The organism is Streptomyces sp. HSS9-12, from assembly GCF_054963655.1.
In genome coordinates this window covers 1-115,343 of record NZ_JBUEGC010000010.1, presented here as the reverse complement: position 1 = coordinate 115,343, position 115,343 = coordinate 1, and the positions used below count along the sequence as shown (strand labels likewise).

The 115,343-nt window shown below is 70.9% G+C and carries 90 protein-coding genes, 5 tRNA genes and 1 pseudogene (1 of these 96 running past the window's edge); 32 read left to right on the top strand and 64 right to left on the bottom strand.

The features are described 5' to 3' along the window. A protein-coding gene (locus ACY34J_RS07935) for an NADH-ubiquinone oxidoreductase-F iron-sulfur binding region domain-containing protein (protein ID WP_462725745.1) crosses the window boundary here: on the top strand, positions 1–577 show its end. 980 nt of this gene lie to the left of the window's left edge; the window shows 577 of its 1,557 coding nt (coding positions 981–1,557); its start codon lies beyond the left edge, outside the window; it ends in the stop codon at positions 575–577. Between the two features lie 200 nt (positions 578–777). Here the strand turns inward: ACY34J_RS07935 and ACY34J_RS07930 are convergent. Continuing rightward, positions 778–850: transfer RNA gene (locus tag ACY34J_RS07930), tRNA-Ala, on the bottom strand. A gap of 177 nt (positions 851–1,027) precedes the next feature. Between ACY34J_RS07930 and ACY34J_RS07925 the strand changes: the two genes are divergently transcribed. Continuing rightward, entirely contained in the window at positions 1,028–2,371 is a 1,344-nt protein-coding gene (locus tag ACY34J_RS07925) for a glycosyltransferase 87 family protein (RefSeq protein WP_462725746.1), read from the top strand. Here ACY34J_RS07925 and ACY34J_RS07920 read toward each other — a convergent pair. From ACY34J_RS07920 to ACY34J_RS07880, 9 genes are all read right to left on the bottom strand, one after another. After that, the gene (locus ACY34J_RS07920; protein WP_462725747.1) at positions 2,350–2,583 is read right to left on the bottom strand and encodes a hypothetical protein; all 234 of its coding nucleotides are present in this window, start codon (positions 2,581–2,583) and stop codon (positions 2,350–2,352) included. The two genes, ACY34J_RS07925 and ACY34J_RS07920, sit on opposite strands and share 22 nt — an antisense overlap. A gap of 3 nt (positions 2,584–2,586) precedes the next feature. Continuing rightward, on the bottom strand, positions 2,587–2,766 hold the full coding sequence (locus ACY34J_RS07915) for a hypothetical protein (RefSeq protein WP_462725748.1): 180 nt from the start codon (positions 2,764–2,766) through the stop codon (positions 2,587–2,589). 654 nt (positions 2,767–3,420) lie between these two features. Further along, a tRNA-Ala gene (locus ACY34J_RS07910) sits at positions 3,421–3,493 on the bottom strand. Positions 3,494–3,636: 143 nt separating this feature from the next. Further along, on the bottom strand, positions 3,637–4,290 hold the full coding sequence (locus ACY34J_RS07905; protein WP_462725828.1) for a histidine phosphatase family protein: 654 nt from the start codon (positions 4,288–4,290) through the stop codon (positions 3,637–3,639). Beyond that, a complete protein-coding gene (rsfS, locus tag ACY34J_RS07900; protein WP_462725749.1) occupies positions 4,287–4,724 on the bottom strand; it encodes a ribosome silencing factor in 438 nt (145 codons plus the stop codon). The genes ACY34J_RS07905 and rsfS overlap by 4 nt, the downstream gene beginning before the upstream one ends. 308 nt (positions 4,725–5,032) lie before the next feature. After that, positions 5,033–6,772, bottom strand: coding sequence for an LCP family protein (locus tag ACY34J_RS07895; protein WP_462725750.1), 1,740 nt, complete (start codon positions 6,770–6,772; stop codon positions 5,033–5,035). Between the two features lie 28 nt (positions 6,773–6,800). Continuing rightward, the gene (gene nadD, locus ACY34J_RS07890) at positions 6,801–7,424 is read right to left on the bottom strand and encodes a nicotinate-nucleotide adenylyltransferase (protein WP_462725751.1); all 624 of its coding nucleotides are present in this window, start codon (positions 7,422–7,424) and stop codon (positions 6,801–6,803) included. A 53-nt stretch (positions 7,425–7,477) separates the two neighbouring features. Next, positions 7,478–7,642: a hypothetical protein gene (locus ACY34J_RS07885; RefSeq protein ID WP_462725752.1), complete on the bottom strand. Its 165-nt coding sequence runs from the start codon at positions 7,640–7,642 to the stop codon at positions 7,478–7,480. Between the two features lie 151 nt (positions 7,643–7,793). Beyond that, complete coding sequence (locus ACY34J_RS07880; RefSeq protein WP_462725753.1) at positions 7,794–7,940, bottom strand: hypothetical protein; 147 nt, start codon at positions 7,938–7,940, stop codon at positions 7,794–7,796. An 82-nt stretch (positions 7,941–8,022) separates the two neighbouring features. Between ACY34J_RS07880 and ACY34J_RS07875 the strand changes: the two genes are divergently transcribed. Further along, complete coding sequence (locus ACY34J_RS07875) at positions 8,023–9,138, top strand: M48 family metallopeptidase (protein WP_462725754.1); 1,116 nt, start codon at positions 8,023–8,025, stop codon at positions 9,136–9,138. Here ACY34J_RS07875 and ACY34J_RS07870 read toward each other — a convergent pair. The 5 genes from ACY34J_RS07870 to proB all read right to left on the bottom strand — a co-directional run bounded on the left by ACY34J_RS07870 (position 9,089) and on the right by proB (position 14,331). Further along, on the bottom strand, positions 9,089–10,192 hold the full coding sequence (locus ACY34J_RS07870) for an SCO2583 family membrane protein (RefSeq protein ID WP_462725755.1): 1,104 nt from the start codon (positions 10,190–10,192) through the stop codon (positions 9,089–9,091). The two genes, ACY34J_RS07875 and ACY34J_RS07870, sit on opposite strands and share 50 nt — an antisense overlap. 87 nt (positions 10,193–10,279) lie before the next feature. After that, complete coding sequence (locus ACY34J_RS07865) at positions 10,280–10,876, bottom strand: SCO2584 family spore wall biosynthesis protein (RefSeq protein ID WP_462725756.1); 597 nt, start codon at positions 10,874–10,876, stop codon at positions 10,280–10,282. Between the two features lie 106 nt (positions 10,877–10,982). Beyond that, entirely contained in the window at positions 10,983–12,308 is a 1,326-nt protein-coding gene (locus ACY34J_RS07860) for a glutamate-5-semialdehyde dehydrogenase (RefSeq protein WP_462725757.1), read from the bottom strand. Positions 12,309–12,406: 98 nt separating this feature from the next. Continuing rightward, complete coding sequence (locus ACY34J_RS07855; RefSeq protein WP_462725758.1) at positions 12,407–12,937, bottom strand: hypothetical protein; 531 nt, start codon at positions 12,935–12,937, stop codon at positions 12,407–12,409. A gap of 248 nt (positions 12,938–13,185) precedes the next feature. Then, complete coding sequence (gene proB / locus ACY34J_RS07850; RefSeq protein ID WP_462725759.1) at positions 13,186–14,331, bottom strand: glutamate 5-kinase; 1,146 nt, start codon at positions 14,329–14,331, stop codon at positions 13,186–13,188. 296 nt (positions 14,332–14,627) lie between these two features. Here proB and ACY34J_RS07845 point away from each other — a divergent pair, with 296 nt between their 5' ends. Further along, a complete protein-coding gene (locus tag ACY34J_RS07845; RefSeq protein ID WP_462725760.1) occupies positions 14,628–16,733 on the top strand; it encodes a hypothetical protein in 2,106 nt (701 codons plus the stop codon). Positions 16,734–16,896: 163 nt separating this feature from the next. Here the strand turns inward: ACY34J_RS07845 and obgE are convergent, their stop codons facing one another. The 17 genes from obgE to ACY34J_RS07760 all read right to left on the bottom strand — a co-directional run bounded on the left by obgE (position 16,897) and on the right by ACY34J_RS07760 (position 41,894). Further along, a complete protein-coding gene (gene obgE / locus ACY34J_RS07840; protein WP_462725761.1) occupies positions 16,897–18,339 on the bottom strand; it encodes a GTPase ObgE in 1,443 nt (480 codons plus the stop codon). 153 nt (positions 18,340–18,492) lie between these two features. Next, the gene (rpmA, locus tag ACY34J_RS07835; RefSeq protein ID WP_462725762.1) at positions 18,493–18,750 is read right to left on the bottom strand and encodes a 50S ribosomal protein L27; all 258 of its coding nucleotides are present in this window, start codon (positions 18,748–18,750) and stop codon (positions 18,493–18,495) included. A 13-nt stretch (positions 18,751–18,763) separates the two neighbouring features. Further along, complete coding sequence (rplU, locus tag ACY34J_RS07830) at positions 18,764–19,084, bottom strand: 50S ribosomal protein L21 (RefSeq protein WP_462725763.1); 321 nt, start codon at positions 19,082–19,084, stop codon at positions 18,764–18,766. Between the two features lie 1,026 nt (positions 19,085–20,110). Further along, positions 20,111–23,851, bottom strand: coding sequence for an Rne/Rng family ribonuclease (locus tag ACY34J_RS07825; RefSeq protein WP_462725764.1), 3,741 nt, complete (start codon positions 23,849–23,851; stop codon positions 20,111–20,113). A 221-nt stretch (positions 23,852–24,072) separates the two neighbouring features. Further along, on the bottom strand, positions 24,073–24,849 hold the full coding sequence (locus ACY34J_RS07820; RefSeq protein ID WP_462725765.1) for a TIGR03936 family radical SAM-associated protein: 777 nt from the start codon (positions 24,847–24,849) through the stop codon (positions 24,073–24,075). A 48-nt stretch (positions 24,850–24,897) separates the two neighbouring features. Next, entirely contained in the window at positions 24,898–26,091 is a 1,194-nt protein-coding gene (locus ACY34J_RS07815) for a hypothetical protein (RefSeq protein ID WP_462725766.1), read from the bottom strand. Between the two features lie 101 nt (positions 26,092–26,192). Continuing rightward, positions 26,193–28,115, bottom strand: a complete 1,923-nt coding sequence (locus tag ACY34J_RS07810; protein ID WP_462725767.1) for a TIGR03960 family B12-binding radical SAM protein — start codon at positions 28,113–28,115, stop codon at positions 26,193–26,195. Between the two features lie 108 nt (positions 28,116–28,223). Further along, positions 28,224–29,822 carry a CYTH and CHAD domain-containing protein gene (locus ACY34J_RS07805; protein WP_462725768.1) on the bottom strand — a complete coding sequence of 533 codons (1,599 nt, stop codon included), beginning with the start codon at positions 29,820–29,822 and terminating at the stop codon, positions 28,224–28,226. A 72-nt stretch (positions 29,823–29,894) separates the two neighbouring features. Next, positions 29,895–31,094, bottom strand: a complete 1,200-nt coding sequence (gene rodA, locus ACY34J_RS07800; RefSeq protein WP_462725769.1) for a rod shape-determining protein RodA — start codon at positions 31,092–31,094, stop codon at positions 29,895–29,897. Continuing rightward, positions 31,094–33,274 (bottom strand): penicillin-binding protein 2, encoded by a 2,181-nt coding sequence (mrdA, locus tag ACY34J_RS07795; RefSeq protein ID WP_462725770.1) that lies wholly within the window; start codon positions 33,272–33,274, stop codon positions 31,094–31,096. The genes rodA and mrdA overlap by 1 nt, the downstream gene beginning before the upstream one ends. Before the next feature lie 133 nt (positions 33,275–33,407). Continuing rightward, positions 33,408–34,085 carry a rod shape-determining protein MreD gene (gene mreD, locus ACY34J_RS07790; protein WP_462725771.1) on the bottom strand — a complete coding sequence of 226 codons (678 nt, stop codon included), beginning with the start codon at positions 34,083–34,085 and terminating at the stop codon, positions 33,408–33,410. Beyond that, positions 34,082–35,128 (bottom strand): rod shape-determining protein MreC, encoded by a 1,047-nt coding sequence (gene mreC / locus ACY34J_RS07785; RefSeq protein WP_462725772.1) that lies wholly within the window; start codon positions 35,126–35,128, stop codon positions 34,082–34,084. Before mreC ends, mreD begins: the two co-directional genes overlap by 4 nt. A 157-nt stretch (positions 35,129–35,285) precedes the next feature. Then, a complete protein-coding gene (locus tag ACY34J_RS07780; protein WP_462725829.1) occupies positions 35,286–36,305 on the bottom strand; it encodes a rod shape-determining protein in 1,020 nt (339 codons plus the stop codon). 312 nt (positions 36,306–36,617) lie between these two features. Then, entirely contained in the window at positions 36,618–37,031 is a 414-nt protein-coding gene (ndk, locus tag ACY34J_RS07775) for a nucleoside-diphosphate kinase (protein ID WP_462725773.1), read from the bottom strand. A 145-nt stretch (positions 37,032–37,176) separates the two neighbouring features. After that, complete coding sequence (locus ACY34J_RS07770) at positions 37,177–37,536, bottom strand: DUF4233 domain-containing protein (RefSeq protein WP_462725774.1); 360 nt, start codon at positions 37,534–37,536, stop codon at positions 37,177–37,179. 1 nt (position 37,537) lies between these two features. Further along, on the bottom strand, positions 37,538–39,070 hold the full coding sequence (gene folC, locus ACY34J_RS07765; protein ID WP_462725775.1) for a bifunctional tetrahydrofolate synthase/dihydrofolate synthase: 1,533 nt from the start codon (positions 39,068–39,070) through the stop codon (positions 37,538–37,540). 157 nt (positions 39,071–39,227) lie between these two features. Next, positions 39,228–41,894, bottom strand: coding sequence for a valine--tRNA ligase (locus tag ACY34J_RS07760; RefSeq protein ID WP_462725776.1), 2,667 nt, complete (start codon positions 41,892–41,894; stop codon positions 39,228–39,230). A gap of 119 nt (positions 41,895–42,013) precedes the next feature. Here ACY34J_RS07760 and ACY34J_RS07755 point away from each other — a divergent pair, with 119 nt between their 5' ends. The 3 genes from ACY34J_RS07755 to ACY34J_RS07745 are packed head-to-tail and all read left to right on the top strand — an operon-like array spanning position 42,014 to position 44,346. Next, positions 42,014–42,892: a hypothetical protein gene (locus ACY34J_RS07755; RefSeq protein WP_462725777.1), complete on the top strand. Its 879-nt coding sequence runs from the start codon at positions 42,014–42,016 to the stop codon at positions 42,890–42,892. Between the two features lie 24 nt (positions 42,893–42,916). Next, positions 42,917–43,756, top strand: a complete 840-nt coding sequence (locus tag ACY34J_RS07750) for a hypothetical protein (RefSeq protein WP_462725778.1) — start codon at positions 42,917–42,919, stop codon at positions 43,754–43,756. Further along, positions 43,753–44,346: a hypothetical protein gene (locus ACY34J_RS07745; protein ID WP_462725779.1), complete on the top strand. Its 594-nt coding sequence runs from the start codon at positions 43,753–43,755 to the stop codon at positions 44,344–44,346. Before ACY34J_RS07750 ends, ACY34J_RS07745 begins: the two co-directional genes overlap by 4 nt. A 56-nt stretch (positions 44,347–44,402) precedes the next feature. Here ACY34J_RS07745 and clpX read toward each other — a convergent pair whose 3' ends face one another. The 5 genes from clpX to ACY34J_RS07720 form a co-directional block, all read right to left on the bottom strand. Beyond that, positions 44,403–45,692, bottom strand: coding sequence for an ATP-dependent Clp protease ATP-binding subunit ClpX (gene clpX, locus ACY34J_RS07740; protein ID WP_462725780.1), 1,290 nt, complete (start codon positions 45,690–45,692; stop codon positions 44,403–44,405). A 154-nt stretch (positions 45,693–45,846) separates the two neighbouring features. Continuing rightward, positions 45,847–46,506 carry an ATP-dependent Clp protease proteolytic subunit gene (locus tag ACY34J_RS07735; protein ID WP_462725830.1) on the bottom strand — a complete coding sequence of 220 codons (660 nt, stop codon included), beginning with the start codon at positions 46,504–46,506 and terminating at the stop codon, positions 45,847–45,849. Positions 46,507–46,570: 64 nt separating this feature from the next. Beyond that, complete coding sequence (locus tag ACY34J_RS07730) at positions 46,571–47,176, bottom strand: ATP-dependent Clp protease proteolytic subunit (RefSeq protein ID WP_462725831.1); 606 nt, start codon at positions 47,174–47,176, stop codon at positions 46,571–46,573. 429 nt (positions 47,177–47,605) lie between these two features. Then, on the bottom strand, positions 47,606–49,006 hold the full coding sequence (gene tig / locus ACY34J_RS07725; protein ID WP_462725781.1) for a trigger factor: 1,401 nt from the start codon (positions 49,004–49,006) through the stop codon (positions 47,606–47,608). A 125-nt stretch (positions 49,007–49,131) separates the two neighbouring features. Beyond that, positions 49,132–49,208: transfer RNA gene (locus ACY34J_RS07720), tRNA-Pro, on the bottom strand. A 135-nt stretch (positions 49,209–49,343) separates the two neighbouring features. On the opposite strand from ACY34J_RS07720, the gene ACY34J_RS07715 reads away from it, so the two are divergent. Continuing rightward, positions 49,344–49,414, top strand: a tRNA-Gly gene (locus ACY34J_RS07715). A gap of 82 nt (positions 49,415–49,496) precedes the next feature. Here the strand turns inward: ACY34J_RS07715 and ACY34J_RS07710 are convergent. Continuing rightward, on the bottom strand, positions 49,497–50,354 hold the full coding sequence (locus ACY34J_RS07710) for a beta-propeller fold lactonase family protein (protein ID WP_462725782.1): 858 nt from the start codon (positions 50,352–50,354) through the stop codon (positions 49,497–49,499). A 559-nt stretch (positions 50,355–50,913) separates the two neighbouring features. Here ACY34J_RS07710 and ACY34J_RS07705 point away from each other — a divergent pair. Further along, on the top strand, positions 50,914–51,285 hold the full coding sequence (locus ACY34J_RS07705; protein WP_462725783.1) for an arsenate reductase family protein: 372 nt from the start codon (positions 50,914–50,916) through the stop codon (positions 51,283–51,285). 110 nt (positions 51,286–51,395) lie between these two features. On the opposite strand, the gene ACY34J_RS07700 is transcribed toward ACY34J_RS07705, so the two are convergent. After that, positions 51,396–51,590, bottom strand: coding sequence for a hypothetical protein (locus ACY34J_RS07700; protein WP_462725784.1), 195 nt, complete (start codon positions 51,588–51,590; stop codon positions 51,396–51,398). 604 nt (positions 51,591–52,194) lie between these two features. Here ACY34J_RS07700 and ACY34J_RS07695 point away from each other — a divergent pair. Then, the gene (locus tag ACY34J_RS07695; protein ID WP_462725785.1) at positions 52,195–53,394 is read left to right on the top strand and encodes an acyltransferase family protein; all 1,200 of its coding nucleotides are present in this window, start codon (positions 52,195–52,197) and stop codon (positions 53,392–53,394) included. A 679-nt stretch (positions 53,395–54,073) separates the two neighbouring features. Here ACY34J_RS07695 and ACY34J_RS07690 read toward each other — a convergent pair. From ACY34J_RS07690 to ACY34J_RS07680, 3 genes are all read right to left on the bottom strand, one after another. Next, positions 54,074–55,216: a PP2C family protein-serine/threonine phosphatase gene (locus ACY34J_RS07690; RefSeq protein ID WP_462725786.1), complete on the bottom strand. Its 1,143-nt coding sequence runs from the start codon at positions 55,214–55,216 to the stop codon at positions 54,074–54,076. 190 nt (positions 55,217–55,406) lie between these two features. Next, a complete protein-coding gene (locus ACY34J_RS07685; RefSeq protein WP_462725787.1) occupies positions 55,407–56,264 on the bottom strand; it encodes an Fpg/Nei family DNA glycosylase in 858 nt (285 codons plus the stop codon). A gap of 7 nt (positions 56,265–56,271) precedes the next feature. Next, the gene (locus ACY34J_RS07680; RefSeq protein ID WP_462725788.1) at positions 56,272–56,763 is read right to left on the bottom strand and encodes a ribose-5-phosphate isomerase; all 492 of its coding nucleotides are present in this window, start codon (positions 56,761–56,763) and stop codon (positions 56,272–56,274) included. Between the two features lie 182 nt (positions 56,764–56,945). On the opposite strand from ACY34J_RS07680, the gene ACY34J_RS07675 reads away from it, so the two are divergent. Continuing rightward, positions 56,946–58,400, top strand: coding sequence for an amino acid permease (locus ACY34J_RS07675; protein WP_462725789.1), 1,455 nt, complete (start codon positions 56,946–56,948; stop codon positions 58,398–58,400). Positions 58,401–58,763: 363 nt separating this feature from the next. Continuing rightward, on the top strand, positions 58,764–60,182 hold the full coding sequence (locus tag ACY34J_RS07670; RefSeq protein ID WP_462725790.1) for an amino acid permease: 1,419 nt from the start codon (positions 58,764–58,766) through the stop codon (positions 60,180–60,182). Positions 60,183–60,310: 128 nt separating this feature from the next. Here ACY34J_RS07670 and ACY34J_RS07665 read toward each other — a convergent pair whose 3' ends face one another. Then, positions 60,311–60,949: a mycothiol-dependent nitroreductase Rv2466c family protein gene (locus ACY34J_RS07665; protein ID WP_462725791.1), complete on the bottom strand. Its 639-nt coding sequence runs from the start codon at positions 60,947–60,949 to the stop codon at positions 60,311–60,313. Positions 60,950–61,115: 166 nt separating this feature from the next. On the opposite strand from ACY34J_RS07665, the gene pepN (ACY34J_RS07660) reads away from it, so the two are divergent. Next, positions 61,116–63,881 carry an aminopeptidase N gene (gene pepN, locus ACY34J_RS07660; RefSeq protein WP_462725792.1) on the top strand — a complete coding sequence of 922 codons (2,766 nt, stop codon included), beginning with the start codon at positions 61,116–61,118 and terminating at the stop codon, positions 63,879–63,881. A gap of 313 nt (positions 63,882–64,194) precedes the next feature. Here pepN (ACY34J_RS07660) and ACY34J_RS07655 read toward each other — a convergent pair whose 3' ends face one another. Together ACY34J_RS07655 and ACY34J_RS07650 are read right to left on the bottom strand one after the other, a co-directional pair. Further along, positions 64,195–64,611: a VOC family protein gene (locus tag ACY34J_RS07655; RefSeq protein ID WP_462725793.1), complete on the bottom strand. Its 417-nt coding sequence runs from the start codon at positions 64,609–64,611 to the stop codon at positions 64,195–64,197. A gap of 10 nt (positions 64,612–64,621) precedes the next feature. Beyond that, positions 64,622–65,053, bottom strand: coding sequence for a helix-turn-helix transcriptional regulator (locus tag ACY34J_RS07650; RefSeq protein WP_462725794.1), 432 nt, complete (start codon positions 65,051–65,053; stop codon positions 64,622–64,624). Positions 65,054–65,363: 310 nt separating this feature from the next. On the opposite strand from ACY34J_RS07650, the gene ACY34J_RS07645 reads away from it, so the two are divergent. Continuing rightward, positions 65,364–66,419: a hypothetical protein gene (locus ACY34J_RS07645; protein WP_462725795.1), complete on the top strand. Its 1,056-nt coding sequence runs from the start codon at positions 65,364–65,366 to the stop codon at positions 66,417–66,419. Positions 66,420–66,544: 125 nt separating this feature from the next. Here the strand turns inward: ACY34J_RS07645 and ACY34J_RS07640 are convergent, their stop codons facing one another. The 3 genes from ACY34J_RS07640 to ACY34J_RS07630 all read right to left on the bottom strand — a co-directional run bounded on the left by ACY34J_RS07640 (position 66,545) and on the right by ACY34J_RS07630 (position 69,641). Beyond that, positions 66,545–66,718: a hypothetical protein gene (locus tag ACY34J_RS07640; protein WP_462725796.1), complete on the bottom strand. Its 174-nt coding sequence runs from the start codon at positions 66,716–66,718 to the stop codon at positions 66,545–66,547. A gap of 113 nt (positions 66,719–66,831) precedes the next feature. Continuing rightward, positions 66,832–68,586: a TIGR03767 family metallophosphoesterase gene (locus ACY34J_RS07635; protein ID WP_462725797.1), complete on the bottom strand. Its 1,755-nt coding sequence runs from the start codon at positions 68,584–68,586 to the stop codon at positions 66,832–66,834. A 314-nt stretch (positions 68,587–68,900) separates the two neighbouring features. Next, complete coding sequence (locus ACY34J_RS07630) at positions 68,901–69,641, bottom strand: Type 1 glutamine amidotransferase-like domain-containing protein (protein ID WP_462725798.1); 741 nt, start codon at positions 69,639–69,641, stop codon at positions 68,901–68,903. A 146-nt stretch (positions 69,642–69,787) separates the two neighbouring features. On the opposite strand from ACY34J_RS07630, the gene ACY34J_RS07625 reads away from it, so the two are divergent. The 3 genes from ACY34J_RS07625 to ACY34J_RS07615 all read left to right on the top strand — a co-directional run bounded on the left by ACY34J_RS07625 (position 69,788) and on the right by ACY34J_RS07615 (position 71,663). Next, positions 69,788–70,984, top strand: a complete 1,197-nt coding sequence (locus ACY34J_RS07625) for a helix-turn-helix domain-containing protein (protein ID WP_462725799.1) — start codon at positions 69,788–69,790, stop codon at positions 70,982–70,984. 225 nt (positions 70,985–71,209) lie between these two features. Further along, positions 71,210–71,443, top strand: a complete 234-nt coding sequence (locus ACY34J_RS07620) for a hypothetical protein (RefSeq protein ID WP_462725800.1) — start codon at positions 71,210–71,212, stop codon at positions 71,441–71,443. A 1-nt stretch (position 71,444) separates the two neighbouring features. Then, positions 71,445–71,663, top strand: a complete 219-nt coding sequence (locus tag ACY34J_RS07615; RefSeq protein WP_462725801.1) for a hypothetical protein — start codon at positions 71,445–71,447, stop codon at positions 71,661–71,663. A 52-nt stretch (positions 71,664–71,715) separates the two neighbouring features. Here ACY34J_RS07615 and ACY34J_RS07610 read toward each other — a convergent pair whose 3' ends face one another. After that, on the bottom strand, positions 71,716–72,288 hold the full coding sequence (locus tag ACY34J_RS07610; protein ID WP_462725802.1) for a GNAT family N-acetyltransferase: 573 nt from the start codon (positions 72,286–72,288) through the stop codon (positions 71,716–71,718). A gap of 310 nt (positions 72,289–72,598) precedes the next feature. Between ACY34J_RS07610 and ACY34J_RS07605 the strand changes: the two genes are divergently transcribed. Both ACY34J_RS07605 and pepN (ACY34J_RS07600) read left to right on the top strand, forming a co-directional pair. Continuing rightward, positions 72,599–75,946 (top strand): S8 family serine peptidase, encoded by a 3,348-nt coding sequence (locus tag ACY34J_RS07605; RefSeq protein ID WP_462725803.1) that lies wholly within the window; start codon positions 72,599–72,601, stop codon positions 75,944–75,946. Between the two features lie 127 nt (positions 75,947–76,073). Further along, positions 76,074–78,680: an aminopeptidase N gene (pepN, locus tag ACY34J_RS07600; protein WP_462725804.1), complete on the top strand. Its 2,607-nt coding sequence runs from the start codon at positions 76,074–76,076 to the stop codon at positions 78,678–78,680. A gap of 79 nt (positions 78,681–78,759) precedes the next feature. On the opposite strand, the gene ACY34J_RS07595 is transcribed toward pepN (ACY34J_RS07600), so the two are convergent. The 7 genes from ACY34J_RS07595 to ACY34J_RS07565 form a co-directional block, all read right to left on the bottom strand. After that, positions 78,760–79,755, bottom strand: a complete 996-nt coding sequence (locus ACY34J_RS07595) for an IPT/TIG domain-containing protein (protein ID WP_462725805.1) — start codon at positions 79,753–79,755, stop codon at positions 78,760–78,762. Between the two features lie 147 nt (positions 79,756–79,902). After that, positions 79,903–80,694, bottom strand: a complete 792-nt coding sequence (locus tag ACY34J_RS07590; protein WP_462725806.1) for an IPT/TIG domain-containing protein — start codon at positions 80,692–80,694, stop codon at positions 79,903–79,905. Positions 80,695–81,348: 654 nt separating this feature from the next. Further along, complete coding sequence (locus ACY34J_RS07585; RefSeq protein WP_462725807.1) at positions 81,349–81,483, bottom strand: hypothetical protein; 135 nt, start codon at positions 81,481–81,483, stop codon at positions 81,349–81,351. A 156-nt stretch (positions 81,484–81,639) separates the two neighbouring features. After that, on the bottom strand, positions 81,640–81,873 hold the full coding sequence (locus ACY34J_RS07580) for a hypothetical protein (protein ID WP_462725808.1): 234 nt from the start codon (positions 81,871–81,873) through the stop codon (positions 81,640–81,642). Between the two features lie 529 nt (positions 81,874–82,402). Beyond that, positions 82,403–84,541, bottom strand: a complete 2,139-nt coding sequence (malQ, locus tag ACY34J_RS07575; RefSeq protein ID WP_462725809.1) for a 4-alpha-glucanotransferase — start codon at positions 84,539–84,541, stop codon at positions 82,403–82,405. Beyond that, the gene (locus ACY34J_RS07570) at positions 84,542–84,835 is read right to left on the bottom strand and encodes a hypothetical protein (protein WP_462725810.1); all 294 of its coding nucleotides are present in this window, start codon (positions 84,833–84,835) and stop codon (positions 84,542–84,544) included. A gap of 298 nt (positions 84,836–85,133) precedes the next feature. After that, the gene (locus tag ACY34J_RS07565; RefSeq protein WP_462725811.1) at positions 85,134–86,549 is read right to left on the bottom strand and encodes an amidase; all 1,416 of its coding nucleotides are present in this window, start codon (positions 86,547–86,549) and stop codon (positions 85,134–85,136) included. A 567-nt stretch (positions 86,550–87,116) separates the two neighbouring features. On the opposite strand from ACY34J_RS07565, the gene ACY34J_RS07560 reads away from it, so the two are divergent. Continuing rightward, positions 87,117–90,143, top strand: coding sequence for a beta-N-acetylglucosaminidase domain-containing protein (locus ACY34J_RS07560; protein ID WP_462725832.1), 3,027 nt, complete (start codon positions 87,117–87,119; stop codon positions 90,141–90,143). Positions 90,144–90,216: 73 nt separating this feature from the next. Here ACY34J_RS07560 and ACY34J_RS07555 read toward each other — a convergent pair whose 3' ends face one another. Next, complete coding sequence (locus ACY34J_RS07555) at positions 90,217–90,756, bottom strand: HNH endonuclease (protein WP_462725812.1); 540 nt, start codon at positions 90,754–90,756, stop codon at positions 90,217–90,219. A 261-nt stretch (positions 90,757–91,017) separates the two neighbouring features. Between ACY34J_RS07555 and ACY34J_RS07550 the strand changes: the two genes are divergently transcribed. From ACY34J_RS07550 to ACY34J_RS07505, 10 genes and pseudogenes are all read left to right on the top strand, one after another. After that, positions 91,018–92,091, top strand: a complete 1,074-nt coding sequence (locus ACY34J_RS07550) for a mechanosensitive ion channel family protein (protein WP_462725833.1) — start codon at positions 91,018–91,020, stop codon at positions 92,089–92,091. A gap of 271 nt (positions 92,092–92,362) precedes the next feature. Beyond that, on the top strand, positions 92,363–93,769 hold the full coding sequence (locus ACY34J_RS07545; protein ID WP_462725813.1) for a hypothetical protein: 1,407 nt from the start codon (positions 92,363–92,365) through the stop codon (positions 93,767–93,769). Between the two features lie 136 nt (positions 93,770–93,905). Continuing rightward, positions 93,906–94,847, top strand: a complete 942-nt coding sequence (locus ACY34J_RS07540) for a glutamate ABC transporter substrate-binding protein (RefSeq protein WP_462725814.1) — start codon at positions 93,906–93,908, stop codon at positions 94,845–94,847. Positions 94,848–94,889: 42 nt separating this feature from the next. Continuing rightward, a complete protein-coding gene (locus tag ACY34J_RS07535; RefSeq protein ID WP_462725815.1) occupies positions 94,890–96,221 on the top strand; it encodes a coiled-coil domain-containing protein in 1,332 nt (443 codons plus the stop codon). Further along, on the top strand, positions 96,218–98,680 hold the full coding sequence (locus ACY34J_RS07530; RefSeq protein WP_462725816.1) for a serine/threonine-protein kinase: 2,463 nt from the start codon (positions 96,218–96,220) through the stop codon (positions 98,678–98,680). The genes ACY34J_RS07535 and ACY34J_RS07530 overlap by 4 nt, the downstream gene beginning before the upstream one ends. A 3-nt stretch (positions 98,681–98,683) precedes the next feature. Then, positions 98,684–99,868: a PP2C family protein-serine/threonine phosphatase gene (locus ACY34J_RS07525; RefSeq protein WP_462725817.1), complete on the top strand. Its 1,185-nt coding sequence runs from the start codon at positions 98,684–98,686 to the stop codon at positions 99,866–99,868. Positions 99,869–99,973: 105 nt separating this feature from the next. Then, a pseudogene (locus ACY34J_RS07520) lies at positions 99,974–100,084 on the top strand (hypothetical protein); the annotation flags it as partial. 87 nt (positions 100,085–100,171) lie between these two features. After that, the gene (locus ACY34J_RS07515) at positions 100,172–101,338 is read left to right on the top strand and encodes an FHA domain-containing protein (RefSeq protein WP_462725818.1); all 1,167 of its coding nucleotides are present in this window, start codon (positions 100,172–100,174) and stop codon (positions 101,336–101,338) included. 105 nt (positions 101,339–101,443) lie between these two features. Then, a complete protein-coding gene (locus ACY34J_RS07510; RefSeq protein ID WP_462725819.1) occupies positions 101,444–101,848 on the top strand; it encodes a globin in 405 nt (134 codons plus the stop codon). Positions 101,849–101,988: 140 nt separating this feature from the next. Next, positions 101,989–103,266: a cytochrome P450 gene (locus ACY34J_RS07505; RefSeq protein ID WP_462725820.1), complete on the top strand. Its 1,278-nt coding sequence runs from the start codon at positions 101,989–101,991 to the stop codon at positions 103,264–103,266. A gap of 63 nt (positions 103,267–103,329) precedes the next feature. Here ACY34J_RS07505 and ACY34J_RS07500 read toward each other — a convergent pair whose 3' ends face one another. The 6 genes from ACY34J_RS07500 to ACY34J_RS07475 form a co-directional block, all read right to left on the bottom strand. Continuing rightward, positions 103,330–104,229, bottom strand: a complete 900-nt coding sequence (locus ACY34J_RS07500) for a hypothetical protein (RefSeq protein ID WP_462725821.1) — start codon at positions 104,227–104,229, stop codon at positions 103,330–103,332. Continuing rightward, on the bottom strand, positions 104,226–104,657 hold the full coding sequence (locus ACY34J_RS07495) for an acyl-CoA thioesterase (protein ID WP_462725822.1): 432 nt from the start codon (positions 104,655–104,657) through the stop codon (positions 104,226–104,228). The genes ACY34J_RS07500 and ACY34J_RS07495 overlap by 4 nt, the downstream gene beginning before the upstream one ends. A 2-nt stretch (positions 104,658–104,659) precedes the next feature. Further along, complete coding sequence (gene ettA / locus ACY34J_RS07490) at positions 104,660–106,324, bottom strand: energy-dependent translational throttle protein EttA (protein WP_462725823.1); 1,665 nt, start codon at positions 106,322–106,324, stop codon at positions 104,660–104,662. 228 nt (positions 106,325–106,552) lie between these two features. Further along, a complete protein-coding gene (locus ACY34J_RS07485; protein WP_462725824.1) occupies positions 106,553–107,947 on the bottom strand; it encodes a Cys-Gln thioester bond-forming surface protein in 1,395 nt (464 codons plus the stop codon). Between the two features lie 427 nt (positions 107,948–108,374). After that, positions 108,375–110,390 carry a GTPase gene (locus ACY34J_RS07480; RefSeq protein WP_462725825.1) on the bottom strand — a complete coding sequence of 672 codons (2,016 nt, stop codon included), beginning with the start codon at positions 110,388–110,390 and terminating at the stop codon, positions 108,375–108,377. Continuing rightward, positions 110,387–112,054 carry a dynamin family protein gene (locus ACY34J_RS07475; RefSeq protein ID WP_462725834.1) on the bottom strand — a complete coding sequence of 556 codons (1,668 nt, stop codon included), beginning with the start codon at positions 112,052–112,054 and terminating at the stop codon, positions 110,387–110,389. Before ACY34J_RS07475 ends, ACY34J_RS07480 begins: the two co-directional genes overlap by 4 nt. A gap of 283 nt (positions 112,055–112,337) precedes the next feature. On the opposite strand from ACY34J_RS07475, the gene ACY34J_RS07470 reads away from it, so the two are divergent. Then, positions 112,338–112,410 (top strand) — tRNA-Arg (locus ACY34J_RS07470). Between the two features lie 300 nt (positions 112,411–112,710). Here ACY34J_RS07470 and ACY34J_RS07465 read toward each other — a convergent pair. After that, positions 112,711–112,908 (bottom strand): hypothetical protein, encoded by a 198-nt coding sequence (locus ACY34J_RS07465; RefSeq protein ID WP_462725826.1) that lies wholly within the window; start codon positions 112,906–112,908, stop codon positions 112,711–112,713. Positions 112,909–113,906: 998 nt separating this feature from the next. Between ACY34J_RS07465 and ACY34J_RS07460 the strand changes: the two genes are divergently transcribed. Next, positions 113,907–115,343: hypothetical protein (locus tag ACY34J_RS07460; RefSeq protein ID WP_462725827.1), on the top strand; the 1,437-nt coding region annotated here is incomplete at its 3' end.

Below are 115,343 nucleotides of genomic sequence, written 5' to 3'. Positions count from 1 at the left end.
GAGCCTGCGGGTGGTGAACTGGCTGGCCGCCGAGACCGCCGGCCAGTGCGGGCCGTGCCGGCTGGGCCTGCCGGCGGCGGCAGCCGGGCTCTCGGATGTGCTGGGCGGTGGCGGCCGGACCGCCCTGGAGGCTCTGCGGCAAGTGACGCAGTCGGTACGGGGGCGGGGCGTCTGCAAGCACCCCGACGGGTCGGTGCGCTTCATCCAGGGGGCACTGGCGGCCTTCACCGACGATCTGGCCGCGCATGTACTGAGCGGCGGCTGTGGGCGCCCCACGCGCGGGGTGCTGCCGCTGCCCTCACCGGAAGAACAGGAGGCCGGTGTGCCGAGCAATGAGCGGTTCGCCGTTGACTGGACGCTGTGCAAGGGGCACGGCCTGTGCGCCGGTGTCGTGCCAGAGCTGATCCGGATGGCACCGGACGGCTATCCGGTGCTGGCGGACACCGTGGTGCCCATGCATCTGAGTGAGCGTGCGCAGCGCGCCGTGCGCCGGTGCCCCGCGCTCGCGCTCCGGCTCGACAAGGTGGAGGAGGACCGCCCGGTCCAGCGGAAGGCGCTCGGCAGAGGATCCGGCTGAACAAACCCGGAGGCGTCTGCCGCACACGCGGCAGACGCCCCGCAGACACACAGCGGGCCGTCCGATTGGACGGCCCGCTCCGATCTCGGAAGGCGTGCGGGGTGGCGAAGCCCCTGCCTCGCGCGGACGACGTCCACGCACAAACGACGAAGGCGAGACGATCCGCGCTCTTCGCGGACACATCTCGCCTCTCGCTTCCGTGGAGCTAAGGAGAATTGAACTCCTGACCTCTTGCATGCCATGCAAGCGCTCTACCAACTGAGCTATAGCCCCAGGTTCTGCTCCGCCCGGTTGCCCCGGCGGCATCGCCTACATTACACGGCCCCACGGGTCCTCCACCAAATGGGTTTCCCCCCGGCGCTCTGCCGTCGGATCGCAGCGGGTACTGTCAGCGATCTGCGCCTGTTTTATCCCTTCATGTGTCCCCCTCGGATTCTGGAGCCGCACCTCGTGACCGCGCTCGAGCAGGCCGCCGGCAGCCGCGCCCCGAGGCTGCGGGCGCTCGTACCGCATCGCACGACCACGGCCGCGGCGGTGTTCTGCCTGCTGTCGTTCGCGGCCTTCTGGGCCGCCCAGGACGCCGCGAACGTCTCCATGATCGACCTCATGGTGTACCGGGCCGAGGGCTGGACCGTACGCACCGGCGGCGACCTCTACGCGATGCGCGCGACCGAGGCGAACCTGCCGACCACCTATCCGCCTTTCGCGGCACTGCTGTTCACGCCGCTGACCCTGCTCGGCGTGCCAGAGATGCGGGCCCTCGCCACGGTCGTCAACCTCGCCCTTCTGGTCGCGCTCGTCCATCTCTCCCTGCGGCTGGTCGGCGGGGGGCAGCGCGCTCCCCGGGCGGCTGTGACCCTCACGGCCGCCGCGGTCGCCGTGTGGTGCGAACCGGTGTGGACGACACTGCGCTACGGACAGGTGAACCTGCTGCTCGCGGTGCTGGTCCTGCGGGACCTGGCGGCACGGGAGGGCCGGCGCTGGGCGGGTGCGGGGATCGGGATCGCGACAGGGATCAAGCTGACCCCGGCCCTGTTCGTGGTCTGCCTGGCGCTCGCCGGCGTGCTGAGGGGCGCGCACCAGCTGCGTACGCGCCGGGGACAGACCCCGGCTGACTGTCCGCCGCGGGGGCGCGGAATCGCCACCGCCTGGAACCCGCTGTTGCGGCAGGCCACGCTGGCGTGCGCGGCGTTCCTCGGCACGGTACTGGCGGCGGGCGCGGTGCTGCCGCACGACTCGCGCCGCTTCTGGACGGGGACGCTCTTCGCCGCGGGCCGGCCCGGCTACGCCGAGGACACCGCGAACCAGTCGATACGGGGCGTGCTGGCCCGGCTGCTGCACACCGGCCACCCAGATCTTTCATGGACCGCCCTGGCTGCGACCGTGGCGGTGGCAGGACTGGGAATCGCCGTCGCCACGCTGCTGACAGGGCACGCCGCCTGGGCCGCCCTGTCCTGCGCCGTCACGGCCCTGCTCGTCAGCCCGGTGTCGTGGTCGCACCACTGGGTGTGGTGTGTGCCACTCGTGCTGCTGCTCGGCTCCGAGGCGGTGCGCCGTGGCAGCGCCGCCTGGTGGGCGGGGACGGCCGCGGCAGGGCTGCTGTTCTGCTCGTACGCGCTGTGGTGGGTCCCACACGGCCGCGAACTGCGGGCCGAACTCCACCAGAACTGGGGAGAGATGGCACTCTCGGCCGTCTATCCGTCGGCCGGGGCGGCATTTCTCCTCCTCGCCGGGGCTGCTGCGGCCGACGCCTTGCGCCGTCGGCCGCGCCCTCAGGCGGTTGCGAAGGAATAGAACCTCTTGAGCGCGCAGTGCTCGTCCAGCAGCCGGCCGTAAATCGGCTCGCCGTCGAGCTCACGGTAGGTCTCGATCGGGTCGCCTTTTATGATCAGCGCCCGAGCGCATTCCTCGCACCAGTACTGGTAATCAGGGTTGGCAGGTTCCATGTCGCGGACGATCGGCGTGCCGCTGCCGCACCAGTCGCACTTCCTGCTGTGTGCACCCATGTATCAGCTCCAGCTATGGCCGCAGGCCGTGCACACGTACGAGATCCCTCCGTTGTCGCCAAGAACCTGGGCCACATGGACCGACCCGCAGGACGGGCACAGCAGGAGCACCGCCCGATATCTCGCGGGGCCCGCGACGATTCCGAGGAAGTCATCGACCTCCTCGAGAGTCCTCGTCGGCACGGCGCCATCCCTCCCTGCAGGTCATCCCCCTGCCGTCGGTGGACTCCCACCTTCCGGCAGCACTGATTCTGCCATGGGAAGGCCACAAGGTCAGCGGTGCCGAGTTTCTTTCAGCCTCCATCGCAGAAGTCCGGCAAGCGCCCCGGCCCAGCGGGCGCGTAGAGCGCGAGGGTGCTCACCACCAGCGCGTAGGCGGACGGATGCGCCCCGTGGATATCGATGGCCGCCGAACCGCGGCTCGGGAACAGCGTCCCAAAAGTGGCGGCGCCGTGGCACCAGCGGTAAGGCGATCAACTGGCCGGTCCTCGCGGCCAGTCCGAAGGCGGAAGAGGCACTGGCGAAGAGGGCGAGCGTGCCAAGACAAGCGGGAGGGCAGCCCGCTCTGTACGAAGTCACCGATGGACTGCGGGCGTTACCCCGCCGGGAGCCGGGCAAAGGGTGCCGCACGCCTGGAGCAGTGAGATACAGCTCACACCAATCGCTGTCGATCTCCGGCGCTCCATACGCCGAATGAGAGGAGGACCGGGCTCTGACGGCTCGGCCTGCGGACGATCGCGGACTTTGCGATCGCGGACTTTGCCACGTACCAGGGGGAATTGGCCTGCGAAAGCAGCGGTCCCGCCTCCCTCTGGAAGGCGGGACCGCCGGAGACTGTGGAGCTAAGGAGAATTGAACTCCTGACCTCTTGCATGCCATGCAAGCGCTCTACCAACTGAGCTATAGCCCCGCTGTTCTCGGTGTGTCCGGGGTTTCCCCGTCCGCGCCGCGAACAGGAAGAACTTTAACCTGCGCCCTGCCCAGATGTGAAATCCGGCTCCCGTCGGCCACCGCGGCCTGCGGGCGGCTGCCGCGGCACCAGCCGGCAGCCGCTCAGTCGTCGTCGCCGAGGACCGGCTCGGGCAGCGACCCCGCATTGTGCTCCAGCAGCCGCCAGCCGCGCGCGCCCTCGCCCAGCACCGACCAGCAGCAGTTGGACAGACCGCCCAGCGCCTCCCAGCTGTGTGCCTCCAGGCCCAGCAGCCGGCCGATGGTGGTACGGATCGTGCCGCCGTGGCTGACCACCACGAGCGTGCCGCCTTCCGGCAGCTTCTCGGCGGTGCGCTCGACGACCGGCGCCGCCCGGTCGGCGACCTCGGTCTCCAGCTCACCGCCGCCGCGCCGCACCGGCTCGCCGCGCTTCCAGGCGGCGTACTGGTCGCTGTACAGCTGGATGATCTCCTCGTGCGTCAGCCCCTGCCAGCTGCCCGCATACGTCTCGCGCAGGGCCGGGTCGTGCTCGACCTCCAGGCGCGTGACGGCCGCGAGCTCGGCGGCCGTGGCTGCCGCGCGCTTCAGATCCGAGGCGAGGATCGCGTCCGGCTTGAGCGTGGCCAGCATGCGCGCCGCCCGGCGCGCCTGGGCCAGCCCGGCCTCGGTCAGCTCGATGTCAGTCGACCCCTGGAACCTGCGCTCCAGGTTCCAGGACGTCTGGCCGTGCCGCCACAGGACTATGCGGCGGCCGCGGCCACCCTGGGTGCCGTTCAGGTGAGCTCACCGCCCTCGCCCTCGGCAGCACGCGCCTTGGCGTACTCCTCCCCCTTGCCGCGGGTGGCGACGGCATCGGCCGGGAGCGCCAGCTGCGGGCAGTCCTTCCACAACCGCTCCAGCGCGTAGAACACCCGCTCCTCGCTGTGCTGCACGTGCACCACGATGTCCACGTAGTCCAGGAGCACCCAGCGGGCCTCGCGGTCGCCTTCGCGGCGCACCGGCTTGGCGCCCAGTTCCTTGTGAAGCCGCTCCTCGATCTCGTCGACAATCGACTTGACCTGGCGGTCGCTGGGGGCCGAGGCCAGCAGGAAGGCGTCGGTGATCGACAGCACATCGCTGACGTCGTACGCGATGATGTCGTGCGCGAGCTTGTCGGCAGCCGCTTGGGCGGCGACGTTGATCAGCTCGCGAGAGCGGTCCGTGGCGGTCACAAGCGAAGCTTTCCGGTCGGTAGCAGGTACTCATCAAGGGTCTCACGACGCGCAGACCGGCCGGACCGGGTTTCCGCCCGGGCGGCGGCCGTCGCTCCCCGCCCTGCCCTGCTGCCAGCGGCTCTCCTGCCCTGCTGCCAGCAGCTCTGGGGTGCTCCGCGCCTCCGGTGCGGGGCCTTTCCCGCCCGCCTGCCCTTTCAAGGGTGGGTGGGAAAGGTCGGCGCTCAGCCGTGAGCAGGGCGGGGCCAGCGGACAGCGAGGTGCGCCGGGCCGTGCGGGGAGCTGGGGGCCGTGCGGGGCCTGGGGCGCTAGCGCGCCTGGTAGTCCTGGCCCAGGACGACCGTGACATCCGCGTTGGACGCCCCGCGGCCCTTCGTCACCGCGCTCGCCGGCAGCCCCAGCGTCTTCGCGATCTCCTTGGCCTGGTCCGCCTGCGCCGCGTCCGCGTACGTCACCCGGGATGCGGCCAGCGCGACGCTCGCCGTCCCGCCGTCGACGACGGTGTAGCCGCCGTTGACCAGGGCGACCCGGGCGGCCTGGGCGGCGTCCTTGCCGCCGCTGGCGTTCCGGATGCCGATGCGGGGGGCCGCGTCGGGTTTGGTGTTCTTGACCGTGCCGCCCAGCACGTTCTTCACCACACTGTTCCCGCCCCGCTCGCTGAGCGTCCCGTCGGTCTGCACCGGCAGCAGTGCCGTCTGGTACGAGCCGTTCTTCGCCTGCTCCGCGAGCTTCGCCAGGGAGGCACCGAGGTCATCCTCGGACAGCGAGGGGTCCGGGATCTGGCCGAGCGTCTTGACGGTCGTCGTGGCCGCCTGCTGGTCGTTCGACACCTTCCGCAGCACGGCCCGCATGACCTCGCCGAAGCGGAGCAGCTGCTTGTTCTGTGCCTCGCCGGGCCCGCGGTACGTCGCATAGCCGACCGCGGCCCGGCCGCCGAGCGTCTGGCCCTTGCCCGCCTTGACCAGCGGGTCGTCGCCCTTCCTGGCGCCCGGGACGGTGGTGTCGGTGTCCACGGTGATCCCGCCGACCAGCTCGACGAGGTTCTCCAGGTACGGGGTGTCGAGGCGCCAGCTGCCCTTGATCTCCGCACCGAGCAGGGTGCCGAGCGCCTCGCGGGTCGCCTCGGTGCCCTGCTGCTCGACCGACTTGCCGAGGGTGGTGACGGAGCCGTCGTCGGAGGTGAGGGCGAGGGAGTTGGGCAGCAGGACGGTGGTGCCCTTCTCGGTGGTCTCGTTGTCCACCAGCAGGGCGGTGGAGCTGCCACCGCCCTTGGTGTTCCGCAGATGGACGACGATCACGTCCCGGTGCTGCGCGGCACCGGCCGCCTGGGCGCCGGATCCGGTTATGGCGTCCATGCCGGGCAGCTTCCCCGCGAACCACAGGTAACCGACGCCGCCGGTCAGGGCGAGGACGAGCACCACAACGAGCCCGACGGTGCGGTTGCGGGTCTTCCGCTTGCGCTCGTCACGGCGCTCGGTGCGGGTCTCGGCGAACTTCAGCCAGTCGATGACGTCGTCGGCGCCGTCGTCCGGTTCCTCCACGAAGGCGAACTGCTCGGTGCGGTAGTCCGCGGCGCCCTCTGGCCCGCCCGGGCGACCAGGCGGGGGCGCCATCGGCCCCGCACCCGGCCCCGGCGTCGCCATGTGCTGCCGAGGAGGCTGCGGCCGGCCCTGAGGTGACTGCTGCTGCGGCGGAGGCGGCATCCGGGGCGGTGCAGGAGGCTGCTGCGGCGGAGGCGGCGGTGCCTGCGTCCGCCCGAATCCGTCGTACGACTGCTGCTGCGGGATCCACTGCTGCTCGTCGACCTGCTGCTGCGGCTGCTGGTACTGCTGCGGCCGGCCGTACGCGTCGTAGCCGTCCCGGGACTGCTGTGGGGGCTGGGCATACGGGTCGTACCCGTAGTCCTGCTGCGGATACTGCTGAGGCTGGGCGTACGGGTCGTAGTACTGCTGTTGATGCTGCTGCTGTTGCCGTTGCTGTGCGTACGGGTCCTGGCCGTCATCGGCCCCTCCCGCGGCATACCGCCGTCCGGAGTGTGCGTCTGTCACCAGTGCCCCTTCCGTTGCCGTGCCCGTTCTAATCCGCGTCCCGGTACAGCCCTCGCTTGTCGATGTAGCGCACCACCCCGTCCGGCACCAGATACCAGACCGGCTCCCCGGCCGCTACCCGCGCCCGGCAGTCCGTCGACGAGATGGCCAGCGCCGGAACCTCGACCAGCGAGACACCGCCGTCAGGCAGCCCCGGGTCGGAGAGCACATGCCCAGGCCGGGTGACGCCGATGAAGTGCGCCAGCGAGAACAGCTCCTCGGCATCACGCCAGCCCAGAATCTGGGAGAGGGCGTCGGCGCCGGTGATGAAGAAGAGCTCGGCCTCCGGGTTGAGGGCGTGCAGATCCCGCAGGGTGTCGATCGTGTACGTCTTGCCGCCGCGGTCGATGTCGATCCGGCTCACCGAGAACTGCGGGTTGGAGGCGGTCGCGATGACCGTCATCAGGTAGCGGTCCTCGGCCGGCGAGACCTTCCTGTGGGTCTTCTGCCACGGCTGGCCCGTCGGCACGAACACCACCTCGTCGAGGTGGAACAAGGACGCCACCTCGCTCGCGGCGACCAGGTGGCCATGGTGGATCGGGTCGAACGTCCCGCCCATCACGCCGAGGCGCCGCTTCGCCCGACCGGTCACAGGTCCTCCCTGCTCTCCCATGCGTGCAGAGCCTACTTGGCCGGTCCGGGAGCCCGTCGGCTACCGTCCCCGGCTCAGCGGTCCCGGTTGAAGCGGGTGGTGATCCACAGCAGGAGCAGCAGCGTGAACAGCGCGCCGCCACCGGTGAGGTAGGGGCTCAGGCTGGCGTGCTCACCACCGTGTTCGCCGCCCTCTGCGGCGAGGGTGACCAGGGCGTGGGCAGTGCTGGGGAGACTCATCGTCGGCAGACCTATCCAAGTCGTCGTCGGGCATGGTCGCTGAAGTCACAGGGGTCAGCGCCCTCATCGTATGCGGGGCCCGCACGCAACCTGACGCCGACTCCACGCGTCCTACCGGTCCTGAACCGGTCGTACGGGGTCCTACGGTGTCCTACCGGTCGTGACCGCCGTAGCCGCGCAGCAGGAACCAGGCGAGCAGCGCAACGCCGACGACGGAGACGACGATGACGACACGCAGCAGGACACCCGGGCCGCCTTGGGCCGCGACGGCCGCCAGCTGGGCAGTGAAGTCCGACATGTCTCCACCGTAACCGCGCCGACACCAGGGCCTAGGCTGGGGTCCGCAGGGCGCGTTTCAGCCGGGCCGACAAGGGGCTTTGATGACCGAGAACCGTCATGAGCACACACCGGGCCGCAGCCGCATCCGCTTCCCGGGGATCTCCTCGCGGGCGTACGAGCACCCCGCGGACCGCTCCGCGCTGGTCGCGCTGCGCAGGCTGAGCGGCTTCGACACCGTCTTCCGGACGCTCAGCGGCCTGCTGCCGGAGCGTTCCCTGCGGCTGCTGTACCTGTCCGACTCGGTACGTGTCGGCGACCAGCAGTTCGCGCATCTGTACACCATGCTGCGGGACGCCTGCTACATCCTGGACCTGGAGAAGGTCCCGCTGATGTACGTCACCCAGGACCCGCGTCCGCAGGCGATGTGCATCGGCCTGGACGAGCCGATCATCGTGGTGACCACGGGCCTGGTCGAGCTGCTCGACGAGGAGGAGATGCGGGCGGTCGTCGGCCACGAGGTCGGCCACGCGCTGTCCGGGCACTCCGTCTACCGCACGATCCTGCTGTTCCTCACGAATCTCGCCCTGAAGATCGCCTGGATCCCGCTCGGGAATGTCGCCGTGATGGCGATCGTGACGGCGCTGCGCGAGTGGTTCCGCAAGTCGGAGCTCTCGGCGGACCGGGCTGGGCTGCTGGTCGGCCAGGACCTGCAGGCGTCCATGCGCGGCCTGATGAAGCTCGCGGGCGGCCACCATCTGCACGAGATGAACGTGGACGCGTTTCTGGCGCAGGCGGAGGAGTACGAGGCGAGCGGAGACCTGCGCGACTCCGTACTGAAGGTCCTCAACATGCTGCCGCGCAGCCACCCCTTCACCACCGTCCGGTCGGCGGAGCTCAAGCGCTGGGCGGAGAGCCGCGACTACCAGCGGATCCTGGACGGCCACTACCCGCGGAGGCACGAGGACAAGGACACCTCGGTGCGGGACTCGATCAAGGAGTCCGCGAACCACTACACCGAGACGGTGCGGGGCAGCAAGGATCCCCTGATGGGGCTGGTGCGGGATCTGGCGGACGGCGCCAGCGACTTCGGTGAGAAGCTGCGTGAGCGCTTCACGGGCCGGCCCCCCAGCGGGCCGTCACGGCCCGGTGACGGGGCCGACGGCGGGTCTACGGGCCCGGACGGCTCAGCTGGACCGGAAGACTCGGCTGGGCGCTAGGAGCCAGCACTCCGCACAGCGAGGCGGTCGGGCGCCCGGGCCGGTAGGGGTCGGTCCCGGCCGGTCCGTCGGCCTTGGCGGTCTCGCCGGCCAGCAGCGGCCGCAGATGGCTGGAGCTGTCGGAGGCACAGGTCTGCGGGCCGGCCTGCTGATACGTCTGGACGACTTGGAGCTGGTGCTGGCGCAGGTCCTGACGGTCGAAGCGGAAGCGGACCTCGCGGCGCACCATGTACAGCGAGGCGCGGTGGTCCTGGCTGTGCAGCGCGTCCGCGCGGCGCAGCGCGTAGACGAAGGTGTGGTCCGCGGTGACCTCCAGCTGGTCCTGGGCGACCTCGGAGACGGCCAGGGTTCCGTTCACCCGGACCTTGGGGTCGGCGAGGGCCACCTGGGCCGGATCGAAGCGGACCATCCAGCCGGTGGTGGCGTGCCGGCCGTCGTCGGCGGGGCGCTCCACACTGCGGTCGAACTGGGTGAGCTGTCCGGGATCGAGCAGTATGCGGACGGACCGTACGGCCCCGCCGGTGAGCACCCCGGGATCGAGTGAGGAGCGGACGACGTAGTCCTTGGAGGCGTCCAGCGCGGCCAGCACCTGGCTGTCGGAGAAGTGCTGGGTGGAGCGGGCGGCGGGGAGAGTGACGCCTTCGCCGCCGATCCGGTACTCGGCGGCGGGACTGTGATCGAAGAGGTCGGCGGACTGGGCGCCGGGCACGGGAGCGCGCGGCGCCAACGGTATGAGGGTCATCCGCAGCGGCTCGGGGCTCGGGGCGACGGGCTGCTGGTAGGGGTGGCGCACCCCCATGTAGATGGCCGTGGCGAAGGCCACAGCTATCAGGATGACCAGGACGATCGCCTGGCGGGAGCCGCCGGTGCGGGACCATGGCCGACGGTTGCGGACCGCGGGAGCGTGATCGCCGAGCCGTTCCTGGGCGGAGAATTCCTGGAGCCGGGCAGCCCGGACGAACGACTCGTCGAAGACGACGGAACGGTATTCGTCGTCCCCACCTCCCGGGGCGCCCTCGGGTGTCCCCTCAGGTGGGTCTCCAGGCCCCTTCATACCATCAGGGTAGGTCGTAAGGCGGCCCGGTAAACGCGCTGCTACACGACAACTTCTGACGAGCAATCATCGTCAGGGCAGGCTCGGTCAGCGTGACGAGGCCGCGGCGGAGGCGGTGGGCGCCGCCGCGTCGGCGGATGCCGTGGGCAGGGACCCGGGCGCCCCCGGCTGACCCACCGGGGGAACGTCGACACCGCTGGTCGCGGGGGGTGGCTCGGGGCTGGGGCGGCTGCTGGACGCACCGCGATAGACGGCCGCGAAGGCGAGGGCGACCATGCCGATGCCCATGGCCACGGCGAGCACCCAGGCGACCGGGCGGTGCCAGCGGGCGGGGCTGCGGTACGGGCCGAGCGCGCCGCCGTAGCGCCCGTAGGGGCCATAGCCGTCGGCGTCCGGGCTGTACTCGTCGTCGAGGTCCGCCTCGCCGTCGGGGTCGTAGCCGTCGTCGTAGAGCTCGTCCTCCGGCGGTATGCCACGAGCGCGGGCGCGGGCCGCCTCGGCTTCCGCGCGCGCCTGGGCGGCGGCATGGAGGCGCTCGACCGCGGTGGGCTCATGGATCTGTGCGGACCGTACGAAGTCCTCGTCGAACACCACGGTCGCGAACTCTTCGTCCGCTGCCCCGTGGCTGTGGCTGTCGGGCTCGTCGCCGTCCGGGAACGGCCTGCCCCCCACGTCGTCCGGCACCCGTCCAGGGTACGGCCGGACCCGGGGTTTGGGCAGGGAGAGCGAGAAATCCGCCCGCCCGCCTTCATCACCAGGTGGACGGGCGGAAAAGCAGGTGTGCCCGCGGTCAGCAGGCGCGCTGCTTGCCGTCCCGTACGTGGCCGTCGCCGGTGACCACGTACTTGGTCGACGTCAGCTCCGGCAGGCCCATCGGGCCGCGGGCGTGCAGCTTCTGGGTCGAGATACCGATCTCGGCGCCGAAGCCGAACTGGCCGCCGTCCGTGAAGCGTGTGGAGGCGTTGACGGCGACGGTGGTGGAGTCCACCAACTGGGTGAACCGGCGAGCGGCCGCCTGGGAGGTGGTGACGATCGCCTCGGTGTGGCCGGAGGACCACAGCCGGATGTGCGCGACGGCGGCGTCCAGGGAGTCGACCACGGCGGCCGCGATGTCGTACGACAGGTACTCGGTCTCCCAGTCCTCCACGGTGGCGGGAACGACCGTCGCCTTGGTGCCGGCCTTCTCGGCGAGGGCCTGCACGCGCTCGTCGGCGTGGACGGTCACCCCGGCCTCGGCCAGCGCGTCCAGGGCGCGCGGCAGGAACTCGTCGGCGATGTCCTGGTGGACCAGGAGGGTCTCGGCGGCGTTGCAGACGCTGGGGCGCTGAGCCTTGGAGTTGATCAGGATGTCGATGGCCATGTCGAGATCGGCCTGGGCGTCGATGTAGACATGGCAGTTGCCGGTGCCGGTCTCGATGACCGGAACCGTGGACTCCTCGACGACCGTGCGGATGAGAGAGGCACCGCCGCGCGGAATGAGCACGTCCACCATGCCGCGGGCGCGCATCAGCTCACGGACGGAGTCGCGGCTCTCGCCCGGGACGAGCTGCACGGCGTCGGCGGGCAGCCCGGCGCCGCCGACGGCATCGCGCAGCACCCGCACCAGCGCGGTGTTCGAGGCGTACGCGGAGGAGGAGCCGCGCAGCAGGACCGCGTTGCCGGACTTCAGGCAGAGGGCCGCTGCGTCGACGGTGACATTGGGCCGGGCCTCGTAGATGATCCCGACCACACCGAGCGGCACCCGGACCTGGCGCAGGTCGATGCCGTTGGGCAGCGTGGATCCGCGCACGACCTCACCCACCGGGTCGGGCAAGCCGACCACGTCGCGCACATCGGAGGCGATGGCCCGGACCCGCTCGGGGGTGAGGGTGAGCCGGTCGATGATCGCCTCGCTGGTGCCGGCGGCGCGGGCGCGCTCGACGTCCTCGGCGTTGGCCTCGACGATCTCCTTGGTACGCACCTCAAGGGCGTCGGCGATCGCCAGCAGGGCGTCGTCCTTGACCGAACGCGGCAGCGGTGCGAGGTCGGCGGCCGCGGCGCGGGCCCGGTAGGCGGCCGCGATGACCGGGGACTTCGGCGTGGGATCGGCCAAGGGCGAGGGGAAGACGCTGCTCATGCCCAAAGAGTACTGAGCCTCCGGCCCGGTCCCGGCGATTATCCCGCTCTTCGAGACGACCACCGGCCCGCGGGGGCCTGCGCGGCCCCCGCGGGCGGTCAGTACGGGTGGACGCCCACCGGGGAGGCAGGGGGCGGGCCGTAGCCCGCCGCGACGCGCTGGTGGTAGGTCTCGCGGTCGATGACCTCCAGGCCCACGATCTCCCACGGCGGCAGCTTGGCCGTCGACCGGTGCTCGCCCCACAGCCGGAGTGCCACGGCGGCCGCGTCGTGCAGGTCCCGCGCCTCCTCCCAGTAGCGGATCTCGGCGTGGTCGTTCGCGTAGCGGCTGGTCAGCAGAAAGGGATGGTCGTGAGCGAGCTTCTCCAGCGCCCGCCTGACGTCCTTCAGCGGAGCCTCGGCCCCCGAGACGCTGAGCGTGACATGCCAGAGCCGGGAGGCCTCGCGCTCCTCGCCGGAAGGCCCCTGCTCCCAGCGGGTGCCGGGGCCGGCGCCATCCCGGCCGGTTCCGACGCTGGTCAGTACCCGCTTCTCCTCCGCTGCCCCTCGGGCGTGAGTGGGGCCACTGCGCGCGGTTGCGGTGCCCCCGCCCCGGGGCGATGCCCCCGGGCTTCCTCGCCCTCGTACCACCGGTGGCCTCCTGACATGCGTTGCGCTCCACTCGCCCGCGGGCGGAGCTCACTGGTGCGGTCGTCCCGGTCCGCCGACCCGCTGCGGCGTCCCTGCATCAAAGTTGACCAGCCCGCGCAGGCCCTTCGGGCGGTTTTCCGCAAGGTCTCCATGGAAAGGCTGGACTTTCCGCCGATCCGCGCAGTACACGCCCCCCTTCGCCGGCGGCGTCCGGCCCGGCCAGGGGACCCGGCGCCCCGCGGGCGCCCTCAGTGCCCCAGCACCACCAGGTCGTCCGCGTGCACGACCTCGCGCTCGTACTCGGGTCCCAGCTCGCGCGCCAGTTCCCGGGTGGAGCGGCCGAGCAGGAGCGGGATCTCCTTGGCGTCGAAGTTGACCAGTCCGCGGGCGACGGCGCGCCCCTCGGTGTCGCGCAGCTCCACCGGGTCGCCGGCGGAGAACTCGCCCTCGACCCCCGCGATCCCGGCGGGCAGCAGGGACCTACGCCGGTGGACCACCGCCCGTACGGCGCCGTCGTCGAGGGTGAGCGCCCCGCGCGGTGTGGAGGCGTGGGCGAGCCACAGCAGCCGGTCGGCGGAGCGGCGGCCGGTGCGGTGGAAGTACGTGCCGGTGGTGCGGCCCGCGAGCGCGTCGGCGGCGTGTACGGCCGAGGTGAGCACCACCGGGATCCCCGCCGCCGCGGCGATCCGGGCGGCCTCGACCTTGGTGACCATGCCGCCGGTGCCCACGCCCGCGCTGCCCGCGCTGCCGATGGAGACGCCTTCGAGGTCCTGCGGGCCGACGACCTCCTCGATGCGGGAGGTGCCGGGGACGCTGGGGTCGCCGTCGTACAGGCCGTCGACGTCCGAGAGCAGCACGAGCAGGTCCGCCCGTACGAGATGGGCCACGATCGCGGCGAGCCGGTCGTTGTCGCCGAAGCGGATCTCGTCGGTGGCGACCGTGTCGTTCTCGTTGACGATCGGGAAGGCGCCCATGGCCAGCAGCTGGTCCAGGGTGCGGCAGGCGTTGCGGTAGTGGGCGCGGCGGCTGGTGTCGTCGGAGGTGAGCAGCACCTGGCCGACCCGGACGCCGTAGCGGGCGAAGGAGGCGGTGTAGCGGGCCACCAGCAGCCCCTGGCCAATGCTGGCCGCGGCCTGCTGCCGGGCCAGGTCCCGGGGCCGCCGGCGCAGCCCCAGCGGGGCGAGGCCGGCCGCGATGGCGCCGGAGGAGACCAGCACGATCTCCTTCTCGCCGCCGCTGCGGGCCTTGGCCAGCACATCGACGAGCGCGTCGACGCGGTCGGCGTCGAGGCCCCCGGCCGCGGTCGTCAACGAGGACGAGCCGACCTTCACCACGACCCTGCGGGCGGTAGCGACCCCGTCCCGTCCCCCTGCTGCGCCTGCTTCCCCTGACACCTGCGTCCCCACTGGTCACCGATCGATCGAGCTCTCCGCCTGGCAATCTACGGCAGCAGCGTGTCCGGGCGCCGATCTGTTTCGATCGGCGGACGGCACGCGACGCCTCGCCGTTCGCTCCTTTTGTGCTATTTAAAGGTGATCGGTGCTGCCCAAGATTGTCATTGGGCAGCACACGTCATACGGTCAGTGGTCGACCTGCGCCGCCATCGTCTGCCGCGGTTCCGGCGCGGGCCCGGCCGCCCCACACGGCCGCCTCCCCCATCCGACGCCTCCCCCCGCCAGGAGCCCAGCCCGTGCCATCTGCCGGACTCGCCCCCCGCCGCATCGTGCAGCTGTCCGCGCTGCTCGCGATGTTCGCGGCCTTCACGGCCCAACTTGCGGGTGCCTTGCTGCCCAACGTACCGATCTTCGTCGCCGCCTCCGCGGCGGGCCTCGCGCTGGATCTGTATCTCACGCACAAGCAGCCCGGCCTGCTCTCGCTGCTGAGCAAGATCCGCTTCGATGTCACGGTACGGCAGCTGCTGCGCGACATGCTGATCCTGGTCGGGCTCCTGCGGATAGACGGCATCAACCCGCTGGCCGAGCAGTCACCGCTGACCATCGCGCTGCTCGCCCTCTACGCGGTGCACTTCCTCTGCCAGGCGGTCGCCGTGCTGGTGCGACGCAACCGCTCCGTACCGGTCGTCACCCGCAACATCGACACCTCCACGCTGCGGCTCACGCCCGCTCCGCCGCGCCTCCTGGCCCGCCGCCCCGGCCACCGGCTGCTGACCTTCTCCGTACCGGCCACGGCCGGCCTGCTGCTCACCGCCCTCACCCGCGATGCGCGCTGGGGCGGCACCGGGCTCGCCGTGGCGCTGACCCTGGCCGTCTGCGGCACCGCCTACCTGGGCTCCTGGCTGCTCCCGCGCAAGCGGACCACGAACGAGCGGAAGGTGCTCGAGTGGCTGGACGCCTGGCTGGCCGAGTACCAGCCGACCGTCGGCATGTACTTCTCCGGCGGCACCACGTCCGCGTACCAGGCCAACATGTGGCTGTCGACGCTCGCCGCCCTGGACGGCAAGCCGATCATCGTGCTCCGTGAGCGCTTCATGGTGCAGAAGATCGAGGCGACGGACGTGCCGATCGTGTGCATCCCGAAGGTCGCCCATCTGATGCACCTGGAGCACTCGACGCTCAAGGTGCTGCTGCACCCGGCGAACTCCGGCAAGACCTCGCAGGTGCTGCGCATCCCGTCGATCAAGCACGCGTTCATCAACCACGGCGAGAGCGACAAGCTCTCCAGCTGCAACCCGTACGCGAAGGCGTACGACGAGGTGTGGGTCGCCGGTCCGGCCGCGCGCGAGCGCTACCAGCTCGCCGACATCGGCGTCGAGGACAAGGACGTCGTCGAGGTGGGCCGCCCGCAGCTCGCCCCGATCCGGCCGTACGGCGGGGCACCGTCCAAGGACGGCTTCACCACGGTCCTGTACGCCCCCACCTGGGAGGGCTGGACCAACGACCCGGGCAACACCTCGGTCATCCTGGCGGGCGAGAACATCGTCCGCCAACTGCTCGCCGACCCCAAGGTCCGCCTGCTCTACAAGCCGCACCCGATGACCGGCTCGGTCGACCCGCGCGCCGGCCGCGCCAACGAGCGCATCAAGGCGATGATCGCCGAGGCCAACGCCAAGCGCAGCGGTGACCGACCGGACGCCGAGGCCGCCGCCGAGCTGGCACGCCGCACCGCCGAGCTGGACCGGCTCACCCGCGCCGCCTTCCGCCCGGGAGCGGACGAGATCGAGCGGATGATGCTGCAGAGCGCGCCGGACAAGGACCGCGCCGCGGCCGTGGCCAAGGCGACGGCGGCGTGGGAGGCCGCGTACTGGGCCTCCTTCCCGGAGTGGGAGCACCAGATCATCACCGCCGCCCGCCCGGGCATCTACAGCTGCTTCAACCAGGCGGACCTGCTGATCAGCGATGTGTCGAGCGTCGTCTCCGACTACCTGACCAGCGAGAAGCCGTACGCGGTGGCGAACACCAGCGGGATGAGCGAGAAGGACTTCCGCGCCGGCTACCCGACCGTGCGCGCCGCGACGATCCTCGAGCCCAAGGCGAAGGGCATCCCGGCGCTCCTGGAGGCGGTACGCAACCCGGAGAAGGACACCCTGGCCACTGCCCGCGCCGAGCTGAAGGAGCACCTGCTGGGCCCGTCGGACCCGCCGTCACTGGTGCGCTTCAACGGGGCGGTGCTCGCCCTGTGCGCCAAGGCGGACGAGCGTCGCGAGCGGATGGCCTCCCGCCTGGCCTCGGAGCTTCCCGTGCAGCGCGAGGGGATGGACGCCGCGGAGGCCGAGATGTCCGAGGAGGAGCGGGAGCTGGAGCCGGACGGCGCGGCGGAGGACGCGGTCAACGCGTAGCGCGCTCCGCCCGGGTGCAGACGTACGACAACGGGCCGGGAGGATCACCTTCCGGCCCGTTGTCGTGCCGGCGTCGTCGTGCCGCCGTCGTCGTATCGGCGTCGTCGTGCCGGGGCAGCGCGCCCCGGTGTGCCCGGTGGCGGGACCGCGCCGAAGGCGCGGGCTACGCGAAGGGGTCGAAGCCCTCGTACTCCTGCTGGGCCGCGTCGGCCCGCTCGGCCTCGCGCTCGCGGCGGCGCTGCGCGGCTGGGCGCGGAGCCTCGAAGCGGTGGTCCTCGCCACGCCTGCCGAGCATCTCGGCGCCCGCCGCCATCGACGGCTCCCAGTCGAAGACGACCGCGTCGTCGCCGCTGCCGATGACGACCTCGTCGCCTGCACGGGCGCCGGCCTTCACCAGCTCCTCCTCGACGCCGAGGCGATTGAGCCGGTCCGCCAGATAGCCGACCGCCTCGTCGTTGGCGAAGTCGGTCTGCCGCACCCAGCGCTCCGGCTTCTCGCCGAGTACGCGGAAGAAGTCGTCCTCCCGCGTCACCGTGAAGCCGGCGTCGTCCACAGCCTTGGGACGGATGACGATCCGCGTCGCCTCCTGCTTGGGCTTGGCCGCCCGTGCCTTCGCGACGATGTCGGCGAGGGCGTACGAGAGCTCCTTCAGCCCGGTGCGGGCGACCGCGGACACCTCGAAGATCTGGTAGCCGCGGGCTTCCAGCTCCGGCCGGATGATGTCGGCCAGGTCCTGGCCGTCCGGGATGTCGACCTTGTTCAGGACGACGATCCGCGGCCGGTCCTCCAGCCCGCCGCCGTACTGCGCCAACTCCGCCTCGATGACGTCGAGGTCGCTCACCGGATCGCGCTCGGACTCCAGCGTCGCCGTGTCCAGGACGTGCACCAGCACCGAGCAGCGCTCGACGTGCCGCAGGAACTCCAGGCCAAGGCCCTTGCCCTGGCTGGCGCCCGGGATGAGCCCGGGGACGTCCGCGATGGTGTAGACGGTCGAACCGGCCGTCACCACCCCTAGGTTGGGCACCAGCGTCGTGAAGGGGTAGTCAGCGATCTTCGGCTTGGCGGCCGAGAGGACGGAGATCAGGGACGACTTGCCGGCGCTGGGATAGCCGACGAGGGCCACGTCCGCGACGGTCTTGAGCTCCAGGATGATGTCCCCGCTCTGCCCGGGCTCGCCGAGCAGCGCGAAGCCGGGGGCCTTGCGGCGGGCCGAGGCGAGCGCGGCGTTGCCCAGGCCGCCGCGGCCGCCCTGGGCGGCGATGTAGCGCGTCCCGTGGCCGACCAGGTCGGCGAGCACATTACCGTCCTTGTCCTGGACGACGGTGCCGTCCGGAACCGGCAGGATCAGGTCCGTGCCGTCCTTGCCGGACCGGTTGCCGCCCTCGCCGGGCTTGCCGTTGGTGGCCTTGCGGTGCGGGGAGTGGTGGTACTCGAGCAGCGTGGTGACGGACTGGTCGACGACCAGGATCACATCGCCGCCGCGGCCGCCGTTGCCGCCGTCCGGGCCGCCGAGCGGCTTGAACTTCTCGCGATGCACGGAGGCACAGCCGTGGCCTCCGTTACCCGCGGCGACATGCAGCTCGACGCGGTCCACGAAGGTGGTCATACGGGGTGCCTCCTGCTGGCTTGTTACTGGCGTGGGGTTCTGAAGGTTCTGATGTACAACGCACCGAGGGCGGACCGGCTTCCCGAGGCTGTGTGCTCCGGGAAGGGCGGTCCGCCCTCGGTGGTGTGTCTTGAGTCGCGCCGGGCCGGGAGATTACTCGGCGGCCGGGACGATGTTCACGACCTTGCGACCACGACGGGTGCCGAACTCGACCGCACCGGCGGCGAGGGCGAACAGCGTGTCGTCCCCACCACGGCCCACACCGGTGCCCGGGTGGAAGTGGGTGCCGCGCTGACGGACCAGGATCTCACCGGCGCTGACGATCTGGCCGCCGAAGCGCTTGACGCCGAGCCGCTGAGCGTTGGAGTCGCGACCGTTCCGGGTGGACGATGCGCCCTTCTTGTGTGCCATCTCTTCTCAGTCCTTACTTCGCAGCCGTGGGGATGCCGGTGATCTTCAGCGCCGTGTACTGCTGGCGGTGGCCCTGGCGCCGGCGGTAACCGGTCTTGTTCTTGTACCGCAGGATGTCGATCTTGGAGCCCTTGTGGTGGTCCACGACCTCGGCCTGGACCTTGATCCCGGCCAGCACCCACGGGTCGCTGGTCACGGCGTCGCCGTCAACAACGAGCAGGGTCGAGAGCTCGACCGTGTCGCCCACCTTGCTGGTGGGAAGCTTGTCAACCTCGACGATGTCGCCGACAGCCACCTTGTGCTGGCGACCACCGCTGCGCACGATTGCGTACACGCGATCTCACTCTCTCTGCTCGAAACGGGACCCTTGACGCCAGCCGCTCACACGGGCCCGCGGCCCGCGATATCCGGAAGGACGAGCGGCCTCTCCCGATGGAGCGGGAGGGAGGTGCTCAGGGGTGTGGCGTACAAACGCCGACGGTCAAGGTTACGGGGCCGGTAGGAGGGGGTCAAACCGGGTCGCTCGCCGCGGGGCCGCTCCGCGCTGGGGCCCCGCCGGCCCCGGCGCCCCGCGTGGCGTGGCGCGCCGGCGCCGTGGCATGGTGCGCAGTCGGTTTGCCGGGGGGGCGGGCGCCGGGGCCTCCGGGGTGGGGGTCCTGGACTGCGCATCCTCGGGCCTGGCGGCCCTGCATACGCTTTTACGTCCAGGACCCCCACCCCTACGACCCCGTCACCCTCCACGCCGTAGGCGGCCACCGTTGTCCCGGGGCCTTTGATCCCGTACACGCAGATGTCCGGCACCTCCACGCCGTGGGCGGCCACCGTTGTCCCGGGGCCTTTGATCCCGTACACGCAGATGTCCGGCACCTCCACGCCGTGGGCGGCCACCGTTGTCCCGGGCCTTTGATCCCGTACACGCAGATGTCCGGCACCTCCACGCCGTGGGCGGCCACCGTTGTCCCGGGGCCTTTGATCCCGTACACGATGTCCGGCACCTCCACGCCGTGGGCGGCCACCGTTGTCCCGGGCCTTTGATCCCGTACACGCAGATGTCCGGCACCTCCACGCCGTGGGCGGCCACCGTTGTCCCGGGCCTTTGATCCCGTACACGATGTCCGGCACCTCCACGCCGTGGGCGGCCACCGTTGTCCCGGGGCCTTTGATCCCGTACACGATGTCCGGCACCTCCACGCCGTGGGCGGCCACCGTTGTCCCGGGGCCTTTGATCCCGTACACGCTGATGTCCGGCACCCGTCAGCAACACCCGTCACCCCCCCGCGCCGTGGGCCGGACCCGCGTATATGTGGCGAGGTCCGGCACCCTCCCCGGGTGGGGTGGGTGCCGGACCGGACCGTAACGGTTACGACTCGTCGGCCGATGCGGAGACAGACGATGCCGTCTGGTCCGCGGCCGCGGTCTTCTTCGCCGCCGCCCTCTTGGCCGTCGCCTTCTTCGCCGTGGTCTTCTTGGCGGCCGTCTTCTTCGCCGCCGGCTTCTTGACGGTGGCCTTCTTGGCCGTCGTCTTCTTCGCCGCGGTCTTGCGCGCCGTCTTCTTCGCCGGGGTCTCGGTCTCGGCCTCAGCCGCCGGCTCATCCGTGGCCGGAACCACCGTGACAGCGGCCTCTTCCACGTCCTTCGGCGGGCCCGCCGGGGCCGACACCTTGCGGGTCACCCGGCGCCGGGGCCGGGGCGGCGCCGGCTCGGCGACCTCGGTCGCTCCGGCCTCGGCAGACGGCTCCTCGGCCGGCTCGGCCTGCGGCGACGAGGCCACAACCACGACCGCCTCCTCCGCCGCCGCCTTCGGCGGGCCGGCCGGGGCCGATACCTTGCGGGTGGCGCGGCGGCGCATACGGCCACGGGCTCGCGTGGCAGCCGCCTCCGCCTCGGCCGCGCTGCTGTACAGCTCCTCGTCCGGCACGAACGCCGGCTCCGCAGACGCCGCCTCGCTGAGCGCCGGCAGAGCCTCGACCGCCGGCTCCGCCGCAGGCGCGACCTCCGCCACGGCCTCGGGCTCGGCGGTCACCTCGATCACCTGCTCGGCTTGCGCAGCGGCAGCCGCCTTGCCCTTCTTCTTGCGCTTGCCGCCGCCCCCGGCGCCGACCGTCGTCACGTGGTCCATGTGGACGATGACGCCGCGCCCGTTGCAGTGCACGCACTGGTCGGAGAAGGACTCCAGCAGGCCCTGGCCGACCCGCTTCCGGGTCATCTGAACCAGACCCAGCGAGGTCACCTCGGCCACCTGGTGCTTCGTACGGTCCCGGCCCAGGCACTCCAGCAGACGCCGCAGCACCAGGTCCCGGTTGGACTCCAGCACCATGTCGATGAAGTCGATCACGATGATGCCGCCGAGGTCGCGCAGTCGCAGCTGACGCACGATCTCCTCTGCCGCCTCAAGGTTGTTCCTGGTGACCGTCTCCTCGAGGTTGCCGCCCTGACCGGTGAACTTCCCGGTGTTGACGTCGATGACGACCATCGCCTCGGTCCGGTCGATCACCAGCGAGCCGCCGCTCGGCAGCCAGACCTTGCGGTCCAGCGCCTTCATCAGCTGCTCGTCGATCCGGTACGTGGCGAAGACGTCGACGTCCGAAGTCCACTTCTGCAGGCGGTCGACGAGGTCCGGCGCGACGTGCGAGACGTACCCGTGGATGGTCTCCCACGCCTCGTCACCGCTGATGATGACCTTCGAGAAGTCCTCGTTGAAGATGTCGCGGACGACGCGGACAGTCAGGTCCGGCTCGCCGTACAGAAGCGTCGGCGCGTTGCCGGTCTTCGCCTTCTTCTGGATCTCCTCCCACTGCGCCTGCAGCCGCTCGACGTCCCGGCGCAGCTCCTCCTCGCTCGCGCCCTCGGCGGCCGTACGGACGATCACGCCCGCGTCCTCGGGGACGATCTTCTTGAGGATCTGCTTCAGACGCTGCCGCTCGGTGTCCGGGAGCTTGCGGCTGATGCCGGTCATCGAGCCTTCGGGCACATAGACCAGGTAGCGGCCGGGGAGGGAGACCTGGCTGGTCAGCCGGGCGCCCTTGTGGCCGATCGGGTCCTTGGTGACCTGTACGAGCACGGGCTGTCCGGACTTCAGCGCGGTCTCGATCCGGCGCGGGCCGTTGGCCATGCCCAGCGCCTCGAAGTTGACCTCGCCGGCGTACAGGACCGCGTTGCGCCCCTTGCCGATGTCGACGAAGGCGGCCTCCATGGACGGCAGGACGTTCTGGACCTTGCCCAGGTAGACGTTGCCGACGTAGCTGGTGGCCTGCTCCTTGTTGACGAAGTGCTCGACGAGGACGTTGTCCTCGAGCACACCGATCTGGGTGCGGTCGCCGGACTGTCGGACGACCATCACACGCTCGACGGCCTCACGGCGGGCCAGGAACTCGGCCTCGGTGATGATCGGGACACGGCGGCGGCCCTGCTCGCGGCCCTCGCGACGGCGCTGCTTCTTGGCCTCCAGGCGGGTGGAGCCCTTGATGGACTGCACCTCGTCGACCGGCTCCGCTTCCTTCTTCCGCGGCTCGCGGATCTTGACGACCGTACGCTCCGGCTCGTCCGCGCTCGGCTCGGTCTCGAGCGCTTCGCCGCTGCGGCGGCGACGGCGGCGGCGACGGCGGCTGGTGCTGGTGCCGGCCGCGGTGGCTTCCGCCGCCTCCTCTGCCGGCGCCTCCTCGGAAGGCTCCTCGGCGGCCTCGGCCTTCGGCTGCTCCGCAGCCTCTTCCTCGCGCTCGGCGGCTTCCTCGGCGCCCTCCGCGGCCTCCCCGCGGCGACGGCGACGGCCGCCACGGCGGCGACGGCGTGCCGGACGCTCGCCGGCCTCTTCCTCGGCCTCAGTCCGCTCCTCGGCCTCCGCCTCGGTGGTCTCCGCCGCTGCCTCCTCCCGCGCCTCGGCGGGGGCACCGGCCTCCTCGGCGACGCGGCGACGGCGCCGGCGACGGCGTTCGGCCGGCTCTTCGAACTCCTCGTCCCGCTCCTCCGCGGCCTCGGCTGCCGCTGCGGCCGCGGCGCTCTCCGGAGTCTGGAACACGGGCTCGGTGAAGACCGGCGCCTGGAACACGGCGGTCGGCGGCCGTACCGCCCGCCGGCGCCGTACGGGCACCTCGGGCTCCGGCTCGGCTTCGGCCTTGGTCTCCTCGGCCGCCTCCGGGGCGGCGGGGGCCGCTTCCTTGCGCTCCGCGCGCCGCCGGGTACGGCGCGGCTTCTCCTCGTCGACGGACGCGGCGGCCGGGGCCTCGACGGCCTCTTCGGGCGCGGCGCCACCGGCTTCAGCGGGCGCTGCCTCGGCAGCAGGAGCCTCCTCCGGGGCGGTCGTCTTGCGGGTCGCACGACGCCGCGTACGAGCGGGCTTGACCTCGCCGGATTCGGTGGCGGCGGCAGTCTCCCCGGGCTCTGCGCCACCGGTCGGCACAGCGCCCTTCTCGGCCTCCGCAGGCTGCGGCGAACCCGCCGGAGCGGTCGCCTTACGGGTCGTACGACGGCGCGTACGGGCAGCGGACTCATCGGGCTGGGGCTCCGAGCCGCCAGTCACGGCGCCTGCCGGTTCCTTATCGGCCGACACAGCGGCCTCCTCGGCCTCCGCAGGCTGCGGCGAACCCGCCGGAGCGGTCGCCTTGCGCGTCACCCGGCGCCGCGTACGAGCAACCTCGGCGGACTCATCGGGCTGGGGGTCCGAGCCGCCGGCCACGGCGCCTGCGAGTTCCGCATCGGCCCGCTCGGACACAGCGCCCTCGGCGCCGGTCTCAGGCGTATCGCTGCCGGCCGACATCGCGGCCTGGGGCGCGGCACCGCTGATCGCGGCCGCCGCCTCTTCACGTTCGGCTTCTCCTTCAGCGGAACCCGCCATCGCGGCAGCGGGCTCCGTCGGCGCAGCGGCACTCACCACTGCTTCCTCGGGCGCGCCCTCGCCCGTCGTGGCGGTCTCGGCAACGTCATCCGTGGCCGGTATGGCCGGGGACACCGACGTGTCCGTGGGCGAGGCCGGCGGGCCCGCCGGCCGGGATGCCGCACGGCGCCGGCGGCGCGGCGGCAGGTTGTCGCTGGGGGTGTTGTTCTCTGAGCTGCCCTCGATGGCGCTGTTCCGCGCCACCTCCTTGGGCTCCATCGGCTCGAGCATGCGGGCGGTTCTCCCGTCACGCTCCCGGGCGCCGCGCCCGGTTCGGCAGCTGCCCGCGTGATGTGCGCGGTGCTGCCGTCCCGGGGCGCGGGCGCCGCACGGGAGCTGTCGTCTCACTCGCCGGGTCCGCCTCCGCGGCACCGGCGAAAGTCTGCTGTCTCAGTGCGCCTGTCGGGCCCGGGTGGCTCCCTGGTACATCGACGGCGCGTCGACGGCGGTCCTCAGGCCGTACCTTCGTGCGCTTTCGCGGCGGCCGGCCCGGCGGCCGTGGGTGGGGCGGCCATGGCGGCCTCGCGGTCAGGCGCGAGCGGGTCGGTCACCGTACCGGTCTCCTCATCGAGCAGCCCCTGCGCCAGCCTGGTCACCGCTGCGGGGACCGGCGGCGCCAGGTCGGCCGTAGCGCGGAGGCCGGACAGGACGTCGTCGGGTCGAACGGCGGGTGTGGCATGCCGAACAACCAGCCGCAGTATCGCACAGGCGCCGTCCCCGGGCCTATCAGCCGGTCCTTCGAGCGCCTCGAGGCGGACGACCGCTCCGCGCGCGTCGAAGGTCCGCATCCCGCTCTTCGTACGCCGCTCGACCTCTACGGTCTCCGCCGCGAGGAAGGCGGCGACGGCACGCTCGGCCTCGGCGGGTTCCACCCCGTCGAGCCGCAGCTCCCAGACGGATGCCTCCAGCCGCTCGGCGAGCCCGGAGGTGTGGGCCTCGACGGCTTCGATGACGTCGAGCCCGTCCGGAAGCGACTCGTCGAGCAGTCCGCGGAGCGTCTCGGGGTCGCGCGGCTCGGTGAGGGCGATCTCCAGGTACTCGGCCTCGCTGCCCGTGCCGGTGGGTGCGGCATTGGCGTACGACACCTTGGGATGCGGGGTGAAGCCGGCCGAGTACGCCATGGGCACCTCGGCGCGGCGCAGCGCCCGCTCAAGAGCGCGCTGGAAGTCGCGGTGGCTGGTGAACCGGAGGCGGCCGCGCTTGGTGTAGCGCAGTCGGATGCGCTGCACCGCGGGCGCGGGCGGTGGGCCTTCGGGCTGTCGCTTGCCCAGTGTCGTTCAGTCCTTTGTGAGTGCGGTCGTACTGCTACCTAGAGTACGTGGCTCGGGAGCGTGGGGTTCCATACGGGGGCCGACGGCCGGCGCCGGCTGCCGCTCGCGCGGGGCGCCGAACAGCGCCCGGCGGATTTCCGCCCGCGTCTGCCGGGCGGACTCGCGGGCTGCGGCCAGCGCCTGGCGCGTCACCCGCCGCGCGGCCCGTACGGCTTCGGCGGCCGGCCGCACCAGGTGTTCCCGTACGGCATGCACGACGGGCCGCACCGCGGTGCGCCAGACCCACCGGACCGGCTCGACGAAGATCCACCGGAGCAGTCGGGCGAGGAAACGGCCGACGGCGCGGGAGATGTATCCGGCGACCCGCCAGGCGTGAGCCAGGGCGTCGCCGATCTCCCGGCACACGACGGCTATGGCGTGGCCTGTCGGCTTCAGCACCCAGCGCCAGAGTGCTACGGCGGGGACCACGAACAGGACGCGGCCCAGCCAGGCCAGTCCGCGGCCGAGCGGCACGACGACCGAGCGCCACAGCCAGCGGGCGGGTGCCAGGATCAGTACCTGGCCGATCCAGGCGAGGGCGATGCCGATGCCGCGGACCACAGCTGCCGCCCCCTCGAACACGGCGGTACCCAGCCACGCCAGTGCCCGGCCGAGGGGGACCAGCCCCTGCCGCCACAGCCAGCCGGCCGGGCGGGCGATGAGGTGGCGGGCCAGCCAGGCCAGGGCCACGCCGATGCCCCGGCCGGCCGGAGCCAGGACGCGGCGCCACAGCCAGGCCCAGGGCCAGACGAACAGCGCGCGCAGGACCCAGCCGACGGCGGCGCCGATGCCCCGGCCGACCGGCGCGAGGACGGAGCGCCACAGCCGGCGGGCCGGTGTCAGCACCAGTGTGCGGCCGAGCCAGGCCAGCGCCTTGCCGACGGCGACGGCAGGTACGACCGCGAGCGTGTGCCAGAGCCACCCGAGCGCGCGGCCGAGCGGTCGCAGTACGGTCCGCTGCAGCGCCTTGCCGCAGGCGGTCAGTACGTCCCACACCATCCGTACGGGCACCACGACGACCAGCGTCACGATCCGCACGGGCAGCCGGATCGCCGTGACCAGGCAGCCTTCGGCGGGCGCCGGCCGGTCATCCACCGTGCCGCTGCCGTGCTTGACCAGCCGCACCAACTCCGTTCGCCGGCCGTCGTGCTGAGGCTGCATAGCGCTCCCCCCTGCTGTTCAGTTGCTCACACGCGCCGCGGTGACGTGTGGTTGCACGACGGCCCGGTCACCGACTCGTGACCGGGCCGCAGTGTGTGCCGCTACTTCACCGTCAGCGGCAGCAGCTTCTTGCCCGTCGGGCCGATCTGAATGTCCAGGCCGAGCTGCGGGCAGACTCCGCAGTCGAAGCACGGCGTCCACCGGCAGTCCTCGACCTCGGTCTCGTCGAGGGCGTCCTGCCAGTCCTCCCAGAGCCATTCCTTGTCCAGGCCGGAGTCCAGGTGGTCCCAGGGCAGGACCTCCTCGTACGTCCGCTCGCGGGTGGTGTACCAGTCGACGTCGACTCCGTACTGCGGCAGCGTCTTCTCGGCGCACTCCATCCAGCGGTCGTAGGAGAAGTGCTCGCGCCAGCCGTCGAAGCGGCCGCCGTCCTCGTAGACGGCCCGGATGACGGCGCCGACGCGCCGGTCGCCGCGCGAGAGCAGGCCCTCGACGATGCCGGGCTTGCCGTCGTGGTACCGGAAGCCGATCGAGCGGCCGTACTTCTTGTCACCGCGGATCTTGTCGCGCAGCTTCTCCAGGCGGGCGTCGGTCTCCTCGGCGGAGAGCTGCGGCGCCCACTGGAACGGGGTGTGCGGCTTGGGCACGAAGCCGCCGATGGAGACCGTGCAGCGGATGTCGTTCTTGCCCGACACCTCGCGGCCCTTGGCGATGACCTTGGTCGCCATGTCGGCGATCTCCAGGACGTCGTCGTCGGTTTCGGTCGGCAGGCCGCACATGAAGTACAGCTTCACCTGGCGCCAGCCGTTGCCGTACGCCGTGGCGACGGTCCGGATCAGGTCCTCTTCCGAGACCATCTTGTTGATGACCTTGCGGATGCGCTCGGAGCCGCCCTCGGGTGCGAAGGTGAGTCCCGACCGGCGGCCGTTACGGGTGAGCTCGTTGGCCAGGTCGATATTGAAGGCGTCGACACGCGTCGAGGGCAGCGAGAGGCCGATCTTGTCGTCCTCGTACCGGTCGGCGAGGCCCTTGGTGATGTCGGCGATCTCGCTGTGGTCCGCGGAGGACAGCGAGAGGAGGCCGACCTCCTCGAAGCCGGTCGCGTTCAGGCCCTTGTCGACCATCTCGCCGATGCCGGTGATGCTGCGCTCCCGCACCGGGCGGGTGATCATGCCGGCCTGGCAGAAACGGCAGCCGCGGGTGCAGCCGCGGAAGATCTCCACGGACATCCGCTCGTGGACGGTCTCGGCCAGCGGGACCAGGGGCTGCTTCGGGTACGGCCATTCGTCGAGGTCCATGACGGTGTGCTTCGACACCCGCCACGGCACACCGGAGCGGTTGGGCACGACGCGGGAGATCCGCCCGTCGGCGAGGTACTCCACGTCGTAGAACTTCGGCACATAGACGCCGCCGGTCTTCGCGAGGCGGAACAGCAGCTCGTCGCGGCCACCGGGGCGGCCCTCGGCCTTCCACGCGCGGATGATCTCGGTGATCTCCAGGACCGCCTGCTCACCGTCGCCGATGACCGCACAGTCGATGAAGTCCGCGATCGGCTCAGGGTTGAAGGCGGCGTGGCCGCCCGCCATGACGATCGGGTGGTCGACCGTACGGTCCTTGGCCTCCATGGGGATGCCGGACAGGTCCAGGGCGGTGAGCAGGTTGGTGTAGCCCAGCTCGGTGGAGAAGGAGACACCGAGGACGTCAAAGGCGCCGACGGGGCGGTGCCCGTCCACCGTGAACTGCGGGACGCCATGCTTGCGCATGAGATCCTCGAGGTCCGGCCAGACGCTGTACGTGCGCTCGGCGAGGACGCCCTCACGCTCGTTGAGGACCTCGTAGAGGATCATGACGCCCTGGTTGGGCAGCCCGACCTCGTATGCGTCCGGGTACATCAGCGCCCAGCGCACGTCGCACTCGTCCCAGTCCTTGACGGTGGAGTTGAGCTCTCCGCCGACGTACTGGATCGGCTTCTGGACATGCGGGAGAAGCGCTTCCAGGCGTGGGAAGACCGACTCGACAGGCATCGTGGAATCTCTCGTGAGCTGACTGGGGGCCCCCGCCCGCGGCAGGGGCAGGCGTGACCATCCAGGGTACCGTCCCCGTCACGGAGCACAGCAGCCACAAGATCGAGGTCAGGACAGCGCGGTGCGGTGCTTCTCGCCGGCTATGCCGGCCCACAGCTCCGGAAGCTCGCGCTCACGCTGGGCGGCCCGCGCCTCCTCCCGTGCGTACAGCACGCCGAAGGTGAAGGCGTTCTCGCCCGCGGCGTGCGCCTGAGCGGCGAGCTCGCGCAGCGCCTGCCGGGCGACCACGCTGTCCTGGTGATCGCCGAGCAGCTCCTGTACGGCGGTCATCCGGGCCACCAGCTGCTTCGCGGGGCGGCCGAGGGCGGGCCGGGCGGCCTCGGCGGCGTAGCGGGTGCGCTTGGCGGCCTTGCGGGCCTCGTGCATCGCGACGTCGCGCTCCCGGCCGGGCGGCGCGCCGAGCGCGTGCTCGACGTGGGCGGCGACCCGGTCGAAGTCGCGCAGTACGGCCTTGGGGATGACGTCCTGTGGCGGCCGGGCGGCGGCAGGCAGCAGGGGCGGTGCGGCGAGGAGCGCATCGAGGGCGCTCAGGAGGGCGAGGTAGCGCTTGCCGTCGAGGACGCCGATCAGCCGGCGCCGGGAGCCGCCGCGGCGGGCGTGCGACCAGGTGCGCAGGCGTCCGCGCACGGGGCCGACGAGCAGCGGAGAGGGCAGCTCGCCCAGCCGTTCCGTCAGCCGGTCGGTCAGCACCTCACGGTCGCGGTCGATGCCGAGCTCGCCGGCGAGCCACTTGAGTTCTTCGCCGATGGGGTCGGTGACGGCCCGGTCGAGGACCTTGCGGTACGAGCGGAAGGCGCTGCGCAGCCGACGGGTCGCGACGCGCATGCGGTGTACGGAGTCGGGCTGGTCACGGCGTACGGCCGGGTCGAGTTCGACGATCGCGGTGGCCTGCGTGCGGACGTAACGCAGTACGTGATCACCTGCGGTGAGCGGCGCACCGGTGCCGTCCGCGACGGCGCGCGCCTTCTTGCCCGTCTTGTCCTTTTTGGCGGCTTTGCCGCGCTTGGCCGCCTTCCCCGTGGCCTCGGTCGGCGCCCCGCTGCCGTCCGGGCGGGTGTCGGCGAGAGCCCGTGCCAGCTTGGAGGCCGCGGTCGCCCGGCGAATGCCGGAGCTGCGGAACGCACGCTCCACTGTGTCGAGGAAATCCGGGTCGGTGCCCTCGGCCAGTTCGACCTCGATCTCCGTCCACCGCGCCGTCCCGTCTCCGCCGCTCAGCCGCTCAGCGGTCACCTCGTCCACGCTGACCTCGGCGAGCAGCGCCCCGTCGGCGCCCATCAGATGCCGTACGTCCCGCTCGGACCGCAGCCGCACCAGCGGCACCAGCGCACAGTCGCGGACGCGCGAGCGTACGAGCCCGGCCAGGGCCCGGGGCAGTTGGTCCGAGAGCGGCGCCCGGATCTCGTCCCGGGTGTCCGGCCCGACCGGCAGCTTCAGGTGCCAGCCTTCGTCATCGCCGCCGGTGCGGCGGCGCAGGGTGATTCCGTCCGCGGCGAGCCGCTCGCCGACCGTGTCGTAGTAGACGGCGTCGAGCGCGGCCACGCCCTCGTCCGTCACGGCCGCGACCGGGGCGATCGCGGTCAGATCGGGCAGGCCGACGCCCTGCCCCACTTCAAACTTGCGCTCGATCTCCCGCTTTGTGTCCGCCATGAATCGAATTTAGTCGCGAATACGGTGCCGGCGGCAGACCCCGGCAGCAGTCTTACCGGCCCGGTCAGGCCGCTACGCCGATACGGGCCGTTGGACGCGGATCGACTGCAGCAGTCCGATGGCGATCCAGACCGCGAACATCGACGTACCGCCGTAGGAGACGAACGGCAGGGGCAGTCCGGCCACAGGCATGATGCCGAGCGCCATGCCGATGTTCTCGAACGACTGGAAGGAGAACCAGGCGATGATGCCGGCGGCGACGACCGTGCCATACAACTCGGTCGTGTCGCGGGCGATCCGGCAGGCCCGCCACAGGACGACGCCCAGCAGCACGATGATCAGGCCCGCTCCGAGGAAGCCCAGTTCCTCCCCCGCGACGGTGAAGATGAAGTCGGTCTGCTGCTCGGGCACGAACTGGCCGCTGGTCTGGTGGCCGTTGAACAGACCACTGCCGGTGAGACCGCCCGAACCGATCGCGATACGCGCCTGGTTGGTGTTGTAGCCGACACCTGCCGGGTCGAGTTCGGGGTTGGCGAACGCGGCGAAGCGGTTGATCTGGTACTCGTCGAGGAGCTTGAGTTGCCAGACCGCGACGGCTCCGGACGCACCGGCGGCGATCAGACCGATGACCCAGCGGTTGGATGCGCCGGAGGCGAGCAGCACGCCAAGCACTATCACCACGATCACCATCACCGAGCCGAGGTCCGGCATCAGCATGATGATCCCGATCGGCAGGGCGGCCAGGCCCAGGGACTGGACGACGGTCCGGTGGTCGGGACAGACGCGGTCGCCCGCGTCCACTTGCTCCGCCAGCAGCATCGCCATCCCGAGGATGATCGTGATCTTGCTGAACTCGGAGGGCTGCAGCGAGAACCCGCCGAGATTGAGCCAGGCATGGGAGCCGTTGATGGTCGCGCCCAGCGGGGTCAGAACGGCGGCGATCAGCAGGATGGAGAGGCCGTACAGCACGGGCACCGCGCCGCGCAGGGTGCGGTGCCCGAGCCAGAGTGTGCCGACCATCAGCGCCAGGCCGATGCCGACGTTGACCGCGTTGCGGATCAGAAAGGCGTACGGGTCGCCCTTGGTGAGCTCGATCCGGTTACGGGTGGCCGACCACACCAGCAGGGAGCCGATGACGGACAGCAGCAGAGCCGAGCCGAGCATCAGCCAGTCCAGCCGGCGGACCAGCGAGTCGCGCGCGGTGAGTTTCGCCCAGGTGCTGCGCTCGGGGGCGTAGCGGCTGATGGAGAAGCTGTTGCTGGCGCTGGTCACTAGTACCTCCGCCGGTCCAGGGCGGCCGCCAGCTGGGTGGGCTCCGCGGAAGGCTGGGGCTTCGCGGGCTCGTACGGCCTGGCCGGCTTGGACTCGATCGTGCCGTCCTTGTCGATCTTCGGCAGGGCCTTTTCGGGCTCCGGCAGCAGCGCGCGCTTCTTGTCGATGCCGCCCTTGGCGTCGATGCCGTACAGCGCGTTGTAGATATTGCGGACGGCGGGGGCGGAGGCACCGGAGCCGGTACCACCTTGGGAGATCGTCATGACGATCGAGTAGTCCTTGGTGTAGGTGGCGAACCAGGAGGTGGTCTGCTTGCCGTAGACCTCCGCGGTACCGGTCTTGGCGTGCATCGGGATCTTGTCCTGCGGCCAGCCGCCGAACCGCCAGGCGGCGGTGCCCCGGGTGGCGACGCCGGCGAGCGCGTCGTCCATCTGGGCGAGTGTCTTCTGGGTGATGGGCAGCTTGCCGTGGGGGGTGGGCTTGATCATCTTGATGTGCTTGCCGTCGGGGCTGACGATCGCCTTGCCCAGGGTCGGGTTGTAGAGCGTGCCGCCGTTGCTGATCGCCGCGTAGATGTTCGCCATCTGGACCGGGGTGACGAGGGTGTCGCCCTGGCCGATGGAGTAGTTGATGGCGTCATAGGCGTGGAGCTTCATGCCTTCGAGGCAGCCCTCGCGGGCGAGCAGGGTGCCGTAATCCTTCTTCTTCGGCCAGTCCTTGGCCTGATCGCACCAGACGTCCTTGTTGGCCTCCCAGAAGTTCTTCTTCCACTGGCGGTCGGGGACGCGGCCGGTGACCTCGTGGGGGAGGTCGATGCCGGTCTCGGCGCCCAGGCCGAAGTCGTGGGCCGTCTTGTAGAACCAGTTCTTGGCGTCCTTCTTCGGCTTGTCTCCGCCGTCCCTCTTCCACTCCTGGTGGCCGAGGGCGTAGAAGACGGTGTCGCAGGAGACCTCCAGTGCCCGGCCGAGGTTGATCGGGCCGTAGCCCTTGGACTCGAAGTTCTTGAAGACCTGGCCGCCAATGCTGTACGAGCTGCCGCAGTTGTAGTGGCCGTCGAAGTCGTAGCCGGCGTTGACCGCGGCGGCGGTCGAGACCACCTTGAAGATGGAGCCGGGGGCGGCCTGGCCCTGGATGGCCCGGTTCAGCAGCGGGTAATTGGACTTCTGGCTGGTCAGCTTGGCGTAGTCCTTGCCGGAGATGCCGCCGACCCAGGTGTTGGGGTCGTAGTCGGGATTGGAGGCCATCGCCACCACGCGTCCGGTCTTGGCCTCCATCACCACGATGGCGCCCGCGTCCGCCTTGTAGTTGGTCCCGGTGTTGCGGTCCATCTGCTTGCGGGCTTCCTTCATGGCCTGGTCCAGCTGCTTCTCCGCTTCCGCCTGCACCCGGGCGTCAATGCTGGTGATCAGGGTCGAACCGGCCTGGGCCGGGTCGCTCTTGTCCTGGCCGATCACGCGGCCGAGGTTGTCCACCTCGTAGCGGGTGACACCAGCCTTCCCGCGCAAGTATTTGTCGTAGGACCGCTCCAGGCCGTTACGGCCGACCTGGTCGGAGCGCAGCAGCGGGGAGTCGCTGTTCTTGGCCTTCTCGACCTCCTCGTCGGTGACCGGCCCGAGGTAGCCCAGAACCTGGGCGGTCCGGCCCTTCAGCGGCGCGGGGTAGCGGCGTACGGCGGTGGGCTCGGCGGTGATACCGGGGAAGTCCTCGGAGCGCTCGCGAATCTGCAGCGCCTGCTGGGTGGTGGCCTCGTCGGTGATGGGGATGGGCTGGAAGGGCGAGCCGTTCCAACAGGGCTGTGGCGTCTTGGAGTCGCACAGCCGGACCTTCTCGGCGATCTCCTTCGGCATCATGCCGAGGACCCCGGCGAGGCGCGCGATGACGGCCTTGCCGTCGTCCTTCATCTTCAGCAGGTCGGTGCGGCTCGCGGAGACCACCAGGCGAGTCTCGTTGTCGGCGAGCGGCACACCGCGGGCGTCCAGGATGGACCCGCGGACGGCGGGCTGGACGACCTGCTGGACGTGGTTGCTGGCGGCCTTCTGGGCGTACTCGGCACCGTCGCGGATCTGGAGGAACCACAGCCGCCCGCCCAGGGTGAACAGCATGGAGAACACCAGGATCTGGAGGGCGATCAGCCGGATGGTGACCCGCGAGGTGCGCCCGGTCTCAGGAATGTTACTCATAGCGCGTCAGCGCTTTTCCATTGAGGGTGGTGGTGGGCGACGGGTGGGCATTGCTCATGGCGCGCTGGGACACCTCCCGGAGGACGGTGGAAGGAACTTCCGTTGAGGGTGGTCGGGGCGGGCTGGGCGTTGCTCATAGCCGCTTGACCCCCTTGATGCGTCCGGCCCTGAGCTTGGCCGTCCGCAGGAGGCCACCGCGCTGGCTGCCGATGCGCAAGCCCCGGCTCGGGCGGCCGGCGATGAACGCGCCCCCCGTCGTAATGCCGCGCAGGGCGTTGTCGGTTCCGGCGCTGCCGGAGGTTTCGGTGAGGTGGTCCGGCTCGGTGCGCCGGGCGAGCCCCATCACCAGCGGCACCACGAACGGCGCCAGCAGCAGGTCGTACAGCGCGGCCGTGAACAGCAGCCGGCCCAGCCCCACCTGGCCCGCACCGGTGTCGCCGATGAGGGCGCCCACGCCCGCGTACAGCAGGGTGGTGCCGAAGGCGGCGACCACCACGACGAGGAGGGGTCCGGTGGCCGAACGGAGCCGGCCGCTGTCGGGCTTGGCGAGACCGGCGGCATAGCCGATGACGCACAGGACCAGGGCATAGCGGCCGACGGCGTGGTCGGCGGGCGGAGCGAGGTCGGCGAGCAGGCCGGCACCGAAGCCGACGAGGGCGCCTGCGGTGTGTCCGTAGACGAGCGCGAGGCCGAGTACGACAAGCAGCAGCAGGTCGGGGACGGCGCCGGGGAGCTGGAGCCGGGCGAAGACGCTCACCTGGAGGACGAGCGCGACGGCGACGAGGGCGGTGGCGAGAGCGGTTCGTTTCACCCTGCTGCTCCTGTCCTGGCACCGGGGGTGTCGGCGGCGGCGGTTTCGGCTCCGGACGGCCCGGCCCCGGGCGTCTGCTGGGCGCCGGGCTCGGCAGCCTGTGGCGGTCTGCTTGCGCCGGGCGAGTTCGTGGCAGACGGGCTGACGGTGACGGTCACCGTGGGCGCCGGCTTCGGCTTGGCCGGCCGCGGCGGCAGCACCGTGTCGCGCGGGTTCGTGCGCGGCGGCTGGACGACGACGCCGACGATGTCGAGTTTGGTGAAACCGACGAACGGGCGCACGCGCAGGGTGCGGGTCAGGGAGCCGTTCGGAGAGTCGACGCGCACGATCTCACCGACCGGCACGCCGGGCACGAAGGGCTTGTCGGCGCTCGAGCCGAAGGTGACCAGCCGGTCGCCCTTGTTCACCTTGGCCCTGCCGTTGAGGAGTTGGACCCGCAGCGGGCGGTCGCCGGCGCCGGTGGCGAAGCCGAGCTCTCCGGTCCTCTCCATACGGGTGCCGACGGTGAAGTCGGGGTCGTTGGCGAGCAGAACGGTGGCGGTGCTGGGGCCGAGTGTGGTGATGCGGCCGACGAGGCCGTCGCCGTTGATGACGGTCATGTCCCGGGTGAGGCCGTCATCGCTGCCGGCGTCGATGGTGACGGTCCAGGAGAAGCCCTGGGACGCTCCTATGGCGATGACCTGGGCGGCCTTGATGCCGTACTGGCCCGCGCCCGCGACCCTGAGCAGCTTGTCGAGTTCGGCGGCCCGGCCCCGGGTGCGTTCGTCGCTGCCGAGCTTGACCCGGAGTGCGGCGTTCTCGCGCTCGAGTTCGCTGATCCGGTTGTGTCGTACGTCGGAGTCCCGGACGGCTCCGATGGCATTGCCGATCGGGTCCACGGCGGTCGCCACGCCGTTCTCCACGGGGCCGAAGGCCGATGCGGCAATCCGGCGCACACCGTCCAGCGGGGAGTTCTCGCCGCCGCGGATATCCACCGTGATCAGCGCGAACGCGATGGCGACCAGCAGCACCAGAAGCAGCCGGCTCTCTCGTGTGTCCCTCACGTGCGGCGGCCGTGCCTTTCCTCGTCGGAATGCCTTCAGGGGGTGTTGCCTTATGGAGCGGGGACGAACGGTCCGCCATGCGAACGAGCCGCCGCGCGGTCACCCGCGCGGCGGGAGCAGTCCCCCGGCCGGCGGCTGGGGGACGCGTTCGCCCGCGTTATCTGCGGGGCTGGGCGTCCAGCACCTGCTGGAGCGCCTCGAACTCCTCGACGCACTTGCCGGATCCGAGCGCGACGGAGTCCAGCGGGTCCTCGGCGATGTGGATCGGCATACCGGTCTCGCGGCGCAGCCGCTCGTCGAGGCCGCGCAGCAGGGCACCGCCGCCGGTGAGGACGATGCCGCGGTCCATGATGTCGCCGGAGAGCTCCGGCGGGCACTTGTCGAGCGTGGTCTTGACGGCGTCCACGATCGCGTTGACCGGTTCCTCGATGGCCTTGCGCACCTCGGCCGCGGAGATGACCACAGTCTTGGGCAGGCCGCTGACCAGGTCCCGGCCGCGGATCTCGGTGTGCTCCTCCTGCTCCAGGTCATACGCCGAGCCGACCGTGATCTTGATGCTCTCGGCAGTGCGCTCGCCCAGCAGCAGGCTGTACTCCTTCTTGATGTGCTGGATGATCGCGTTGTCCAGCTCGTCACCGGCCACGCGGATCGACTGTGCCGTGACGATTCCGCCGAGCGAGATCACGGCGACCTCGGTGGTGCCGCCGCCGATGTCCACGACCATGTTGCCGGTGGCCTCGTGGACGGGAAGCCCCGAGCCGATCGCGGCCGCCATCGGCTCCTCGATGATGTGCACCTGGCGGGCGCCGGCCTGCGTGGAGGCCTCGATGACGGCACGGCGCTCGACACCCGTGATGCCGGAGGGCACACAGACCACGACACGCGGCCGGGCGAGATATCGCCGCTTGTGGATCTTCAGGATGAAGTAGCGGAGCATCCGCTCGGTGATCTCGAAGTCGGCGATCACGCCGTCCTTGAGCGGGCGTACGGCGACGATGTTGCCAGGGGTCCGGCCGATCATCTTCTTGGCTTCGGCGCCGACAGCGAGGATTCCGCCCGTGTTCGTATTGATGGCAACGACGGAGGGCTCGTTGAGGACGATCCCGCGACCCCTGACGTACACCAGCGTGTTGGCGGTCCCGAGGTCGACAGCCATATCACGGCCGATGAACGACATATTGTTCCCCATGAGGATACGTCTGGCCTTCCCAGCTGGAGCAACGGCGGCTTGGCGGTAGGCAGAGGGTGGGCGCTGTGGGTGGAGGAGGCTTCCATCGTAGTCTCGGTCGCCGCGACGCGACGCGAGGGTCCTTCCGCCATTGTCAGCAGAACACCACTCCGCCCCCGTAATGGTGACGTCGTGTCGGGGGGACGGGTTCCCCCAGATGGCTGGATTATGCCAAAGGGCGACCGAAATTCTTCAGTCGCCCCAGGTCACGAGCTCATCATGGCTGACGATTAATCAGAAATTCGCCCAACGGAGTGGCTTTCAGCCAACCGTGGGAAAGAACAGTTTCAGCTCTCGCTCCGCGGACTCCTCGGAATCCGAGGCGTGGATGAGATTCTCTCGGACAATGGTGCCGAAATCACCACGAATACTGCCCGGCGTTGCGGCAATCGGGTCGGTCGGGCCCGCCAGAGTGCGCAGGCCTTCAATGACCCGCTCACCCTCGACGACCATCGCCACGACCGGCCCGGAGAGCATGAACTCCACCAGCGGCTCGTAGAACGGCTTGCCCACATGCTCGGCGTAATGCTGCTCGAGCACCTCACGGTCCAGAGTCCGCAGCTCCAGCGCGCTGATCCGCCAGCCCGCCTTGCGCTCGATACGGCCGACGATCTCACCGATCAGACCACGGCGTACGGCGTCGGGCTTGAGGAGGACGAGGGATCGCTGGCTCACGGTGCGGCTCCTTTGCGGTGCTTATCTGGGACTGCGACATCAGCGGCTGTCGCCGCGGCGCCGGACCCGGGACAGTGCGTTCTGGGGAGCGGCCCCAGACCCCTGACCGGGTCCGACGAGGCTACACGGGCCATTGATCGGTCTCTCACGCAGCGTCAGCCCCGGCACCTGGCCCGCCCTGGGCGGCGAACCGGGCCTTTGCTTCGTCGACCTTGCGGCCGAAGTGGACCGAGGCCCACCACAGCCCCGCGAAGACCGCGCCCAGGAAGAACATGACCGGGACGACGAGACCGCTGGCGATCAGTGCGATCTGCAGTGCCCAGCCGATCGCCACCGCGCCCGGCCGGGACAGCACTCCGCACAGCAGCAGGCACAGCACCATGGCCGTGCCGCTGACCGCCCAGACGGTGGTCGTCGGCAGATCGGACGTCTGCATCGCGACCAGCGCCGCGAAACCGATAACGAAGAACTCGCCGATCAGCGTGCTCGCGCACAGGGTTCGCATCTCACTGCCTCCCCAGCAGCAGCCGGGCCTCGCCGACCGTGATCACCGAGCCGGTCACCAGCACACCCGCGCCGGCGTACTCGCCCTCCTCTTCCGCCAGCGTGACCGCCGCCTCGATGGCGTCGTCCAGGCGCGGCTCGACCTGTACCCGCTCCTGCCCGAAGACCTCAACCGCGATCGCCGCCAGCTCGTCCACGTCCATCGCGCGATGGCTGGAGTTCCGGGTGACCACGACCTCGGCGAAGATCGGCTCGAAGGCCTCGAAGAAGCCCTTCACATCCTTGTCGCCGCTCGGGGCGACCACGCCGACCAGCCGGCTGAAGCCGAACGCCTCCGAGACCGCCTCGGCCGCGGCCCGTCCCCCCGCCGGGTTGTGCGCGGCGTCCAGGATGACCGTCGGGCTGTGCCGTACGACCTCCAGGCGCCCGGGCGAGACGACCGAGGCGAAGGCGGAGCGAACGGTCTCGATGTCCAGCGTGCGGGCGTGCAGCGCGCCGATGCCGAAGAACGCCTCGACAGCCGCCAGCGCCACCGCCGCGTTGTGCGCCATATGGGCGCCGTGCAGCGGAAGGAAGATATCCGGGTACTCACCGCCCAGGCCGCGCAGCCTCAGCAGTTGCCCGCCGACCGCCACCTCGCGGCTGACGACGCCGAACTCCATGCCCTCCCGCGCGACCGTGGCGTCCATCTCGACCGCGCGCTTGAGCATCACCTGCGCGGCGTCCACGGGCTGCTGCGCGAGGACGACGGTCGCGCCGTCCTTGATGATCCCGCCCTTCTCCTTGGCGATCTCACCGGGCGTGGTGCCGAGCCGGTCGGTGTGGTCCAGCGCGATCGGGGTCACCACGGCCACCTGGCCGTCGACCACGTTGGTGGCGTCCCAGGTGCCGCCCATGCCGACCTCGACGACCGCCACATCGACGGGCGCGTCCGCGAAGGCCGCGTACGCCATACCGGTGAGCACCTCGAAGAAGGACAGCCGGTGCTCCTGAGAGGCGTCGACCATCTCGACATACGGCTGGATGTCCCGGTATGTCTCGATGAACCGCTCGGCGGAGATCGGCGCACCGTCCAGGCTGATCCGCTCGGTGACGGACTCGACGTGGGGGCTGGTGTAGCGGCCCGTACGCAGCTCGAAGGCGCCCAGCAGCGCCTCGATCATCCGCGCCGTGCTGGTCTTGCCGTTCGTGCCGGTGACGTGGATCGAGGGATACGCGCGCTGCGGCTGGCCGAGGACGTCCATCAGCGCTTCGATCCGCACCAGCGACGGGTCGAGCTTGGTCTCCGGCCAGCGCCCGGCCAGCTCGGCCTCGACCTCGCGCAGCGCCCGGTCGAGCTCCGGGTCCGCGGGGCGGGCCGGGACGGGCTGGGCCTGTACGGGGCCCGCGTGGGTGCGCAGGGTACGGCTGCCGGCCTCGATCACCGCCAGATCGGGATCGCGGTCGGTCTCCGCTGCGACGATCTCCTCGAAGGCGTCGGGGGCATCGGACTCGCCGGGCTCGCCGGGGCCGTCGTACTCGGGGCGCTCACTCACGCCACCAGTCTACGGAGGCCGCCCACGTCAATCCGCCGGGCCTGGCCTGGCAGGCCACGTGGGTCGTCGCTGCCCGCGCCCACTGCCCGGCGCGCGCCGTGATGGCGGATGACGAAGGGCCCCGCGCCGAAGCGCGGGGCCCTTCGGGCGGACGCGGTCAGCCCTGCGGGAGGGCCGCCAGCTGAGCGGAGATCCGCTCGATGTCGGCCTCGGCGGCCTTCTGCCGGGCGCGGATCTTCTCCTTCACCGGCTCCGGCGCCTTGGCCAGAAACGCCTCGTTGCCGAGCTTCGCCGTCGTCTGCGCGAGCTCCTTCTCCGCGGTGGCCAGGTCTTTCGTCAGCCGCTTGCGCTCGGCCTCGACGTCGATCGCACCCGACAGGTCGAGGCTGACCGTCGCTGCCCCAGCTCCCGCTGGGAGGTGCCCCCGTGCGACCGGCAGCGTCGCGGTGGCCGTGAAGCCCTCGCCCTCCGGCTGCAGCCGCAGCAGCTGCCGGATCGCGTCCTCGTGCGCGGCCAGCGCCGGGCTGCCGGTCAGGTCCAGGCGGGCCGGGACCTTCTGGCCGGGCTGGAGGCCCTGGTCGGCGCGGAACCGGCGGACCTCGGTGACCACCTGCTGGAGGGTCTCGATCTCCTCCTCGGCCGCGCGGTCACGGAAGCCGCTGTCCTTCGGCCAGTCGGCGATGACGATGGACTCCCGCCCGGTGAGCGTGGTCCACAACGCCTCGGTGACGAACGGGACGACCGGGTGCAGCAGCCGCAGCATGACGTCCAGGACCTCGCCCAGCACCCGGCGCGAGGCGTCGGCGGCCGGACCGCCCTTCTGGAAGGTCGTCTTGGACAGCTCGACGTACCAGTCGAAGACCTCGTCCCAGGCGAAGTGGAACAGCGTCTCGCTCAGCCTCGAGAACTGGTAGTCGTCGTAGTACGCGTCGACCTCGGCGACAACGCTGTTCAGCCGGGAGAGGATCCAGCGGTCCTCGGGCCGCAGCTGCTCGGCCGAGGGCAGTTCGCCCTCGACCGTCGCGCCGTTCATCAGCGCGAAGCGCGTAGCGTTCCAGATCTTGTTGGCGAAGTTGCGGGAGGCCTGGACCCACTCCTCGCCGATCGGCACGTCCACACCCGGGTTGGCACCGCGGGCCAGGGTGAAGCGGACGGCGTCGGCGCCGTACGCGTCCATCCAGTCCAGCGGATTGACCGCGTTCCCAAAGGACTTGGACATCTTCTTGCCGAACTGGTCGCGGACCATGCCGTGCAGGGCGATGGTGTGGAACGGCGGGGTGCCGTCCATCGCGTACAGGCCGAACATCATCATCCGGGCGACCCAGAAGAAGAGGATGTCGTAGCCGGTGACCAGGACCGAGTTCGGATAGAACTTCTCCAGGCTCTCGGTCTGCTCGGGCCAGCCGAGCGTGGAGAACGGCCACAGGCCGGACGAGAACCAGGTGTCCAGGACATCGCTGTCCTGGTGCCAGCCCTCACCCGTCGGAGGCTCCTCGTCCGGTCCGACGCACACGACCTCACCGTTCGGCCCGTACCAGACCGGAATCCGGTGGCCCCACCACAGCTGCCGCGAGATGCACCAGTCGTGGAGGTTGTCGACCCACCCGAAGTAGCGGGACTCCATCTCCTTCGGGTGGATAGTGACCCGGCCGTCGCGAACGGCGTCGCCCGCGGCCTTGGCGAGCGGGCCGACCTTGACCCACCACTGCATGGACAGCCGCGGCTCGATCGTCGTCTTGCAGCGCGAGCAGTGGCCGACCGAGTGCATGTACGGGCGCTTCTCGTCGACGATCCGGCCCTCGGCGCGCAGCGCGGCGACGATCGCCGAGCGGGCCTCGAGCCGGTCCAGGCCCTGGAAGGGGCCGTGCGCGGTGATGATCGCGTGCTCGTCCATGACGGTCACCGCCGGCAGGTTGTGCCGCTGGCCGATCTCGAAGTCGTTCGGGTCGTGTGCGGGCGTCACCTTGACGGCGCCCGTGCCGAACTCGGGGTCGACGTGCTCGTCGGCGACGACCGGGATACGGCGGCCGGTGAGCGGCAACTCGATCTCGGTGCCCACGAGGTGGGCGTAGCGCTGGTCGTCGGGGTGGACGGCGACGGCGGTGTCACCGAGCATCGTCTCGGCTCGGGTCGTCGCTACGACGATGGACGTGTCGCCCTCGCCGTAGCGGATCGAGACCAGCTCGCCGTCGTCCTCCTGGTACTCCACCTCGATGTCGGAGATGGCGGTCAGACAGCGCGGACACCAGTTGATGATCCGCTCGGCGCGGTAGATCAGCTCGTCGTCGTAGAGCTTCTTGAAGATCGTCTGGACGGCCTTCGACAGGCCCTCGTCCATGGTGAAGCGCTCGCGCGACCAGGCGACACCGTCGCCGAGCCGCCGCATCTGTCCGGAGATCTGGCCCCCGGACTCGGCCTTCCACTTCCAGACGCGCTCGATGAACGCCTCACGGCCGAGGTCGTGGCGGGACTTGCCCTCCTTGGCCAGCTCACGCTCGACGACGTTCTGGGTGGCGATGCCGGCGTGGTCCATGCCGGGCTGCCACAGCGTCTCGTAACCCTGCATCCGCTTGCGGCGGGTGAGGGCGTCGATCAGCGTGTGCTCGAAGGCGTGGCCCAGGTGGAGCGAGCCGGTGACGTTGGGCGGCGGGATGACGATCGTGTACGGCTCTTTGTCGCTCGTCGCGTCCGCCTCGAAGTAACCGCGCTCCACCCAACGCTCGTACAGCGGCCCCTCTACCTCGGCCGGCGCGTACTGGGTCGGCAGATCGATGCGGGCGCTGGTGCTGGCCACGTCCTGGGGGCGCTGGGTGTTGTCGGTCACGACGGTCAGTGTAAGGGGCCGACCGGCGCTGTTACGAACCCGTTGCTGCCCCGGGGTAAGGCCCGCATAAGGCTTCGGGAAGGATAAGGCGTCACTGTCATGTCCATCGAAGGGGCGCAATGACCCACCACCAGCCGCCGCATCAGCCGGGCCCGTACGGGAGTCCCGCTCCGTACGCCCAGGGCGGTGCGCCGGCGCAGCCCGGCTATGGGTTTCCGCAGCAGGGGTACGGCGCCCCGGGCCCGTGCGGTCAGCCGCAGCCGGGCCCGTACGGCCGGCCGCCGCAGCCAGGCCCCCACGGTCAGCCCGACCCGTACGGTCAGCTGCCCGTGCCCCCGCAGGGGGGCGGCAGCAAGGGCAGGACCATCGGCATCGTCGTGGGCGCGGTGGCGGCCGTGGCGGCGATCGCCGGCGGGATCGTCCTGCTCGGTGGCGGTGACGACGCCCGGTACAAGCTGACCACCCCGCAGACGGTGGCGGCCGAGTTCACGCGCCAGGGCGCGGGCCACGACGACGCCGGCCTGTCGCAGAAGGACAGGGCCGCGCTCCGGCAGGTGCCGGGCGTGGTGGACCCGCACCCGGTGCAGGCCGGCTACCAGAGTGCGGGCAAGAAGCAGCTGCTCCTCACCGGGGTGTGGGGGCAGGTGGAGAACCCCGAGAACGTCGTCGACGCGATGTTCGCCGTGCTGGCGAAGTCGGCCATGGAGGGCTCGGAGGCCAAGCCCGTCGGCAGCCCCCAGGACGTGGAACCCGATGGCTTCGACGGTGACGTCATGAAGTGCCAGAAGATCAGGTTCACCAATGACGACCCCAGCGCCTCCGTCAAGGCGGCGGAGGTGCCGATGTGCATCTGGGGGGACTCCGGCACGGTCGGCGGCGTGATCCTGGTCGATCCGCTGGCGGCCTTGGCCGGAAACACGGACCTCGACGCGGCGGCCGGGACCACGGCCAAGGTGCGCGACGACGCGCGCGTCGAGCTTCCGGCGCAGCAGCAGTAATTCAGTCCACAGGGGAGGAATCTCATGAGCTACAACCAGCCTGGTCCGTACGGCGGCCAGCCGCCGCAGCAGCCCGGCCCGTACGGCCAGCCGCAGCAGCCCGGCCCGTACGGCCAGCCGCAGCAGCCGCAGCCCGGGTACGGCTACCCGCAGCAGGGCGGGCCGGTGCCGCCACAGCAGGGCTATGGCTACCCCCAGCAGGGCCAGGCCCCGCCGCCATACGGCCAGCCGCCGCAGCAGGGCGGCTGGGGCGCTCCCCCGCCGCCGAGCAGCGGCGGCGGTGCGGGCAAGGTGATCGGCATCATCGCCGGTGTGGTGGTCCTGGCCGCCATTGTGATCGGCGGCGCCGTCGCCCTGAGCTCCGGCGGCTCCTCGGACGGCGGCAGCTACAAGCTGACCACACCGGAGACAGTCCTGGACGGCAAGTACACCAAGGGCACCCCGCCCCAGAACGTCCCGTCCCAGAGCGGCGACGACAAGTACATCTCCGACGGCACATCGGTCAACGCCACGTACAAGAACGACAGCGAGGGCGGCCTGACCTTCGCCGGGGCGTACGGCGATCTCTCCGACCCCAAGGGTGCGGTTGAGGCAATGATCTCCGCCGGCAACCTCAGCACCGGGGAGCCGACCGAACAGAGCCCCTCGGGCTTCGACGGGGACATCATGAAGTGCGGCGAGAAGGACTTCGGCATCTTGAAGTCGCCGTTCTGCGTGTGGGGCGACTCCAGCACCGTGGGCGTGGTGATCTGGATGCCGCCGACCGCCGGCATCTCCGACCCCACCGCCCTGAAGTCTCCGTCTGTGTCGGAGTGGGCCGAGACAACCGCGAAGTTCCGTAGCGAGATCCGCGTCGAGCAGTGAGCAGGGTCCTCACGGCGGTCGCGCTGGCCGGCGCGACCGCCGTCGGCATGCTGGGGCTGACGGGATGCGCAGGTGGCAGCCCGTCCATGCGGCTCGTGACGCCCAAGACGCTCGACGGGGGCACGTACGTGCTGGACAAGGACACTCAGGGGCTCGCCAGGGAGGGCACCAGCGTCCAGGAGGGCATGCCGGAGGGAGCCACCTCGGTGCTTGCCCGCTACCGGCGCGCGGACGACAGCTCGGGGAAGTCCCGGCTCGCCTTCTCGGGCACGTACGGGACGATCGGCGAGCCACGCAAGGTCCAGGACGACATGTTCACGTCCTTCGTATCGGGCTCGTCTGCCACCGTCGTGACGGGGCGCCGGGTGTTCCACCCCGACGGCCCGGACGGCCCGGCCATCGAGTGCGAGGTGGTACGGATGGGCAGAGAACCCCGGCTGCACGCACCGGTGTGCACCTGGGCCGAGGCCTCCGACGCGGCTTTGGTCGTGGACGTGAACCCGAAGAACGCCGGGCCGTCGTCCGTCGACGTGGCGGCCTTCGCAAAGGTCGCCGCAGCCATCTACCGGGACACCCGCAAGCCCGCGTAGACGCCAGAAGGAGCGCCCGGCAGCCGTTGCCGGGCGCCCCTCCACATGTGTACGCGTTACGCGCTCTTCTCGTGGCGCTCGCCCTTGCTGATCGAGCGGGGCTCGCGCGGCACCAGGGTCGGGTTCACATTCGAGTGCACGACGTCCTCGGTGATGACGACCCGCGCGACGTCCTTGCGCGACGGGACCTCGTACATCACCGACATCAGGACCTCCTCCATGATGGCCCGCAGGCCGCGCGCGCCCGTGCCGCGCAGGATCGCCTGGTCAGCGATGGCCTCGAGGGCGGGGCGGTCGAAGTCCAGCTCCACACCGTCGAGTTCGAACAGCCGCTGGTACTGCTTGACGAGGGCGTTCCGCGGCTCGACGAGGATCTGGAGCAGCGCCTCGCGGTCGAGATTGTGGACGGAGGTGATGACCGGGAGGCGGCCGATGAACTCGGGGATCATCCCGAACTTCACCAGGTCCTCCGGCATCACATCGCGGAAGTGGTCCGAGGAGTCGATCTCGCGCTTGGAGCGGATCGTCGCGCCGAAGCCGATGCCCTTGGCACCGGCCCGCGCCTCGATGATCTTCTCCAGCCCGGCGAAGGCGCCGCCCACAATGAACAGCACGTTCGTGGTGTCGATCTGGATGAACTCCTGGTGCGGGTGCTTGCGCCCGCCCTGCGGCGGCACGGAGGCCGTGGTGCCCTCGAGGATCTTCAGCAGCGCCTGCTGTACGCCCTCGCCGGAGACGTCACGCGTGATCGACGGATTCTCGCTCTTGCGGGCGACCTTGTCGATCTCGTCGATGTAAATGATCCCCGTCTCGGCCTTCTTGACGTCGTAGTCAGCAGCCTGGATCAGCTTGAGGAGGATGTTCTCAACGTCTTCGCCGACGTACCCGGCCTCGGTGAGCGCGGTGGCGTCGGCGATCGCGAAGGGGACGTTGAGCATTCGGGCCAGGGTCTGGGCGAGCAGCGTCTTGCCCGAGCCCGTGGGGCCGAGCAGCAGGATATTGGACTTGGCCAGCTCGATGCCGTCGTCGCGGCTGTTCTGGCCGTTCTCCCCGGCCTGCACGCGCTTGTAGTGGTTGTAGACGGCAACGGACAGCGCCTTCTTGGCGGTTTCCTGGCCGACGACGTACCCCTCGAGGAACTCGTAGATCTCGCGCGGCTTGGGAAGTTCCTCCCACCTGACCTCGGAGGTCTCGGCGAGCTCCTCCTCGATGATCTCGTTACAGAGATCGATGCACTCGTCGCAGATGTATACACCGGGACCTGCGATGAGCTTCTTTACCTGCTTCTGGCTCTTTCCGCAGAACGAGCACTTGAGCAGATCGCCGCCGTCACCGATGCGTGCCACGAGGTGCTTCCCCTTCGCCTGGGATCTGCACGCTCTGCAGACCCGGGTGCTTGCCTATCGACGGTACCTTGCCGGGCCCCTCGTGTGGGCCCCCCTTGGACCGGTTCACTGACCGTGGCCGGTACAAGGGGGCCGACATAAGCGGACCGACGGATCAGCCGCCCAGACCGACGGAACTCTTCCGGGTGGAGATGATCTGGTCGACCAGACCGTAAGCAAGCGACTCCTCAGCGGTGAGGATCTTGTCGCGCTCGATGTCGTCGCGGATCTTCTCGATCGGCGTGGTGGAGTGTTTGGCCAGCATCTCCTCCAGCTGCGAGCGCATCCGCAGGATCTCGTTGGCAGCGATCTCCAGGTCGGACACCTGGCCGCGGCCGGTCTCGCTGTACGGCTGGTGGATCAGCACCCGGGCGTTCGGCAGGGCCATGCGCTTGCCGGGCGTACCGGCGGCCAGCAGCACCGCGGCGGCGGAGGCCGCCTGGCCCATGCAGACCGTCTGGATGTCGGGCTTCACGAACTGCATCGTGTCGTAGATGGCGGTCAGCGCCGTGAACGAGCCGCCGGGCGAGTTGATGTAGATCGAGATGTCGCGGTCAGGGTCCATCGACTCCAGGCACAGCAGCTGCGCCATGACGTCGTTGGCGGAGGCGTCGTCGATCTGGACGCCGAGGAAGATCACGCGCTCCTCGAAGAGCTTCGCGTACGGGTCGTACTCGCGGACGCCCTGCGAGGTGCGCTCCACAAAGCGCGGGACAACATACCGGGACTCGGCCATCGGGCCCTGGTAGAGGCCGCTGCCGGGGAAGCTGTTCATTTCGGTCTTCACCATCCTGGTGGCGATCGATGGGCTGGGGGTTGGCTGTGGGACGGAGCGGGGCTCAGGCCCCCGTGCCGCCCCCGCCCGGCATGCCGGCGGCGGTAGCGATGACGTCGTCCACGAGGCCGTACTCCTTGGCCTCCTCGGCCGTGAACCAGCGGTCGCGGTCGGAGTCACGGGTGACCTGCTCGACGCTCTGACCAGTGTGCAAAGCCGTCAGCCGCGCCATCTTCTTCTTCGTGCGCAGGAGCTGCTCGGCGTGGATCTTGATGTCCGTGGCGGAGCCCGCCAGGCCCGCGGAGGGCTGGTGGATGAGGATCTCGGCGTTGGGGAGAGCGAAGCGCTTGCCCCGAGTGCCGGCGCTCAGCAGGAACTGCCCCATCGAGGCGGCGAGGCCCATGGCGATGGTGACCACGTCGTTCTTGATGTACTGCATGGTGTCGTAGATCGCCATGCCGGCCGTGATCGAGCCGCCCGGGGAGTTGATGTAGAGGTAGATGTCCTTGTCCGGATCGGCGGCGAGGAGAAGCAGCTGTGCCGTGATCCTGTTCGCGATCTCGTCGTCGACGGGCTGGCCGAGGAAGATGATCCGCTCGTCGAGCAGTCGGTTGTAGACCTGGTCGCCAAGGCCGCCGAACTTCGGCTCGCCGGCGGCGGCGGAAGGCATCAGATTCGTCACGTATCCACCTGCTCGTTGATTCGACGGCCGCGCGCCGTCTCAGCGTCTTCTTCTGGGCGGCGGGGCCCGGCCTGCGCCGACGCACTCCGGCGCCTTCCGGAGACTCCCCTGCCCTTGTATTTACGGACCCTAACGCGCTGGTCGGCGGGCGCCATCCCGCATTGGTAACTGTTCGCTGTGAGCGCAGGGAGGCTCGGGCGAGCGAGTCGCGGTGACATCAACAGCCTTGCGGCCGCTGAGCGCGCCGGTTCCGGAATCACCTCGTGGGGGCACCTCCCGGGCCGTCAGGCCCAGGGGGAGGCTGGGAGGTGCCGATTGAGCCCCTCTGCCAGCCCAGAGGTGCGCAGGCCCTCCAGGGAGCCAACGGGCCCGGACGCGGTGGTGCGTCCGGGCCCGTTGAGGGGCTCACGCCGAGGCTCAGGCCTCGGGCTTGTCCTTCGCGGTCTCGGCGGCTTCGGCCTCGCCCTCGGCGGCAGCCGACGCCGTCTCGGCGGACTCGTCCTCCTCCTCGTCCTCCAGCTCAACGGTCTCACCGTTGGTGTCGACGACCTTGGCGGACTCGACGACGACCGCGAGCGCCTTGCCGCGGGCGACCTCGCCGACCAGCATCTGCACCTGGCCGCCCTCGACGACGGCCTGGGCGAACTGGTCCGGGCTCATGCCGGAGGAGGCCGCACGCCGCATCAGGTGCTCGGTGAGCTCCTCCTGGCTGACGGACAGCTGCTCCTTGGCGACCAGCTCGTCAAGGATGAACTGGGTCTTGATGCCCTTTTCCGCCTGCTCCTTGAGCTCGGCCTCGAAGTCCTCCTCCGACTTGTCCTGCATCTTCAGGTAGCCCTGAAGGTCCAGGCCCATCGGCGCGAGCTGGTGGTGCTCGAGGTTGTGCTTACGGGTCCGGATCTCCTCCTCGAGGAGCTTCTCCGGCATCGGGACCTCGACCAGCTCCAGCAGGGCGTCCAGCACCTTCTGCTGGGCCTCGGTGGCCTGGTCGTACTTCTTGATCTGCTCAAGGCGCCTGCGGCTGTCGGCCCGCAGCTCCTCGAGGGTGTCGAACTCGCTCGCCAGCTGCGCGAAGTCGTCGTCGAGCTCGGGCAGCTCACGGCTGGCCACGGCGGTGACCTCGACCTTGACCTCGGCCTCCTTGCCCTTGGCGGAGCCGCCCTTGAGCTCAGAGGTGAAGGTGGCGGAGCCGCCGGCCTCGAGGCCGGTGACGGCCTCGTCGATGCCGTCCAGCAGCTCGCCGGAGCCGACGGTGTAGTTCACGCCCTCGGCGACGCCGTCCTCCAGGACCTCGCCGTCGACCTTGGCCTCGAGGTCGAGCGTCACGACATCGCCCTCGGCGGCGGCGCGCTCGACCGGGGTGGTGGAGGCGAAGCGCTCGCGGAGCTGCTCGACGGACTTCTGAACGTCCTCGTCGGTGACCTCGACGGCGTCAACGGTGACCTCGATGCCGGAGTAGTCCGGGATCTCGATCTTCGGGCGGATGTCGACCTCGGCGGTGAAGGCGAGAACCTCGTTGTCCTTCAGCTCGGTGATGTCGACCTCGGGCTGGCCCAGCGGGTCGAGCTCACCCTCGGTGATCGCCTCGGTGTAGAACTTCGGCAGCGCGTCGTTGACGGCCTCCTCGAGGACCGCGCCGCGGCCGAAGCGCTGGTCGATGACGCGCGCAGGGATCTTGCCCTTGCGGAAGCCCGGCACCGTGACCTGCTGGTTGATCTTCTTGTACGCCGCGTCGAGGCTGGGCTTGAGCTCCTCGAAGGGCACCTCGACAGTGAGCCGAACCCGGGTCGGGTTCAGGGTCTCCACGGCGCTCTTCACGGTTCGGTCTCCTTGGGGCTGACTTCTGGATGTGCTGCTGGACGCCCCGCATACGGACACACGGGCGCGCAGCTTGCATAGTAACCGTACGCCCCATGCCCTGGATCCCACATAGTGGATCTTGCTGGTCGGGGTGGCCGGATTCGAACCGACGACCTTCCGCTCCCAAAGCGGACGCGCTACCAAGCTGCGCCACACCCCGCTGGTGCGACACGTAGGGTACATGCCCCGACGCGGCGCGGCCGCCGCATTCCGGCACTTGGGAGAGGTGTGCGGAAGTCCGCCCGGACCCGCTACGATGCACTGCGTGCCGCGGTCCTTACGATCAGCGGCGCACGCGGGCGTAGCTCAATGGTAGAGCCCCAGTCTTCCAAACTGGCTACGCGGGTTCGATTCCCGTCGCCCGCTCTGCGGCTGGGCCCCGGCTCGGTGAGAGATCGCCGAGCCGGGGCCTGGTGCCTTTGCGGAGCGATCCGGTCACGCCTCCGGCTCAGATGTTGATCACGGAGACCGTGTCCGAGCCGGCGTTGGTGACGAAGAGGCGGCGACCATCGGGGGCCACTGCCAGATCGACCGGGTTCGTGTCCTTGCCGACCGGGATCTTGTTGATCTGTCTGCCGGTCCGTGCGTCGATCACCGACACCGTGCCCTCCCCGGCGTTGAGGACGAAGACGCGGTTGCGGCCGGGGACGGGGTCCACCGCAATACTCCGCGGGGCATCACCGGTCCGGAACTCGCGGCTCAACTCGTTGTCCCGCACGCGGATCACCGACACCGTGTTGTCCCCGAGGTTGGACACATAGACGCTGCGGCCGTCGGGGGCGACCGCAACGCCGGAGGGATCGGCGCCGACCGGGATCGTCCGGACCCTGCGGCTCTGCGCATCGATCACCGATACCGTGTCCGACCCGATGTTGGCGACGTAGACGCGAGGGCGACCGTCGGGGGCCATCGCGACTGCCAATTCCTGCGGGTTCCTGCCGACCCGGAGCGTGGTGAACACCCTGCGGGCCTTCGCGTCGACCTCTGACACGGTGCCCGACGCGGAGTCGGCGACGTAGACGCGGCTGCCGTCGGGGGACACCGTTACCCCCCGCGCGTCCCTGCCGATCGGGATCGGGCGGCCGATACCCCTGCCGGTCTGCGCATCGATCACCGAGAGTGTCCTCGATGCGGCGTTGGCAACGTAGACGCGGCTGCCGTCGGGGGACACCGCCACCCCCCGCGGGCGATCACCGGTCCGGATCGGGCGGCCGACCGTCTTGTTGGTCTGAGTGTCGATCACCGACAGCGTGCCCGAGTCGCGGTTGATCACGAAGGCACGGCGACCGTCCGGGGCCACCGCCACTGCGAACGGCTCCTTGCCGACCGGAATCGGGGGGACAGGCGCTGTTGCCGCCGGTGGGTTCGGGGGCGGGCTGGGAGCGGCGGCGACCGGGGAGGCCACCGACGCCGGCACCAGTCCACCGCCCAGGGTGAGCAGAACGGCCAGTGTGAGCCGTATTGGTGGTCGAACGGATCGAAGGGGGCTGTGGCCCCGGTACGGACGGCAGGAGGCGAGGAAGCCCATGGCGCTCTCCAGTCATGCGGGCACGTCAGGCGTATGGGGCGATTGATGCCGAATCACGCGGCGTACCGCAGAACCCCACTGAAGAGGAGCACGAGGCTCGCTGCCCCCCCGCTGCGACACATCACCAGCGGCGCGAGACTCGCTGACGGCCAGGTCCCTGCTTCGGTGCCCCGTGGCGGCATACCGGCCGGACCACCGCGTGACGCGGTTTCCTCTCTCCTCAGCATCTGGGACCACAAGAGTCACGGCAACTTGGCTGCGTCACAGCAATCACAGGCCGGGGCGGCGGGGATCAGGCGCCGTTCTCGGGGGTCAGGCACCGTTCTACAGTTCGCCCATGGAGATCTGGATCAACCCCGCCTGCTCGAAGTGCCGCTCCGCGGTGAACATCCTCAACGAGGAGGGTGCCGAGTACACGGTGCGGCGCTACCTGGACGATCCGCCGAGCGCGGACGAGCTGCGCGAGGTGCTGGAGCGGCTCGGGCTGGAGCCGTGGGACATCGTCCGTACGCAGGAGACGGCGGCGAAGGAGCTGGGCCTGCGGGAGTGGCCCCGCGAGCCGGCGGAGCGCGAGCGTTGGATCGAGGCGCTGGCGCGGCACCCGCGGCTGATCCAGCGGCCGATCATCACGGCGGACGATGGCACAGCGGCGGTGGCGCGCAGCGAGGAGGCCGTACGCGACGTGATCTCGCGCGGTCTCCAGGGCTGACCCGGTCGGCCGTGGAGCCGGCCCCTATGAGGAGCCGGTTCACTCCGCCGTTGGTCCGGCCCCCAGCCGACCGTGCCGAGAAGCCGGTCTGACTCGGACGCTGAGCTGCCTCAGAAGCTGATCTGGCTGATCGTCTCGGATATCGAGTTGAGGAAGCGGTTGATCGACGGGGCCATGTTGGTCGAGGCGACGAAGAAGCCGAACAGGGCCGCGACGATCGCCGGGCCCGTCTTGATCGAACCGCTGCGGATCATGACCACTAGCACGATCGCCAACAGCACCACGACGGACAGCGAAATGGCCACAACTGATCACACCCTTGGTCGGAATGTCCTACCGGCCCGGGGAGCGTGCAGCCGGGCACACCCCCGCGGCAACCATCGTGCCATCAACCAGGGCTCGGGTCGTCCCTGCTGACACATCGTCGGCCACCTGTTCGCACCCTGCCGGGACGGGTCGCCGCCCGGGGGCGTGCGGATCCCTACCGCGCCCCGGGTAATTCGGCGACCTGGGTGAACCGTAATTCGGCCTGATCATTTCCATGTACATGTGCATGGCGGCACGCCGCACTGTTGCGGGAAATTCGGAAAGAGACACGAGATGATGGCCAGGCCCACAAAGAGGCCATGAGGCTGGACATATCACCAGAGCCGTCTGCGGGGCATATGCCTTGTTTAAGCGGGATGAGCCGGGACACAACGGGCACTTGATGGCATCGCGCCCAACGGGCCGATCTCCGCTCCGACTTCATCTGAACGGAGGCACCGTTGGATTCGTGGAGAGGAAGATGATGGTTTTACGGATTCCACTCGACGGCGCTATCGTGCCTCAGATGTTCCACGCTGCCTTCACCCCCGCTCGCGCAGTGAGGTCCAGGATCGTCTCCCCGAGTTCATGGTGGGAGGGCCTGTGACGAACACGTTGCGCCCCCACGGCTCCCAGCGGGCCCCGCTCCCCCCGGCCCACGACCAGGCACCCACCAGCCATGGCCCGCCTCGAAGCGACCGAGCGGATGACCGGAAACCCTCCGGCTCCGCGGCCGGGCATGGCAAGCCGAAGCAGCGCGACTCGTTCTTCGACAACGCCAAGTACCTGGCCATCGTGTTCGTCGCGATGGGCCACGCTTGGGAGCCGCTGACGGACGGCAGCCGTACCGCCGAAGCGCTGTACATGGTGGTCTACACCTTCCATATGCCGGCGTTCATCATTATCTCCGGCTATTTCTCGCGTAGTTTCGATATGCGGGCAGACCGCCTCAAACGGCTGGTCACCGGTATCGCCGTACCGTATGTGCTCTTCGAGCTCGCCTACAGCCTCTTCAAGCGCTGGGCGGACGACGATCCGACGCATCCCATCAGCCTGCTGGATCCCTGGTATCTGACGTGGTTCCTGGTCGCGCTGTTCGTGTGGCGGCTGACCACCCCCCTGTGGAAGCTCGTCAAGTGGCCCGTGCCGCTCGCGCTGGCCATCGCGATGCTCGCCTCGATCTCCCCGGACATCGGTGACGACCTCGATCTGCAGCGGGTGCTGCAGTTCCTGCCGTTCTTCGTCATCGGTCTGTACATGAAGCCGGAGCACTTCCAGATGGTGCGCCGCCGCGAGGTCAGGATCCTGTCCGTGCCGGTCTTCGCCGTGGCGTGCGTGGTCGCCTACTGGGCGGCGCCGCGGATGTCGTCGGCGTGGTTCTACCACCGCGACAGCGCCCAGGAACTGGGCGCGCCGTGGTGGAGCGGCACGGTGATGACGCTCGCCCTGTTCGGCTGCTCGATGGTCCTCGTCTCCTGCTTCTTCGCCTGGGTGCCGAAGCGGAAGATGTGGTTCACGGTGCTCGGCGCCGGCACGCTGTACGGCTATCTGCTGCACGGTTTCCTCGCCAAGGGCTCCCGCTTCTGGGGCTGGTTCGACGAGTACTCATGGCTGCACAAGCCGCTGGGCGAGATCGCGGTGACGCTCTTCGCCGCGACATTGGTGACGGTGCTCTGCACCCCACCGGTGCAGCGGATGTTCCGCTTCGCCATGGAGCCGAAGATGGAGTGGGCCTTCAAGCGGGACGCCGCCGAGGTGGCGCGCGACCGCGCCAAGGCCCCGGCCTCGGCCAAGACCGCCTGAGGTCCGACCGGTTCGACGCCCTACGGCCCCAGAGCCCACGCTCCGGGGCCGTACGTCATTCCGGCCGCACGCCCAGATGCCGCATGAGCTGTTCCAGCTCGGTCCAGAGCGCGGCCGCGCCCGAGCAGCGTGCGGCAGAGCGCGGCCGGTGCGGTGGGCGGCGGACTCACCACTCTTGGGCTTGCGCTGGGCGCGGGCGAGGTCGGGAGCGATGGTCTCGACGGATTCCGGGGCTGGGGCGGAGAGTTGGGGCTGGGGCTGAGGCTGGGAGGCGCTCGCCGGCTGGGCGGGCATCGAAGGCGCGGCGGCGGCGGTGGGAGCGGTGCCGGGCGCGGGGGCTGACGCCGAGGGTGCCGGTGGCGCGGGGGCCGGCGAGGCGGACGATGGCGGCACCGGGCTCGAACGCGCCACGGGCCAACATCCCGGCGGCAGCCGCGAAGACGACCGCGGCCAGCCCCGCAACGGCGCGCCGCGCGGCGGGCCGCCACCGCCAGGCAGGTACGTCCAGGCCCTCGGCCGCCTCGTCGGAGACGTCGTACACAACGGGAGCGGACGGGGCGTCATACGTCGGCACCAGCCGCAGCACGGCACCGTCGGGGACGGCGGCTGCGGCGATCGTGCTGTCCTGCGCCTGCCCTCGGCCGCGCGGGCTTCACCGGTTGCGGGCCGCGGCGGGGCGTCAGTCGCGGCAGATCAGCAGCAGGGCCCGGTCGTCGTTGACGTCCTTGGCCACCGCTTCGATCAGGTGCCAGGCCGCGCCCTGGAAGCCGTAGCCCACATAGCGGTCCGCCTCGCCCGTCAGGCGGTCGAGGCCCTCGGTCAGGTCCCGCTCGGCGGACTCGACCAGGCCGTCGGTGAAGAGCATCAGGACGTCGCCGTGGCGCAGCGTCCCCTTCACCGGGTCGAACTGGGCGCCGTCGTAGACCCCGAGCAGCGGGCCCTCCGCCGTCTTCTCCTCCCAGCGCCCGGTGCCGGCGTTCAGCTGCAGCGCCGGGACATGGCCGGCGGACAGCAACTCGTAGTCGCCGCTGTCGAGGTCGAGTACGAGATGGACGGACGTGGCGAAGCCCTCGTCCCAGTCCTGGCGCAGCAGATATCCGTTGGCGGCCGGAAGGAAGGCGTGCGGCGGAAGGGAGCCCAGCAGGCCGCCGAAGGCGCCCGACAGCAGCAGGGCGCGGGAGGCGGCGTCCATCCCCTTCCCGGAGACGTCGGTCAGGACGACTTCGAGCGTCCGTCCGCCGTTCGTCCGGGCCGCGACGACGAAGTCGCCGGAGAAGGACTGCCCGCCGGCCGGGCGTAGCGCCATCTCGTGGTGCCAGCCCTTGGGCAGGCTCGGCAGTTTGCTCTGCACCCGGATCCGTTCGCGCAGGTCGAACAGCATCGTGCCGCCACGCCGCCACGGCACTCCGACCCGGCTGCGGAACTGGGCGATGACCAGCCCGGCGAAGCCCACGGCGCCGACCACCAGGATCGTGCCGGGCGTGACGCGTGAGGGGCCTTCGTTGTACGGCCCGAGCAGCGTGGATTCGGCGATCAGCGCCGCGGCCGATGCCGCGTACAGCACCAGCAGGCTCGCCGGCCGCAGGATGAGCCCGCCGACGATGATCGGGAGGACGAGCGTGGCGGGCGTGCACCAGACGGGCACGGCCACCGTGGCAGCGGCGATGGCCGGGACGGCTGCCAGCAGGGCGGCCAGGGCGATCCAGTCGGAGCCGTCGCCACGGAAGTAGTCCACTCCGGCTTTGCGCAGGGCGATTCGGGCCCGGTGCGTCGATTTGCGCATCCGGGCCGTAAGAGTCTCTGCTCCTGCGCCGCGTGCCATTGCCCCGGACCTTATCCGCCCCCGCCCGGGCCGCGTAGGGGGGACCCCCGGATGATCCGTTTTCATCGCACATGGTGACGGAATGCGATCGCCTGACCGATGAAGCACCGATACGGACGGGTTTATGGCAAGGGAGTTACGCGTCCTGCGGCCCCCGGCAGACCCCGAACTCCCGAGCGCAGGAGCGTCGCTAGCGCCGCTGGCAGCCCGGGCACCAGAAGAGGTTGCGGGCGGCGAGATCGGCGGTGCGGATCTCGCCGCCGCAGACGTGGCACGCCTGGTGGGCGCGGCGGTAGACGTACACCTCGCCGCCGTGGTCGTCCACGCGCGGCGGCCGGCCCATGGCCTCAGGCGTGTGCTCGGGCCGGACGGTGTCGATCCGGTTGTTCCGTACGCCTTCGCTCATCAGCAGGACCAGGTCGGCCCACATCGCGTCCCACTCGGCGCGCGTCACCTCCCGGCCGGGGCGGTACGGGTCGACGCCGTGCCGGAACAGCACCTCGGCGCGGTAGACGTTGCCGACGCCCGCGATCACCTTCTGGTCCATGAGCAGTGCGGCGATGCTGGTGCGGCTGCGGGAGAGCCGGCGCCAGGCGCGCTCGCCGTCGTGCTCCTGCCGCCGTCGCAAGGCCGCAGGCTGCTCGAAGAGGGGGGACGGAGCGCAGCGGAGGGGGTCCGGGCCGAGCCGGTCGTGTATCGCCTGCTTCTCGGCGTCGGTGATCAGCGCACAGGCGGTGGGCCCGCGCAGATCGGCGTACGCGCCCGTGTTCACCAGCCGCAGCCGTACGGTCTCGGTGGGCGGCGGAGCCGGAGCGTCGCCGAAGCCCAGCTTGCCGAAGAGCCCGAGGTGGACGTGGACCCATCCGGTGGCCCCGAACCCCAGGAAGAGGTGCTTGCCGTGGGCGTCGGCGTGCTCGAGGACCTGGCCGTCGATGAGCGCGGCACCGTCCGCGAACTTCCCCTGCGGGCTGGTGGCACGCACAGGCCGGCCGCCGAACCTCTCGAGGTGGTCGGCGGCCAGCCGGTGGATCGTGTGCCCCTCGGGCATCCGAGGATCAGCCCTCCTGCTGGGGATGGTGGGCCGGGATGGGCGGCAGCTCGCCCGTGGTCTCGTACCGGGTCAGCATCTCGATCCGGCGGGTGTGCCGCTCCTCGTTCGAGTACGGGGTGCCCAGGAAGATCTCGACGAACTTCGTCGCCTCGTCCAGGGAGTGCATCCGGGCGCCGATGCTGACCACGTTGGCGTTGTTGTGCTCACGCCCGAGCGCGGCGGTCTGCTCGCTCCAGGCCAGCGCGGCCCGTACGCCCTTGACCTTGTTGGCGGCGATGGCCTCGCCGTTGCCGGAGCCGCCGATGACGATGCCGAGGCTGTCGGGGTCGGCTGCGGTCTTCTCAGCGGCGCGGAGGCAGAACGGCGGGTAGTCGTCCTGGGCGTCGTAGATGAGGGGACCGCAGTCGACGGGCTCATGGCCGCGGGCTGTGAGCCAGGCGACAAGGTGGTTCTTGAGTTCGAAACCGGCATGATCGGAGCCGAGATACACGCGCATGATCCGAGTGTGGCATGGGCGGTCAGGGCCGGGCGCCGCCGGGGCCGTCGCCCTGTGTCCGGCCGCGGCTTCCTGTGTTTCCCCGGTGTGACGAATGCAACGATCGGGAATCAGGGGTTCCGCATCAGTTTCCCCTTGGTTTGAATGCCAGGGCTGTCCACCGACACTCGTAAGGATTGTGCATGAACGCGCAGCCGACACGCACCAAGGTGGCCCCGCCGCTCAGCGATCCTGAGCAGAAGGGCACCTCCGACGGCCTCAAGGCCGGACTCAAGAACCGCCACCTTTCCATGATCGCAATTGGCGGCGTCATCGGGGCCGGGCTTTTCGTGGGCTCCGGCTCCGGTATCGCTGCCGCCGGCCCGGGCATCCTGCTGTCGTACGCCCTCGTCGGCGCCATGGTCGTCTTCGTGATGCGGATGCTCGGCGAGATGGCCGCGGCCAACCCGACCTCCGGCTCCTTCTCCGCGTACGCGGACCGGGCCCTCGGCCGCTGGGCCGGCTTCTCCATCGGCTGGCTGTACTGGTTCTTCTGGGTCGTGGTGCTCGCGGTCGAGGCCACCGCGGGTGCCAAGATCCTGGAGGGATGGGTTCCCGCCGTACCGCAGTGGGCCTGGGCGCTGATCGTGATGGTCGTGCTGACCGCGACCAACCTGGCCTCGGTCGGCTCCTATGGTGAGTTCGAGTTCTGGTTCGCCGGCATCAAGGTCGTCGCCATCGCCGCGTTCATCGCGGTCGGCGGGCTCGCGGTCTTCGGCGTCCTCCCCGGCTCCGACAGCCACACGGCCGGGCTGGCCAACCTCACCGCGCACGGCGGCTTCCTGCCCAACGGCCCCGGCGCCATCCTCACCGGTGTGCTGATGGTCGTCTTCTCCTTCATGGGCAGCGAGATCGTCACCCTGGCCGCCGGTGAGTCCGAGGACCCGCAGCGCGCGGTCACCAAGGCCACCAACAGCGTGATCTGGCGGATCGCCGTCTTCTACCTGGGCTCGATCTTCGTCGTGGTCAGCCTGCTGCCGTGGAACGACAAGTCGATCGTCAAGAACGGCTCCTACGTGGCCGCGCTCGACTCGATCGGCATCCCGCACGCCGGCCAGGTCATGAACGTCATCGTGCTCACCGCCGTGCTGTCCTGCCTGAACTCCGGCCTCTACACCGCCTCCCGGATGGCCTTCTCGCTCGGCGAGCGCGGTGACGCGCCGAAGTCCTTCGCCCGGACGAACAGCCGCGGCGTCCCGCAGGCGGCGATCCTCGGATCGGTGATCTTCGGCTTCGTCGCCGTGTTCTTCAACTACAAGTGGCCGGACACCGTCTTCGCGTTCCTCCTGAACTCCTCAGGTGCGGTGGCCCTCTTCGTGTGGCTGGTGATCTGTTTCACCCAGCTGCGGATGCGCCGGATCATCCTGCGGGAGAACCCGCAGAAGCTCATCGTGCGGATGTGGCTGTTCCCGTACCTGACCTGGGCGACCATCGCGATGATCTCGTTCGTGCTGGTCTACATGCTGACCGACCCCGCGGGGCGGGAGCAGGTGATCATGTCGGTGCTGGCGGCCGCGCTCGTGCTGGTCATCGCGCTCGTGCGCGACCGGCTGAAGATCGGCGGCGGCGACCGGAAGGACGCCGTCACCGGGTCGTAGGGCACCGTTCGTACGGCGGGGACGGTCGTACGAGCGCCCTGCGCGTCCAGGGGCCGCACCCGTTTCGACGGGTGCGGGCCCTCGCGTCGTGCGAGCGGGCAGGGCCGTCAGCCGCGACGGCCCATGAGCTTCCACGCGGCGGGCAGGGCGCCCATGGCAAGCGCGGACGGCTGACGCTGGGGAGACTGTGGGGTCCCACCAAAGGAGCCCGGCCCCAGTGAGCCGATTCCGGCGACACGACGGCTGCGAAGCGTCACCATGCCGTCCGAATATCGGTCCATCGCGAACCAGGCGTTGTCGTGAGCGGTGCACCCCCGCACACTGGGGCGACCGCTGACCTCTCATTTACTGGACACCTTGCCCATGAACCGGACATCCCTGTCCTCAGCGCCCGCGCGCGAAACCGCCGCCGAGGCGCCCCAGAGCAGCACCCCGCTCTCCCACGGCCTCAAGCAGCGCCATCTGTCGATGATCGCCCTGGGCGGTGTGATCGGCGCCGGCCTGTTCGTCGGCTCCGGCGCCGGTATCGCGGCGGCCGGACCGTCGATCGTCGTCGCGTACGCCATCTCCGGCCTGCTCGTCATGCTGGTGATGCGCATGCTGGGCGAGATGTCGGCCGCCAATCCGGCCTCCGGCTCGTTCTCGGTGCACGCCGAGCGGGCGATCGGCCCCTGGGCGGGCTTCACCACCGGCTGGATGTTCTGGACGCTGCTGTGCGTGGGCGTCGCCGCGGAGGCGATCGGCGCCGCGGGGATCATGACCAGCTGGCTCCCGGGCACCGAGTCCTGGATGTGGGTCCTGCTGTTCATGGCCCTGTTCTGCGGTACGAACCTGGCCGCGGTGAGCAACTTCGGTGAGTTCGAGTTCTGGTTCGCCGCGCTGAAGGTCGTCGCGATCTCGCTGTTCCTGGTCCTGGGCGCCCTGGCCGTCTTCGGCGTGCTGCCCGGCACCCACGCCCCGGGTACGTCACACCTCACCGGTGGCGGCGGCTTCCTGCCCAACGGCGCGAACGGCCTGGTCGTCGGTCTGCTCGCCTCCGTGTTCGCGTACGGCGGCCTGGAGACGGTCACCATCGCGGCCGCCGAGTCCGAGCACCCCGTCCGCGGCGTCGCGAAGGCCGTGCGCACCGCCATGTGGCGCATCGCCGTCTTCTACGTCGGCTCGATGCTGGTGATCGTCACGCTGATCCCGTGGAACGACCCGGCGGTCGTCAAGCACGGTCCGTACGTCGCCGTGCTGGACCGGCTCGGCATCCCGGCCGCGGGCCAGCTGATGAACGTCATCGTGCTGGTCGCCCTGCTGTCCGCGATGAACGCCAACATCTACGGCTCCTCGCGCATGGCCTACTCGCTGATCGCGCGCGGCGAGGGCCCGAAGTTCCTCGGCAAGGTCTCGGGCGGTGTGCCCCGGCTCGCGGTGATCGCCTCCTCGGGCTTCGGCTTCTTCGCGGTGCTGCTCAGCTTCTGGTGGCCGGACACCGTCTTCGCCTGGCTGCTGAACATGGTCGGCGCGGCCGTGCTGGTGGTCTGGGCCTTCATCGCCGTGGCCCAGTTGCGGATGCGGCGGAAGCTGGAGCGCGAGGCACCCGAGAAGCTGGTCGTGAGGATGTGGGCGTTCCCGGCCCTGACCTGGGTGGCCCTGGCCGGCGTGCTGGCGATCCTGGCCCTGATGGCACAGCAGCCCGACACCCGGGTGCAGCTGTACTTCACCGGCGGGATGGCACTGGTGCTCGCGCTCATCGGCTACGTGCGTCAGCGGTTCGTGGCGGCGTCGCGCGACTGAGCCCGCGCGAAAGGATCACAAAGCCCGCGCCCTGCCTGCCCCTTCGGTGAAGGGGCAGGCAGGGCGCGGGCATGTCGGGGGGATTCCGGCGGCCTGCGTTCCTACGCGCGCTGCCGTACCCGGAGCGGTCAGTCGAAGACCGGGCCCTCGGTACGGGTCCGCTTGATCTCGTAGAAGCCGGGCGTGGAAGCGACCATCAGCGTGCCGTCCCACAGCTTGGCGGCGGCCTCACCCTTCGGAGCCGGGGTGACGACCGGGCCGAAGAAGGCGATCCGCTCACCGTCGTGGCCGGGCAGCGCGATCACCGGGGTGCCGACGTCCTGGCCGACCAGCTCGATGCCCTCCTTGTGGGAGGCGCGCAGCTCGGTGTCGTACTCGTTCGAGTCGGCGTAGTCCGCCAGCTCCGCCGGCAGCCCGGCGTCCTCGAGCGCGGCCCGGATCGCCTCGGGGGTGGCGCCCTCGCCGCGGTTGTGGAAGCGGGTGCCCATAGCGGTGTAGAGTCGGCCGAGTACCTCGCTGCCGTGCTTCTGCTCGGCGGCGATGGCCACCCGCACCGGGCCCCAGGCCGTGGTCGCCAGCATCTCGCGGTACTGCTCGGGGAGCTCATCGAGCTTCGGCTCGTTGAGGACCGCCAGGCTCATCACATGCCAGCGCACCTCGACCGGACGTACCTTCTCCACCTCGAGCATCCAGCGCGAGGTCAGCCACGCCCACGGGCAGAGCGGATCGAACCAGAAGTCGACTGGGGTCTTCTCGGGTGCGGTCACGGGATCTCCTACGCACACATCGTGGATTCGTTGAATTGCTGATCTCTCCGGCCAACCTACGCGGCGGCGCTGCCATTCCCGGGAGCCCGCCGTCACAGCTCCGTGACACTATGGCGAGCGTTCGGATGGTGAGAAAAGGACGAGCTGACGCGCAAAGGAGCCGTTCGTGACCGGTGAGAACCTGACCCGTGACGAGGCCCGCGAGCGGGCCGCGCTGCTGTCCGTGGACGGGTACGAGGTGGCGCTGGACGTGCGCTCGGCGGTCGACCCCGGTGGCGACGAGGACCAGCCGCGCACCTTCCGGTCGACGACGACGATCCGCTTCCGCTGTGCCGAGCCGGGTGCCGCGACCTTCGTCGACCTGGTCGCCCCGGCCGTCACCTCGGTGACGCTCAACGGGCGGGAGTTGGACCCGGCGGCGGTCTTCGACGGGACGCGGATCGTGCTCGGCGGGCTGCGGGCGGAGAACGTCCTGACGGTGGACGCGCAGTGCGCCTACAGCCGGACCGGCGAGGGCCTGCACCGGTTCGAAGACCCGGAGGACGGCGAGGTCTACCTGTACACGCAGTACGAGCCGGCGGACGCCCGCCGCGTCTTCGCGAACTTCGAGCAGCCGGACCTCAAGGCGCCTTATCGCTTCTCGGTGACCGCCCCCGCGGACTGGACGGTGCTGAGCAACAGCGCGCGGGAGGGTGAGCCGGAGCCGACCGGGGTGGGCGCGGCGACCTGGCGGTTCGTACCGACGAAGCCGATCTCGACGTACATCACGGCGATCGTCGCCGGTCCCTACCACTATGTGACCGACCACTACAGCCGTACGCTTCCGGACAATTCCGTCCTGGAGATCCCGCTCGGGGCGCTGTGCCGCCGGTCGCTCGCCAAGCACTTCGACGCGGACGACATCTTCACCGTCACCAAGCAGGGCCTGGACTTCTTCCACGACCACTTCGACTACCCGTATCCGTGGGGCAAGTACGACCAGGCGTTCGTGCCGGAGTACAACATCGGCGCCATGGAGAACCCGGGCTGCGTCACCTTCCGGGAGGAGTTCATCTTCCGCGGCAAGGTCACCCAGGCCTCGTACGAGCACCGGGCGAACGTCATCCTGCACGAGATGGCGCACATGTGGTTCGGCGATCTGGTGACCATGGAGTGGTGGGACGACCTGTGGCTCAAGGAGTCCTTCGCCGACTTCATGGGCGCGTTCTCGCTGGTGGAGGCCACCCGGTTCACCGACGGCTGGATCACCTTCGCCAACCGCCGCAAGGCCTGGGCGTACCGGGCCGACCAGCTGCCGTCCACCCACCCGGTCACGGCCGACATCCGTGACCTGGAGGACGCCAAGCTCAACTTCGACGGCATCACCTACGCCAAGGGTGCGTCGGTGCTCAAGCAGCTGGTCGCGTACGTCGGGCGGGAGGCGTTCCTGGAGGGCGCCCGGCGCTACTTCAAGCGGCACGCGTACGGGAACACGCGGCTGGACGACCTGCTGTCGGTGCTCGCCGAAACCTCGGGCCGGGACATGGCCGCCTGGTCCCGGTCGTGGCTCCAGACCGCCGGCGTCAACGCGCTGACGCCGCAGGCCACGTACGACGCGAGCGACCGGATCACCGAGCTGGCGGTCTTCCAGGAGGCCTCGGCACCGCTGACCGAGCCGGCCGCCGGCCTGGACATGGCCCAGCTGCGGCCGCACCGGGTCGCGGTCGGGCTCTACCGGCGGCAGGAGGGAGACGGCGCACGCGAGCGAGCCGAAGGGCGGGCCGGCGTCGAAAGCGACGAGACCAAGCGAGGAACGAGCGCAGTGTCGAGGAGCGTCGACGCCGGGTCACAGCGCCCGGAGGCGAGCGACCGGACAAAGCTGCTGCGGTACGCCCGCGCGGAGGTGGACGTCTCCGGGCCGCGGACGGTGGTGAGCGAGCTGGCCGGGGCCGAGCGGCCCGATCTGATCCTGGTCAACGACGAGGACCTGACGTACTGCAAGATCCGCTTCGACGAGCGGTCCCTGGACACCCTGCGCGGATCCCTCGGCGAGATCGCCGACCCACTGGCCCGGGCGCTGAGCTGGTCGGCGCTGTGGAACCTCACCCGGGACGCGCTGATGCCGGCCCGCGACTTCCTCGATCTGGTGCTGCGGTTCGCGGGGCGGGAGAGCGACATCGGCGTTCTGCAGACGCTGCACACCTGGGCGCAGTCGGCGCTGGTCCACTACGCGGCGCCCGAGTGGCGGGAACAGGGCGGCCAGGCGCTCGCAGAGGGAGCGCTGCAGCAACTGGGGCTGGCCGAGCCGGGCAGCGGCCACCAGCTGGCGTGGGCACGGTTCTTCGCCCAGGTGGCGAGCCGCCCGGCTGATCTGCAGCTGCTGGAGGGGCTGTTGGCGGGCACGGCGAAGATCGACGGGCTGGATGTCGACCAGGAGCTGCGCTGGACGTTCCTGGAGCCGCTCGCCTCGCACGGCATCGCCGACGAGGGGCGGCTCGCGGCCGAGCTGGCCCGCGACGACACCGCCTCCGGCAAGCGGCACCAGGTGCGGTGCCTGGCCGCGCAGCCGTCCGCCGAGGTCAAGGCGCGGGCCTGGGCGGATGTGGTGGAGTCCGACAAGCTGTCCAACGCGCTGGTGGAGGCGACCATCGCGGGCCTGGACCAGCCGGGTCAGCGGGAGCTGCTCGCCCCGTACGCGCCGAAGTACTTCGCGGCGATCGAGCGGGTGTGGCGGGAGCGGTCGATCGAGATCGCGATGGCGATCGTGCGCGGTCTGTTCCCGGCGCTGCAGAGCAACCAGGAGACGCTGGAGGCGACCGATGCGTGGCTGGCCGCGCATGCGGAGGCGCCGCCCGCGCTGCGGCGGCTGGTGCTGGAGGCCCGGGACGACCTCGCCCGGGCGCTCCGTGCCCAGGCGTGCGATGCGGGGGCCGCCTCCGGCGGCTCCCGCTGACGGCCAGGGGCCGTGGCCTGAGCGCCGGCACGACTCCGGCGGCGCGATTCCCCGGCCCAGGGGCCGCCCCCGTCGGGCCCCGCAAACGGCCGGAGGCCGTGGCCTGAGCCCGGCACGAATCCGGCGACACGTCTCCCCGGCGCAGGGGCGCTTTTGAGGCGTCGCCTCTCGGCCGCGGGGTGGGGCCGCCGGACTTTCCCGGCGCTTCGCGCCGGAGTTTTCCCCGCCCACCCGCGCCAAAATCAGGGCGTGGGCGGGCAAGCCCCGCGCCGCGGGCGCGCGGGGCAGGGCGGGCGCGCCCGGGGCACGAAGCTCACTTGGCGCGCGGCTGGGTGAAGCGCAGCAGGTTGCCGGAAGGGTCACGGAAGGCGCAGTCGCGGACGCCGTACGGCTGGTCGATCGGCTCCTGCACCACCTCACCACCCGCCGCAAGGATACGTTCGAAGGTCGCGTCGCAGTCGCCGGTCGTGAAGATGACGGCGCGCAGCAGGCCCTTGGCCATCAGCTCCGCCATCGCCTGCTTGTCGGCCGGCGAGGCGTTCGGGTCCGCCAAGGGCGGTTCGAGGACGATGTCCACATCCGGCTGGGACGGTGACCCCACGGTCACCCAGCGCATCCCCTCGAACTCGACGTCATTGCGCACCTCGAGGCCGAGAACGTCGCGGTAGAAGCCGAGCGCCTTGTCATGGTCGTCAACGGCGATGAAGCACGTAGAAAGCTTGATGTCCATGCTCATCACGCTACGGCTGAGCCGCGGGCTTCGCTTCTCCATTCCTGACCGGTCTCCTGACCGGCCGCGTCATGATCTTGGCGATGCACGCGGGGATGGCGGCGCCGTGGTCGTGGCGGCGGGCCCGGTAGGCGCTCGGGCTCTCGCCGACCAGCTCAGTGAACCGCGAGCTGAAGGACCCCAGCGAGGTACACCCGACCGCGAAACAGACCTCCGTCACCGACAGGTCACCCCGCCGCAGCAGCGCCTTCGCGCGCTCCATCCGACGGGTCATCAGGTAGCTGTACGGCGTCTCGCCGAAGGCGGCGCGGAAGCTGCGGGAGAAGTGGCCCGGCGACATGAGGGCGACGCGCGCCATCGCGGGCACATCGAGCGGCCGCGCGTAGTCGCGGTCCATCACGTCACGGGCCCGGCGCAGCCGGACCAGGTCCTGCGGTGTCACACGCCCAGCATCCCACGGGCACGGGGTCGCCCGCGGCGGGCAGCACCGATTCTCCAGGTCGCGGTCGGCGGCGGGGCCGACGGCCCACCCGGGGAGGGTGCGCAGCGTCGCGTCCGGACAACGGCGCTCGGGAAACGCCCGCGCCGCCGGCACCGCGAACGGCACACCGTCACACCCCGCTTGGACCCACGTTCGGCGGAGTCCTGATCGGCATTCGAACTCCCGTACTTTAGTACGGCGTTGTCCTGGTTTGTCGACAGGCGTGTAACAGCCGTTAGGAGTCGGTCCGGGGGCGGGAATCGCTGGGGGCATGAACCACAACACCCCGCTCTCCCCCCGCCCCCTCAGCCACCTCTCCGAGGCCCAGCCCCGCGTGCTCACCATCAACCAGCTGCGGCAGCACGGCGTCACCACGGCTGCCGCGGCCGAGCGCTGCCAGTCCGGCGGCCCCTGGCAGCAGCTGCTCCCCGGCGTCTATCTGCTGCACCCAGGGCCGCCGACCAGCGAGGAGCGGCTGCACGCGGCGCTGCTGTACGCGGGGCGTCCCACGCTGGGGCGCAAGGGTGTGCCGGAGCAGCTGGCGAAGGGATGCGCCGCAGCCAAGGCCAAGGCCGGGCCCTTCGGCGACGCGATGATCACCGGGCTGGCGGCGCTGGCCCTGCACGGCTTCGCTTCCGCTCCCCCGCTGACCTCCCTCGTCCACATCGATGTGCTCGTCCCCCGGACCCGCCGCCTCCGCTCCACCGGCCTGGCGCACATCGTCCGCTCCCAGGTGCAGCCGAAGCCGCTGCAGGTCACCGGCCTGCCGGTGGCCCCCGTGCCGCGCGCCCTGGCCGACGCCGTCGCCGGCCTCTCCGACGCCTCGGCCGTACGCGGCCTGCTCACCGAGGCCGTGCGCGGCGGTCACTGCGAACCGGCGGCTGTCGTCCGGGAGTTGAGCCGCTCCCGGCTGCTGGGCCGGCCGCATGTCGTCGACGCGGTGGACACCCTGCTGGCCGAGGGCCGGGCGCTCGCGGAGGGCCGGCTGTACGACATGGTGCGCGTCTGCGACCTGCCCGACCCGCTGTGGAACGTCGACCTGCGGCTGCCGGGAGGCCCGCATCTGGGCGGGGTCGACGCCTACTGGCCGGACCACGCCGTCGCCCTGGAGATCGACGCCCGCTCGCCGCGACAGGACGAGAACACAGCGTGGTCCGAGGGCGCCCGCAAGCGCGAGGCCCTGGAGCGGCTGGGCATCACCGTTGTGCACACCACCCCCAAGAAGCTGAGGGAGGCGCTGGAGCAGCAGGCCACCGTGGTCCGTACGGCCCTGACGGCCGCGGCCGACCGGGAGCCGGCCGCGTATGTGGTCATCCTCCCCCGGTGAGCCCCGGTGGCCCGCCGCCCCAGCTGATCTCAGTGATGTCGCCGCATCGAAGCGACTGTTCCGGCCGCAGGCCTTCCGCATCACCGCCGCCGCACTCATCGTGTCCGTGCTTCCGGTTCAAGGCGTCACCAGGCTTCGGACAGCACCGGACTCTCGGCCCCCGGCCTCTCGTTCCGCGCACTCTCCGCGCGAGCCTTCCCGCAGAACTCGGCCTCCAGCAGTGTCTGGCTGTCGCCGGCCCAGTCGGCGTTGAAGCTGACGGCAGCGGAGTGGCGGCCGTTCCGCGTGGCACCCGCCATGGAACCCGAACCGTGCCACGCTTCCGTACAACGACGTCGAGGCGGTGACGTCGCGCAGTGTGGCGCGGTGGCCACCCGGCGCCGGACTTCCGGTCACCGACGGCGGCTTGAACCTACGGGCGCTTCAGCAGCAGCTCCGTGTTCCGGTCGGTCGGGTCGCCTGCGAGGGTGGTCCGGCTGCCCGGAGCGTTGAAGGACAGCTCGCGGTAGAGCGCGGCGAGCCCGGTGTTGGAGAGGTCGGCGAAGTCCGTACGGTGCGGGGCGGCGGACTCCACCAGCGTGGTGAACAGCGACAGGGTGCCGTCACCGTTGTCCACCAGCTCGATGATGCGCGCCAGCTGCGGGAAGTCGACGTGCGAGGCGGTGGAGATCTCCCAGAAGGTGCCGTGCGGGGTGATGTGGTTCTTGTGGCTGTGGCCGTTGATCCACGCCAGCACATTGGGGTACCGCTTGAGGGCGGCCACCAGCTCATCGCCGCCGTGCCGCTGCTCGTGCGGGCGTTCCGGGTCCGGCCGCAGATTGCGCATCGTCGCGCTGGTGTGGTGGCTGAAGACCAGCACATGGTCGTCCCGGTGCGCGGCCAGGGTGCGCTTGAGCCAGCGCAGCTGGGCGGAACCGATCGAGCCTTCGTAATGTCCGCCGGAGTTGGTGGTGTCGAGGCTGATGCCCAGCACGCCGTCGGCGATGCGGAAGGAGTAGTACAGCCGGTTCGCCGCGAGGTTGGCGGCGGTGTAGCCGTGGCCGACGGGCCCGGCACCCGCGTACGCCGGGTCGAGGTGCGCCTCCAGGTATTCGTGGGGCGTGAAGGGGGCGCGGTGCGGGTCGGGGGTGACCGTGCGCATGGAGCGGGTACGGGTGCGCAGCAGCTCCGCGTAGTGCTTGCCGTACGGGTCCATGCCCTTCTTCACCGCGTCCCACAGCGCGGCGGCCTCGGCGGCCGGAATGGATTCGAGCTTGCGGCCGCCGACGGCGAACTCGGCGAAGAAGGCCTGGCCGGGCGCGTAGCAGCCGCCGGGCAGGCCGTCGTGGTTGCCGACGGTGGAGTACCACGGCATGCGCAGACCGGGGCTCTCGACGCTGCGGATCGCCGCGTCCAGGTAGCCGTGGATGTGCGGAAACCCGAGCCGCTTGTCCTGGTCGCGCACTGGGTTATCCGGCTGCCAGTAGAGCTTCAGACCGCTGTTCTGCACGCCCTCGTAGTGCCGAGGGTCGCCGGTGTTGGGCGTGACCCGGCCGCCGCTCATGACGGTGAGGAACCACTCCAGCTCCGACTTCGAGTTGTTGTCGGTGTTGTCGCCGGTGGTCATGACGAAGGAGAGGGGGGCACCGGTGGCGGGGCCACCGTGCAGCCCGTTGATCCGCTCGACGAGCGAGACCGCGCCGGCCACGGACAGCGCCTCCTGCGGGCGGAAGGCGCTCAGCAGCTCCGGGCGCAGGAACTCGCTGCGCAGCGGGTGCTGCACATCGACGATGTGGAGGTCGGTGAACTGCACGAACGAGGCGAGGGCGGTACGGCGGTCCGCGCGGCCGGGCTTGGCGGCGGCCAGATCGGCCCGTACGACGCGGCGCCAGGCGGGACCGTCGTCAAGGCGCCGGTAGCCGCCGGAACCGCGCGGGGTGGCCACCGTCTCCAGCGTGGTGCCGACCTTCGACGGCACGGCGGGGGCGACGGGCGCGACCGGCGCTCCGGGCGCGTCGCGTACGGCCGGCCGCGCCGCGGCCCGGCTCGTCGCGGGCGGGGTCGCCTCGGCCGAACTTCCGCCGGGCCCGAGAGCTGCTCCGAGCCCGACGGAGGCACCGAGGGCGCCCGCGGCGGCGATCAGGGTGCGGCGGTCGAAGGCGGAGACGACGGACCTGGTCCGGGACATGCGCGATCTCCCCGAGTGCGGTGGGGCGGGGAACTTTCCCGCTCACTCGGATGGTTGGCACCGGGGATGGCCTGAGTTTGAACGCCACCGGAACGAGCGGCACCGATCACGGGACGTGGATCACCAGGTCTGATGGGCGCCATCCGCCCCTTGCGTCGGGGAGAGACCGCGCTCACCGCGTGTTCATATACGGGGGTAGGCGGGGGGTTCGCGTACGGCGCGGAACACCGCACGGCGGTCAGCTCGCCGGCACCTCCCGGGCGTCCGCGTCACCTTCAGCGGGCACGGCTGTCACCGATGGCGCCCTGCGGGGTCTACCGCCGTGACGGCGGTAGCCGGCGCGGTTCAATGCGTTCCTCGACAGCCGAGTCCCCCTCGCGCGCGACGACATAGGCGCCCTTCCCTGTCGACTCCGTGACGGCTTCGACGAACTCGGTTCCGCGGTAGACCAGACCCACCCCGTCGTCAGTGCAGTGCGTGACGGGCAGGGTGCCATCGGCGACGAGCCGGTGCACCAGAGGACGGCGTCCCTTGTCGCTGTCGTAGTGGACGCCGTTGCCGTAAGGCAGGAAACCGAGTGCGTTGGTGAGCGGCCGCAGTTCGGGGCCGAAGGAGTCGGTGGTGCCGCCCTGGAACCAGCAGATCGACCCTGCGCTGACCCCGCTGAGCACGACACCGGCTTCCCAGGCCCGGCGGAATATGGCGTCAAGCCCGTGGACGCGCCACACGGCCAGCAGGTTCGCGACCGAACCGCCCATGACCCAGACGGCGTCCTGATCGAGGACGGCGCCTTCCAGGTCCTCAAGGTTCGGCATGGGGAACAGGTGCAGTGGCGTCAGGTGGAACCCGGCGACCCGAGCGGCCTCGGTCATGCGTGCCGTGAAGTGCTCGGCGTCGCCGATCGCCGTACCGACGTACATCACCCGGGGTCGGCGTCCGTGGACTCCGGACAGATCGACAGCGTGGTGCACGAGAGCATCGAAGGCCACCATGGTTCGGTCTCCGACGCGGTGGCCACCGGAGGTGGCGAGGATGGTGGGTTCTGACGCGGGCATGGCTCGTGAGCCTACCGAGCCACTCGCGCACATCGCGGCGCAGGCGCCCACCGCGCATCGACCTGGACGCTGATCGCCAAGGAATGCCGTGCCGCTGGTCCAGGCCACAGGTACCGTTTTGGTGTCGGTGCAGAACGGAGACCAGAATGTCGCCGCACATTGACGAGCACACAGGCACACGCATCGCGCGGTACCGCAAGCAGCGTGGCCTCACCCAACAAGGGCTCGCCATGAAAGCCCACATCTCCAAGTCACTGCTCTCAAAGGTCGAATGCGGCCAGAAGCCCGCCTCCCCCTCCCTCGTCGCCGCATGCGCCCGGTCGCTTGGTGTCACCCCTTCCGAACTCCTGGGACAGCCCTATATCAACGAGCTCCGCCGTGACCGGATGGACGACTTGATCCAGCCGATCCGTATCGGCATGGAGAATTGGGACGTACCCCATGACTGGGATGTGCAACCGCGGCCTGTCGCCCTTATCCGGGCCGACGTCCAGCAGGCCCTCCTCCAGCGCCGCCAAGCCGACTACATGCCGATGGCCCGAGATTTGCCAGCCCTGATCGACGAGTGCGTGCACGCCATCCACACCACCTCGGGCGAGGAACAGAGGGCGGCACACGAGTGCCTGGCCGGGGCGTTCCGTTGCGTGTTCACCCTGGCATGGGGCTTCGGATACCTCGACCTCGCCACCGTCGCCCTGGACCGCATCGCGATGACTGCACCGCGCGCTGACGAGCCCGGCCTGGCCGCGATCCACGCATACTTGCGCGCCCAGACGGTTCTATCGTCAGGCCGGTACGAGATCGGGTTGCGTGTGATCGACCGGGCGCTAAGCGACCTCGAGGGCCAGGACGCCCGGCGTCCAGCGGGCATCGACGCGCTGCGCGGCAGCCTGCACCTGCGGGCCGCAGTGATTGCCGGACGGGCGAAGGACAGCGACCACGCTGACGCGCGACTGGCGGAGGCCCGTGCCATCGCCGAGGAGACGGGTGAGCTGCCGAACTACGGCCTTACCTGGGGAATGCTGAACGTCGGCGTGCATGCAGTGGCGATCGCGTCGGAGCTGGACGACTACGGACGTGCGATCGAGCTTGCGGAAGCCGTGCGGCTACCACGCGGCTGGTCCCGCTCACGGGCCGGGCACCACTGGATGGATCTCGGCAGGGCACACATGTGGGCGGGCAGCCGTGGAGAAGCGCTTGTGTGTCTCCAACGGGCTCGTCGGATCGCCCCGCAGCAGACGCGCTATCACCCGACGGTGCGGGAGACCGTACTGGCCCTCAAGCACCGGGAACGCGTCCGTAGCGGAGTGCTCTCCGAGTACGCGGAATGGGTCGGCGTGTAGCACCGTGCCCGGCGCGGGAGTTGCACTCTTCGGTGCAACTCTCAGTCGTCGTACAGCGGCAGGCTGTGATGGTCAAAGCACCCCCGCGACCGGGCGAACGGTCCGGGGGCATGGCCAACGCTTGCTAGGAGCGTCGACTTGCCGCGCTGTACCGCCCGCTGCCTCGAATGGGTGAGGGCCTTCCTTGGCCTTCGTATTCCCGCACGCCACCGCACACTCCAGGGGATGCCCGAATCCCGTGTGGCTCGCAGAATCGTCGTGCGGGCCTGGAACCCACCGCAGCTGCCCCGAACTTGGCGCAGGCCGGTCGAGCAGCCGGTCGACGGTGACGCCACCGTCATGGTCCGTCCGTACCTCGTCGCGCACGAGCAGCAGGAGCGGCGATACGCCCTGCTGCTGGCGACCATGGGCATCGACGCTCCAGGCCCGTACTGGATCCACGGCGTGGAGGTGGCCTGAGATGACCGCCGCCAACGAGCCCACGCCCATCCGCATGTGCGCCCGCTGCCAGCGGATGGTCGATACGCCCGTCCTGGTACGCATGGTGCACAGCAACAGCGGCCCCGGTTGGAACGTCTACGCCTGCCCAGCCTGCGCCCCGTACTTCCCACCGGCGCCGGACCCGCTCGAGGTGATCGAGGCCGCGCAACGGCGTCGTCGCGGGGAGGCGGGCCGGTGAGCGACAGCAACGAGTGGCCGGAGGCCGGGCAGTCGCGGATGACCCTGCGGGTCTATAAGGCGACTCGCAACGGGATCGTCGTGGAGGAGCGAGCCGAGGTCCACATCATGGCCGGCGACAAGACCGACGTCCACGTGCTCGCCCAGCCGTGGCCACCGTGCCAGTGCCCCCGCCACCGCGCCATGTCGTAAGGAGGCTTCGGAGGTCCAATCGACCAGAGCCCGTGACGGCGCTCTCGGGCGATGGCCAACGCGGGTGGAACAAATGCCAGTTGCATGACCAGACGCATGCCTTCGGTCATGTATCCGTGGCCAGTAGTGGACGCGTAGGCGGTATAACCCAAAGTTCCGCTCTGGATCGTGCCCCGGACGATGTTGTTGATGTTGATGCCTCCGACAATCGCGCCGGTCTCCCGCAAGCAGATGACGAAGCCCTCGTGGATGGGCTGCCGGAACCGCGTGAGGTAGCTCTCGAAGCCTTCGGGGGTGTTGTCTCGGTCCGGCAGCCATGGACGGTGCATCTCGTCACTCTCCCGAGCCAGGGCCGTCAGTTCCTCGTAGTCCTGGCGGCAGACGCGGCGAATGGCCACGCGCGGCCCCTGCGCAAGGTAGGCCGTGGAAGGCATTCGCGGGATCGTACGCGGCGCCTGGCATGAAGGGCACGGCGCGTGCCGTGGCGCCGGGCGGTGGGCGGTGGGCACACTCCATGCAGGCAGCGGCGGCTCCGTGGCCATCACACCGGCCGCCCCGCCGGCGGGCGTCAGGCCGTGCCTCCGGCTTGGCCTGATTCGCGTCGATTGCCCTGCCTGGCAGGTGGCGGAAATACGCCAAGACGCCACTCCTTCTCGGGCAACTCTCCCCAAACCCATGCCACTTACACAACAGTGAGCGGTCATCCGGTTCCGTATTCCGGACCCTTTCGAATCAGGGATGACCATGTCTTCATCTTCGATACCCGAGGCATCTGCCTCCGGGCCGAGACGCGCGGTCCGTATCGCGGTCGCGGCCGGCCTGGTGGCCGCACTCGCCGCGGCCGGACCCGTACCCTCACTCGCCGCTGACGGGGACACCGGCCCGGCACCGGTCAAGTCGGCTGGGAACAAGCTCGGTTCGACCGATGCCGAGCTGCTCGCCCAGGCCAAGGCCGAGGGCGACAAGAACATCACCATGATGATCGCCACCGCGCCCGGCGCGACCGAGCAGGTCGCCGACCAGCTGGACGCGGTCAAGGGCGCCTCCGTCGGCCGTACGTACGACAAGCTCGGTTACGTCCGCGCCACCGTGCCGACCGCCAAGGCCGAAGGCGCCATCGCACAGGCGCAGAAGCTCTCCTCCGTCCACGGCATCGACCTCAAGCAGGAGATCCAGCTGCCGGACCCGACGCCGAAGGCCGACCGGGCCAAGGGCGCCAGGACGGCCGCGAAAAAGGGCGCGGCGTCAGCCCCTCCAGCGGAGCCGAAGCTTGCATCGGGCTACCCCGCCCCCGGCAAGGACACCCCGGCCAAGAACCCGTACCAGCCCGCCTTCGAGACGGGCGCCGTCGACTTCGTGCGCCAGCATCCGAAGGCCGACGGCCGCGGGGTGACCATCGGCATCCTGGACTCCGGTGTCGACCTCGGCCACCCCGCACTGCAGAAGACCACCACCGGCGAGCGCAAGATCGTCGACTGGGTGACGGCCACCGACCCGATCGTGGACGCGGACGCCACCTGGCGGCCGATGGTCACCTCGGTATCCGGGCCCACCTTCACCTTCGGCGGCCGTACCTGGACCGCGCCCGCCGGCTCGTACCAGGTCAGCCGGTTCTCCGAGGCCGCGACCACCGGTGGCGACATGGCCGGTGACCTCAACCGGGACGGCGACACCACCGACCGCTGGGGTGTGCTGTACGACCCGGCCGCCGGCACCGTCCGCGTCGACCTCGACGACAACGGCGACTTCACCGACGACGAGCCCATGAAGCCGTACAAGGACGGCTTCCAGACCGGGTACTTCGGCAAGGACAACCCGGACACGGCGATCTCCGAGCGGATCCCCTTCGTGGTGCAGATCCGCAAGGACGTGCCGATGGACCCGTACGGCGGCGACTGGGTCGGGAAGAAGGCCGACTTCGTCAACATCGGCGTCATCGAGTCCGAGCACGGCACCCACGTCGCGGGCATCACCGCCGCCAACAGCCTGTTCGGCGGGAAGATGAACGGCGCCGCGCCCGGCGCGAAGATCGTCTCCTCCCGCGCCTGCACCTGGTCCGGCGGCTGCACCAACATCGCGCTCACCGAGGGCATGATCGATCTCGTCGTCAACCGCGGCGTCGACATCGTCAACATGTCCATCGGCGGTCTGCCCCCGCTCAACGACGGCAACAACGCCCGCTCCGAGCTGTACACACGCCTGATCGACACCTACGGCGTGCAGCTCGTCATCTCCGCCGGCAACAGCGGCCCCGGCGCCAACACCATCGGCGACCCGAGCCTCGCCGACAAGGTGATCAGCGTCGGTGCCTCGGTGTCCAAGGAGACCTGGGCCGCCAACTACGGCTCGCAGGTCAAGAAGAAGTACGCCATGTTCCCCTTCTCCTCCCGCGGCCCGCGCGAGGACGGCGGCTTCACCCCGACCATCTCGGCACCCGGCGCGTCCATCAACACCATCCAGACCTGGCTGCCGGGCGCCCCGGTCGCCGAGGCGGGCTACCAGCTGCCGCCCGGCTACGGCATGCTGCAGGGCACCTCGATGGCCTCCCCGCAGGCTGCCGGCGCCTCCGCGCTGCTGCTGTCCGCCGCCAAGCAGAAGCACATCGAGCTGTCCCCGGCGACGCTGCGGACCGCGCTGACCGGCACCGCCAAGCGCATCCCGGGCTTCCAGGCGTACGAGCAGGGCAGCGGCCTGATCAACATCCTGGGCGCGTGGGACGCGATCCGCGCCGGTGCGACCTCCCATGAGTACACGGTCAAGGCGCCGGTGAAGACCGCGCTGTCCGGCTACCTCAAGACGCCGGGCTACGGCACCGGCATCTACGACCGCGAGGGCGGCCTGAAGACGGGCCAGTCCAGGGCGTACGACGTCACGGTCACCCGTACCACCGGCCCCGACCGCCCGGTCCGCCACCAGCTGCGGTGGCGGAACAACGACGGCACGTTCCGGCTGGCCAGCTATGACGAGATCAGCTTGCCGCTGAACAAGCCGGTGACCGTGCGGGTCGTCGCCAAGCCCACGACCGCCGGCTTCCACAGCGCGGTCCTGACCCTCGACGATCAGGACACCACGGGCATCGACAAGCAGATCCTGGCGAGCGTCACGGTCTCCAAGCCGGCCGCCAAGCCGTCGTACGGGGTCAAGCAGTCCGGCACGGTGCAGCGCAACAGCACCGAGTCGTACTTCGTGACCGTGCCGGAGGGCGCGAAGTCCCTCGAGGTCGCGATGAGCGGCCTCGCGAGCGGCAGCCAGACCCGGTTCATCGCGATCAACCCGTACGGCGTGCCGGTCGATCCGACCTCGACGCCGAACTGCTACCCGAACTATCCGAACCCGGCCAACACCTGCCGCCCCGACCTGCGGTCATACGCGGACCCGCTGCCGGGCGTGTGGGAGATCGAGGTCGAGTCGCGGCGCACCTCGCCGCTGCTGGACAACCCGTTCACCGTCACCGCGACGGCGCTCGGCACCATCTTCGAGCCGGCCGTGCAGACCGTGCCGGAGGCCAAGGTCGGCACCCCGGCGCAGGTCGAGTGGAAGGCCACCAACGGCTTCGCCGCCATCGAGGGCAAGCTCAAGGGCGGCCCCCTGGGATCGGCCAAGTCGGCCCGTCCGTCCATCAAGGACGGCGAGTCGCAGACGACGACGGTCACGGTCGGCGAGGGCGTCTCGCGCCTCGACGTCGTCATCGGTTCGCCGACCGACACCGGCGCCGACCTGGATCTGACGGTCTCGCTCGACGGCGAGGTCGTCGGCCAGTCGGCGGACGGCGACTCGGAGGAGGCCGTCAGCCTGGCCAATCCCAAGGCCGGTACGTACACCATCACGGTGGACGGCTACTCGGTGCCCGCCGGCTCGACCGAGTACGACTACCGGGACGTCTACTTCGCCCCCTCGCTCGGCGAGGTCAAGGTGGACGAGTCAGCGACCGTGAAGCTGGCCAACGGCGGCTCGGCGCAGATCCCGGCCCAGGTCGTGGTCGGCGGCGAGGCCCCCGCGGGACGTGAGTTCTTCGGCACGGTCAGCCTGCTGAACGCGGCCGGCACGGTCACGGGCAGCGGCAGCGTCCGCATCGAGAAGGTCACCCCGTAAAACAGTTCGTACGACACCGGTGGGGCGGGATGCGCTGACAGCATCCTGCCCCACCCCATTTCGGGCGGACGGCAAGGCGGCCACGTGGAAGGATGGTCGCAACGTACGGACGAAGGAGAGGGACCTGGTGCCTGGCACGAATCTGACCCGCGAGGAAGCGCAGGAGCGGGCGCGCCTGCTGACCGTCGACTCCTACGAGATCGATCTCGACCTGAGCGGCGCGCAGCTGGGCCCCTCCTCGCCGAAGGCGGGCGAGGAGGGAGGCACCTTCCGCTCTGTGACCACGGTGCGCTTCCACTCCGCCGAGGCGGATGCGTCATCCTTTATCGACCTGATCGCTCCGACGGTGCACGAGGTGGTGCTCAACGGCTCCGCCCTGGACCCCGACGAGGTCTTCAAGGACTCGCGGATCGCGCTGGAACCCCTGGCGGCGGGGCCGAACGAGCTGAGGGTCGTCGCGGACTGCGCGTACACCAACACCGGCGAGGGGCTGCACCGGTTCGTCGACCCGGTGGACCAGCAGGCTTATCTCTACACCCAGTTCGAGGTGCCGGATGCCCGCCGGGTGTATGCCAGCTTCGAGCAGCCGGACCTGAAGGCGACCTTCCAGTTCACCGTGAAGGCCCCCGAGGGCTGGACGGTCATCTCCAACTCCCCCACGCCCGAGCCCAAGGACAACGTCTGGCGCTTCGAGCCGACGCCGCGCCTGTCCACCTACGTCACCGCGCTGATCGTCGGCCCGTACCACAGCGTGCACAGCAGCTGGGAGAAGGACGGCCGGTCCGTACCGCTGGGCATCTACTGCCGCCCGTCGCTCGCCCAGTACCTCGACGCAGACGCGATCTTCGAGGTGACGCGGCAGGGCTTCGACTGGTTCGAGGAGAAGTTCGACTACCCCTATCCGTTCGCGAAGTACGACCAGCTGTTCGTGCCGGAGTTCAACGCGGGGGCGATGGAGAACGCGGCCGCGGTGACCATCCGCGACCAGTACGTCTTCCGCTCGAAGGTGACGGATGCGGCGTACGAGACCCGGGCCGAGACCATCCTCCACGAGCTGGCCCATATGTGGTTCGGCGACCTGGTGACCATGGAGTGGTGGAACGACCTGTGGCTGAACGAGTCGTTCGCCACCTACACCTCGATCGCCTGCCAGGCGTACGCGCCGGGCAGCAAGTGGCCGCACGCGTGGACCACCTTCGCCAATTCCATGAAGACCTGGGCCTACCGGCAGGACCAGCTGCCGTCCACCCACCCGATCATGGCCGAGATCCGGGACCTGGACGATGTCCTGGTCAACTTCGACGGCATCACGTACGCCAAGGGCGCGTCCGTGCTCAAGCAGCTCGTCGCCTATGTGGGCATGAACGAGTTCTTCCGCGGCGTCCAGGGGTACTTCCGGCGCCACGCGTACGGCAACACCCGGCTGACCGACCTGCTCGACGCGCTGGAGGAGACCTCCGGGCGCGATCTGAAGACCTGGTCGAAGAAGTGGCTGGAGACCGCGGGGATCAACATCCTGCGGCCGGAGGTCGCCACGGACGACGACGACCTGATCACGTCCTTCGCCGTACGGCAGGAGGCGCCGCCGCTGCCGCCCGGTGCCAAGGGCGAGTCGGTTCTGCGTCCGCACCGGATCGCCATCGGCTTCTACGACCTGCGGGACGGCAAGCTGGTCCGTACGCACCGGGTCGAGCTGGACGTCGACGGCGAGCTGACCGACGTCACGGAGCTGACCGAGCGGCCGCGCCCGGCGGTCATCCTGCTCAACGACGACGATCTGACCTACGCCAAGGTCCGGCTCGACCCCGAGTCCCTGGCGGTCGTCACCCGGCACCTGGGCGACTTCGAGGACTCCCTCCCCCGGGCGCTGTGCTGGGCCTCGGCCTGGGACATGACCCGCGACGGCGAGCTGGCCACCCGCGACTACCTCGACCTGGTGCTGTCCAACATCGACAAGGAGTCGGACATCGGCGTGGTCCAGTCGCTGCACCGTCAGGTGAAGCTGGCCCTGGAGCTGTACGCGGCCCCCGAATGGCGCGAGACCGGTCTGGCGAAGTGGACGCAGGCGGCGCTGGAGCACCTGCGGGCGGCGGACCCGGGCAGCGACCACCAGCTGGCGTGGGCGCGGGCGTTCGCGGCCACGGCCCGTACGGACGAGCAGCTCGACTTGCTGGCCGGGCTGCTGGACGGGACGGAGACGATCGACGGGCTGGTCGTCGACACCGAGCTGCGCTGGGCGCTGCTGGAGCGGCTGGCGGCGACCGGCCGCGCGGACGAGGACGCGATCGCGGCGGAGCTGGAGCGGGACCGGACCGCGGCGGGTGAGCGGCACGCCGCGACAGCGCGCGCCGCGCGGCCGACTCCGGAGGCGAAGGCCGAGGCGTGGGCGTCGGTCGTGGAGTCGGACAAGCTCCCGAACGCCGTGCAGGAGGCGGTCATCGCCGGCTTCGTCCAGCCCGACCAGCGCGAGCTGCTCGCCCCGTACACCGCGAAGTACTTCGACGCGGTGAAGGAGGTGTGGAACACGCGCAGTTACGAGATGGCGCAGCAGATCGCGGTCGGCCTCTACCCGACGCTGCAGGTCTCGCAGGAGACCCTGGACGCGACGGACGCCTGGCTGTCCTCCGCCGAGCCGAACCACGCCCTGCGGCGCCTGGTCACCGAGGCGCGGGCGGGTGTGGAGCGCGCGCTGAAGGCCCAGGCCGCGGACGCGGCGGCGGGCCAGAAGGGCTGACGGGCGGGCTGCCCCGTCCTGCGCGTGGCGCCGGCGCCGTAAGGGCGGCGTCGGCGCCGTGCGCGATGGTTCATCCCCGCTACTCGTACAGGTAGGTGCCGCTGTTGCTGGTGCCACCCGGGGTGTGGACGACGACGCTGACGCTGCCGGGAGGGCCGCCGGGAGCTGTGGCGACAACTTGCGTGTCGGAGACGGTGGTGAATGCCGCCGGAGTGCCACCGATGCTGACGTCGTCGGTGTAGGTGAGGTTGCTGCCGGTGATGGTGACGGTGTTACCGCCCGTGGCCGGCCCTCCGATCGGGCTCAGAGTGTCGATGTGCGGTGGCGCGAGGTAGGTGTAGTAGACATCGCCCATCCCGGCCGGGCTGGTGCCGCCCGGCGTGGTGACGGTGACGGTGGCCGTTCCGGTCCTGCTGGGTGCCTGGGCGGTGATCTGGCTGTCGGACAGGACCGTGACGTTGCCGGCGGTGCTGGATCCGAAGCGGACCGCACTGGTGAGGGTCAGATTGCTGCCGACGATGGTGACGGTGTTCCCGCCGGCGGTCGGCCCCTTGGACGGATCGAGGCCGGTGACCGTCGGCGCGGGGATGTAGTAGTACGGCTGCGAAGTGCTGGTGCCGCCCGATGTGGTGACCGAGACGTCAACGGGCGCCGCTGGCGCGGCGGGAGCCGTGACGGTCAGCTGTGTGCCGGTGTTGCTGACGATGGTGGCGGCATGGCTGCCGAACAGCACCGAGGTGGCACCCGAGAGACCGCTGCCGGTGATCACGATGGTGTTGCCCCCGGCGGTGGGGCCCTGATTCGGGCTGATCGTGCTGACCACCGGAGCGGTGACATAGGTGTACGTCACCCCGTTGCTGATTCCCCCCGGCGCGGTGACGGTGACCATGACCGCCCCCGATCCCGCCGGAGCGGTGGCGCTGATCTGGGTGTTACTGATCACCGTGAACGATGCCGGGGCCGTCCCGAACTTCACCGACGTGGCACCGGTGAAACTGCTTCCAGTGATCGTGACCGCTGTCCCCCCGGCAGTGGGGCCCTGATTCGGGCTGAGACTGCTGATGACAGGGGCCATGGCGTACTCCTTCTCGCGCGGCGGTGGGGGGTGCTGTGCCCTGGCGGCGAACCGCGGCCAGGGCACAGCGCCATGCACCCTTGTGACTGCTCGGGGCAGGCCGCCCTCAAGGCGAGCGGCCGGCGGCCCCGGGCCCCGGGCGATGGCTCAGGCGGCGGTGAAGATGTCCGCGGCGACCGCCGGGCTGGTGCCACCGGGGGTGACGACCTGGATGTCGTAGGTCGCGGCGGCGGTGAGACCGGCGGGGACGGTGGCGATGAGCTGGGTCGCGGAAACGGAGGAGAAGCCGCTCGCCGAGACCGCGGCGCCTCCGCCGGTCGGGGTGAAGGTCACGTCGACGACGTCGAGGAAGCAGGTGCCGGTGACGGTGACGCTCGTATCGGCCGGTCCCGTGGTCGGGTTGATGCCGGTGACGGCCGGTGCGTCGTAGTACGTGAACTGGGCGAAGGCGCCGTTCAGCGCGCTCGTGCCACCAGGAGTGGTGACGGTGACGTCGATGGTGTCGGTGCAGCCGGTGAAGGCCCCGTGCGCGGGCGGAGTGACGGTGATCTGGGTGTCGTTGACCACGGTCAGGCCCCCGCCGGCGCCGAGAGCCCCGAAGGTCACCGCGGAGGCGTTGAGAAAGCCGCTGCCGAGGAGGTTGATGGCGCCGGGGCTCGCGGGCCCGGTGTTCGTGCTCAGCGCCGACACGAAGGGGGTCGCGGCGTAGAAGAACGCCACGGAGTTGCTGCTGGTGGTTCCCGCGCTCAGGTTGACGTTGTACTGCCCGGCACACAGCGCCGGGATGGTGCACGTGACCAGGGTGCTGGTGACACTGGCGGGGGTGACCGACTTGCTCCCGAAGTTCACCTTGGTGGTGCCCGACAGGCTGGTGCCGTTGATGCTGAGGGTGATTCCTTTGTGGCTGGGACTGGGAGTGAGGGAGGTGATGGTTGCCATGATGGGCCTCCTTCGCTGTTTGGTGATGGGCTTGCGCGGCAGGCGTGGATGCCGGGGGCAGCGCCAACGGCGGGGCGCTGGCGCGCGGTTGTCCGACGCGTTCCGGTCCGAGGCGGCCGGCGCCGGTTCCGACCTGATACGGGTGTCAGTGCCGTTGACGCCCTGCTCGGCCATGGCGAACTGACGTTCCCGGTGGCGGCCAGACGCTCCAGAGGGCATAGACGACCGGCGCCGGTGGTCTGAGTCGCCAACCCGGTCATGGTGACCGCCGAAAAGCGTGGGGGCCCGCAGCCTCAACCGGCCACGAGGTCACCCCAAGTCGTGGGGGCCTGGTGAGGGTAGGTCGTTGAGTTGAGCCGTCATTGTCAGCCGGCCCACCATGACCTTCCTGGGCCCAGTGCCCCGCCCTGACATCGCAGGAACGAGGTACTGGGCAAGTCGGCCGGCAGGATCTCCAGAAAGAGATGGGCGGCAATTTTGCCTGGCATTATCAGTAATCCACCCGAGTGGCCCTACGGCAAGAGAACCGTCAGCCGATCACTCATTCAGCGGAGCGCACGCCCGTACCCCGCCCGAATCCGTTCCACCTGCGCAATCAATAGGCCAAAACGCACCTCCGCAACGCCTCGTGGTTCACCGGGCGCTGATGTGACGTCACGGACGCGCCCGGCGGTCGTACCGGTCCGGAATGGCGACGGCCTCCACCGTGTCCAGGACGGCGGCGTCGTCAAAGCCGCCGAGGGCGTAAACGCGGCTGGTATCTCGACCACGGTGGTAAGCCGCTTCCATGGTGGTGACCGGCGAACGGCTGAAAGCAGCAAGGCACCACCGGCTTGCCGGTCCCTGCCGCGGCCGGAAGGCCGCAGGGCGTGCACGCACGACGAGGGCGCCCGTGGCCGGTACGGCCGGGGCGCCCTCGTCGGGGAGGACTTGCGGGGTGTGGGGTCAGCCCTGGTGCTTGCTGCGCTTCTCGCTCACGATCACCAGGCCGGCGATCACCAGGAACAGGACGATGGGCGCCGCGACGTAGAGGGCGAGCGTCTCGGCGACGCTCAGACCCGGACCCGGGTCGTCGCCGTCGTCGGGGAAGACCGCGAACGCGGGGGACGACATGAGCAGCATCATCAGCGTCGAACCGGCCGCGACGGCTCCGGCACGCAGGACGTTCTTCTTCTCCACAGGGCCAAAGTAGCGAACTGCCCGGCGGGCCGCGCGGCCGGGGGTGCGCTTCCGCTCGCCGCGGGGGCCGCTCCGCGCCGGTTGGCGCTGGTTGGCGCTGGTTGGCGCTGGTTGGCGCCGGTTGGCGCCGGTTGGCGCGCCGCAGGCGGGTGGGGGTGCCGGGGGCCGGGGCCTCCGGGGCAGGGGGTCCTGGACTGCGCGCTCTCGGGCCTGACGGCCCTGAGCACACTCTCACGTCCAGGACCCCCTGCCCCTACGACCCCGGCCCCCTCACGTCCGTACGCGACTGCCGGTACGTCCGGAGCTTGCTGTGACTCCGCTCCCCCACCTGACCGAACCGGTCCCTTGCGGGGCGAAAGGGAAACATCACAGGCCAGGGATGCGATTCCCCCACCGGATGAAGCCGGTGGTCCCCTCGCTGGGAGACTGATGGCCCCGGCCCTTCCCGTCCGTATACGAGTGCCCGTACTCCTTCGCAGACGCGTGCCCCTGCTGTGGATACATCCGCTGTGGATACATCCGCCTCTCCTCAGCGCGCCGACTGTGCTTGGCGCAGATGTTCGGCCAGGTCGGTCATCAGGGCGTGCAGGCGGGGAGAGGTCGCCAGGTCCTCCAGGGAGACCGGACGCCCCTCCGCGTCGGCGATCGGCAGTCGCCAGTTCGGATACTCGTCCCACGTGCCCGGCAGGTTCTGCGGCCGCCGGTCCCCAACTCCGTCCGGCAGCCATACGCCGACCATCCGGGCCGGAGTCGCGGCGAGGAAGCGATAGACGGCCTTCACCGCTCCTTCCTCGTCCGCACCTTCCGGCAGCAGCCCCCGGCGCTCGAGCAGCCGCAGCCACTCGTGGACCTCCACCGTGTCCTCGGCCTGCTCCTTCGCCAGGGGGCGGGTGAGCAGCCCGAGCCGGTGCCGCAGCTCGACGTGCTCGCCGGTGAGGCGGGCAGCGGTGCTCGGCAGATCGTGGGTGGTGGCGGTGGCCAGGCAGTCGGCCCGCCACCCCTCGGGCGCCAGCGGCGGAGGGGTGGCGCCCGGAGGGTCTCCCTCCGGGCCTGGCCGGTCGCCGTGCCGGGCGGCCGACTCGTAGTCGCGCTCGAACCACAGCACCGACGTCCCCAGTACGCCCCGCTCGGTCAGCGCGTCCCGTACCCCGGGCTCGACCGTCCCCAGGTCCTCCCCTACCACGACCGCACCCGACCGGTGAGCCTCCAGAGCGAGCACCCCGAGCGTCGCCTCCGCGTCGTACCGCACGTACGTGCCTTCGGCCGGCGCGCAGCCCTGTGGCACCCACCACAGTCGGAACAGGCCCATCACATGGTCGATTCGCAGCGCGCCCGCGTGCCGCAACAGCCCGCGCAGCAGATCGCGGTACGGGGCGTAACCGGAGGCGGCGAGCGCATCGGGCCGCCAGGGCGGCAGCCCCCAGTCCTGGCCCCGGGAGTTGAAGGCGTCCGGGGGTGCGCCGACCGACATGCCGGCGGCGAAGGAGTCCTGCTGCGCCCAGGTGTCCGCGCCCGAGGGGTGCACCCCGACCGCCAGGTCGTGGACGAGCCCGATGGGCATGCCCGCGTCGCGCCCGGCGCGTTGGGCGGTGGCCAGCTGGGAGTCGGTCAGCCAGGCCAGCCAGGTGTGGAAGTCGACGCGGTCCATCAGCTCACGGCGGGCCCGGTCCGTACGGCCCGAGCGCGGGTCCCGCAGCCCGCTGGGCCAGGCCCGCCAGTCGGGGCCGTGGACCTCGGCGAGTGCGCACCAGGTGGCGTGGTCGTTCAGGGCCTGGCCCTGCTCGGCGAGGAAGTCGCGGTAGGCGGCGTGGCGCCCGGGGCTGAGCGGCACGGCCCGGACGAGCTCGAGCGCCTCGCGCTTGAGCCGCCACACCGCGTCGCGGTCGATCAGCGCGCTCTTGCGGAGGACGGCGTCGCGCAGCCCGGCGGCCTGGTCGAGGAGCTCGGCGGCGAGCCGGCGGGCCGGGCCGGTCAGATGCGCGTACTCCGGTACGTCCTCGACCCGCAGATGCACAGGGTCGGGGAAGCGCCGGGAGGAGGGGCGGTAGGGCGAGGGATCGGCCGGCTCGCCGGGCACGGCGGCGTGGAGCGGGTTGAGCTGGACGAACCCGGCGCCGAGGGAGCGGCCCGCCCAGGCGGCCAGGTCGGCGAGGTCGCCCAGGTCGCCCATGCCCCAGGAACGGGCGGACAGCAGGGAGTAGAGCTGGATCAGAAAGCCGTATGTACGCCCGGGCGGCGCGGGCATCCGGTCCGGGGCGACGATCAGCGTGGCGCGTCCGGAGCGGCCGTCGGGGGCGTGGGCGCGCAGTAGGTGGCTGCCGAGGGGCAGGTGCAGGGGGGCTGCCGGGTCGAGGCCCCAGTCGCGGCTCTCGCCGTCCTCGGTCTCGACCCGTAAGGCGGTGCCCTCGGGCAGGCGGGCGAGCCCGTTCAGCGCCCCGGGCCGGGGTCCCCCATGCCGGAGGACCACGGTGGCGGGGAGCAGCCGGTGCCTCTCCCCGTGCGTGTGGCGGTCGAGAGCGGCGCGGACGGCGGCCGGGGTCGAGGCATCGACACCCAGCGCGGCGAGCACGGCGACGACGGTCTCCTCGGGGACGTCGACGGTACGGCCCGGGGCGGGCTCGTACGAGGTGGCGACTCCGTGCAGTGCGGCGAGCCGCGCTCGGCCCATCTAGACCTCCGTGGACTCGCCTGACCCCATGCCGGTGGCGGTCGGCTCGCTGGTGAGCGGAAGTCCGGCGGCGAGCGGCGGCTCGCTGGTGAGGGGGGCGGTGTCGGCGAGCGGCGGCTCGCTGGTCAGCGGGGGCTCGGCCCACTCGGCGGAGCTGGCACCGTCCAGACCGGAGTCGGGGTCGGACAGGCCCTCCAGATCCAGCGGGTTGGCCGATTCCGGGAGCTCCATGGAGTCGGCGGGCTCGGCATGTTTGGAAAGGGCGGAAAGGAGCAGTTGGGCGGACGCGGCCACCGGGGCCTCCGTTGGTCGACGGCTGGGGCACCCCCAGCAGTAGTCCTCCTGGGCCTGGCGGCCCGGGAGGTACCCCCAGGGGGTCGGTCACAGCAGCCCTACCCACCGGGCGCGATCGCAGACGTAAACGACTGCAGAACGTGTCCCAGCTCACATGGACACTGCCGTCGGCGATTTGACGGTGGTGAGCGCCCTCGGTCGCAGGGAGTGCGGCAGAAGCGGATGTGAGGGCGGCAATTTTACGGCGCCGAGGGGGCGCGTACCGGGAGCGCGAGCCGCGTGGCGTGCATCCGGTGCCTCACCATGCCGGGGGTCGGCGGTCGAGCCAGGGTGCCGCCTCCTCCAGCTGGGCGGCGAGCGCCAGCAGGGGACCCTCAGCGCCGTGCGCGGCGCCCAGCATCATCCCGATCGGCAGGCCGTCGTCCGTCCACCCCAGCGGGAGCGACACCGCGGGCAGGCCGGCGATGTTCCACGGCCCGGTGAACGGGGTGAAGGCGACCTGGGCCTCGAAGTCGGCCGCGGGGTCGTCGTCGTTGCGCAGCGAGCCGACGGGGACGGGGATCCGGGCGAGCGTGGGGGTGAGCACGGCGTCGTACGGCGCCACCGCCGCCGCGAGGCGCCGCCCCACCGCCTGCATGGCGGCCAGCGCCCATGCGTACTCCGTGCCGCTCGTCGCCCGGCCCTGCTCGCGCAGCCAGCGGGTGAGCGGCAGCAGCTCGGGCTCCAGGGCGGGCGGTACGGGGGCGAGCGCCGACAGCACGGCCCATACGGGTGTGAACGTGTCCCGGTCGCCGGCCCGCAGCGGCTGTTCCACGTCCACGACCTCGTGGCCCAGCTCGGCGAGCAGCGCCGAGGTCTTCTCGTACGCGGCGAGCACCTCCGGCTCGACGCTGACGCCCGGGACGTCGGGGCGGGCCCACCGGGCGATCCGCAGTCGCCCGGGGGTGCGCTCGCACCAGTCGAGGAAGGGCGTCGTGGGCGCCGCGAGCGGCATCGGGTCGCCGGGTGCCTGCACCGACATCACATCGAGGAGCGCGGCGGCATCCCGGACCGTACGGGCCATCGGGCCGGCAGCGGCGAGCCCGCTGACGTCTCCGAGTGGCGCCGGACTGACCCTCCCCCGGCTCGGTTTGAGGCCGACGATGCCGCAGCAGCTCGCCGGGATGCGGATGGAACCGCCGCCGTCGCTGCCCTGCGCGGCGGGCGCGAGCCCGGCGGCCACGGCGGCGCCCGCGCCGCCGCTGGAGCCGCCCGCGCCGCGTGAGGGGTCGTACGGGGTGCGGGCCGGCGGGCCGATCCGGCTCTCGGTGTAGGCGGGCAGCCCGAACTCGGGGGTGTTGGTCTTGCCGAGCAGTACGGTGCCGGCGCGTTCGAGCAGGCCGACGAGATGGGTGGCGCTGTCGGGCGGGGCGACGCGGTCGGCGAAGGCGGCCGAGCCCGCGGTGTACCGGATACCGGGGACCGGATCGAGATCCTTGATGGGCAGCGGAACGCCGAGGAGCGGCGGCAGTTCGCCGCCGTCCAGGAGCCGGCGCTCCGCCTTGCGGGCGTCGTCCAGCGCGCGGTCGGGGGTGACGGTGAGGTACGCGCCGACGGTGCCGTTCAGGCGCTCGATCCGGTGCAGATAGTGCTCGGTCAGCTCGACGGGTGACAGCTCCCGGCCCCGGATCGCCGCGGCCTGCTCCAGCATCGTCAACTCATGCGGTTCGCCCACAGCCCCCACTGTAGGGGCCGTCAGCCGACTCGCGGCCCGTACCGGACGGCGCGGGCTCGCCAGGGCAGAGACCGGGCCACCATCCACGTCCATACGGCCCAGGCCCTCGGTCCGGGTCAGCCAAGAGGGGCGCTCGACCGGCTCCTGGTCTTCCGTCAGGTGAGCAGAGCTGCACGGCCCTTCAAGGATGCCCGGGAGCAGAGGCCGGGCACGACCTGCTCTCGTCAGCCGTGCACGGCTGACGCCGAGGAAGCGGGAGCGCGGCGATGGTCCGCGCTCCCGCTCCGCGGGGCCGCACGGCAAAGCCTCACCGCCGAGACCTCACAGCGCACCCAACGCGCCACCCGCACGCGGTTATGGGACAAGGCTTGGGCGCAATACCGGCACATCGGTCACTCACGTTGACACCCTCCTTCGCCGAATGGTGGGCTCGGTGCCCATTGGCACGAGGGCGGGCAGACCGACAGGGGTGAGGAGAAGGCCGTGCAGCTCCGGGGTACCAGGCCATTCGGGGGCAGGGAGCCCGGCGGGCGGGGCGGTTCGCGAGGGGAAGCCGGCGCGGCCCGAGTGGCCGGGGCGACGGCCCTCGCCGCCGCCGTCATCGGCTCACTGCTCGGCGGCTCCCCGGGCGCCGCGGCGGCTCCGCCGCAGCCGACGGGCCCCGCGGCCTCCGCACCGGACCGGGACCTCAGCCTGGACTACGACCAGAACTGGGCACCGGACCGGGAGAGCACCGGTGGCGTTCCCTCCGTCTGGCCCCGGCCGCAGGATCTCCGTGCGCAGGGCCCGTCCGTGCCCGTCACCGACGAGGTCGCCGTCGTCGCCGACGACACCACCGATCCGTACGCCCTCGACGGGCTGCACGCGCTGCTGCGCGCCGCCGGGACCCGTACGGTGCACGACGTACGGCCGGGTGAGCGGCTGCCCGCGCGCGGGCTCGTCGTGTTCGCCGGTGGGCGGGGCGCGGAGCAGGCACTGGGCGCCCTGCGCGCAACCCAGCGCGCGGATCTGCCCTCCGGCGGCTATCGGCTCGCGGTCGGCCGTGTCGACGGGCGCGACACCGTGGCGCTCGCGGGCGAGGGTCCTGACGGCCTCTTCCACGCCGCCCAGACGCTGCGGCAGCTGACGGTCCGTTTGTCGAAGGGCGGCAGGTTCGCCTTCGCCGGTGCCGTGATCCGCGACTGGCCCGGCACCGCTGTGCGCGGTATCACCGAGGGCTTCTACGGAACCCCGTGGTCGCTCGAACAGCGCCTCGCTCAGCTTGACTTCCTCGGCCGTACGAAGCAGAACCGGTATCTGTACGCCCCCGGCGACGACCCGTACCGCCAGTCCCGCTGGCGCGACCCGTACCCGGGCCCGCAGCGCGCCGAGTTCCGCGAGCTCGCCGACCGCGCACGCCGCAACCACGTCACCCTGGGCTGGGCGGTCGCGCCGGGCCAGGCGCTGTGCTTCTCCTCCGACGACGACCTCAAGGCCCTGACTCGCAAGGTCGACGCGATGTGGGCGCTGGGAGTGCGCGCCTTCCAGCTGCAGTTCCAGGACGTGAGCTACAGCGAGTGGCACTGCGGCGAGGACGCCGAGCGCTTCGGGTCGGGCCCGGAGGCCGCCGCCCGGGCTCAGGCACGCGTCGCCAACGCGGTTGCGAAGCACCTCGCCGCGCGCCACCCGGACGCGCCCGCGCTCTCCGTGCTTCCGACCGAGTTCTACCAGGACGGCGCGACCGCCTACCGCCGCGCGCTCGCCGACGCGCTGCACGCGCGCGTGGAGATCGCCTGGACCGGCGTCGGCGTCGTCCCGAAGACCATCACCGGCGGCGAACTGGCCGACGCCCGAGCCGTCTTCGGCCACCCGCTGGTCACGATGGACAACTACCCCGTCAACGACTACGCGCAGGACCGGATCTTCCTCGGCCCGTACACCGGCCGGGAGCCCGCGGTGGCGAGCGGCTCGGCGGCCCTCCTCGCCAACGCGATGGAGCAGCCGACCGCCTCGCGCATTCCGCTGTTCACCGCCGCCGACTACGCCTGGAACCCGCGCGAGTACCGCCCCAAGGACTCCTGGCGGGCGGCGATCGACGACCTCGCGGGCGGCGACACCCGCGCACGCGAAGCGCTGCGCGCCCTCGCGGGCAACGCCGCCTCGTCCGTGCTGGATGGTGACGAGTCGGCCTACCTGCGGCCGCTGACGGCCGCCCTCTGGGCGGCGCACGACGGCCACGACGGCACAGACCGCAAGGAGCTTCAGGCCGCGGCCACCCGGCTGCGCGACGCCTTCCAGGTGATGCGCGAGGCCCCACGGCGGCTGTCCGGCCCGGCCGGCCGCGCCCTGGGCCAGGAAGTGCGCCCCTGGCTGGACCAGTTGGCCCGCCACGGCGAGGCGGGAATGCGGACCGTGGACATGCTGCTGGCGCAGGCGCACGGGGACGGCGCCGCGGCCTGGCGGGCCGAACTCGACGTACGGCGGCTGCGCAAGGAGATCGCGGCATCGCGGGCGACGGTCGGCAAGGGCGTGCTGTCCCCCTTCCTCACCAAGGCGCTCGACGAGGCCGACGCCTGGACCGGCGCGGACCGCCGCGAGCCGGGCACCGCCATCACCGAGGGCCATGCGGACATGACCGTGAACCTCCGGCGGGCCCGTCCGCTGGAGGCGGTGACCGTCCTGGCGGAACCCGGGACCCGGCACGCCAAGGACACTCTCCGGGCCGCCGACGTCGAGGCGCATGTGCCGGGCGAAGGCTGGCGCCGGATCGGCGCGCTCTCCGGTACCGGCTGGACCCAGCTGCGGGCCAAGGGCGTACAGGCCGACGCCCTCCGGCTGATCTGGCCGGATCACGACAAGGCCCCGGTCGTGCACCGCGTGGTGCCCTGGTTCGCCGACAGCCCGGCCGCGGCACTGGAGCTGGGCCGCAGCGAGGCGGACGCCGAGATCGGCGGCGGCCCGCAGACCGTGACGGCCGACCTGACCGGGCAGCGCCCGTCCGACATCCGCGGCCGGCTCGCGGTGAAGGCCCCGAAGGGCGTCCGGGTCGAGGCCCCGGACGGCACCACCGTCCCGCGCGGGCGGAAGGTGCGCGTCCCACTGAAGATCACTGTCCCGGAGGGCACCCCGTCCGGCAGCTACGAGGTGACCGTCGGCTTCGGGGACGAGCGGCGCACCCTGACCGTACGGGCGTACCCGCGCACCGGCGGCCCGGACCTCGCGCGGGGCGCGAAGCCCACCTCCTCCGGCGACGAGACCGCGGACTTCCCCGCGTCCGCCGCCGTCGACGGGGACCCGGGCACCCGCTGGTCCTCCCCCGCCGAAGACGGCGCCTGGTTCCAGGTCGAGCTGGACCGCCCGGCCCGCCTGGGGCAGGTGGTTCTCCACTGGCAGGAGGCGTACGCCGCCCGCTACCGCATCCAGGTCTCCGAGGACGGGCGCCGCTGGCGCACGGCCGCGATCGTCCGCGACGGCAGGGGCGGCCGCGAGTCGGTCCGGATGGACGCCGGCGGCGCCCGCTTCGTCCGGATGCAGGGCGACAAGCGCGCCACCCGCTTCGGCTACTCGCTGTGGTCACTCGAGGCGTACGCGGTCACCGACGCACAGCGAAGGTGAGGGCGTACGGACGGGCCCCGCGGCGCGTGCGCTGCCGCCGCGGGGCCTGACCAGGGATGACGAAGGCCCGGTCTCAGGCAGAGGATCTGCCGTCGATCCGGGCCAAGGCGTCGTCAGCGCCGTACGGCTGCAGGTATGGCAGCCAGCGCGGGTCCCTATGGCCCGTGCCGATGATCCGCCACGCCAGGCCGGTCGGCGGCGCCGGCTGATGCCGCAGCCGCCAGCCGAGCTCGGCGACATGCCGGTCGGCCTTCACATGGTTGCAGCGGCGGCAGGCTGCGACCACGTTGTCCCAGGCGTGCCGACCGCCGCGACTGCGCGGAATGACGTGATCGACGCTGGTTGCGACGCCACCGCAGTACGCGCACCGGCCGCCGTCGCGGGCGAACAGGGCGCGGCGGGTGAGCGGGACAGTGCTTCGAAAGGGGACCCGCACGAAGCGTTTGAGCCTCACCACGCTGGGTGCGGGGATGACGCGGGTCGCGCTGTGCATCAGGGCGCCGGAGTCCTCGAGGCTGATGGCCTTGTCGTTGAGCACGAGGATGAGCGCGCGGCGGAGCGGTACGACGCCGAGCGGCTCGTACGACGCGTTGAGGACCAGGACATGCGGCACGGGTGCCTCCTTGTACGCCGGCGGCGCGTGGCTCGCGCCGGGACGATCTCCCCTCAGTCTCTCCTCATGCCTGGTCAAAGCGCCACCACGCCCGGGTAACACGTGGGCAGTGTTTTCGACCACACTCTGTTCTTCCCCGGCCGGAAACACCCTGCTGCCTCGAACGGATCAAGAGAGCACTCTCCTTGCCCCCCGTTAGTGTGGATAGTCGTCCCGCGCCAGTTCTGGCGGGCGTGTCCTGAACGGAAGGTTCTCGCTGTGTTGTCCTGGTTCCTCTCCGACGGCACGACGTCTCCTGCCGCGACCTCTCTCCAAGGGGCCCAGGAGAGCGCGTCGCAGGCCGCAGGCTGGGTGCAACAGAACTGGTCCACCTGGCTCGGCGCCGGGCTGCGCATTGTGCTGATCCTCGTCGTCGCGATGGTGCTGCGCTCGGTCGTCCGCCGGGCGATCACCAAGCTGATCACCCGGATGAACCGTACGGCCCAGGCCGTGGACGGCACCGCCCTGGGCGGGCTGCTGGTCAACGTCGAGCGGCGGCGGCAGCGCGCCGCGGCGATCGGATCGGTGCTCCGGAGCGTCGCGTCGTTCGTGATCATGGGCACGGCAGCGCTGACCGTGCTGTCCGTCCTCAACATCAATCTGGCGCCGCTGCTGGCCAGTGCGGGTGTCGCCGGTGTCGCGATCGGTTTCGGCGCCCGCAACCTGGTGACGGACTTCCTGTCCGGCGTCTTCATGATCCTCGAGGACCAGTACGGGGTCGGGGACACCATCGACGCGGGCGTGGCTGCCGGCGAGGTGATCGAGGTCGGACTGCGGGTCACCAAGCTGCGCGGCGAGGAGGGCGAGATCTGGTACATCCGCAACGGCGAGGTGAAGCGGATCGGCAACAAGAGCCAGGGCTGGGCGACGGCCGTGGTGGATGTGCAGGTCCGCTACGACGAGGACCTGGAGAAGGCCCGTAAGACCATCCAGGACGCGGGCGAGGAGATGGCGAAGTCCGAGCCGTGGAACGAGCGGCTGTGGGGCCCGGTGGAGGTGCTGGGCCTGGAGACGGTGACCCTGGACTCGATGGTGATCCGTACGCAGGCCAAGACCATGCCGGGCAAGGCGCTGAGCGTGGAGCGGGAGCTGCGCTGGCGGATCAAGCAGGCGTTCGACGCCGCGGGCATCCGGATCGTCGGCGGCGTCGCGGCGGCCGACGAGGCCGCGGCGTCCGATGCGACGGGGACCATCGCCGCGCCGTCCGCGCTGGCGAACCCGTCGTCGCCGCAGTCCGAAGCCACGACGCCGCTCTCGCCGCCGCCCGCTTCCAGCAGCCCGGGCGTGGCCAGGTAGCCCCAGCCGCCGCTTTCGTACGGTCCTTCCCGCGGCCCCCTCGCACCCGGTCTCGTCCGCCGGAGTGCGAGGGGGCCGCCGTGTTGCACCGCAGCGGAACCACCACCGGTGCGAACCCGTCCTGCAGGCCGGCACTTCGGTGCCCAATCGAACAAGATCCGGGCATTTCCCGGTGTGGATGTCAGTCGCTGCGGCCATACTGCTGGCAGTGCTCGTCACCTGCCGTGCCGCGGGACGGGCACCGCCGTCGGCACCCGAGGGGGGAGGGGTCGTGACACAGCGCCAGTCCGGCAGCGCGACCCTTGGCCAGGCGTCGCCCGACCAGCCTGCCGCGCCCGTACGGCGGACGGCGTTCGCCGAGGGGTTCGACCGGCTGCGGGCCGGGGCGACGACCGAGCCCGGGCGGCTGCGGATCATCGGGGCCGTACTGGCCGCGCTGGTCGTCGCGTTCGGTACGGTCACGGTCTGGCAGGTGTCCGAGCGGGTGGCGGCCGCGGACGGCGTGGTGAACCGGAGCCAGCCGCTGAGCGCCGACGCCGCCAGCATCTACCGTTCGCTCGCCGACGCCGACACCACCGCCGCCATCGGCTTCCTCTCAGGCGGCCAGTGGCCGCGCGAGATACAGCTGCGGTACGAGCGGGACATCAACACCGCCTCCGGCCTGCTGGTGAAAGCCGCGACGCACAGTGCGGGGTCGGCCTCGGCCCGCAGCCGGATAGCCACGCTCACCGAGCAACTGTCCGTATACACCGGGCTGGTGGAGCAGGCGCGCGCCAACAACCGGCTGGGACTGCCGCTCGGCGGCGCGTATCTGCGCTATGCCCACGACCGGATGCGCACCAGGCTGCTGCCCGCCGCCCGGACGCTGTACGAGGCCCAGTCCGGCCGGCTCGGGGCGGATTACGCGGAAGCCAGGGCCTGGCCGGGGGCGGCCCTGGCGACGGGCGCGGTGGCGCTCGGCGTTCTCGGCTGGGCGCAGCGCCGTACCTTTCTGCGGACCAACCGGGTGTTCAATCCCGGCATGCTGGCGGCGAGCGCCGCGTGCACCGCCATGCTGCTGTGGCTGGCGGTGGGACACGCCGTGGCGCGGTCCGCCCTCGGCGCGTCGAACGACCACGGAGCGCGGTCGCTGCACGTGCTGAGTGCGGCGCGGATCGACGCGCTGCAGGCCCGTGGCGACGAGAGCCTGACGCTGGTGGGGCGCGGCGCGGTCCTCACCCAGGACGGCCGGGACTTCTACGAATCGGGCTACCGCGCCGACATGCGGCGCCTGGTGGGTGCCGGCACCAGCGGCAAGGCCGCCCCGGGCAGCCTGCTCGCGCGCGCCGAGGCGCTGGCCGACGACCCCGAGGGGCGCGAGCCGGTCCGCGATGCCCTGGGGGGCGTCCGCCAGTGGCAGGAGCGCCATGCCCGGGCGCGGACGACCGACGAGAAAGGCAACTACAACGACGCCGTGAAGATGGTCATCGGCCATGGTGCGACCACGGGCGAGTCCTTCGACCGGGTGGACGGTGACCTGGAGATGGCCCTCGCCCACGAAGGGCGGGAGTTCCGGCAGGCGGCCGACGACGGCCGGGGCGCGCTGGCGGGGCTGGCACCCGGGGCCGCGGTGCTGGCCGTCTTCGGTGCGGGCGGCGCGGTGCTCGGTATCGGCCGCAGACTGTCGGAGTACCGGTGAGGGGGGCGAGGGATCGGTGCATCCGCTGAGCAGGCTGCGCCGCGGGGGCGAGTCCGCCCCGGGAATCGCCGTGCCGCGAGCCGGGGCCCGGGGCAGGCCGTACCTCCCCCAGGGGAGGGCGGTCCAAGGGCTGCTCATGGCGTGCGCGGTCACCGCCACGTTGGTGTCCCTGCCGGGGCCCGGTCTGCGCGCGGACCATACCGCCAGGGCGGCGCGTGGTCTCGCGGGCGGTCCTGTCCAAGCGCCGGAGCACCGGGCGACGTCCGCCACGGACTGCGAGGACCCGGCCGCGAGCCTGCGCCCCTCGGGCGGCAGCGGACCCGCCATCGAGCGCATCAAGAACCGCGGTTACCTGATCGCGGGAGTCGACCAGAACAGCTTCCGCTGGGGCTATCGCAATCCCGCCACCGGAGAACTCGTCGGCTTCGACATCGACCTGGTGCGGGTGATCGCCAAGGACATCCTCGGCGACCCCGGCAAGGTGGTCTACCGCGCGATCCCCACGAACCAGCGCATCCCCGCCCTGGAAGGCGGCACGGTGGACATCGTCGCCCGCACCATGACCATCAACTGCGACCGCATCAAGCGGGTCGCCTTCTCCACCGCCTACTTCGAGGCCGGCCAGCAGGTGCTCGTCCCGGGCGGCTCGCCGATCACGGCTTTCGACGACACACTGCGCGGGAAGAAAGTCTGCACGGCGGCGGGCTCCACCGGCGAGTCCGAACTGGCGAAGGAGTCGCACGGCGCGAAGGTCATAACGGTGCCCAACCAACTGGACTGCCTGGTAAGGCTGCAGCTGGGCCAGGTCGACGCGGTGATCACGGACAACGCTCTCGCCGCCGGCCAGGCCGCCCAGGACCCCTCGGTCAAACTGGTCGGCAAGCCGTTCACCCAGGAGCCGTACGGCGTGGCGATGAACCTCAGGGACCAAGACCTGGTACGCCGGGTGAACAAGGTCCTGGAGGATTACCGCAAGGGCGGCGCCGACAGCCCCTGGATGACGGCGTACGAGAAGTGGCTCGCCGCCGACCTCAAGGGCATCACCGGCCCGCCCGCGCCGACGTACCGGCAGGACTGAAGCACCTGATACAACGTCACAAGCGAGCAGGAGAGGTGATCGATGGGGGTCGCGGGACCCGTTCCCAGCTCCGCGGGGCAGCCGCCCGGCCCGGTCATGGACCAGGAGGAGGCGGACCGTGCGCTGGCCCGGCTCGGCGCCGAGCACGAGGCGGTCGAGACCTCGCTGCTGGCGCTGCAGGACCACGCGGGTCGCAGACTCCTCGAGGGCGCCGAGCTGACCGGCGTCACCAAGGACCGCTGGGCCGCCACCGAACAGGTCATCACCCTCCTGTGGGCACACTTCGACGCCTACACCGCGGCGTTGGAAGGCGCCCGGGAACTGCGCGCCCGGCGCCGCTGGCCGACCCGCGACGACCTGGTCGAGCTGACCAAGCTGCTGTCCGGCGCGGGCATCACCGTCCCGGTCGGCGCGGCAGCCGAAGCGGCGGCCCCTTACACCGATGAGCCGAGCGATCCGCTGAGCCTGGAGGAGCTGGTCGAGCGGATCAACGGCTGGTACGCCCAGGCGCTGGATGTGGTCGTGGCGGCCGAGGCCGTCTGGGCGGCGCTGCCCGCCCGGATCGACCTGCTCTCCGCCGAGCTGCAGCGCACCCGCTCCCTCGCCCACTCCGTCGGCGTACGCCCCGGTGAGCACCCGGCGGGCGACGACCTGGAGGAGATCACGCAGGAGTTGACCTCCCTGCGCGCCGAGGTGGTCTCCGACCCGCTCGCCTTCTGGACACCGGCGACAGGCAGTGCGGCCCCCGGCGGCGGCCGGCCCGACACCGACCGCTACGACCGGGCGGCCCGCGCCCTGGAGGACGTGCGCCGCGAGGTCGAGGCGGTGCTGGCCGTCCGGCAGGACGCCGAGCGGCGGCTGATGCAGCTGCGCGACGTCCTCTCGCGGGCGGACCGTACGCTGAACGAGGCCCGGCAGGCCCGGGGCGAGGTGCTGGCGAAGATCGCCGCGTCCGAGGTGCCGGCCGTGAGCGGCCCGCCGACCGCCCTGCACGAGCAGCTGGCGGCCGCCGCGGACTACCGCCGCAGGGCCCAGTGGCACCGGTTGTCCCCGCTGCTGGACAGCCTGGAGCAGCGCGTCGAGGACGAACTGCTGCGCGCCCGCGAGTCATTGACCGCGGTGACCGCGCCGCTGGCCGTACGGGCCGAACTGCGTGGCCGCCTCGACGCCTGCCGCGCGAAGGTGGCCCGGCACGGCATGGCGGAGGATCCGCTGCTGACAGAGCGGTACGACCTGGCGCGCCGGCTGCTGTGGAGCGCGCCGTGCGATCTGCGCGCCGCCGAGCAGGCGGTGCTGCGCTACCAGCAGGCCGCGGCGGAGGTCCTGGTGCCGAGGCAGCCCGGGCCCGTGGAGGACGGCGAGGGCCGCGGATGAGGAAATGCCGTCAGCCGGGGTGTGCCGGGGCGTACCAGGACGTGGGCGGCGAGCTGTACTGCGACAGGTGCGGCTTGGCGCCGGCGGTGTCCCCGACGGGGATGGTCGGCTCGCCGCCCACCGGTATCACAAGCCACGGCGGCAAGAGGGGCCGCGGCCAAGGCGGTTCTTCGGGTTCCGCTTCGTCGGGTACGTCGCCCCGCGTGCCGAGTCCCCGCCGGCCCGCGTCGGTGCCGGCGCGCTCGCTGCCCGGTTCCCCGACCTCCCGGCTGGTGTCGGTGCGCAGCTCCGGCTCCGGCGGCTCCGGGTCGGGGGCCGGCCGGAACAGGCTGGGCGCCGGCCTGGTGTCCGTTCCGGAGGTTCCACGTCCGGACCCCCGGGCGGCGGTGCTGGCCGACCCCGAGGTCCCGGAGCGGAAGCGGTTCTGCGGCCGCGTCGGCTGCGGGGCGCCGGTGGGCCGCGCCCGCGGTGGGCGGCCCGGCCGGACGGAGGGCTTCTGCACCGAGTGCGGGCACCCGTACTCCTTCCTGCCCAAGCTGCGGCCCGGCGACGTCGTGCACGGTCAGTACGAGGTCGCGGGCTGCCTCGCGCACGGCGGCCTCGGCTGGATCTACCTCGCCGTGGACCGGGCGGTCTCCGACCGCTGGGTGGTCCTCAAGGGCCTGATCGACACCGGCGACGAGGACGCCGTCGCCGCGGCGATGTCCGAACGGCGCTTCCTGGCCGAGATCGAGCATCCCAACATCGTCCGCATCTACAACTTCGTCGAGCATCTCGACGAACGCACGGGCAGCCTCGACGGCTACATCGTCATGGAGTACGTCGGCGGCAAGTCGCTCAAGGAGATCGCCAACGACCGGCAGACACCGGACGGCAGACGGGACCCGCTCCCGGTGGAGCAGGCCTGCGCGTACGGGCTGGAGGCGCTCGAAGCGCTCGGCCATCTGCACAGCCGGAACCTGCTGTACTGCGACTTCAAGGTCGACAACGCCATCCAGCAGCAGGACCGGCTCAAGCTCATCGACATGGGCGCGGTCCGCCGGATGAACGACCAGGAGAGCCCGATCTTCGGCACCAACGGCTACCAGGCGCCGGAGATCGCCGAGTTGGGCCCCTCGGTGGCCTCGGACCTCTACACCGTGGCCCGTACGCTCGCGGTGCTCACCTTCGACTTCCAGGGCTACACGAACGTGTTCGTGGACAGCCTCCCCGGCCCTCAGCACATCGAGGTCTTCCGCCGCTACGAGTCCTTCCACCGCCTGCTGGTGCGGGCCACCGACCCGGACCCGGGGCGGCGCTTCGCCTCGGCGGAGGAGATGGCAGAGCAACTGACGGGCGTCCTGCGGGAGGTGGTGGCGCTCCAGTCCCGCCGGCCGCAGCCCGCGCTGTCGACGCTCTTCGGCCCGGAGCTGCGGGTCACAGACACCCGGCTGTTCACGGAGCAGCCGGGCGTCGTCTCCCGCCTGGGAGCCCGCGGCGGCTCCCCCGATGCGTACGGCACACAGGCCGGGGACGGCCCGGCGCCGCTGGACACCCGGGCCGCCGCGCTCGCGCTGCCCGTGCCGCGCGTCGACCCGGCCGACCCCAACGCCGGTTTCCTCGCCGGGCTGATCGCCTCCGGCCCGGCGGAGCTGATCGCGGCCCTGCGCTCCGCCCCCACCGACTCCCTGGAGCTGCGGCTGCTGGAGCCGCGGGCCCTGCTGGCGGCGGGCGAGGAAGCCGCCGCCGCGAAGGCTCTGGCGCAGTTGGAGGCCCAAATCCCCGGCGACTGGCGCGTGATCTGGCACCGGGGGCTGGCATCGCTGGTGACCGGCGACCAGGAGACCGCGGCGCTCTCCTTCGACGCCGTCTACGACGCGTTTCCCGGCGAGACCGCGCCCAAGCTGGCGCTGGGCGTCTGCGCCGAGGTACTGGGCCAGTCGGACAACGCGGCCGAGTACTACCACCTGGTCTGGACGGCCGATCCGAGCCATGTCAGCGCCGCCTTCGGCCTGGCCCGGGTCCGGCTGGCCGCCGGGGACCGTACGGGCGCGGTGGCGGCCCTGGAGTCCGTGCCGGAAGCCTCGATCCACTACACGGCGGCCCGGGTCGCAGCCGTGCGGGCCCGGCTGCGGCAGCGCCCGGCAGGCGATCCGCTCCTGGAGGACCTGACCGCCGCCGCCGAACAGGTGCTACGGCTACGGGAGTTCGGACTGGACACGGTGCGGCGGGAACAGCTGTCCACCGAGGTGCTGGGCTGTGCCCTGGACTGGATACTCGCCGGCAGCCAGGGGGCGCCGACGAGCGGAACGGCTGCCGCCGGACAGCGGACACTGCTCGGCAGCAGCCTGGACGAGCGGGGCCTGCGCTCCGGCCTGGAGCGCTCGTACCGCGTACTCGCCCGGCTGGCACAGCGTGGCGAGGAAAGGATCGAACTGGTGGAACGCGCGAACCGCTTCCGCCCCCGAACGTGGGTGTGACACATGCCGCAGCTGCCCCAACTGTCAGCCTGCCCGAGCTGCCACGAGCCGCCGGAGTCGGGCGACGCCTACTGCGGCGCCTGCGGGGTGGACCTGTCGGCGGTGGCGCCACCGCCGGCCGCGGTCCACCCCACGGTCGCCGTCGACAGCGCCGAACCGGACGAATCGCCCTTCGCGCCACCCGCGTCGGACGCGCCGGCCGCCGGTGCCGGTCCCCGTACGGCCACCGGGTACGGCCTGCTCGATCCGCCGTTTCCGGGCGGCACCAAGCCCTGTGTCGCCTGCCGTATGGGGCTGATCGACAAGGACGGCTGCTGCGAGAACTGCGGCCACGCCCAGCCCCGTGAGCGGGACCACATGGAGCAGGATCTCGGCGGCGTGGCCGCGGTCACCGACCGCGGGCTGCGGCACCACCGCAACGAGGACGCCTTCGCCGTGAGCGCGACCTCGCTGCCCGACGGCTCACCGGCCGTGATCGCCGTCGTCTGCGACGGTGTGTCGTCCGCCACCCGCCCCGACGAGGCGTCCATCGCGGCGTCGCAGGCCGCGAGCGAGACGCTGCTCGCGGCCCTGTCGCGCGCCACCCACCCGCGGCAGGCCATGCACGAGGCGATCATCGCCGCCGCACGGGCCGTCAACTCCCTGGCGGAGAAGGACGGCGAGGCCGAGGAGTACGACTCGCACCGGCACGGTCAGAACGCCCCCGCCTGCACCATCGTCAGCGCTGTCGTCACGGCCGGCCTGCTCACCGTGGGCTGGGTGGGCGACAGCCGCGCGTACTGGATCCCGGACGACCGTACGGCACCTGCCGCCCGGCTGACCGAGGACGACTCCTGGGCGGCGCACATGGTTGCGAACGGGCTGATGTCGGAGGCCGAGGCGTACGCCGACGAGCGTGCGCACGCGATCACCGGCTGGCTGGGCGCGGACGCGTACGAGGTCGAACCGCACACCGCGTGCTGCACGCCGGAAGGGCCGGGTGTGGTCATGGTGTGCACCGACGGCCTGTGGAACTACGCGGAGACCGCCGAGGACATGGCCCGGGCCGTGCCGCCCACCGCCCGCACCCGGCCGCTGCACGGCGCCCAGTCCCTGGTGGGTTACGCGCTGGACGGCGGGGGCCACGACAACGTCACCGTGGCCGTGTTGCCGTTCCCCGCCCAGGCGGCAGGGGCCCCATCGGCCTGAGGCAGCAGGACGTGCGGGGGAAGACCGTCCGGCCGCCTCTTTGTCGATGTGTCTGCATGGTGAGCCAATCGGTGGCCGGGCCGGGCAACCGAGGCCCGTGGCACGGGGAATGAACAGACTGCGAAACTCCCTGCGAAGGCGGTGGACGGGCTCGATGGGGCGACAGGTACTGTGCGGCTGAACGCGAAGGCCCCGGACGCCGACGAGATGAGGCTCGAGTCGCGCTCCACCGGGCCCGCTCGCATCAGTAGGCAACAAGAAGGACGGTCCGCAGGGGCCGAGGGGAGAGGGGGAAGCGTCGATATGCCGACCTGCCCGAACGGCCACCAGTCAGGCTCCCATGACTGGTGCGAAATCTGCGGACACCGCATGACAGGTGCGCCCGTTCCTGCCGGAGCCGCCGCGCCGCCGCCCCCGATGCCGGGTGGCGCTGGCGCGCCCGCGGGGGGTTACGGATACCCGAATCCGAACCAGCCCCCGCCGCCGGCCCCGGGCCAGGCTCCGTACGACCCGAACGGCGCGGGTACGGGCGAGCAGTGCCCGCAGTGCCGTACGCCGCGGCAGGGGATGGCGCCGGTCTGTGAGCAGTGCCACTACAACTTCCTGACGCACTCCCCGACCGCGTACTCACCGCCACCCCCGCCGCTCGAGGGCGTCGTGCTGCCGCCGGGCTTCCAGCAGCAGAACCAACCGCAGGCACCCCAGCCGCCGCAGATGCCACCGCCGCCGGCTCCCCAAGGGGCGCCGCAGGGGATGTCGCAGGGGCCGCCGCAAGGGCCGCCGCCGGGGTTCGACTACCAGAGCTCGGGCCGCTCGCCGATGAACCACCCCGCGGAGTCGCTTGCCCCCCAGCCGCCGCAGATGCCCCAGGCGCCAACGCCTCAAGCGCCGCCCCCACAGCCCTTCCAGCCCCAGCAGGCCCCCTTCGGCCAGCCGCCGCACCAGCACCCGCCGCAGGCTCCGGCGCCGGGTCCGGGCTTCCCCGGCGAAGCCGACTGGACCCTGCAGCCGCCGGGCCAGTCACCGAGCGCACCGCCTCAGCAGCCCGTCGCTCCGCCCGCCCCTGCGAGCTGGGTGGCCGTCATCGCCCCGGACCACGAGTACTTCGCCGCGATGATGAGACGCAGCGGCCCGGAGGCCGCCGGGCTGAGCCTCCCGGGGTACTCCGGAGAACAGCAACTTCCGCTCACCGGCGGCCAGGTCACCATCGGCCGCCGCCGCAACAGCACCGGCGAGTCGCCGGACATCGACCTGGGCCGGCCGCCGGAGGACCCGGGCGTCTCGCACCAGCACGCGGTGCTCGTCCAGCAGCCCCACGGCAGCTGGTCCGTGGTCGACCAGAACTCCACGAACGGCACCACGATCAACGGCGGAGAGGAACCGATCCAGCCGTTCGTCCCGGTTCCACTGCAGGACGGTGACCGCGTACATGTGGGTGCCTGGACCACCATCACGGTTCGCCGGGGCTGAGAACGGATTTACAAATCAGGACAAAGCTGGTCATATGTCAGGTCGTTCGTCACCTAGGGTCCTACGGCCCAGGTCCTCGGCCGGGTGGTCTGAGACGATGGAGCCGTGACTGAGATTCAGCGCGGCACACTGCAGGAGCAGACGTTCTACGAGCAGGTCGGCGGGGAGCCGACCTTCCGTCGCTTGGTACAACGCTTCTACCAAGGAGTCGCCGAGGATCCCCTGCTGCGGCCGATGTACCCGGAGGAGGACCTGGGCCCGGCCGAGGAGCGGCTTGCGCTGTTCCTCATGCAGTACTGGGGCGGTCCGCGCACCTACAGCGAGAACCGCGGCCATCCGCGGCTGCGGATGCGGCACGCGCCGTTCACGGTCAACCGCGCGGCGCACGACGCGTGGCTGCGCCATATGCGCGCGGCCGTCGACGAGCTGGAGCTGGCTCCGGAGCACGAGAAGCAGCTGTGGAGCTATCTCACATACGCGGCTGCGTCGATGATCAACGCCGAGGACTGAGCGCTTTCCCGCCCGCCCGCCCCGGAAAAGGGGTGAGTGGGCGGCCGCCATTCCGGCACGAAGCGCCGAAGCCTTGTGGAGACCGCACAGCGGTCCGTCACCAGCCCTGACCTGGGGCCCATAGCCGGGGCGCCGGGGCCATGCGCGAGGATGAGCGGGTGCTCCTCGATCCTGCGGACCCCGCCTTCGCGCGCGACCCGTACCCGTATTACGCGCGGCTGCGCGCCCAGGGCCCGGCGGTCCGGGTCGCGCTGGCCAACGGCACGTACGCCTGGCTGGTCACCGGTTACGACCACACGCGTGCGGTACTCGCCGACCCCCGCTTCTCGAACGTGCCGCCGCAGCGCGCGGGCCGGCCGAAGCCGGATTCGCCGGCGCAGCAGGCCCGGGCCGGTCTCGCGCGTCACATGCTCAACTCCGACGCCCCCGACCACACCCGGCTGCGCCGCCTGACGTCCGCCGCCTTCGGCCCGCGCCGCGTCGACGCCCTGCGGCCGCGCATCGAGCGGCTGGCGGCCGGGCTGGTGGCGGAGCTGGCGGCACGGCTCGACGGGGGCGGCGCGGTGGACCTGGTCGACGTCTTCGCATTTCCGCTGCCGGTGCTGGTGATCGGCGAGGTGCTGGGGGTGCCGGAGGCGGACCGGGCCGATCTTCGGGAGTGGACCTACCGGGTCGGCTCACCCGCGGACGCCCTCCCGGAGGGCGCGGTCGACGAGGCGTGGACCAGCCTCCATGCCTACTTCACGGCGCTGATCGAAGAGAAGCGGCCGGAACCGGGCGAGGATCTGTTCAGCGCGCTCATCCACGACGCGACCGACGGCGGGCTGGACGACGGCGAACTGCTCGCCATGGCGTTCCTGCTGCTCTTCGCCGGTTACGAGACGACGATGAACCTGCTGGCATCGGCGTCCCTGCTGCTGCTCAGCCATCCGCATGAACTGGCCGCCGCCCGCCGGGATTCCGCGCGCTGGGCGGCCGTGGTGGAGGAGGCGCTGCGGCACGCCAGCCCCCTGGAGGGGACGACGTGGCGGCGTACGACCGAGGAGGTGGACCTCGGGGAGGGCGCGGTCATCCCGGCCGACGCCTCGGTCTTGGCCGTCCTCGCCGCGGCGAACCGCGACCCGGCGCACTTCCCGGAGCCGGACGCGTTCAGGCCGAGCCGCTATCTGCCCGCCGCGGACGGGAATCGGGCCGCGCCGCATGCGGCGTTCGGGCATGGCCCGCACTTCTGCGTGGGCTCGCGGCTGGCACGTCTGGAGGCGACCGTCGCGCTGCCGCTTCTGTTCGACGCTCTCCCCGGCCTGCGGCTCGCGGAGGACCCCGCGGAACTGCCGTACCGCCCGGGCCTCCTGGTCCGCGGCCCCCGCCGCCTCCCAGTCACCACCACGCCGGAGGCGTCCCTCCCCACCCGCCCCTGAAAAAAGGGGCTGGTGGGCGGGAAAAATCCGCGCCGGAGGCGCGGATGGGCAACGGGCCGGCGATCAGGCCGGGGTGACCGTCAGGCCGCCCGTAAGGCCCGCCTGGCGGACGACGATCGACCCGTACGGCGTACGCAGGCGCAGCCAGCGCCCCGCGGCGAGAAGCGCCAACGGCTCGGGCTCCGCCGGGACGACCACGGTCGCGGCACCGTTGCCGCGCGGCCCCGGGTCCCCGGAGACCGCGGCAGCGACCGCCTCCTCCGCCGGTACGGGCCGCAGAAAGCCCAGCGACTGCGCCGCGTGCGCGGCGCGCAGCGGCAGCTGAGTAGAGCCCAGCGTCCGGGACCAGATCTCGCGGCCGATCCGGTCCAGCTCAGCCCGCGTACGACGCTCCTGGGGCAGGTCCTCCATCCGGGACCGGAACTCGCTGACCGCCGCCGCGACCGCGCCCCGGATCTCCTCCGGCCCGGGCAGTCCGCCGACCCGCTGCCAGCCGCCCCGAGGCGGCAGCACCCCTGCCCACGGCGGCCCGGTGACCGCCGCGGGAACGGTGACCTGGAGCTCGCCGGTTACCTGCCGTGCATCCGTGCCAACAGTGACGACACCGGCTTCCGGCGCAGCGGCGGCTTCCGACCCGGCACCAGGCCCCGGCACGCCCTGCCTCCGCAGTGCGGCGTCAATGGCGTCGGCAAGCTGACCCGCCGAGACGGTCACATCCAGCGCACCGGGGATCCCGGGCTGCCAGGCCCCCGGAGTCCGCGACTCGCGCCGAGCGGCCCCGGCGGAGAGCCGAGCGGTCCGCACGGCCAGGACCTCGAAGGACGCCGGCCGGCCGAAGACGGCGAGCACCCCGCCGCCGGCCTGCAGCCGTACCACGGCCGCCCGGTCGTAGTGGATCAGCCGGCCCAGGAAGGCGGCGAGATCCGCCGCCTCCCGGGCATCGGCCAGGCGCAGCGCCGTCATGCGGCGACGGCCTCCTCCGCGGTGTCGTCCCGGTACTGCTCGAGGAAGGCGCGCTCCTCGGCGGTGATCCGCCGCGGGCGGCCCGCGGCGAAGTCGTACGGCACGACGACCGTCGAGGCCCGGACGTACACCTGCTCCTCGTCCTTCACCTCGTACGCGACGGTCAGCGCGGCCGCGCCGATCTTGGTGACCCAGGTCTCCACGGTGATCGGCTCATGCCGGTGCACCAGCGGGCGTACGTAGTCGATCTCGTGGCGGGCGACGACGGACCCGCCGGTGAACGACGCGCTGCCCTCCCCCGGCGCCAGCCGGAACATGAAGTCGATCCGCGCCTCTTCGAGGTAGCGGACGAAGACCGCGTTGTTGACGTGCCCGAAGGCATCCATGTCCGACCAGCGCAGGGGGCAGGAGAAGATGTGACGCGCCACACTCAGCCCCGGGTCAGCTTCTTGTACGTGGCGCGGTGCGGACGAGCCGCGTCCGGGCCGAGCCGCTCGATCTTGTTCTTCTCGTACGACTCGAAGTTGCCCTCGAACCAGAACCACTTGGAGTCGCCCTCGTAGGCGAGGATGTGGGTGGCGATGCGGTCGAGGAACCAGCGGTCGTGGGAGACGACCACGGCGCAGCCGGGGAAGTCCAGCAGCGCGTTCTCCAGCGAGGACAGGGTCTCGACGTCGAGGTCGTTGGTCGGCTCGTCCAGGAGCAGCAGGTTGCCGCCCTGCTTGAGGGTGAGCGCGAGGTTGAGGCGGTTGCGCTCACCACCGGAGAGGACCCCGGCGGGCTTCTGCTGGTCCGGGCCCTTGAAGCCGAACGCGGAGACGTACGCCCGCGAGGGCATCTCGACCTGGCCGACGTTGATGTAGTCCAGCTCGTCGGAGACGACGGCCCACAGCGACTTCTTCGGGTCGATGTTGGCGCGGTTCTGGTCGACGTAGCTGATCTTGACCGTCTCGCCGACCTTGATGTTGCCGGAGTCCGGCTGCTCCAGACCCTGGATCATCTTGAACAGCGTGGTCTTTCCGGCGCCATTGGGGCCGATGACACCCACGATGCCGTTGCGGGGCAGGGTGAAGGAGAGGTCGTCGATGAGGACCTTGTCGCCGAACCCCTTGGAGAGGTTCTCGACCTCGACCACGACGTTGCCCAGACGCGGGCCCGGCGGGATCTGGATCTCCTCGAAGTCCAGCTTCCGGGTCCTCTCGGCCTCGGCGGCCATCTCCTCGTAGCGGGCCAGACGCGCCTTGGACTTGGCCTGGCGGCCCTTGGCGTTGGAGCGGACCCACTCCAGCTCTTCCTTGAGGCGCTTGGCGCGCTTGGCGTCCTTCTGGCCCTCGACCTTCAGGCGGGCCTGCTTGGTCTCCAGGTACTTGGAGTAGTTGCCCTCGTACGGGTAGGCACGGCCGCGGTCGAGTTCGAGGATCCACTCGGCGACGTTGTCGAGGAAGTACCGGTCGTGGGTGATCGCGACGACGGTGCCGGCGTACTTGGCGAGGTGCTGCTCCAGCCACTGGACGGACTCGGCGTCCAGGTGGTTGGTGGGCTCGTCGAGCAGCAGCAGGTCGGGGGCCTCCAGCAGCAGCTTGCACAGCGCGACGCGGCGGCGCTCACCACCGGAGAGGTTGGTGACCGGCCAGTCACCCGGCGGGCAGCCGAGCGCGTCCATCGCCTGCTCGAGCTGGGCGTCGAGGTCCCAGGCATCGGCGTGGTCGAGCTGCTCCTGGAGCTTGCCCATCTCCTCAAGCAGCTCATCGGAGTAGTCGGTGGCCATCTGCTCGGCGATCTGGTTGAACCGGTCGAGCTTGGCCTTGGTCTCGGCGACGCCGTCCTGGACGTTCTCCAGGACGGTCTTGGACTCGTCCAGCGGCGGCTCCTGCAGCAGGATGCCGACGCTGTAGCCGGGCGAGAGGAATGCGTCACCGTTGGACGGCTGCTCAAGACCGGCCATGATCTTCAGCACCGTCGACTTGCCGGCGCCGTTGGGGCCCACGACACCGATCTTCGCTCCGGGCAGGAAGCTCAGGGTGACATCGTCGAGGATCACCTTGTCGCCGTGCGCCTTGCGCGCCTTGCGCATGGTGTAGATGTACTCAGCCAACTTGGATACCGTCCGGCAGATCTGGGAGTGGGCAGATACACCCATCTTGCCGTAACGCCCGCGGTGGGCGGTAACCACCAGGGTACGCACCCGGCGGGGCCCGCTTGGGGACGCCCTGAGCAGGCCAGAGGCACCCGGATATCACGGACAAATGGCAGGGCCGGGCCCCTGGTCAGGAGCCCGGCCCTCAGCGGCCCGGCGATCCTTCCGCCGGCCACCGGTGAACGATTACTCGCTCGCGGCGCCCGCCTTCTTCTTGCGGAGGAAGAAGACCGTGCCGCCACCGATCACGAGCAGCGCGACGGCGATGCCGCCGATCACCGGGGTGGCGCTGCTGCTGCCGGTCTCGGCGAGGTCGCCGTTGCCACCGCCGGTGGTGGAACCGCCGACCGTGGCCGGGCTCGGCTGGGAGGACGGCTTACCGCCACCGCTGCCGGAGGTCTTGCAGTCCAGGACACCGGAGAAGGTCTTGGTGAAGCCGTTCGGGCCCTTGATCGTGAAGTCGTAGGCCTGGTCCTCCTGCACCGGGACGGTGATCGTCTCGGACTTGCCGGCCTCGATGGTGTGCTTGGTGCCGGCGAGCTCGAAGGTGAACGCCTCGTCGCCCTGGTTGGTGGCCGTCACGTCCACGCCGCCCTTGGCGCAGTTCTTCTCGGCGGAGAGCGCCGGGATCGCACCCTTCTTCGCCCAGGTCGCCGTGGCGGTGGCCGAGACGGTGCTGTCGCTGGAGCCGGCGAGGATCTGGGTCTGGCTCTTGGTCTCGCTGACGAAGGCACGGCCGACCGGGACCGAGGTGGTGGCCTGGACGGTCAACGAGGTCGAGCCGTCGGCGGTGCCCGTCGGCACGTCGAAGAACAGCTCGGTGCCGTTGGTGGCGCTGGTGACGCGCTTGCCGTCCTTGTCGACGACCGTGACGCCGCTCGCGGCGGCGGCCGGGGCGGGGGTCACACTCGCGCTCTGGGCGTCGGTGTGGACCGTGACCGGGCCGAGCCGGTCACCGGACTTGCCGGAGACGGCGGCCGGGTCGAGGGTCAGCGAAGCCTTGGGCTCCTCGAGGTCCTGGGCCGACTTCTCGAGGTAGTCGGCCAGCTTCTCGGCCTCGGGGTTGACGGCCTCGACGTTCGCGCGGTCCGAGTAGCGCCAGATCGCGACCTGGGTGCCGGCCGCGGCGGTCTTCTCGGTGAGCGGGCCGGAGCCCGCCTTCTTCGCCAGCTCGGCGAGATCGTTCACCTGCGGGTACGAGTTCTGCAGGATCCAACGGATCTTGCCCGCGCTGGCGTTGTTGTGCAGCGACGACTCGCTCCAGGAGACCTCCTGGTACTGCGCCTGGCGCTGCGTCGGGTTGTTGATGTCGATGCAGTACGTCTGGAGCGTGCCACCGCCGTCGACAGTCATCTCGAAGAGGCCGGCTCCGACCTCCTGGTCCCGACCGCCGTCCCGGTGGATGACGGCCTGGTCGGCGATCTTCAGGCCGCCGAGGGTGGCGGTCGCTCCACCCCGGCTCGGAGTCGCGTCATCGGCCAGCGCCGGACCCGCGACGGCTATCGCACCCGCAGCGGCCAGGCCCGTGGCCAGCACCGCGGCGGCGAGGCGGGCGGAGCCTCGCCTGCGTACAGAAAACATGGATTCCCCTCCGTGCAAGGCGTGGGGGGTACGCGCCTCGCATGCAAACTCAAGAACCCCCATGAGTACGCAGGGATCCTAAGGAGAAAGCACAACAGGGTCCCCACCAATCTCACTTGACAACCAATCCGAATCGCAATCGTTATCGCAGGAGCGTTCAAACGCCTGGGATTATCGACAAGTCACCCATTGGATCAGGTGGATTCCACGGCAGATTTCCGCAACGTACGCCATTGAGGTCGCAGTCCCGCAGAAGGTTGCGAACCGGGCAGTAATACTTTGCGCCCGCAAGGGGGTGTGCTGCGGCAACTGCCTCTCTGCGGCGTAGAGTTGACGGTGTACCCGCCCGCCAAGAGGCGGACGGGAACAGGACCCCGGCGCCGGAGGCGCGGGGCAGGCAGGTGGGACGGTCAGCCGCCCATGGACATCACAGGTGCGTGGCGCCGCCCGCTGCCACCAAGTACCGGTCGCGCACCTCCCGGTAGCGCAACAGCTCGGCAGCGACCGGCTCCAGCACCCGTTGCCGCCCGCAGTAGGCCGCCGCGTCGCGCAGCCGCCGCTCCGCCTCCTGCCCGTGCCGCCGCGCCGGACCACGTGCCGCCATCCGGCAGGACCACTCCAGCACCGGCCCGCCCGCGACGCCGATCCCCATCAGGACCGCAGGCAGCAGCCAGCTGTCGGTCGGTCCCCGCACCACGGCTGCCACCAGCCACAGCGCCGCGGCCACTTGGAGCATCAGCAACAGCCCCTGCACCGCCGCGGCGACGGCCCACCAGCCGGGGCCGGCGGGCCGGCCGATGCCCGCCGCCAGCCCCGCCGCCGTACGGTCCAGTTCCTCCGGCAGCCCCTCCGCACCGCGCACCGCGGCTTCCCGGACCGCTTGTCCCCACGGCTCCGGCAGCCCTGCCGCGGCTTCGTCGGCCATCGTCCGTACGGCGTGCTCCACCATCGCGCGGGACGTGCTCAGGGCGTTCCCGTCCTCCGAACCGGCCTGTGCCGGCTCCAGGATCCGCACCGCCTTGCCGCGCGAGCGCTTGGCCTCGTACCGACGCCGCAGCTGCGCCCAGGGCGCGCTGCAGGACAGCTCGGCCTGCCGCCGCCATTGGCGTTCCGCGGCCTGCCCGGCGGCCTCGGCGCCCACCGCGTCCGCGAGCCGGCTCTCGAACTCCGCGCGGGCCTGCTCCGTCAGCCCGGCCCGCCCGTCCGCGACATACGCAGGACGCAGTCGTGCGGTGGCCCCGGCCACGTCGGCGGCGAGCCGGCGCTCGGCAGCGCCGCCGTCGGAGCTGAACCGCGCCAGTGCCCGCCGGAGTTCGCCCACACCGTTGCCGGTGAGCGCCGACAGCGCCAGTACGGTCGCCCCCGGCTCGCCGTGCTCACCCAGTGCGAGCCCATCCTCGTCCAGGAGCCGCCGCAGGTCGTCGAGCACCTGGTCGGTGGCATCTCCCGGCAGCCGGTCGATCTGGTTGAGGACGACGAAGGTGACTTCGGCGTAGCCGGCGAGCGGGCGCAGATAGCGCTCGTGCAGCACGGCGTCCGCGTACTTCTCCGGGTCGACGACCCAGACGATGGCGTCCACCAGGCCGAGCAGCCGGTCCACCTGCTCGCGGCGCCCGGGCAGCGCGGAGTCGTGGTCGGGCAGGTCGAGGAGGACCAGACCGCGCAGGTCGTACTCCGCCCATTCGCCCTCCGGGCGGCGCGGGCGCCGGCGCAGGTGCGGCGGGATGCCGAGCCGGTCGAGGAGCCCGTCCGCGCCGGCGGACCAGGTGCAGGCGATCGGGACGGAGGTCGTCGGCCGGCGCACACCGGCCTCGGAGATCGTGCCGCCGGCGAGGGCGTTGAAGAGGGTCGACTTGCCACTACCGGACGCTCCGGCGATGGCGATGACGGTGTGGCTGAGGGAGAGCCGGTGTCGGGCGGCGGCCTCTTCCAGGACGCGCCCGGCCTCGGCGAGTCTCTCCGTCTCCAGGCGGGTTCGGGACAGTCCGATGAGCTCGCGCAGCGCCTCCAGGCGGACCCGCAGAGCGCGGCTGTAGTTGTGGCGGGGCGGTCGGCCGCCCGCTCGGGTGTGGCCCTGCCTGGCCCGGCCCGGATCGTCCGGCATCAGGGCCTCGAGCAAGGCCTGTTCGCTGCTCGGTCCGGGGCCGGCCGGCTGCCGCGCGCGCCGGGCGATCAGCCCGTCGTCCCAGGTGCGGTCCGCGCCGGCCGGCCGCGTCGCGGGAGCGGCGGGAGGCTGGGGCTCGGCGTGCGCAGGGCCGCTGTGCGTCGGGCCCGGGTGCGTTGGGGCCGGCTGCCGCGGGGCGGCGGTTGCGACCGGGGGAGCCGGCGCATCCTGGTCATTGGCTCCGGATCGGCCCTCGTCAGTACCGTGCTCGGGGCGGCGGCGCGTGGCCCGGGCGGGCTCGCCGGGTCGGCCAGTGGCGGCGGATGTCACCGCGGTCACCTCTCCTTCTGCAGTACGGACAGCGCGGCAATCAGCTCGACCTGCTGCTCGGGCGTCACATCGAGGGCGTCCAGCGGGGCCAGCCGCCGGTCGCGCTCGCCGGACAGGACGCGGTCCAGGCACCCGGTCAGCAGCCGCCCACCCCGGTCCCTGAGGCGTACGGCGCCCTGCGCGCCCAGGGTCTCCGCCAGCGTGTCGCCCGCCCAGCGGGTCCGCCGGCCGCCGAGCAGCACGGCGGCCAGCAGTGCCGCGACCTGGTCGGAGTCCGCGGCACCCGCCCGCTCGGCGGCGCGTACTTCCTCATCGGCCAGTTCCTCCAGGCACCGCCGCCAGCGCCGTACGGCCAACCCGATTCGGTCCGCGAAACCGGCGGCCCCGGCGGCAGTAGTGCCGGTCAGATGTCCGCCCTTCGCTGCCCGGTCCTGCCGCCAGGCACGGGCGGCGCGCTCGTCGGCGTCGGCGACGCGGCAGCACAGCAGTGCGGCCAGACTGTCGACGAAAGCGTCGAGGAGTTCGGCGGGACCGCTGTCGCGCGGATAGCCGCGCCAGCGGGTGAGGGCGTTGCCCGCGAGCAGCCCGCCGTCGGCGACTTCGCGCCGCACCCGGTCGGTGACTTCGGCGTAGGCGTCCTCGACACAGTGCGCCAGGCGCAGCGCGGCCGCGTGCTGGGCCGCGGCGGCGCCGGCCAGCGCGGGCAGCCGGGCGTTCAGGGAGTTCATCACACCGCTGGCCGTACGGGCGGCGGCGACGGTGCGGGCGGCCGGGTCCTGGGCGCGGTGGACCAGCCAGGCGCGCAGCGGGGCGACGGCGCTGGCGGGCAGCAAGCCGCTGCCGTCGCCGGCGGATTCGGGCAGCTCGGGGATGGTGAACCGGGGCACATCGCCGAGTCCGGCGGCCTCCAGCAGCGCGCCGTACTGCCGGGAGACGTCGGCGACGACCTGGTGGGGGACGCGGTCGAGGACGGTCACCAGGGTCACGTCGTACTCCTTGGCCGTGCGCAGCAGGTGCCAGGGCGCGGCGTCGGCGTAGCGGGTCGCGGTGGTGACCAGGACCCAGATGTCGGCGGCGCAGATCAGCTGGGCGGCGAGATCGCGGTTGCGGGCGACGAGGGAGTCGATGTCAGGGGCGTCGAGCAGGGCGAGGCCGGTGGGGATGGTGTCGGCAGTCGCCACGCGCAGGGCGGGCGGCCCGTTGTCCGGTCCGTTGTCACCCTCGGTGTCCGGCTCGTAGTCGTAGCCGTCGCCCGCGGGGCCGCCCGGTGCGCCCTGCGCGTGCGAGGCTGTGGTGTCCTGCCGCGGCGGCCGGAGCCGGGCGAGGTCGGGCAGCACCCGGCGGCCGGCGAACCAGTGTTGATCCTCGGGGTGGCAGACCAGTACGGGCGTACGGGTGGTGGGGCGCAACACCCCGGCCGCACTGACCTGGCGGCCCGCCAGGGAATTGACGAGCGTGGACTTGCCGGCACCGGTGGATCCTCCGATGACGGCGAGAAGGGGGGCTTCGGGAGTGCGCAAGCGGGGCACCAGATAGTCGTCGAGCTGGGCAAGCAGCTCAGCACGACTGCGGCGGGCACGGACGGCGCCCGGCAGAGGAAGCGGAAAGCGTGCGGCGGCTACACGGTCGCGCAGTGCGGACAGTGCTTCGAGCAGTTCAGGCCGTACGTCCAAGGTCGCCACATGCGAAGAATGCCCAATTTTGGAGCCTTTTTGAAGCGTATGAGGCTCGTGTGCCGATCACAGCGTGGGAAGACTGGTGTGACGCTTGAGCCCGGGGCATAACGAGTGCACAACACCGTTGGCCTCGGGCACCAAAAACGGTGCAGGATTCCCACCTACCTGCGATTATCGGACCGCTTCACGGAACCTCCACAACGTGTCACGGAGGTGAAGCAACCGGGACGAGGTTCGCGGAGCCCTATCCTTGTCCCGGCCGCCGCGCGGCCTTCATCCGGCCCCCGTAGCTCAGTGGATAGAGCAGGCGCCTTCTAAGCGCTTGGCCGCAGGTTCGAGTCCTGCCGGGGGCGCACAGAGTGCACGCTTGACAGGCCCTCCTCCTGGGAGGGCCTTTTTGCTGGTCAGGGGCACCTTAGCGGGCGGTATGTAGCGGACGCGTAAGCGCCGGACCGTCCTCGGTGATCATGAGGGTGGTCCGGCGCTGTCCGGCGGTCACCGGATTTCTGCGGGTGGCCCTGTCGAATACGTGTCGAAGGTTCGCGGGGCGGTTCAGCGATCTTCCGTCAGGTCGGGGTCCGGCGCTGTCCGGGCGGTCACCGGATTTCTGCGGGTGGCCCTGTCGAATACGTGTCGAAGGTTCGCGGGGCGGTTCAGCGATCTTCCGTCAGGTCGGGGAGGTCTCCCCCGGCCTCGATCCGCCTCTGGTGATCTTTGAGCTGACCGGAGATACAGCGGGCGTACGTAGCGAGCAGGACCGGGACGCTGTTGCCCGCCCATTCGGTGACCTGTGCCGGCGGGATGCCCGCGTTGAGCCAGGTCGTCAGGCAGGTATGCCGCAGGTCGTACACACGCTTGCCGGGCGGCGAGGCGCCTTCCTCAGGGGTCAGGACTTCCTGTCAAGGCCCGCGCACCGCGCGGGGGCGCGCCGCCTCAGCGGCGCGGCCTGCCTCTGTCTTCGCCCGGCTGGCCGCGCCCGGCGGCGCGCTGGCGGCTGCGGGCCTGGTGTGGGAGAAACCCTCTGCGGCTGGGGCGGTCGGCTCCACGTTAGGCAGCCACTTTGGCGCGAGCCTCGAAGATCATGGCCCCAGATCGGGCCATTGCGGGCAGGTCCAGAAGCCTGCCCGATCCGCGGGCGAGCGTAAGGGCCATGATCACTCGCGCCAAGCAGCTCCAGCCCAAAGCCGCTCCACCGACCGCGTGCCTGCCTGTCCGCAGGCTGGGGCATGCACTCCCCTCCACATGTAAGGGGTGCGAATGACAGCTCTTACAGATGGCTTGAAAAAGCATCGCTCATTGGCTGGAATCGTCGATCTTGCTCAGACTGCCAACTCTTCCGGGCTGGGGCAGGCGTGATGTGTGCTCAGCCTGTGAGACCGAGTTCGCGTAGAGCGTCGGCTGGGTGGTTGCGGTAGTGGTCGTGGGCGGCGCATAGGACGGACCCGTTCTCCAAACGGGGGAGAGCGAGTTTGCGCCCGTCAAGGTGATCTCGTCAAACCACGATGCGTGTCTCGCAATGAGGGATTTATGCGGGGCTTATAACGGTCCCGTTCTGGAAGATCGAACTCAGTGTCTGCGAGATTACATGCGGATTCCACGACCACGATTGTTGCTCGCTGCTGCACTGGTCTTCGCCAGCTTCACCGTCACCTCAGAAGCGCAGGCGGTACGCGAGGTGCGGCCTGGTGTTCACGCAGCCGAGCGGGGCCCAGACGGCGACTCCGGCCCTGCGGTGCATCACGATACTTCGCCACCGGTGCGCACCCTGCATGCGGCTCCGTCAAAGAGCAAGGGCCCGCACCCCGTCAAAGAAGTGCCGCATCCCACAGCAGCAGTGACAGACCCAGTAGTGCAAAGGGACAAAAAGCGCGTTGCAGCGCTCCCCGTCACCGTCAGCTTCGATGGTATCGGATCGAACAACTACCAGGTCCCAGGTGTTCCGCCGGACCCGAACGCCTCGGTCGGCACCACCCAGATCGTCGAAACGGTCAACGACGCCTTCGCCGTGTATTCCAAGACCGGCGCCACCCTCATGGGGCCGACGAACACGAACACGCTGTGGGCCGGATTCGGCGGGCCGTGCGAGACGACCAACGACGGGGACGCCGTCGTACGCTGGGACACCCTGGCGGGGCGCTGGGTCATCACCCAGTTTGCCAACGCAGCCTCGACGACGGGTCCGTTCTACGAGTGCGTGGCCGTCTCCACGAGCGCGGACGCGACCGGCACCTACAACCGGTACGCCTTCAGCTACACGAACTTCAACGACTACCCGAAGCTCTCGGTGTGGCCCGACGCGTACTACGTCACCTACAACATGTTCAACCCGGCGGGAACCGCCTTCCTGGGCGCCAAGGTGTGCGCCATGGACCGCGCGCAGATGCTGACCGGGGCGCCGGCCACCCAGCAGTGCTTCGACACCGACCCGGGCCATGGCGGGCTGCTCGGCGCCGACCTGGACGGATCCACACCGCCGCCCTCGGGTGCACCGAACCTGCTGGTGGGGCTCGACACGAGCACCACGCTGGCCTACTGGAAATTCCACGTCGACTGGACCACGCCCGGTAATTCCACCTTCACCGGGCCCTCCACCCTCCCGGTGGCGCCGTTCACCATCGCCTGCAACGCCTTCGTCCGGCAGCAGTGCGTCCCGCAGGGCGGCACTACCCAGACGCTGGAGGCGCTTTCCGACCGATTGATGTATCGGCTGGCCTACCGGAATTACGGCACCCACGAATCCCTGGTGGTCAACCACTCCGTTCAGGCCGGCACTTCGTCCGGAGTGCGCTGGTATGAGTTGCGGCTGTCCGGCGGCAACCCCACGGTGTACCAGCAGGGGACGTACGCCCCCGACGCCACCTGGCGGTGGATGGGCTCCGCCGCCCAGGACCAGGTGGGCAACATGGCGGTCGGGTACTCGCAGTCCTCCAGTGCCACGTTCCCCTCGATCCGTTTCACCGGCCGCCTGGCCGGAGACCCGCTCGGAACACTGCCGATCGGCGAGACCACCATCCAGAACGGCGGGGGATCGCAGACCAGCTTCGGACGATGGGGTGACTACACGTCCATGGCCATCGATCCGTCGGACGACTGCACGTTCTGGTACACGAACCAATATCAGCCGACCACCGGGGTCTTCAACTGGCGTACCAGGATCGCGTCCTTCACGTTCCCCGACTGCACGGCCGCTCCACTGCCCTCGCTGACCATCGGCAAGAGCCACAGCGGGAACTTCACTCAAGGCGGCACGGGCACCTACACGATCACGGTGGGCAACTCCGGACCT

What these genes read in the sequence shown, in the direction of transcription:
- ACY34J_RS07920 (WP_462725747.1), bottom strand. Translation starts at nt 2,583, where the DNA reads ATGGGTGCACACAGCAGGAAGTGCGACTGGTGCGGCAGCGGCACGCCG.
- nadD (WP_462725751.1), bottom strand. Translation starts at nt 7,424, where the DNA reads ATGGGAGAGCAGGGAGGACCTGTGACCGGTCGGGCGAAGCGGCGCCTC.
- ACY34J_RS07885 (WP_462725752.1), bottom strand. Translation starts at nt 7,642, where the DNA reads ATGAGTCTCCCCAGCACTGCCCACGCCCTGGTCACCCTCGCCGCAGAG.
- ACY34J_RS07880 (WP_462725753.1), bottom strand. Translation starts at nt 7,940, where the DNA reads ATGTCGGACTTCACTGCCCAGCTGGCGGCCGTCGCGGCCCAAGGCGGC.
- ACY34J_RS07875 (WP_462725754.1), top strand. Translation starts at nt 8,023, where the DNA reads ATGACCGAGAACCGTCATGAGCACACACCGGGCCGCAGCCGCATCCGC.
- ACY34J_RS07870 (WP_462725755.1), bottom strand. Translation starts at nt 10,192, where the DNA reads ATGAAGGGGCCTGGAGACCCACCTGAGGGGACACCCGAGGGCGCCCCG.
- ACY34J_RS07860 (WP_462725757.1), bottom strand. Translation starts at nt 12,308, where the DNA reads ATGAGCAGCGTCTTCCCCTCGCCCTTGGCCGATCCCACGCCGAAGTCC.
- obgE (WP_462725761.1), bottom strand. Translation starts at nt 18,339, where the DNA reads ATGACCACCTTCGTGGACCGCGTCGAGCTGCATGTCGCCGCGGGTAAC.
- rpmA (WP_462725762.1), bottom strand. Translation starts at nt 18,750, where the DNA reads ATGGCACACAAGAAGGGCGCATCGTCCACCCGGAACGGTCGCGACTCC.
- ACY34J_RS07825 (WP_462725764.1), bottom strand. Translation starts at nt 23,851, where the DNA reads ATGCTCGAGCCGATGGAGCCCAAGGAGGTGGCGCGGAACAGCGCCATC.
- ACY34J_RS07815 (WP_462725766.1), bottom strand. Translation starts at nt 26,091, where the DNA reads ATGCAGCCTCAGCACGACGGCCGGCGAACGGAGTTGGTGCGGCTGGTC.
- ACY34J_RS07810 (WP_462725767.1), bottom strand. Translation starts at nt 28,115, where the DNA reads ATGCCTGTCGAGTCGGTCTTCCCACGCCTGGAAGCGCTTCTCCCGCAT.
- ACY34J_RS07805 (WP_462725768.1), bottom strand. Translation starts at nt 29,822, where the DNA reads ATGGCGGACACAAAGCGGGAGATCGAGCGCAAGTTTGAAGTGGGGCAG.
- mrdA (WP_462725770.1), bottom strand. Translation starts at nt 33,274, where the DNA reads ATGAGTAACATTCCTGAGACCGGGCGCACCTCGCGGGTCACCATCCGG.
- ACY34J_RS07780 (WP_462725829.1), bottom strand. Translation starts at nt 36,305, where the DNA reads ATGTCGTTCATCGGCCGTGATATGGCTGTCGACCTCGGGACCGCCAAC.
- ACY34J_RS07770 (WP_462725774.1), bottom strand. Translation starts at nt 37,536, where the DNA reads ATGCGAACCCTGTGCGCGAGCACGCTGATCGGCGAGTTCTTCGTTATC.
- ACY34J_RS07755 (WP_462725777.1), top strand. Translation starts at nt 42,014, where the DNA reads ATGACCCACCACCAGCCGCCGCATCAGCCGGGCCCGTACGGGAGTCCC.
- ACY34J_RS07750 (WP_462725778.1), top strand. Translation starts at nt 42,917, where the DNA reads ATGAGCTACAACCAGCCTGGTCCGTACGGCGGCCAGCCGCCGCAGCAG.
- ACY34J_RS07735 (WP_462725830.1), bottom strand. Translation starts at nt 46,506, where the DNA reads ATGAACAGCTTCCCCGGCAGCGGCCTCTACCAGGGCCCGATGGCCGAG.
- ACY34J_RS07730 (WP_462725831.1), bottom strand. Translation starts at nt 47,176, where the DNA reads ATGCCTTCCGCCGCCGCCGGCGAGCCGAAGTTCGGCGGCCTTGGCGAC.
- ACY34J_RS07705 (WP_462725783.1), top strand. Translation starts at nt 50,914, where the DNA reads ATGGAGATCTGGATCAACCCCGCCTGCTCGAAGTGCCGCTCCGCGGTG.
- ACY34J_RS07690 (WP_462725786.1), bottom strand. Translation starts at nt 55,216, where the DNA reads ATGGCACGCGGCGCAGGAGCAGAGACTCTTACGGCCCGGATGCGCAAA.
- ACY34J_RS07685 (WP_462725787.1), bottom strand. Translation starts at nt 56,264, where the DNA reads ATGCCCGAGGGGCACACGATCCACCGGCTGGCCGCCGACCACCTCGAG.
- ACY34J_RS07680 (WP_462725788.1), bottom strand. Translation starts at nt 56,763, where the DNA reads ATGCGCGTGTATCTCGGCTCCGATCATGCCGGTTTCGAACTCAAGAAC.
- ACY34J_RS07675 (WP_462725789.1), top strand. Translation starts at nt 56,946, where the DNA reads ATGAACGCGCAGCCGACACGCACCAAGGTGGCCCCGCCGCTCAGCGAT.
- ACY34J_RS07670 (WP_462725790.1), top strand. Translation starts at nt 58,764, where the DNA reads ATGAACCGGACATCCCTGTCCTCAGCGCCCGCGCGCGAAACCGCCGCC.
- ACY34J_RS07655 (WP_462725793.1), bottom strand. Translation starts at nt 64,611, where the DNA reads ATGGACATCAAGCTTTCTACGTGCTTCATCGCCGTTGACGACCATGAC.
- ACY34J_RS07645 (WP_462725795.1), top strand. Translation starts at nt 65,364, where the DNA reads ATGAACCACAACACCCCGCTCTCCCCCCGCCCCCTCAGCCACCTCTCC.
- ACY34J_RS07640 (WP_462725796.1), bottom strand. Translation starts at nt 66,718, where the DNA reads ATGGCGGGTGCCACGCGGAACGGCCGCCACTCCGCTGCCGTCAGCTTC.
- ACY34J_RS07635 (WP_462725797.1), bottom strand. Translation starts at nt 68,586, where the DNA reads ATGTCCCGGACCAGGTCCGTCGTCTCCGCCTTCGACCGCCGCACCCTG.
- ACY34J_RS07630 (WP_462725798.1), bottom strand. Translation starts at nt 69,641, where the DNA reads ATGCCCGCGTCAGAACCCACCATCCTCGCCACCTCCGGTGGCCACCGC.
- ACY34J_RS07625 (WP_462725799.1), top strand. Translation starts at nt 69,788, where the DNA reads ATGTCGCCGCACATTGACGAGCACACAGGCACACGCATCGCGCGGTAC.
- ACY34J_RS07620 (WP_462725800.1), top strand. Translation starts at nt 71,210, where the DNA reads ATGCCCGAATCCCGTGTGGCTCGCAGAATCGTCGTGCGGGCCTGGAAC.
- ACY34J_RS07615 (WP_462725801.1), top strand. Translation starts at nt 71,445, where the DNA reads ATGACCGCCGCCAACGAGCCCACGCCCATCCGCATGTGCGCCCGCTGC.
- ACY34J_RS07610 (WP_462725802.1), bottom strand. Translation starts at nt 72,288, where the DNA reads ATGCCTTCCACGGCCTACCTTGCGCAGGGGCCGCGCGTGGCCATTCGC.
- ACY34J_RS07605 (WP_462725803.1), top strand. Translation starts at nt 72,599, where the DNA reads ATGTCTTCATCTTCGATACCCGAGGCATCTGCCTCCGGGCCGAGACGC.
- ACY34J_RS07595 (WP_462725805.1), bottom strand. Translation starts at nt 79,755, where the DNA reads ATGGCCCCTGTCATCAGCAGTCTCAGCCCGAATCAGGGCCCCACTGCC.
- ACY34J_RS07590 (WP_462725806.1), bottom strand. Translation starts at nt 80,694, where the DNA reads ATGGCAACCATCACCTCCCTCACTCCCAGTCCCAGCCACAAAGGAATC.
- ACY34J_RS07585 (WP_462725807.1), bottom strand. Translation starts at nt 81,483, where the DNA reads ATGGAAGCGGCTTACCACCGTGGTCGAGATACCAGCCGCGTTTACGCC.
- malQ (WP_462725809.1), bottom strand. Translation starts at nt 84,541, where the DNA reads ATGGGCCGAGCGCGGCTCGCCGCACTGCACGGAGTCGCCACCTCGTAC.
- ACY34J_RS07540 (WP_462725814.1), top strand. Translation starts at nt 93,906, where the DNA reads ATGGCGTGCGCGGTCACCGCCACGTTGGTGTCCCTGCCGGGGCCCGGT.
- ACY34J_RS07535 (WP_462725815.1), top strand. Translation starts at nt 94,890, where the DNA reads ATGGGGGTCGCGGGACCCGTTCCCAGCTCCGCGGGGCAGCCGCCCGGC.
- ACY34J_RS07530 (WP_462725816.1), top strand. Translation starts at nt 96,218, where the DNA reads ATGAGGAAATGCCGTCAGCCGGGGTGTGCCGGGGCGTACCAGGACGTG.
- ACY34J_RS07525 (WP_462725817.1), top strand. Translation starts at nt 98,684, where the DNA reads ATGCCGCAGCTGCCCCAACTGTCAGCCTGCCCGAGCTGCCACGAGCCG.
- ACY34J_RS07515 (WP_462725818.1), top strand. Translation starts at nt 100,172, where the DNA reads ATGCCGACCTGCCCGAACGGCCACCAGTCAGGCTCCCATGACTGGTGC.
- ACY34J_RS07505 (WP_462725820.1), top strand. Translation starts at nt 101,989, where the DNA reads ATGCGCGAGGATGAGCGGGTGCTCCTCGATCCTGCGGACCCCGCCTTC.
- ACY34J_RS07500 (WP_462725821.1), bottom strand. Translation starts at nt 104,229, where the DNA reads ATGACGGCGCTGCGCCTGGCCGATGCCCGGGAGGCGGCGGATCTCGCC.
- ACY34J_RS07485 (WP_462725824.1), bottom strand. Translation starts at nt 107,947, where the DNA reads ATGTTTTCTGTACGCAGGCGAGGCTCCGCCCGCCTCGCCGCCGCGGTG.